Source organism: Dyella agri (genome assembly GCF_044904705.1).
Taxonomy (GTDB): Bacteria; Pseudomonadota; Gammaproteobacteria; order Xanthomonadales; family Rhodanobacteraceae; genus Rhodanobacter_A; species Rhodanobacter_A agri.
Window position 1 is genome coordinate 169,574 of record NZ_JADIKL010000005.1, and the last position, 109,744, is coordinate 279,317.

The 109,744-nt window shown below is 65.1% G+C and carries 100 protein-coding genes and 5 tRNA genes; 54 read left to right on the forward strand and 51 right to left on the reverse strand.

The window, feature by feature from the left end; all coding sequences use genetic code 11:
- Window positions 1-24: 24 nt before the first annotated feature.
- Window positions 25-438 carry a DoxX family protein gene (locus ISP14_RS11195; protein WP_404539608.1) on the reverse strand — a complete coding sequence of 138 codons (414 nt, stop codon included), beginning with the start codon at window positions 436-438 and terminating at the stop codon, window positions 25-27.
- 97 nt (window positions 439-535) lie between these two features.
- Window positions 536-1,021 (reverse strand): peroxiredoxin, encoded by a 486-nt coding sequence (locus tag ISP14_RS11200; RefSeq protein ID WP_404539610.1) that lies wholly within the window; start codon window positions 1,019-1,021, stop codon window positions 536-538.
- Between the two features lie 138 nt (window positions 1,022-1,159).
- Between ISP14_RS11200 and ISP14_RS11205 the strand changes: the two genes are divergently transcribed.
- Both ISP14_RS11205 and ISP14_RS11210 read left to right on the forward strand, forming a co-directional pair.
- On the forward strand, window positions 1,160-1,603 hold the full coding sequence (locus tag ISP14_RS11205) for an Hsp20/alpha crystallin family protein (RefSeq protein ID WP_404539613.1): 444 nt from the start codon (window positions 1,160-1,162) through the stop codon (window positions 1,601-1,603).
- 102 nt (window positions 1,604-1,705) lie between these two features.
- The gene (locus tag ISP14_RS11210; RefSeq protein ID WP_404539616.1) at window positions 1,706-2,611 is read left to right on the forward strand and encodes a DnaJ C-terminal domain-containing protein; all 906 of its coding nucleotides are present in this window, start codon (window positions 1,706-1,708) and stop codon (window positions 2,609-2,611) included.
- Between the two features lie 82 nt (window positions 2,612-2,693).
- Here ISP14_RS11210 and pilH read toward each other — a convergent pair whose 3' ends face one another.
- The 9 genes from pilH to ISP14_RS11255 all read right to left on the reverse strand — a co-directional run bounded on the left by pilH (window position 2,694) and on the right by ISP14_RS11255 (window position 13,360).
- On the reverse strand, window positions 2,694-3,059 hold the full coding sequence (gene pilH / locus ISP14_RS11215) for a twitching motility response regulator PilH (protein ID WP_367845065.1): 366 nt from the start codon (window positions 3,057-3,059) through the stop codon (window positions 2,694-2,696).
- Between the two features lie 85 nt (window positions 3,060-3,144).
- Window positions 3,145-4,140, reverse strand: coding sequence for an oxidoreductase (locus ISP14_RS11220; protein ID WP_404539619.1), 996 nt, complete (start codon window positions 4,138-4,140; stop codon window positions 3,145-3,147).
- Between the two features lie 14 nt (window positions 4,141-4,154).
- Complete coding sequence (locus tag ISP14_RS11225) at window positions 4,155-4,751, reverse strand: LOG family protein (protein ID WP_404539622.1); 597 nt, start codon at window positions 4,749-4,751, stop codon at window positions 4,155-4,157.
- 128 nt (window positions 4,752-4,879) lie between these two features.
- On the reverse strand, window positions 4,880-6,304 hold the full coding sequence (lpdA, locus tag ISP14_RS11230; protein WP_404539625.1) for a dihydrolipoyl dehydrogenase: 1,425 nt from the start codon (window positions 6,302-6,304) through the stop codon (window positions 4,880-4,882).
- A gap of 137 nt (window positions 6,305-6,441) precedes the next feature.
- Window positions 6,442-7,692, reverse strand: coding sequence for a 2-oxoglutarate dehydrogenase complex dihydrolipoyllysine-residue succinyltransferase (gene odhB, locus ISP14_RS11235; RefSeq protein ID WP_404539627.1), 1,251 nt, complete (start codon window positions 7,690-7,692; stop codon window positions 6,442-6,444).
- 86 nt (window positions 7,693-7,778) lie between these two features.
- Window positions 7,779-10,613 (reverse strand): 2-oxoglutarate dehydrogenase E1 component, encoded by a 2,835-nt coding sequence (locus ISP14_RS11240; protein ID WP_404539630.1) that lies wholly within the window; start codon window positions 10,611-10,613, stop codon window positions 7,779-7,781.
- A gap of 244 nt (window positions 10,614-10,857) precedes the next feature.
- On the reverse strand, window positions 10,858-11,367 hold the full coding sequence (locus tag ISP14_RS11245; protein ID WP_404539632.1) for a DUF7931 domain-containing protein: 510 nt from the start codon (window positions 11,365-11,367) through the stop codon (window positions 10,858-10,860).
- Entirely contained in the window at window positions 11,364-12,572 is a 1,209-nt protein-coding gene (locus ISP14_RS11250) for a JmjC domain-containing protein (protein WP_404539635.1), read from the reverse strand. Before ISP14_RS11250 ends, ISP14_RS11245 begins: the two co-directional genes overlap by 4 nt.
- A gap of 38 nt (window positions 12,573-12,610) precedes the next feature.
- The gene (locus ISP14_RS11255) at window positions 12,611-13,360 is read right to left on the reverse strand and encodes a sulfite exporter TauE/SafE family protein (RefSeq protein WP_404539637.1); all 750 of its coding nucleotides are present in this window, start codon (window positions 13,358-13,360) and stop codon (window positions 12,611-12,613) included.
- A gap of 119 nt (window positions 13,361-13,479) precedes the next feature.
- Here ISP14_RS11255 and ISP14_RS11260 point away from each other — a divergent pair, with 119 nt between their 5' ends.
- From ISP14_RS11260 to ISP14_RS11270, 3 genes are read left to right on the forward strand one after another with little or no spacing between them, the layout of a single operon-like run.
- Window positions 13,480-15,351 carry an assimilatory sulfite reductase (NADPH) flavoprotein subunit gene (locus ISP14_RS11260; RefSeq protein ID WP_404539642.1) on the forward strand — a complete coding sequence of 624 codons (1,872 nt, stop codon included), beginning with the start codon at window positions 13,480-13,482 and terminating at the stop codon, window positions 15,349-15,351.
- Between the two features lie 20 nt (window positions 15,352-15,371).
- Complete coding sequence (gene cysI / locus ISP14_RS11265; RefSeq protein WP_404539647.1) at window positions 15,372-17,057, forward strand: assimilatory sulfite reductase (NADPH) hemoprotein subunit; 1,686 nt, start codon at window positions 15,372-15,374, stop codon at window positions 17,055-17,057.
- Window positions 17,054-17,791: a phosphoadenylyl-sulfate reductase gene (locus ISP14_RS11270; RefSeq protein WP_404539649.1), complete on the forward strand. Its 738-nt coding sequence runs from the start codon at window positions 17,054-17,056 to the stop codon at window positions 17,789-17,791. The genes cysI and ISP14_RS11270 overlap by 4 nt, the downstream gene beginning before the upstream one ends.
- Here ISP14_RS11270 and ISP14_RS11275 read toward each other — a convergent pair.
- Complete coding sequence (locus ISP14_RS11275; RefSeq protein ID WP_404539652.1) at window positions 17,757-18,788, reverse strand: LysR substrate-binding domain-containing protein; 1,032 nt, start codon at window positions 18,786-18,788, stop codon at window positions 17,757-17,759. The two genes, ISP14_RS11270 and ISP14_RS11275, sit on opposite strands and share 35 nt — an antisense overlap.
- Before the next feature lie 424 nt (window positions 18,789-19,212).
- Here ISP14_RS11275 and cysG point away from each other — a divergent pair, with 424 nt between their 5' ends.
- Both cysG and cysK read left to right on the forward strand, forming a co-directional pair.
- Complete coding sequence (cysG, locus tag ISP14_RS11280) at window positions 19,213-20,682, forward strand: siroheme synthase CysG (RefSeq protein ID WP_404539655.1); 1,470 nt, start codon at window positions 19,213-19,215, stop codon at window positions 20,680-20,682.
- A 71-nt stretch (window positions 20,683-20,753) separates the two neighbouring features.
- The gene (gene cysK, locus ISP14_RS11285) at window positions 20,754-21,695 is read left to right on the forward strand and encodes a cysteine synthase A (RefSeq protein WP_404539657.1); all 942 of its coding nucleotides are present in this window, start codon (window positions 20,754-20,756) and stop codon (window positions 21,693-21,695) included.
- 36 nt (window positions 21,696-21,731) lie between these two features.
- Here cysK and ISP14_RS11290 read toward each other — a convergent pair whose 3' ends face one another.
- Window positions 21,732-22,454, reverse strand: coding sequence for a sterol desaturase family protein (locus ISP14_RS11290; protein ID WP_404539660.1), 723 nt, complete (start codon window positions 22,452-22,454; stop codon window positions 21,732-21,734).
- 192 nt (window positions 22,455-22,646) lie between these two features.
- Window positions 22,647-23,030, reverse strand: coding sequence for a winged helix-turn-helix transcriptional regulator (locus ISP14_RS11295; RefSeq protein ID WP_404539663.1), 384 nt, complete (start codon window positions 23,028-23,030; stop codon window positions 22,647-22,649).
- 173 nt (window positions 23,031-23,203) lie between these two features.
- Between ISP14_RS11295 and gstA the strand changes: the two genes are divergently transcribed.
- The gene (gene gstA / locus ISP14_RS11300) at window positions 23,204-23,824 is read left to right on the forward strand and encodes a glutathione transferase GstA (RefSeq protein WP_404539666.1); all 621 of its coding nucleotides are present in this window, start codon (window positions 23,204-23,206) and stop codon (window positions 23,822-23,824) included.
- A 92-nt stretch (window positions 23,825-23,916) separates the two neighbouring features.
- Here the strand turns inward: gstA and purB are convergent, their stop codons facing one another.
- Complete coding sequence (gene purB, locus ISP14_RS11305) at window positions 23,917-25,284, reverse strand: adenylosuccinate lyase (RefSeq protein ID WP_404539669.1); 1,368 nt, start codon at window positions 25,282-25,284, stop codon at window positions 23,917-23,919.
- A gap of 111 nt (window positions 25,285-25,395) precedes the next feature.
- Here purB and ISP14_RS11310 point away from each other — a divergent pair, with 111 nt between their 5' ends.
- The gene (locus tag ISP14_RS11310; RefSeq protein WP_404539879.1) at window positions 25,396-26,781 is read left to right on the forward strand and encodes a class II fumarate hydratase; all 1,386 of its coding nucleotides are present in this window, start codon (window positions 25,396-25,398) and stop codon (window positions 26,779-26,781) included.
- Between the two features lie 21 nt (window positions 26,782-26,802).
- Here ISP14_RS11310 and ISP14_RS11315 read toward each other — a convergent pair whose 3' ends face one another.
- From ISP14_RS11315 to ISP14_RS11350, 8 genes are all read right to left on the reverse strand, one after another.
- Entirely contained in the window at window positions 26,803-28,035 is a 1,233-nt protein-coding gene (locus ISP14_RS11315) for a serine hydrolase domain-containing protein (protein WP_404539671.1), read from the reverse strand.
- A gap of 296 nt (window positions 28,036-28,331) precedes the next feature.
- Complete coding sequence (locus ISP14_RS11320; RefSeq protein WP_404539674.1) at window positions 28,332-28,826, reverse strand: YggN family protein; 495 nt, start codon at window positions 28,824-28,826, stop codon at window positions 28,332-28,334.
- A gap of 61 nt (window positions 28,827-28,887) precedes the next feature.
- Entirely contained in the window at window positions 28,888-29,601 is a 714-nt protein-coding gene (locus tag ISP14_RS11325; protein ID WP_404539677.1) for a YggN family protein, read from the reverse strand.
- 32 nt (window positions 29,602-29,633) lie between these two features.
- Window positions 29,634-30,605 carry an ABC-2 transporter permease gene (locus ISP14_RS11330; RefSeq protein ID WP_404539680.1) on the reverse strand — a complete coding sequence of 324 codons (972 nt, stop codon included), beginning with the start codon at window positions 30,603-30,605 and terminating at the stop codon, window positions 29,634-29,636.
- Entirely contained in the window at window positions 30,602-31,459 is an 858-nt protein-coding gene (locus ISP14_RS11335) for an ABC transporter ATP-binding protein (protein WP_404539682.1), read from the reverse strand. The genes ISP14_RS11330 and ISP14_RS11335 overlap by 4 nt, the downstream gene beginning before the upstream one ends.
- Window positions 31,456-31,830, reverse strand: coding sequence for a GntR family transcriptional regulator (locus ISP14_RS11340; RefSeq protein WP_367852254.1), 375 nt, complete (start codon window positions 31,828-31,830; stop codon window positions 31,456-31,458). The genes ISP14_RS11335 and ISP14_RS11340 overlap by 4 nt, the downstream gene beginning before the upstream one ends.
- 3 nt (window positions 31,831-31,833) lie before the next feature.
- On the reverse strand, window positions 31,834-32,211 hold the full coding sequence (locus tag ISP14_RS11345) for a hypothetical protein (RefSeq protein ID WP_404539685.1): 378 nt from the start codon (window positions 32,209-32,211) through the stop codon (window positions 31,834-31,836).
- Window positions 32,212-32,411: 200 nt separating this feature from the next.
- Window positions 32,412-32,990, reverse strand: a complete 579-nt coding sequence (locus tag ISP14_RS11350) for an FMN-dependent NADH-azoreductase (RefSeq protein WP_404539687.1) — start codon at window positions 32,988-32,990, stop codon at window positions 32,412-32,414.
- 112 nt (window positions 32,991-33,102) lie between these two features.
- Between ISP14_RS11350 and ISP14_RS11355 the strand changes: the two genes are divergently transcribed.
- Genes ISP14_RS11355 through ISP14_RS11365 form a run of 3 tightly spaced genes read left to right on the forward strand, consistent with a single transcriptional unit; the run spans window position 33,103 to window position 36,088 of the window.
- Window positions 33,103-34,080, forward strand: a complete 978-nt coding sequence (locus ISP14_RS11355; RefSeq protein WP_404539689.1) for a LysR substrate-binding domain-containing protein — start codon at window positions 33,103-33,105, stop codon at window positions 34,078-34,080.
- A gap of 59 nt (window positions 34,081-34,139) precedes the next feature.
- A complete protein-coding gene (locus ISP14_RS11360) occupies window positions 34,140-35,285 on the forward strand; it encodes a pyridoxal phosphate-dependent aminotransferase (protein ID WP_404539691.1) in 1,146 nt (381 codons plus the stop codon).
- Complete coding sequence (locus ISP14_RS11365) at window positions 35,273-36,088, forward strand: amidohydrolase (RefSeq protein WP_404539694.1); 816 nt, start codon at window positions 35,273-35,275, stop codon at window positions 36,086-36,088. The genes ISP14_RS11360 and ISP14_RS11365 overlap by 13 nt, the downstream gene beginning before the upstream one ends.
- Window positions 36,089-36,144: 56 nt before the next feature.
- Here ISP14_RS11365 and arsC read toward each other — a convergent pair whose 3' ends face one another.
- The 4 genes from arsC to ISP14_RS11385 are packed head-to-tail and all read right to left on the reverse strand — an operon-like array spanning window position 36,145 to window position 39,700.
- Window positions 36,145-36,483, reverse strand: a complete 339-nt coding sequence (gene arsC / locus ISP14_RS11370) for an arsenate reductase (glutaredoxin) (RefSeq protein ID WP_404539697.1) — start codon at window positions 36,481-36,483, stop codon at window positions 36,145-36,147.
- Window positions 36,480-37,925 (reverse strand): pseudouridine synthase, encoded by a 1,446-nt coding sequence (locus ISP14_RS11375; RefSeq protein WP_404539699.1) that lies wholly within the window; start codon window positions 37,923-37,925, stop codon window positions 36,480-36,482. The genes arsC and ISP14_RS11375 overlap by 4 nt, the downstream gene beginning before the upstream one ends.
- A 12-nt stretch (window positions 37,926-37,937) precedes the next feature.
- A complete protein-coding gene (gene scpB, locus ISP14_RS11380) occupies window positions 37,938-38,723 on the reverse strand; it encodes an SMC-Scp complex subunit ScpB (protein ID WP_404539702.1) in 786 nt (261 codons plus the stop codon).
- Between the two features lie 17 nt (window positions 38,724-38,740).
- The gene (locus ISP14_RS11385) at window positions 38,741-39,700 is read right to left on the reverse strand and encodes a segregation and condensation protein A (protein WP_404539705.1); all 960 of its coding nucleotides are present in this window, start codon (window positions 39,698-39,700) and stop codon (window positions 38,741-38,743) included.
- A gap of 743 nt (window positions 39,701-40,443) precedes the next feature.
- Here ISP14_RS11385 and ISP14_RS11390 point away from each other — a divergent pair.
- On the forward strand, window positions 40,444-40,806 hold the full coding sequence (locus tag ISP14_RS11390; protein WP_404539708.1) for a PilZ domain-containing protein: 363 nt from the start codon (window positions 40,444-40,446) through the stop codon (window positions 40,804-40,806).
- 61 nt (window positions 40,807-40,867) lie between these two features.
- On the opposite strand, the gene ISP14_RS11395 is transcribed toward ISP14_RS11390, so the two are convergent.
- Complete coding sequence (locus ISP14_RS11395) at window positions 40,868-42,559, reverse strand: AMP-binding protein (protein WP_404539711.1); 1,692 nt, start codon at window positions 42,557-42,559, stop codon at window positions 40,868-40,870.
- Window positions 42,560-42,740: 181 nt separating this feature from the next.
- On the reverse strand, window positions 42,741-45,488 hold the full coding sequence (gene acnA, locus ISP14_RS11400) for an aconitate hydratase AcnA (protein ID WP_404539714.1): 2,748 nt from the start codon (window positions 45,486-45,488) through the stop codon (window positions 42,741-42,743).
- Window positions 45,489-45,838: 350 nt separating this feature from the next.
- Here acnA and ISP14_RS11405 point away from each other — a divergent pair, with 350 nt between their 5' ends.
- From ISP14_RS11405 to ISP14_RS11415, 3 genes are all read left to right on the forward strand, one after another.
- Window positions 45,839-48,430 (forward strand): bifunctional aconitate hydratase 2/2-methylisocitrate dehydratase, encoded by a 2,592-nt coding sequence (locus ISP14_RS11405; RefSeq protein ID WP_404539716.1) that lies wholly within the window; start codon window positions 45,839-45,841, stop codon window positions 48,428-48,430.
- Window positions 48,431-48,544: 114 nt separating this feature from the next.
- Entirely contained in the window at window positions 48,545-49,453 is a 909-nt protein-coding gene (locus ISP14_RS11410) for a LysR family transcriptional regulator (RefSeq protein WP_404539882.1), read from the forward strand.
- 160 nt (window positions 49,454-49,613) lie between these two features.
- Window positions 49,614-50,117 (forward strand): nuclear transport factor 2 family protein, encoded by a 504-nt coding sequence (locus ISP14_RS11415; RefSeq protein WP_404539719.1) that lies wholly within the window; start codon window positions 49,614-49,616, stop codon window positions 50,115-50,117.
- A gap of 112 nt (window positions 50,118-50,229) precedes the next feature.
- Here the strand turns inward: ISP14_RS11415 and hflD are convergent, their stop codons facing one another.
- The 3 genes from hflD to ISP14_RS11430 are packed head-to-tail and all read right to left on the reverse strand — an operon-like array spanning window position 50,230 to window position 52,473.
- Entirely contained in the window at window positions 50,230-50,844 is a 615-nt protein-coding gene (hflD, locus tag ISP14_RS11420) for a high frequency lysogenization protein HflD (protein WP_404539721.1), read from the reverse strand.
- A gap of 10 nt (window positions 50,845-50,854) precedes the next feature.
- Window positions 50,855-51,991 (reverse strand): tRNA 2-thiouridine(34) synthase MnmA, encoded by a 1,137-nt coding sequence (gene mnmA, locus ISP14_RS11425; RefSeq protein ID WP_404539725.1) that lies wholly within the window; start codon window positions 51,989-51,991, stop codon window positions 50,855-50,857.
- A complete protein-coding gene (locus ISP14_RS11430) occupies window positions 51,988-52,473 on the reverse strand; it encodes an NUDIX hydrolase (protein WP_404539728.1) in 486 nt (161 codons plus the stop codon). The genes mnmA and ISP14_RS11430 overlap by 4 nt, the downstream gene beginning before the upstream one ends.
- Before the next feature lie 113 nt (window positions 52,474-52,586).
- Between ISP14_RS11430 and clpS the strand changes: the two genes are divergently transcribed.
- Window positions 52,587-52,913: an ATP-dependent Clp protease adapter ClpS gene (gene clpS / locus ISP14_RS11435; RefSeq protein ID WP_404539730.1), complete on the forward strand. Its 327-nt coding sequence runs from the start codon at window positions 52,587-52,589 to the stop codon at window positions 52,911-52,913.
- Between the two features lie 98 nt (window positions 52,914-53,011).
- Window positions 53,012-55,285 (forward strand): ATP-dependent Clp protease ATP-binding subunit ClpA, encoded by a 2,274-nt coding sequence (clpA, locus tag ISP14_RS11440; protein WP_404539732.1) that lies wholly within the window; start codon window positions 53,012-53,014, stop codon window positions 55,283-55,285.
- Window positions 55,286-55,465: 180 nt separating this feature from the next.
- Here clpA and infA read toward each other — a convergent pair whose 3' ends face one another.
- Together infA and ISP14_RS11450 are read right to left on the reverse strand one after the other, a co-directional pair.
- On the reverse strand, window positions 55,466-55,684 hold the full coding sequence (gene infA / locus ISP14_RS11445) for a translation initiation factor IF-1 (protein ID WP_077485337.1): 219 nt from the start codon (window positions 55,682-55,684) through the stop codon (window positions 55,466-55,468).
- A 173-nt stretch (window positions 55,685-55,857) separates the two neighbouring features.
- Complete coding sequence (locus ISP14_RS11450) at window positions 55,858-56,133, reverse strand: polyhydroxyalkanoic acid system family protein (RefSeq protein WP_404539734.1); 276 nt, start codon at window positions 56,131-56,133, stop codon at window positions 55,858-55,860.
- Window positions 56,134-56,267: 134 nt separating this feature from the next.
- On the opposite strand from ISP14_RS11450, the gene ISP14_RS11455 reads away from it, so the two are divergent.
- From ISP14_RS11455 to ISP14_RS11485, 7 genes are all read left to right on the forward strand, one after another.
- Window positions 56,268-57,035 (forward strand): FHA domain-containing protein, encoded by a 768-nt coding sequence (locus ISP14_RS11455; protein ID WP_404539737.1) that lies wholly within the window; start codon window positions 56,268-56,270, stop codon window positions 57,033-57,035.
- A gap of 235 nt (window positions 57,036-57,270) precedes the next feature.
- Window positions 57,271-58,356, forward strand: a complete 1,086-nt coding sequence (gene serC / locus ISP14_RS11460; RefSeq protein ID WP_404539740.1) for a 3-phosphoserine/phosphohydroxythreonine transaminase — start codon at window positions 57,271-57,273, stop codon at window positions 58,354-58,356.
- 61 nt (window positions 58,357-58,417) lie between these two features.
- The gene (pheA, locus tag ISP14_RS11465; RefSeq protein WP_404539743.1) at window positions 58,418-59,506 is read left to right on the forward strand and encodes a prephenate dehydratase; all 1,089 of its coding nucleotides are present in this window, start codon (window positions 58,418-58,420) and stop codon (window positions 59,504-59,506) included.
- Window positions 59,503-59,790 carry a hypothetical protein gene (locus ISP14_RS11470; RefSeq protein ID WP_404539745.1) on the forward strand — a complete coding sequence of 96 codons (288 nt, stop codon included), beginning with the start codon at window positions 59,503-59,505 and terminating at the stop codon, window positions 59,788-59,790. The genes pheA and ISP14_RS11470 overlap by 4 nt, the downstream gene beginning before the upstream one ends.
- Window positions 59,787-61,097 (forward strand): 3-phosphoshikimate 1-carboxyvinyltransferase, encoded by a 1,311-nt coding sequence (gene aroA / locus ISP14_RS11475; protein WP_404539748.1) that lies wholly within the window; start codon window positions 59,787-59,789, stop codon window positions 61,095-61,097. Before ISP14_RS11470 ends, aroA begins: the two co-directional genes overlap by 4 nt.
- Window positions 61,098-61,257: 160 nt before the next feature.
- Entirely contained in the window at window positions 61,258-62,031 is a 774-nt protein-coding gene (kdsB, locus tag ISP14_RS11480) for a 3-deoxy-manno-octulosonate cytidylyltransferase (protein ID WP_404539750.1), read from the forward strand.
- Window positions 62,028-62,504: a low molecular weight protein-tyrosine-phosphatase gene (locus ISP14_RS11485; protein ID WP_404539752.1), complete on the forward strand. Its 477-nt coding sequence runs from the start codon at window positions 62,028-62,030 to the stop codon at window positions 62,502-62,504. The genes kdsB and ISP14_RS11485 overlap by 4 nt, the downstream gene beginning before the upstream one ends.
- A gap of 44 nt (window positions 62,505-62,548) precedes the next feature.
- On the opposite strand, the gene ISP14_RS11490 is transcribed toward ISP14_RS11485, so the two are convergent.
- A complete protein-coding gene (locus ISP14_RS11490; RefSeq protein WP_404539755.1) occupies window positions 62,549-62,743 on the reverse strand; it encodes a hypothetical protein in 195 nt (64 codons plus the stop codon).
- A 40-nt stretch (window positions 62,744-62,783) separates the two neighbouring features.
- Between ISP14_RS11490 and uvrC the strand changes: the two genes are divergently transcribed.
- From uvrC to ISP14_RS11525, 7 genes are all read left to right on the forward strand, one after another.
- Complete coding sequence (uvrC, locus tag ISP14_RS11495; RefSeq protein ID WP_404539759.1) at window positions 62,784-64,610, forward strand: excinuclease ABC subunit UvrC; 1,827 nt, start codon at window positions 62,784-62,786, stop codon at window positions 64,608-64,610.
- 92 nt (window positions 64,611-64,702) lie between these two features.
- On the forward strand, window positions 64,703-65,311 hold the full coding sequence (pgsA, locus tag ISP14_RS11500) for a CDP-diacylglycerol--glycerol-3-phosphate 3-phosphatidyltransferase (protein ID WP_404539762.1): 609 nt from the start codon (window positions 64,703-64,705) through the stop codon (window positions 65,309-65,311).
- A gap of 60 nt (window positions 65,312-65,371) precedes the next feature.
- Window positions 65,372-65,447, forward strand: a tRNA-Gly gene (locus ISP14_RS11505).
- 137 nt (window positions 65,448-65,584) lie between these two features.
- Window positions 65,585-65,660 (forward strand) — tRNA-Gly (locus ISP14_RS11510).
- Window positions 65,661-65,741: 81 nt separating this feature from the next.
- Window positions 65,742-65,815 (forward strand) — tRNA-Cys (locus ISP14_RS11515).
- A 132-nt stretch (window positions 65,816-65,947) separates the two neighbouring features.
- Window positions 65,948-66,034 (forward strand) — tRNA-Leu (locus ISP14_RS11520).
- Between the two features lie 87 nt (window positions 66,035-66,121).
- Window positions 66,122-67,318: a serine hydrolase domain-containing protein gene (locus ISP14_RS11525; RefSeq protein ID WP_404539765.1), complete on the forward strand. Its 1,197-nt coding sequence runs from the start codon at window positions 66,122-66,124 to the stop codon at window positions 67,316-67,318.
- An 86-nt stretch (window positions 67,319-67,404) separates the two neighbouring features.
- On the opposite strand, the gene ISP14_RS11530 is transcribed toward ISP14_RS11525, so the two are convergent.
- The 4 genes from ISP14_RS11530 to ISP14_RS11545 all read right to left on the reverse strand — a co-directional run bounded on the left by ISP14_RS11530 (window position 67,405) and on the right by ISP14_RS11545 (window position 72,095).
- Entirely contained in the window at window positions 67,405-67,911 is a 507-nt protein-coding gene (locus ISP14_RS11530) for a PepSY domain-containing protein (RefSeq protein WP_404539768.1), read from the reverse strand.
- Between the two features lie 225 nt (window positions 67,912-68,136).
- Entirely contained in the window at window positions 68,137-69,903 is a 1,767-nt protein-coding gene (locus tag ISP14_RS11535; protein WP_404539769.1) for an ABC transporter transmembrane domain-containing protein, read from the reverse strand.
- 365 nt (window positions 69,904-70,268) lie between these two features.
- Entirely contained in the window at window positions 70,269-71,369 is a 1,101-nt protein-coding gene (locus ISP14_RS11540) for an acyltransferase family protein (RefSeq protein ID WP_404539771.1), read from the reverse strand.
- A 129-nt stretch (window positions 71,370-71,498) separates the two neighbouring features.
- Window positions 71,499-72,095, reverse strand: a complete 597-nt coding sequence (locus ISP14_RS11545) for an IMPACT family protein (RefSeq protein ID WP_404539886.1) — start codon at window positions 72,093-72,095, stop codon at window positions 71,499-71,501.
- 89 nt (window positions 72,096-72,184) lie between these two features.
- Between ISP14_RS11545 and ISP14_RS11550 the strand changes: the two genes are divergently transcribed.
- Together ISP14_RS11550 and ISP14_RS11555 are read left to right on the forward strand one after the other, a co-directional pair.
- Window positions 72,185-72,937: a YdcF family protein gene (locus tag ISP14_RS11550; RefSeq protein WP_404539890.1), complete on the forward strand. Its 753-nt coding sequence runs from the start codon at window positions 72,185-72,187 to the stop codon at window positions 72,935-72,937.
- Between the two features lie 50 nt (window positions 72,938-72,987).
- Window positions 72,988-73,728 carry a YdcF family protein gene (locus ISP14_RS11555; protein ID WP_404539774.1) on the forward strand — a complete coding sequence of 247 codons (741 nt, stop codon included), beginning with the start codon at window positions 72,988-72,990 and terminating at the stop codon, window positions 73,726-73,728.
- A 30-nt stretch (window positions 73,729-73,758) separates the two neighbouring features.
- Here the strand turns inward: ISP14_RS11555 and ISP14_RS11560 are convergent, their stop codons facing one another.
- The 3 genes from ISP14_RS11560 to ISP14_RS11570 form a co-directional block, all read right to left on the reverse strand.
- The gene (locus ISP14_RS11560; protein WP_404539777.1) at window positions 73,759-75,186 is read right to left on the reverse strand and encodes an aldehyde dehydrogenase family protein; all 1,428 of its coding nucleotides are present in this window, start codon (window positions 75,184-75,186) and stop codon (window positions 73,759-73,761) included.
- 73 nt (window positions 75,187-75,259) lie between these two features.
- Complete coding sequence (gene xseA, locus ISP14_RS11565; protein ID WP_404539780.1) at window positions 75,260-76,612, reverse strand: exodeoxyribonuclease VII large subunit; 1,353 nt, start codon at window positions 76,610-76,612, stop codon at window positions 75,260-75,262.
- 104 nt (window positions 76,613-76,716) lie between these two features.
- Window positions 76,717-78,147, reverse strand: coding sequence for a phospholipase D-like domain-containing protein (locus tag ISP14_RS11570; RefSeq protein ID WP_404539783.1), 1,431 nt, complete (start codon window positions 78,145-78,147; stop codon window positions 76,717-76,719).
- Between the two features lie 115 nt (window positions 78,148-78,262).
- On the opposite strand from ISP14_RS11570, the gene ispG reads away from it, so the two are divergent.
- The 3 genes from ispG to ISP14_RS11585 all read left to right on the forward strand — a co-directional run bounded on the left by ispG (window position 78,263) and on the right by ISP14_RS11585 (window position 80,940).
- Window positions 78,263-79,522 carry a flavodoxin-dependent (E)-4-hydroxy-3-methylbut-2-enyl-diphosphate synthase gene (gene ispG / locus ISP14_RS11575; RefSeq protein WP_404539785.1) on the forward strand — a complete coding sequence of 420 codons (1,260 nt, stop codon included), beginning with the start codon at window positions 78,263-78,265 and terminating at the stop codon, window positions 79,520-79,522.
- Window positions 79,523-79,573: 51 nt separating this feature from the next.
- Entirely contained in the window at window positions 79,574-79,915 is a 342-nt protein-coding gene (locus ISP14_RS11580) for a zinc ribbon domain-containing protein YjdM (protein WP_404539787.1), read from the forward strand.
- Between the two features lie 191 nt (window positions 79,916-80,106).
- Window positions 80,107-80,940, forward strand: coding sequence for an HD-GYP domain-containing protein (locus ISP14_RS11585; protein WP_404539790.1), 834 nt, complete (start codon window positions 80,107-80,109; stop codon window positions 80,938-80,940).
- Here the strand turns inward: ISP14_RS11585 and aat are convergent.
- The 4 genes from aat to trxB all read right to left on the reverse strand — a co-directional run bounded on the left by aat (window position 80,925) and on the right by trxB (window position 84,493).
- Complete coding sequence (gene aat, locus ISP14_RS11590; protein ID WP_404539792.1) at window positions 80,925-81,662, reverse strand: leucyl/phenylalanyl-tRNA--protein transferase; 738 nt, start codon at window positions 81,660-81,662, stop codon at window positions 80,925-80,927. The two genes, ISP14_RS11585 and aat, sit on opposite strands and share 16 nt — an antisense overlap.
- Entirely contained in the window at window positions 81,659-82,789 is a 1,131-nt protein-coding gene (locus tag ISP14_RS11595) for a GNAT family N-acetyltransferase (RefSeq protein ID WP_404539795.1), read from the reverse strand. Before ISP14_RS11595 ends, aat begins: the two co-directional genes overlap by 4 nt.
- Window positions 82,790-82,865: 76 nt before the next feature.
- Window positions 82,866-83,522: a DsbA family protein gene (locus ISP14_RS11600; RefSeq protein WP_404539798.1), complete on the reverse strand. Its 657-nt coding sequence runs from the start codon at window positions 83,520-83,522 to the stop codon at window positions 82,866-82,868.
- Window positions 83,523-83,527: 5 nt separating this feature from the next.
- A complete protein-coding gene (trxB, locus tag ISP14_RS11605) occupies window positions 83,528-84,493 on the reverse strand; it encodes a thioredoxin-disulfide reductase (protein ID WP_404539802.1) in 966 nt (321 codons plus the stop codon).
- A gap of 306 nt (window positions 84,494-84,799) precedes the next feature.
- Here trxB and ISP14_RS11610 point away from each other — a divergent pair, with 306 nt between their 5' ends.
- From ISP14_RS11610 to ISP14_RS11620, 3 genes are all read left to right on the forward strand, one after another.
- Window positions 84,800-87,127, forward strand: coding sequence for a DNA translocase FtsK (locus ISP14_RS11610; RefSeq protein ID WP_404539805.1), 2,328 nt, complete (start codon window positions 84,800-84,802; stop codon window positions 87,125-87,127).
- A 92-nt stretch (window positions 87,128-87,219) separates the two neighbouring features.
- A complete protein-coding gene (lolA, locus tag ISP14_RS11615) occupies window positions 87,220-87,879 on the forward strand; it encodes an outer membrane lipoprotein chaperone LolA (protein ID WP_404539808.1) in 660 nt (219 codons plus the stop codon).
- 30 nt (window positions 87,880-87,909) lie between these two features.
- Window positions 87,910-88,599 (forward strand): YoaK family protein, encoded by a 690-nt coding sequence (locus ISP14_RS11620; RefSeq protein ID WP_404539811.1) that lies wholly within the window; start codon window positions 87,910-87,912, stop codon window positions 88,597-88,599.
- Window positions 88,600-88,621: 22 nt separating this feature from the next.
- Here the strand turns inward: ISP14_RS11620 and ISP14_RS11625 are convergent, their stop codons facing one another.
- Window positions 88,622-91,648: a ligand-binding sensor domain-containing diguanylate cyclase gene (locus tag ISP14_RS11625; protein WP_404539813.1), complete on the reverse strand. Its 3,027-nt coding sequence runs from the start codon at window positions 91,646-91,648 to the stop codon at window positions 88,622-88,624.
- A 175-nt stretch (window positions 91,649-91,823) separates the two neighbouring features.
- Here ISP14_RS11625 and ISP14_RS11630 point away from each other — a divergent pair, with 175 nt between their 5' ends.
- From ISP14_RS11630 to ISP14_RS11685, 12 genes are all read left to right on the forward strand, one after another.
- Window positions 91,824-93,164 (forward strand): replication-associated recombination protein A, encoded by a 1,341-nt coding sequence (locus tag ISP14_RS11630; RefSeq protein WP_404539816.1) that lies wholly within the window; start codon window positions 91,824-91,826, stop codon window positions 93,162-93,164.
- Between the two features lie 78 nt (window positions 93,165-93,242).
- Window positions 93,243-93,821: a hypothetical protein gene (locus ISP14_RS11635; RefSeq protein ID WP_404539819.1), complete on the forward strand. Its 579-nt coding sequence runs from the start codon at window positions 93,243-93,245 to the stop codon at window positions 93,819-93,821.
- A 73-nt stretch (window positions 93,822-93,894) separates the two neighbouring features.
- Window positions 93,895-95,175: a serine--tRNA ligase gene (gene serS, locus ISP14_RS11640; RefSeq protein WP_404539822.1), complete on the forward strand. Its 1,281-nt coding sequence runs from the start codon at window positions 93,895-93,897 to the stop codon at window positions 95,173-95,175.
- The gene (locus ISP14_RS11645) at window positions 95,172-95,549 is read left to right on the forward strand and encodes an LrgA (RefSeq protein WP_404539825.1); all 378 of its coding nucleotides are present in this window, start codon (window positions 95,172-95,174) and stop codon (window positions 95,547-95,549) included. The genes serS and ISP14_RS11645 overlap by 4 nt, the downstream gene beginning before the upstream one ends.
- 47 nt (window positions 95,550-95,596) lie before the next feature.
- Window positions 95,597-95,686, forward strand: a tRNA-Ser gene (locus ISP14_RS11650).
- 88 nt (window positions 95,687-95,774) lie between these two features.
- Window positions 95,775-97,190, forward strand: coding sequence for a DUF6538 domain-containing protein (locus ISP14_RS11655; RefSeq protein WP_404539827.1), 1,416 nt, complete (start codon window positions 95,775-95,777; stop codon window positions 97,188-97,190).
- A gap of 43 nt (window positions 97,191-97,233) precedes the next feature.
- Window positions 97,234-97,428, forward strand: a complete 195-nt coding sequence (locus tag ISP14_RS11660) for a hypothetical protein (protein WP_404539830.1) — start codon at window positions 97,234-97,236, stop codon at window positions 97,426-97,428.
- Window positions 97,429-97,472: 44 nt separating this feature from the next.
- A complete protein-coding gene (locus ISP14_RS11665) occupies window positions 97,473-97,823 on the forward strand; it encodes a hypothetical protein (RefSeq protein ID WP_404539833.1) in 351 nt (116 codons plus the stop codon).
- Window positions 97,824-97,982: 159 nt separating this feature from the next.
- A complete protein-coding gene (locus ISP14_RS11670) occupies window positions 97,983-98,897 on the forward strand; it encodes a TIR domain-containing protein (protein ID WP_404539835.1) in 915 nt (304 codons plus the stop codon).
- 10 nt (window positions 98,898-98,907) lie between these two features.
- A complete protein-coding gene (locus ISP14_RS11675) occupies window positions 98,908-99,606 on the forward strand; it encodes an adenylate/guanylate cyclase domain-containing protein (protein WP_404539838.1) in 699 nt (232 codons plus the stop codon).
- A 53-nt stretch (window positions 99,607-99,659) separates the two neighbouring features.
- Complete coding sequence (locus ISP14_RS11680; RefSeq protein ID WP_404539840.1) at window positions 99,660-100,172, forward strand: hypothetical protein; 513 nt, start codon at window positions 99,660-99,662, stop codon at window positions 100,170-100,172.
- 388 nt (window positions 100,173-100,560) lie between these two features.
- Complete coding sequence (locus ISP14_RS11685) at window positions 100,561-102,186, forward strand: MobA/MobL family protein (RefSeq protein WP_404539843.1); 1,626 nt, start codon at window positions 100,561-100,563, stop codon at window positions 102,184-102,186.
- A gap of 346 nt (window positions 102,187-102,532) precedes the next feature.
- Here the strand turns inward: ISP14_RS11685 and ISP14_RS11690 are convergent, their stop codons facing one another.
- On the reverse strand, window positions 102,533-103,291 hold the full coding sequence (locus ISP14_RS11690; protein ID WP_404539846.1) for a hypothetical protein: 759 nt from the start codon (window positions 103,289-103,291) through the stop codon (window positions 102,533-102,535).
- A 117-nt stretch (window positions 103,292-103,408) separates the two neighbouring features.
- Between ISP14_RS11690 and ISP14_RS11695 the strand changes: the two genes are divergently transcribed.
- Window positions 103,409-103,708, forward strand: a complete 300-nt coding sequence (locus ISP14_RS11695) for a helix-turn-helix domain-containing protein (protein WP_404539849.1) — start codon at window positions 103,409-103,411, stop codon at window positions 103,706-103,708.
- A 41-nt stretch (window positions 103,709-103,749) separates the two neighbouring features.
- Entirely contained in the window at window positions 103,750-105,489 is a 1,740-nt protein-coding gene (locus tag ISP14_RS11700) for a P-loop NTPase fold protein (RefSeq protein ID WP_404539852.1), read from the forward strand.
- On the opposite strand, the gene ISP14_RS11705 is transcribed toward ISP14_RS11700, so the two are convergent.
- The 3 genes from ISP14_RS11705 to ISP14_RS11715 form a co-directional block, all read right to left on the reverse strand.
- Window positions 105,486-107,069: a site-specific integrase gene (locus ISP14_RS11705; protein ID WP_404539854.1), complete on the reverse strand. Its 1,584-nt coding sequence runs from the start codon at window positions 107,067-107,069 to the stop codon at window positions 105,486-105,488. The genes ISP14_RS11700 and ISP14_RS11705 overlap by 4 nt on opposite strands.
- A 498-nt stretch (window positions 107,070-107,567) precedes the next feature.
- Window positions 107,568-108,017, reverse strand: coding sequence for an H-NS histone family protein (locus ISP14_RS11710; protein WP_404539857.1), 450 nt, complete (start codon window positions 108,015-108,017; stop codon window positions 107,568-107,570).
- 64 nt (window positions 108,018-108,081) lie between these two features.
- Window positions 108,082-109,194: a hypothetical protein gene (locus ISP14_RS11715; RefSeq protein ID WP_404539860.1), complete on the reverse strand. Its 1,113-nt coding sequence runs from the start codon at window positions 109,192-109,194 to the stop codon at window positions 108,082-108,084.
- Window positions 109,195-109,744: the final 550 nt, after the last annotated feature.

The window sequence follows — 109,744 nt, forward strand, 5'->3', positions numbered from 1 at the left end:
GCAGAGACTGTCGCGCGGGGATGGCTAGCGGCGATCGATCGAATACTTGCCGGGACCGGTAAGGCACAGCAGCAACAGGCCGCCGATGATCGAAAGGTTCTTGTAGAAGTTGATCATGTTGGCCATGCGCTCGACACCGGCCATCGTCCAGTAGTGGTGCCCGATCAGCGCCGTACCCAGCGTGTACAAGGCCAGCAGCAGCGCCAGCGGCCGTGTCCAGAAGCCGAGCACGATCGCCAGGCCGACGAAGAATTCCATCAGGATGACCACGACCGCGGCCAGTGCAGGCAGCGGCAGGCCTTCGGCCGCCATGTAGGCGCTGGTTCCGCCGTAGTCGGTGAACTTGCTCCAGCCGAACAGCACGAACAGCACCATCAGCAGGATGCGCGCGAGCAGGAGCAGTTCGTCGCGGCGGCTGTCGAACAGGGCGTATCGCATGGCAGTCCCCTTCGGTGGCGGCGGATGGCACGGCGGGCTGATGCTGTGCCGTGCTGGCACGGACTGTACACCGTGCTGCGGCTGCCGGCGGCAGCCTTCAGCCGCCGAGCGCCGCCAGCATCGCCTCCGCGCCGGATACGCGGAACTCGCCCGGCGCTTCCACGTGCAGCTGGCGCACCACGCCGTCTTCCGCGTACAGCGCGAAGCGGCGTGCGCGCAAGCCCATGCCGTAGGCGCTGCCATCCCGTTCCAGTCCCAGCGCGCGGGTGAAGTCGGCATTGCCGTCGGCGAGCAGCAGCAGGCCGGAGGGCACGTTCTGCGCGGCCGCCCAGGCCTGCATCACGTAGGCATCATTGACGGCCAGGCAATAGACCGCGAGGCCGCGGGCGCGGAACGCGTCGTAATGCTGCACGTAGCCCGGCAGGTGCTTTTCCGAGCAGGTCGGGGTGAAGGCACCGGGAACGGCGAACAGCACCGCCTTGCGCCCGGCGAACAGCGCGCCGGTGCGGGCGGTTTCGATGCGGCCGTCGTCGATGGCCTTGATCTCGGTGTCGGGCAGCGGCTGGCCGATCTGGATGCTCATGACGGATTCCCTGAAGCATTGGCAACCTGCCGATGCTAGCGGTTGCGGCATCGCCTTGTCGCCTTGAATCGCAGTCGGGCGCACCTATCTCTGCTGGCAGGCGGCAGCGTGCCGCAATCCAACAAGAGGAGTTTCCCGATGAGCCTGAGCCATCATGTGATGTGGGGCCTGCCGCGCGACGCGCGGGCGTTCCACCATGCCTTCGACCGCCTCGCTGAGTCCGACGGCAGCCAGCCGGCCGGCGTTGCCGCCTGGGCGCCGCGTGTCGACATCCGCGAGGAGGGCGAGCGCTTCGTGATCCGCGCCGACGTCCCCGGCATCGATCCCGCGACGATCGAGGTGAACATGGACCGCAACGTGCTGTCGATCGGCGGTGTGCGTGCGGCCGAGCCGGCCGATGCATCCGGGCGGTTCTCGCGGCAGGAGCGGCCGGACGGCCCGTTCCACCGTCGCTTCGTCCTGCCGGACAGCGTCGATGCCGAGCGGATCACCGCCAGCAACCGGCACGGCGTGCTTGAGATCGTGGTGCCGAAGAAGGCCGAGAGCGCGCCGCGCCGTATCGTGATCGACACCAGCCACTGAGCGACCCGGAACTTGCAGGTGCGGCCCGCGGCGGACGATGATCCGCCGTGGGCCGCTTGGCGTGGTGGCGGCCGCCCTGCGACATGGGCGTGAGGAGTGCCAGTGGAATTCAAAGACTATTACGAGACCCTGGGCGTGAAGCCCGAGGCCAGCGAGGCGGAGATCAAGACCGCCTATCGCAAGCTGGCGCGCAAGTACCACCCGGACAAGAACAAGGAAGCCGGGGCCGAGGAGAAATTCAAGGCCGCGAACGAGGCACAGGAGGTGTTGCTGGACGCCGAGAAGCGGCGCGCCTACGACCAGCTGCGCGCCGGCGGCTATCGCGGCGGAGAACAGTTCCGGCCGCCGCCGGGCTGGGGCCAGGGGCAGGGGCAGAACTTCGATTTCGGCGGCGATGGCGATTTCAGCGATTTCTTCGAAAGCCTGTTCGGCCGCTCGGCCGGCGGCCATGGCCAGCGCGGCCAGCCGCGCGCGCGGCGCGGCCAAGACGTACAGGCCAGGGTAGAGATCGATCTGCAGACTGCGTTCGACGGTGGCCGTACCCGGCTGTCCCTGCATGACGGCCACGGCGAGGAGCGCGTGCTGGAGGTGAAGATCCCCGCCGGCATCCAGCCGGGGAAGGTGATCCGGCTGGCGGGGCAGGGCCATCCCGGCGGTCACGGCGGCCCGAATGGCGACCTGCTGCTGGAGGTGGGCATCCGCGACGATGCGCGCTTCAAGCTGGAGGGCCACAACGTGCTGCACGTGCTACCGGTCAGCCCGTGGGAAGCGGCGCTGGGTGCGACGGTGCCTGTGCCGACCCTGGCCGGCACGGTGGAGCTGCGCATTCCGGCCGGTTCGCAGTCGGGGCGCAAGCTGCGCCTGAAGGGGCGCGGCATGCCGGGAGCGCATCCCGGCGACCAGCTGGTGGAAGTGTCGATCCGCACTCCGGCGGCCGCCAGCGACGAGCAGCGCGAGGCCTACGAGGCGCTGCGCGCGCAGTTCGCCGATTACGATCCCCGCCACTGAGCGGAAAACCGCCATGGATGGCAGCTGCATAACGAGAACGGCGCCGTGAGGCGCCGTTCTTCGTAGAAGCAGGCAGGCTGGTTCAGGCCGGCAGCAGTTCTTTCAGCGTGGCCACCAGCTCCTCTTCCTTGATCGGCTTGGTGACGTAGGCGCGCGCACCCTGGCGCATGCCCCACACCTTGTCGGTTTCCTGATCCTTGGTGGTCACCAGCACTACCGGGATGTGCGCCGTGCTGGCGTCCTTGCTGATCGTGCGGGTGGCCTGGAAACCGTTGAGGTTGGGCATCACCACGTCCATCAGGATCAGGTCGGGGATCTCGCGCTTGGCCACCTCGACGCCGGCGGCGCCATCTTCGGCGGTAAGGGTCTCGTGACCGAGCTTCTCGACGATGCGTTTCAGACCGAGGAGCTGCGACGGCGAGTCGTCGACGATCAGGATGCGTGCCATAAGGTGGGGGTCCCCTTGTTGTTTCAGTGGATTCTATGCCGGCGGGGCGGTGCTTCCAAGCCGGGAGCCCGACGGGCCTGCTGGATCAGTCGCCGGCGACGCGCACCACGGTGCGGCCGAAGGAGTCGCCGTCCAGCATGCGCGCGAACACGTCGGGCAGCTCGTCCAGCGTCGCCTCGCGGGTGGCGATGCGTTCCAGGTGGCGTGGCTTCCAGTCGCCGGCCAGGTGCTGCCAGACGCGCTCGCGCACGGGGCGGGCCGTACCGGCCGAAGCCACGCCAAGCAGGTTCACGCCGCGGATGATGAAGGGCATCACCGTGCTGTCGAAGGCGATGCCGCCGGCGTTGCCGCAGATCGCCACATTGCCGTAGGGCGCGACCAGCGGCAGCAGGCCGGCCAGCATTGCGCCGCCCACGTTGTCCAGCGCACCGCCGAAGCGGACCGAATCCATCGGCTTGCCGCTGAAAGCGAGCGCGTGGCGATCGATGCACTCGGCGGCGCCCAGCGACTTGAGGAAGTCGAAATGCGCGGCCTTGCCGCTGATCGCATGCACCGCGTAGCCGGCGCGGCTGAAGATGTCGATGGCGAGCTGGCCCACGCCGCCGCTGGCGCCGGTGACGGCGATCGGGCCGAGTGCGGGCGTCTGGCCGTTGTCCAGCATGTGCACCAGCGCCAGCGCGGCGGTGAAGCCGGCGGTGCCGAGGATCATGCTTTCGCGCAGGCCAAGCCCCTGCGGCAGCGGGATCGTCCAGCGCGCGTCCAGCCGCGCGTATTCCGCATAGCCGCCGTCGCGGGTTTCAGAAAGGCCGCTGCCGGTGCACAGCACCGCGTCGCCTTCCTTGAAGGCGGGGTCGGAGGAGGCGACCACGTGGCCGGCCACGTCGATGCCGCCGTTGAGCGGATAGTGGCGCAGGATCTTGCCCTTGCCGGTGCCGGCCAGCGCATCCTTGTAGTTGACCGAGGAGTACGCGACCTTGATCAGCACCTCGCCGGGTGTCAGCGCATCGGTGCCGATTTCCTCGATGCCGGCGCGGTAGCCGGCGTCGTCGTTGTGGATGCGGAAGGCGTGGAAACGGGTCACGAGGTTTTCTCCACTCAGGCTTTGATGCTGGACGGGCCGATCACGCGGGTGGCGTCGCCGCCGTCGTAGTGCGCCATCCAGTCGAACAGCGCGGGCATGGAATCGCCGAACCAGAGGCTGTCGCGCTGGCCGGCCTGCACAAAGCCTTCGGCCACCATGTGATCCATCATCGCGCGCAACTCGCGGTAGTAGCCGCGCGCATCGAGGAAGGCGCAGGGATGGCGATGCAGGCCGAGCTGGGCCCAGGTCAGCATCTCGAACATTTCGTCCATGGTGCCGAAGCCGCCGGGCAGGGCGACGAAGGCGTCGGACAACTCGTACATGCGCGTCTTGCGCTGGTGCATGGTGTCCACCACCACCAGCTCGGTGAGCCCCTTGTGCGCCACCTCGCGCTCCACCAGCTGGCGCGGGATCACCCCCACGACCTTGCCACCGCCGGCCAGCACCGCGTCGGCAACGAGGCCCATCAGGCCCACGTTGCCGCCACCGTAGACCAGCGCGATGCCGCGCCGGGCCATCTCGGCACCGAAGGCGCGCGCCAGCTCGGCGTATTCGGGATGTTTGCCGGCGCTTGAGCCGCAGTAGACGCAGAGGGAGGTGGGCTTGGGCATGGTTGCGGCTTGTCGGGATCGCGGAATGAAAAGCGTACTGTACCGATTTGTCGTTTTCGGTTTCACCGGAAACGGCACGGCCCGCTCATGTCGCCACGAGCGGGCCGCGTTGGCCTTGCGAAGGGCGATCAGTTGCCCTTGTGGATGGCGCGCTTGTCCACCGACAGCGCCGCCTCGTGCACCGCCTCCGACAGCGTCGGATGGGCGTGGACGATGCGCGCGAGGTCTTCGGAGGAGCCCTTGAACTCCATCGCCACCACGCACTCGGCGATCAGCTCGGACACGCCCGGGCCGACCATGTGCACGCCGAGGATGCGGTCGGTCTCGGCGTGGGCGATCATCTTCACCTGGCCGACGGCCTCGTTCATCGCCACGGCGCGGCCGATGGCGGCGAACGGGAAGGTGCCGACCTTGTACGGGACGCCGGCGTCCTTCAGTTCCTTCTCGGTCTTGCCCGCCCAGGCCACTTCCGGCTCGGTGTAGATCACGAAGGGCACGGTGTCGTAGTTGACGTGGCCGGCCTTGCCGGCGATCCACTCGGCCACCGCCACGCCTTCCTCGGAACCCTTGTGCGCCAGCATCGGGCCGCGCACCGCGTCGCCGATCGCCCACACGCCGTCCACGCCGGTGTGGCAGTGCTCGTCGACCACGATGCGGCCGCGCTCGTCCAGCTTCACGCCCGTGTCGTCGGCCAGCAGGCCGGTGCTATAGGCGCGGCGGCCCACGGCCACCAGCAGCTTGTCGACCACCAGCTGCTGTTCACCGCTCTTGTCGGTGTAGGTGAGGTGCACGCCGTCCTTCTTCACCTCGGCCTTGTTGAGCTTGGCGTCGAGCTTGATGTCCAGGCCCTGCTTGGCGAATTCCTTCGCGGCGAGCTTGGCGATGTCGGCATCGGCGACCGAGAGGAAATCGGGCAGCGCCTCGATGATGGTGACCTCGGAACCCATGCGGCGCCACACGCTGCCTAGTTCGAGGCCGATCACGCCGGCGCCGATCACGCCCAGGCGCTTCGGCACTTCGGTGAAGTCCAGCGCGCCGGCGTTGTCGACGATGTTCTTGCCGTCGAACTTGGCGAACGGCAGCTCGATCGGAATGGAGCCGGAGGCGAGGATCACGTTGGTGGCGCTGATCGTCTGCTTGCTGCCGTCGGCGGCGGTGATCTCGACCTGGTTGCCCTTGAGCAGCTTGCCGGTGCCGAAGTACGGGGTGACCTTGTTGGCCTTGAACAGCTGGCCGATGCCGCCGGTGAACTGCTTGACGATCTTGTCCTTGCGGCCGATGAAGGTGGCCATGTCGACCTTGGCGTCCTTCACGCTGATGCCGTGCACCGGCAGGTTGTGTGCGATGTTCCAGTACTGGCGCGAGGAATCCAGCAGCGCCTTGGACGGGATGCAGCCGACGTTGAGGCAGGTGCCGCCGAGGGCCTGCTTGCCGTCCTTGCCGGTGAAGGCATCCACGCACGCGGTCTTCAGGCCGAGCTGCGCGGCGCGGATCGCGGCCACATAGCCCGCCGGGCCGGCGCCGATGACGATGACGTCGAATTTGTCGCTCATGTCGTTTCTCGCTTTGTCCCTCTCCCATCGGGAGAGGGTGCCCAAAGGGCGGGTGAGGGTACGGGCGGAGTGAGGCGTTGCGGCGGTGCCGGACCCTCACCCCAACCCCTCTCCCTGAGGGAGAGGGGCTCAAGGCATCAGAGGCCCAGCAGCATGCGCTGCGGGTTCTCGAGCTGGTTCTTGATGTCGACCAGGAACAGCACCGCGTCCTTGCCGTCGATGATGCGGTGGTCGTAGCTGATCGCGATGTACATCATCGGCGCGGCGATCACCTGGCCGTTCTCGACGACCGCGCGCTCCTTGATCGTGTGCATGCCGAGGATGGCGCTCTGCGGCGGGTTCACGATCGGGGTGGAGAGCAGCGAGCCGAAGGTGCCGCCGTTGGTGATGGTGAAGGTGCCGCCCTGCAGGTCGTCCAGGGTCAGCTTGCCGTCGCGCGCCTTCTTGGCGTAATCGGCGATGGCCTTCTCGATGTCCGCAAAGCTCATGTTCTCGGCATTGCGCAGCACCGGGGTGACCAGGCCCTTGTCGGTGGACACCGCGATGGAGACGTCCTGGTAGCCGTGATAGATGATGTCGTTGCCGTCCACCGAGGCGTTGACGATCGGGTGGCGCTTCAGCGCCTCGACCGTGGCCTTGACGAAGAAGCTCATGAAGCCGAGCTTGACGCCGTGCTCCTTCTGGAACTGCTCGCCGAGGTCCTTGCGCATCTTGCTGACCGCGGCCAGGTTCACTTCGTTGAACGAGGTGAGCATCGCGATCGAGTTCTTCGATTGCATCAGGCGCTCGGCGATCTTGGCGCGCATGCGGGTCATGGTCACGCGCTCTTCCGGACGGGCGCCCGGCGTGGGCTTGGCCGCCGGTGCGGCGGCCGGAGCCGCGGCCGGACGCGCGCCGGCGTTGACCACGTCTTCCTTGATGATGCGGCCGTCGCGGCCGGTGCCGGCGATGGTGGCGGTGTCGACCTTGTTTTCGGTGGCGACGCGCTGCGCGGCGGGCGACAGAACGGCTGTCGATGTGGAGCTGATCGCAGTACTGGCTGTCGGCGTAGCTGCTGGAGCCGGAGCCGGTGCGGGCGTTGTTGTCGTGGAAACGGAGGTCGGCGCTGTGCCTGCGCTCGGAGTTGCTGGCGCGCTTACGCTCGCCACGGCGCCTTCCTCGATGATCGCGATCACCTGCTGGCTGTTCACCGTGGCACCGGTCTCCTGCCTGATCTCCTTGATCACGCCATCGACCGGGGCGGGAACTTCCAGCACCACCTTGTCGGTTTCCAGGTCGACCAGGTTCTCGTCGCGCTTCACCGCATCGCCGGCCTTCTTGTGCCAGGTGGCGATGGTGGCGTCGGAAACCGACTCGGGCAGGACGGGGACTTTGACTTCGATGGACATGACGGGCCCTTGGGGTTGTTGGTGCGCTTAATCGTGGAGCGCAAAGGTCAAGGCGGCCGTCCGTGGCCGCGGGGATTCGGGGAAGCTTACTCCGCGGAGTGGTCGGTGCCGACCGGCGCGACCAGCGCCTGCTCGACCAGCGCGGCTTGCTCGGCGACGTGGGTGTTGAGGTGGCCGGCAGCCGGCGCCGGCGAACGCGCGCGGCCGGCGTAGGAGAGGCTGTGCTTCGGGCCCACGCAGGCCTGCAGGTGGTGGCGGATCTGGAACCAGGCGCCCTGGTTCATCGGTTCCTCCTGGCACCACACCACTTCCTTGGCGGCCGGGTACTTCTCCAGCTCGGCGGAAACCTCGGCGCGCGGGAACGGGTAGAGCTGCTCCACGCGCACGATGGCCACGTCGGCGAGGCCGCGCTTTTCGGCTTCTTCCAGCAGGTCGTAGTAGACCTTGCCGGCGCACAACACCACGCGCTTCACCTTCTTGGCGGCGAGTTCGCGGTGCTCGGCGATCACCAGCTGGAAGCTGCCGTTGGCCAGCTCGTCCAGCGTCGACACCGCCAGCTTGTGGCGCAGCAGCGACTTCGGCGTCATCACGATCAGCGGCTTGCGCACCGGACGCAGCATCTGGCGGCGGATCATGTGGAAATCCTGCGCCGGCGTGGTCGGCACGCAGACCTGCATGTTGTCGAACGCGCACAGCTGCAGGAAGCGCTCCAGACGTGCGGAGGAGTGCTCCGGGCCCTGGCCTTCGTAGCCGTGCGGCAGGAACAGCGCCAGGCCGCACAGGCGGTTCCACTTCGCCTCGCCGGAGCTGATGAACTGATCGATCACCACCTGGGCGCCGTTGGCGAAGTCGCCGAACTGGCCTTCCCAGATGTTGAGCGTGTCGGGATCGGTGGTGGAGTGGCCGTATTCAAAGGCCATCACCGCCTCCTCGCTGAGCAGCGAGTCGATCACTTCCACGTCGGCGCCGTCGCGGATCGTGGCCAGCGGCATGAAAGTGTGGCCGTCCTTCTGGTCGTGCAGCACGGCGTGGCGATGGAAGAAGGTGCCGCGGCCGGAGTCCTGGCCGACCAGGCGCAGGTTGCTGCCCGCGTCGATCAGGCTGGCGTAGGCCAGGTTCTCGGCGAAGCCCCAGTCGCCCGGCTGCTCGCCGGAGGCCATCTTGCGGCGGTCGTCGTAGATTTTCGCCACGCGCGACTGCAAGGTGATGTCGTTGGGGATCTGCAACAGCTGGTTGGCCAACTCCACCAGCCGCTTCTTCGGCAGCGTGGTGTCGGTCTTGTCGGACAGCTTGCCCTTGAGGAAGCGCGTCCAGTCGATGTGGATGTCGCGCTGGGGCGCGGGATCCAGCTCGGTCATCGGCTTGCCGGCTTCCAGGCGGTCGCGGTAAGCGTCGAAGCGCTTCTGCACGTCGCCGTCGGCGATCACGCCTTCGGCCACCAGCTGCTTGCCGTACAGCTCGCGGGCCGGCGGCAGCTTCTTGATGACCTGGTACATCACCGGCTGGGTGGCGGTGGGCTCGTCGGCTTCGTTGTGGCCGTGGCGGCGGTAGCACACCAGGTCGATCACCACGTCCTTGCGGAAGGTTTTGCGGAAGTCGTAGGCGAGGCGGGTGGCCTCGATCACCGCTTCCGGATCGTCGCCGTTCACATGCAGCACCGGCGCGTTGACCATCTTGGCCAGGTCGGTGCAGTACATCGTGGAGCGCGCGTCCTGCGGGTTCGACGTGGTGAAGCCCACCTGGTTGTTCACCACGATATGCAGGCTGCCGCCGATCTTGAAGCCGCGGGCCTGCGACATCTGGAACAGTTCCATGTTCACGCCCTGGCCGGCCAGCGCGGCGTCGCCGTGGATCAGCACCGCCATCGACTGGGTGTGCCCCGCGTCGCCGCGGCGGATCTGCCGCGCGTGCACGGAACCGGCCACCACAGGGTTGACGATTTCCAGGTGCGAGGGGTTGAACGCCAGCGCCACGTGGGTGCCGCCCTTGGGCGTTTTGACGTCGGCGGAGAAGCCCATGTGGTACTTCACGTCGCCGGAGTGCGCGGGGTCGTCCGGGTGCTCGAACTTGCCCTCGAATTCGTCGAACAAGGTCTTCGGCGGCTTGCCGAGGATGTTGACCAGCACGTTGAGGCGGCCGCGGTGGGCCATGCCGATCACCAGCTCCTTGATGCCGTTGTCGCCGGCGGCGCGCACCACGTCGTCCAGCATCGGGATCAGGCTGTCGCCGCCTTCCAGCGAGAAGCGCTTCTGGCCGACATACTTGGTATGGAGGTAGCGCTCCAGGCCGTCGGCGGCGGTGAGGCCGTCCAGCACGCGCTGCTTGCCCGCGGCGTCGAGGCCGGCATTGCCGTTGGCCTGCTCCAGCCGGGTGTAGATCCAGTTGCGCTGCGCGTGATCGGAGATGTACATGAACTCCGCGCCGATGCTGCGCGTATACACCTTCTTCAGGCGCGCCCACAGCTCGCGCAGCTTCAGGCGCTGGCCGCCGCCGGCATAGGTGCCGCAGTCGAACTCGGTGTCGAGATCGGCGTCGGAGAGACCGTGGAAGGCCAGGCCGAGGTCGGGCGCTTCCATCTTGTGCGCCAGGCCGAGCGGATCGAGATCGGCGGCGAGGTGGCCGCGCGAACGGTAGGCGGTCAGCAGACGCAGTACGCCGGCCTGCTTGCGCGCGTGTTCGTCGCTGACCGGCGCGGCGGCGATGTGACGCTGCTTCTGTGCCGCTTCGATGCGCGCGATGGCGCCGCCGTGCGGGATGTCGCCGGCTTCGCGGCCCCGGAAGGTCTCGAAGTATTTGCTCCACTCGGCGGAGACCGACGCGGGGTCGGCCAGCCAGGCGTCGTACAGCGATTCGACGTAATCGGCGTTGCCGCCAGCGAGTTGGGAGGATTCGAAGAACTCGCGGATCAGATTTGTACTCACGTCACCACCGGCAGGGAAGGGAGGCTTGCGGCGATCCATCGGCGGCGCGGATCGCCGGCGAAAAATCCTGTTAATTATAGCCTTGGGCTGCTGCGCCGCGGCAACCCGCACGGAGCCCGGAATGGGGGCTGGTGGGCCGGAATTCACGCGGCCCATGCACCGACTTTGGTCGCAGGTGGCGTACGGCAACACTTTGCGGCATGCGAAGGCGGCAGGTCATCGCGGGCCGCCTGTTCAGCAGACGCTACAAATCCAGTGCCTGCAGCTCGCTGGCGCGGGCCGAGCGCTCCCAGATTTCGTCGAACTGCTGCAGCAGCGGCGCCTGTGCGGCGCGGTCGGGCAGCGCCATGCGGCCCTGCGGCCGGGCAGCATCGGGCTGGAACAGGTAACCGCCGGTGTCGGTGAGCAGCCAGACGCTGGCGCACTGGCGGTCCACGTCCTCCACCGGCGTGCGGATCTGGATCGCGCTGGAAAGGCGCTGGAACAGCATGATCAGCCGGTGGCCGTCGCGCAGCGCCGTCGCCGGGTCGTGCAGCAGGACGCGGATTTCGGCACGGCGGCCGGAGGTGGCGATGCGCTTGAGTTCGGCCAGCTCGGCGTCATTGCCGTAGTCGTCGCGGCCGAGCAGGGGCAGGTGCAACGCCAGCCGATGACGCGCGGCGGCCAGCAGCTGCAGCCGCGCGGCGGCGAGCGCCTCGCGGCCTTCGACCACGCGATGCTCCGCGTCGTCGTCGCCGGCGGCCGGCACGTTCACCGCCGGCGTGCCTTGCGCAGCACCAGGTGTCCGTCGTTGACCAGCGCCAGCAGCAAGGCGGTGGCTGCGGCCGACGGTGCGGCATCGATGGCGATCTCGCGCTCGGCGCACAGCTGTTTTGCCAGTGCCGGCGGGGCCGGCCAGGCCTGGCCGTTCGCGTACAAGGTGGTGCCGGATTTGCCGCGGCTCCAGGCCATGCGCGACCAGGGATGGCGCAGCAGGCGCGCACCAGCGGCGAGTTGCTTGATCAGGGCGGCCTCGGCCAGCGGACGGTCGGGCAACGCCGGCGTCTGTGCGTTGCGGTAGCGGGTGATGAAGCGGCCGAACCAGTCGCGCAGGCTGTCCTCGTCCAGTGCGGCGGCGAATGGCAAGGCCTTGCGCAGCCGCGCCAGCGCCGCCGCATCGATCTCGCCGGGCGCCTTGGCCGGGGCGAGGTCGGGGTCGGCATAGCGCTGGTCCTCGTGCAGCCGTTCGGCGAGGTAGTCGGCGAGGTCGCCAGTCAGTTCCGCCTGCGAAGGCGCGCGCATGCCGATGGAAAAAGTCATGCAGGGGCCGCCGAAGGCCACGCCGTCGTGTGGCACGCCGGGCGGCAGGTAGAGCATATCGCCCGGTTCCAGCAGCCATTCGTGGGTCGGCTCGAAGTGCGCGAGCTGCTTCAGTTCCACGTCGGGGCGGAACGCCACCGGCGCTTCCGGATCGGTGCTGATTGCCCAGTGCCGCTGGCCCAGCCCCTGCAGCAGGAACACGTCGTACTGATCCACGTGCGCGCCCACGCCGCCGCCGGGTTCGGCATAGGAAATCATGATGTCGTCCACCCGCCAGCTGGGCAGGAAGGCGAAGGGGGCGAGCAGGGCGGCTACGTCGGCGTCCCACTTGTCCACGTCCTGCACCAGCAAGGTCCAGTCCGCATCGCCGGTCTTCGCGAAGTCGGCTTCGCTGAGTGGACCGCTCTTCACCTGCCACCGCTCGCGCGCCGTGTCGTGGCGGATCAGCCGCGACAGCGCGCCCTCCTCGCAGGCCAGGCCGGCCAGGTCTTCCGGCTGGATCGGGGGCACGAAATCCGGAAAGGCGTTGCGTACCAGCAGCGGGTGCTTCTGCCAGTAGTCGCGCAGGAATTGCGCGGGCGGCATGCCCAAGGGCTGGCGGGCGGAGCCGCGCACTTCGATGGGCAGGGCGGTCTTGCGGGGGGCGGGGGCGCGTTTCATGCGCGCATTGTACCGGCGCGGCGGCAGGCCGACCCGGCTCAGGTCAAGACACGCACCGCGTTGTTGATGCCCAGCGCCAGCACCGCCAGCCCGGCCAGCACGGTGGCGGCACGGGCCGGGATGCGCCGGATGAAGAACGCGCCAAATGGCGCGGCGAGGATGCCGCCAGCGATCAGGCCGAGCACCGCGATCACATGCCCGGCGCCGATACCGAACAAGAATGCGGCGCTGGCGGCGATGCTCACCACGCACTTGGCCAGGTGCACGCTGCCGATCACCGCGCGCGGCTGCAGCCCCCGGGCGATCAAGGTGGTGGCGGTGAGCGCGCTCCACCCGCCGCCGCCGATCGCATCCATGAAGCCGGCGGCCACGCCCAGGATCGGCGTGCCGCGCGGCGGCTCGGTGCGTTCGCCGGGATGCTTCGCGCTGCGCAGCAACAGGAACAGGCCCATGCCCAACAGGTAGGGTGTCAGGGCGATGCGCATCCACGATGCGGGCAGGTGCACGGCCAGGTATACGCCGAGCAGCGCACCGATCACGCCCGGAATCGCCAGCGCCAGGAACAGCCGCCGCCGCACGTTGCCCGCGGCGAGGTGGCTCAGCCCCGAGGCGCCGCAGGTGAAGGTTTCGGCGTAGTGCACGCTGGCGCTGGCCATCACCGGCGGCATGCCCAGGCCCAGCAGCAACCCGGCCGAGGTCACGCCGTAGGCCATGCCGAGCGCACCGTCCACCAGCTGCGCGGCGACGCCCACGAGGGTGAAGACGAGGAATTCCGGCAAGGGGCTCATCGCGGTCCCGGGAAAGATGATGCCGGCATGTCAGCACGCGGGCCGACGCGCCGGAAATGAGCGGCCCGCATAAGCACATGCCGACAAGTGTTTTCTAGCCCGCGGGCCGCGGCCATAGCATGGTCGGCAAGACGTATGGACGTCCAAAAGGAAAGAGCGTGAGCGCTTCCACACGACCGATACTGCCGACGCCGGGCCTGGCCGCCGAGCGGCTGGCGCTGCTGAACCGGCTGACCGAGGGCTTGCCGCCGGCTGATCTGTACTGGATCTCGGCGTGGAGCGCGGCACTGGCGGCGCAGGCCACGCGCGTCACGCTGCCGGCTGTTGTGTCGGCGGCCGGGGCGGCGAACGCGGCCACGGCCGAGCGGTTCACCGTGCTCTACGGCAGCCAGACCGGCAACTCGCGCCGGATAGCCGAGCGACTGGCCGAGCGTGCCGCCGCGGCAGGGCTGGACGTGCGCTTGCTGCGCACCGGTGCCTATCCCGTGCGCGAGCTGGCGCAGGAGCGTCACCTGGTGCTGGTGATCAGCAGCCAGGGCGATGGCGATCCGCCGGACGATGCATTGGGTTTCGTCGAGTTCCTCAACGGCAAGCGCGCCCCGAAGCTGCCGCAGCTTAGGTTCGCGGTGCTGGGCCTGGGCGACTCCAGCTATCCGCAGTTCTGCGCGGTGAGCCGCCGGCTCGACGCACGCTTCGCCGAGCTGGGGGCGCAGCGCTTCGCCGAACTGGGCGAGGCCGACGTCGACTTCGAGGCCGTGGGCACGAGCTGGAGCGATAGCGTGCTGGACAAGGCGCGCGATGCGTTGGGCGCGCCCGCCGCGCCCGTCGCGGCGAACCAGCGTCCGGTGGCCTTGCACTCGGTGAACAGTGCGCTGCACGGCCGTGAAAACCCGTATGCCGCCGAGGTGCTGGAAAACCAGCGTATCGTCTCGCGCGACAGCGCGCGCGAAGTGCGCCACGTCGAACTCTCGCTGCAGGGCTCCGGCCTGCGCTACGAACCGGGCGACGCGCTGGGCGTGTGGCCGCGCAATCCACCGGCCTTGGTGAACGATTATCTGCGCCTGCTGCGCCTGGACGGGGAGCAGGAAGTCACCCACGATGGCCGCCGCCTGCCGCTGGCGCGCTGGCTGACCCACGAGCGCGAGCTGACCCGCCTGAGCCGCCCGCTGCTCGCCGCGCATGCCAGCGCCAGCGGTGACGCCGGACTGGCGCGCGTGCTGGAGCCGGAGCAGCGCGAGGCGCTGACCCGGCTGCTCGACACGCACCAGCCGATCGACCTGCTGCGCCGCCATCCGGTGGGCTGGGATGCCGCACAGCTGGTCGCCGCGCTGCGTCCGCTCACCCCGCGGCTGTATTCCATCGCCTCCAGCCCGAAGGCGGTGGGCGAGGAGGAGGTGCATCTCACCGTGGCCATGGTGGGCTACCACGCCCATGGCAGCGATCACCTCGGCGCGGCCTCGTCCTTCCTCGCCGCGGCCGGCGACGAGCAGCGCGTGCCAGTATTCGTGGAGGCGAACGAGCGCTTCCGCCTGCCGGCCGACGCCAGCCGCGACATCATCATGATCGGGCCGGGCACCGGCGTGGCACCGTTCCGCGCTTTTGTGCAGGAGCGCCAGGTCACCGGCGCCGCGGGGCGCAACTGGCTGTTCTTCGGCAATCGCCATTTTGCGCAGGACTTCCTTTACCAGACCGAGTGGCAGCAGGCGCTGGAGGACGGCGCGCTGCATCGCCTCGATCTCGCCTTTTCGCGCGATGCGGCGGCCAAGACCTACGTGCAGAGCCGGCTGCGCGAACACGGCCGCGAACTGTACACCTGGCTGCGCGACGGCGCCCATCTCTACGTCTGCGGCGACGCGACGCATATGGCGAAGGACGTGCACGAGGCACTGGTCTACGTGGCTGTCGCCCACGGCGGGCTCTCCGCCGAAGACGCCCGCGGCTGGCTGGCCGAGCTGTTGCAGGAAGGGCGCTACGCCCGTGATGTGTACTGAGAAGAAGAAAAAGTATCCCCATGCCCTCCCATCTCGAAGACATCAAGACCGCCAGCCGCTTCCTGCGCGGCAGCATCGCCGAAGGCCTGGCCGACCCGGTCACCGGGGCGATCAGCGAGGACGACAACAAGCTGCTGAAGTTCCACGGCAGCTACCAGCAGGACGACCGCGACCTGCGCGACGAACGCCGCCGGCAGAAGCTGGAGCCGGCTTATTCGTTCATGGTGCGCGCACGCCTGCCGGGCGGGGTGATGACGCCGGCGCAGTGGCTGGCTTTCGACAAGATCGCGAGCGACTACGCTTCCAGCGGCCTGCGCATCACTACGCGGCAGACCTTCCAGTGGCACGGCATCGTCAAGCGCGACCTCAAGCCCACCATCGCCGCGATCGATGCCGCGCTGGCCAGCACCATCGCCGCCTGCGGCGACGTCAACCGCAACGTGGTCTGCAACACCAACCCGGTCGAATCGCGCGCACATGCGGCGGCTTACGCATGGGCGGCGGAGCTGTCCGAGCACCTGAAGCCGAAGACCCGCGCCTACCACGAGATTTGGCTGGACGGCGAGAAGCTGGTGGGCGAGGCCGCGGCGGCCGAGAACGAGCCGTTGTACGGTGCCACGTACCTGCCGCGCAAGTTCAAGATCGGTGTGGCGATCCCGCCGCTCAATGACGTCGACGTGTTCTCCCAGGACCTGGGCCTGATCGCGATCGTCGAGCAGGGCGAACTGGTCGGCTTCAACGTGTCGATCGGCGGCGGCATGGGTGCCACCCACGGCGATCCCACCACCTATCCGCGCCTCGCCGACGTGATCGGCTTCGTCGCACCCGGGCAGCTGCTGACGCTGGCCGAGGCCATCATCGCCGTGCAGCGCGACTGGGGCGACCGCGAGGAGCGCAGGTATGCGCGATTCAAGTACACCATCGACAAGCGCGGCCTCGCTGCGGTGAAGGCCGAGATCGAGCAGCGTGCGGGTTTCGCGCTGGAACCGGCGCGGTCGTTCCGCTTCGACCATAACGGCGACCGCTACGGCTGGATCGAGGGTCATGACGGCGGCTGGCATCTCACCCTGCAGGTGGAATCCGGCCGCTTGCTGGACGGCGACGAGGCGCGTTGGCTGAGCGGCATGCGCGAGATCGCGCGCGTGCATACCGGCGACATCCGCCTCACCTGCAACCAGAATCTGATCATCGCCAACGTGGACGCGGCCGCGCGCGCGCGCATCGATGCCATCGTGGCTGCGCACGGCATGGACGGCTACCGCCGTTACAGCGGCATCCGCCGCCACGCCATCGCCTGCGTGGCGCTGCCCACCTGCGGGCTGGCGATGGCTGAAAGCGAACGCTACCTGCCGCAGCTGCTGCCCAAGCTGGAGGCTTCGCTGGACCGCCACGGCCTGCTCGACGCGGCTATCCTGCTGCGCCTGTCCGGCTGCCCGAACGGCTGCTCGCGGCCGTATCTGGGCGAAATCGCGCTGGTAGGCCGCGCGCCGGGTCGTTACGACCTGCGCCTGGGCGCGGATTTCCGTGGCCAGCGGCTCAACCAGATCTATCGCGAGAACGTGGACGAAGCGGCTCTGCTCGAAGCGCTGGACCTGTTGTTTGCCCGCTACGCCGGCGAGCGTGCGTTGGGCGAGCACTTTGGCGACTTCCTGGTGCGCACCGGGGTGCTCGCGTCGAAGAAAATCGCGCTGGAGGTCATTGCATGAGTGCCCCGGTTCTCCCCGCCGACGGCAACGACGCCGGCGCCGTGCACGCGCTCAATGACTGGCTGGCCGGGCGCGACGCCGGGGCGCGCGTGCGCTGGATGCTTGAGCATGTACCGGGCGCGCACGCGCTGTCTTCCAGTTTCGGCGCGCAGGCGGCGGTGTCGCTGCACCTGCTGGCGAGCCATGCGCCGGATATCCCGGTGATCCTGATCGACACCGGCTACCTGTTTCCCGAGACCTATCAGTTTGTCGACACGCTGAGCGAGCGGCTCGCGCTCAACCTCAAGGTCTATCGTCCCATCATCGGACGCGCCTGGGCTGAGGCGCGCTACGGCAAGCTGTGGGAGCAGGGCATCGAAGGGCTGGATCGCTACAACCGCATCCGTAAGGTGGAGCCGATGCAGCGCGCGCTGGCCGAGTTGGGCGTGCACGGCTGGTTCGCGGGCCTGCGTCGCAGCCAGTCGCGCAGCCGGCGCACCATCGACTTCGTCGAGTGGCGCCCGGGGGCGTCCGGCACCGGGCGCTGGAAGCTGCATCCCATCGTCGACTGGAGCGACCGCGACGTGGGCCGCTACCTGCAGAAACACGATCTGCCCTACCACCCGCTATGGGAGCAGGGCTACATCTCCATCGGCGACACCCACACGACGCAGCGCTGGGAGCCGGGCATGGATGCCGAGGACACCCGTTTCTTCGGGCTCAAGCGCGAGTGCGGCCTGCACGAACTGCCGTGAGCGACGGAGCCGCTTCGGCGGCATCCTGGCGATCGCGCCAGTGCGGCACGCTGGGCGGTGTTTCCGGCGCCAGCCCCAGGGTGAGCAGGCGGCGCACGTCGTTGCGGTCAAGGTGCGGCGCGAACTGCACGATCCACTCCAGCGTGTAATCGCGCAGCACGCTGTCCTTGCGCAGCACGATCCAGGTGGTGCACAGCGGCAGCAGTGCGTCGGCCTGCACCACGCTGAGATCGGTGTCCTCGCCTGGTTGCAGCGCCATCTCGGCCAGCACGCCGATGCCGAGGCCGGCGCGCACATAGGTCTTGATAAGGTCGGCGTCGGCGGCGGTCATCGCGATCTGCGGGCTGAGCCCGGCGGCGGTGAAGGCGCGGCGCAGCGAGGACTCTGGGCGTTTCGAGGAGTCGTAGCTCACCAAAGGCTGCGCGGCCAGCTCGGCCAGGCTGGGGGCGCGGCCCAGCTTCGCCAGCGGATGATCGCGCGGAGTCACCACCACGCGGCTCCAGCGGTAGGCGGGCAAGGCGATGCCGCCGACCGGCGCGGCGCCGGAGGTGCTGACCACGGCCAGGTCGACTCGGCCGCTTTCCAGCAAGGCCAGTACCTCGGCATCGCCGCTGGGCTGCAGGTGCACGCTGACCTGTGGGTAGCGGCGGCTCAGCGCGGCGATCGAGCCGGGCAGGGCGAAGCGCGCCTGGGTATGTGTGGTGGCGATGCGCAGCTCGCCGTGCGCCTCGTTGCGCAGGTTCGCGGCGATCGAACGGATGTTTAGCGCCTCGGCCAGGATCACCCGCGCCCGCTCGATCACCCGCGTGCCGGCGTCGGTGACTGCGTCAAGGCTCTTGCCCTTGCGGATGAACAGCTGCAGGCCGAGTTCGTCCTCGAGTTGCTTGAGCTGCTTGCTCACCCCGGGCTGGGTGGCATGCACGTGCTCGGCGGCGGCGGTGATGTTGAGGCGGCAGTCGGCGATGGCGACAAGGTAGCGAAGCTGGGTCAGGGTCATGGCGATCCGGGAGTCAGGGCGATGGGGGATGTGTGGTGGCGGAGTGCCGCGCACGCATACATCGCATCGTCCAGCCCCGCATGGGGCGGCCGTTGGTTCGGCTGGATTCGGCATGAATGAAAGACATGGGGCCGAGTGTATATGCATTTTTGTTCGGACGTCTATACGGATAGACGTTCATAAACTGGTTGGCTCATGAATGGATCGTTCAGAGATTGCTTTCACCTTGGGCGTGGGGTCGATGCGCCGAAGTCGAAGGGGTGGCGGCACTTCGACTCCGTTTGCTTGCGCAGATGACGCCAGGCGCGAACGGAATCCGGATTCATGCCGCCCTGGCATATGCACCGGCGCGATCGTCATTTCCGCGGGCAGGATGCGCTGCGTAGCGTGAGCCATTCCACAACCACGCAGCCGAACCACCGCCATGAAGCTGTACCCGTTGTTCGCCGATCTCTCCCGTCGCGCCGTGTTGGTAGTGGGCGGCGGCGCCGTGGCCGAGCGCAAAGTCGCCGCCTTGCTGGCGGCAGGCGCGCAGGTGACCGTGGGGGCGCCGGAGCTGACGCCGCAGCTGCAGCGCTGGGCGCGCCAGGGACGCATCGCGCATCGCGCCGGTGCGTTCGCGCCGGGCTGGCTCGACTACGTATGGCTGGTGGTGGCGGCTACTGCCGACCGCGCGTTGAATGCCCGTGTTGCGGAGCTGGCGGGGCTGCAGCGCGTGTTCGTCAACGTGGTGGACGACGCGGAACTGTCCAGCTTCCAGGTGCCGGCGGTGATCGATCGCGCGCCGCTGGTGGTGGCGATTTCCAGCGGCGGCGCGGCGCCGATGCTGGCGCGGCTGGTGCGCGAGCGGCTGGAAACCCTGCTCGACCATTCACTGGGCCCGCTGGCCCTGCTGGCGGCGCGGTTGCGCAAGCGCATCCGCCGCCGCCATCCTGAGCTTGCGGCGCGGCGCCGCTTCTATGAAGGCTTGTTCAACGGGCCGGTGGCCGCACTGTTGCGCAAGGGTCAGCCGAAGTTGGCCGCAGAGGCCGCCGAACAGGCTTTGCAGGACGAACCTGCCGCCACGACGGGCTCGGTCGTGCTGGTGGGCGCCGGCCCCGGCGATCCGGGCCTGCTGACCCTGCGTGGCCTGCGCGCGCTGAACGAGGCCGACGTGATCCTGCACGACCGCCTGGTCAGCGCCGAAGTGCTGGAACTGGCGCGCCGCGACGCCGAGCGTATCGAAGTGGGCAAGCAGGCTGGCAACCATCACGCCACTCAGGACGAGATCCACGCGTTGTTGCTCGAACATGCACGGGCAGGGCGCCGCGTGGTGCGCCTGAAGGGTGGCGATCCCTTCGTGTTCGGCCGCGGCGGCGAGGAGCTGGAATTCCTGCGCGACCACGACATTCCCTATGAAGTGGTGCCTGGCATCACCGCCGCGCTGGCCTGCGCCGCGCATGCCGGCGTGCCGCTGACCCATCGCGATCACGCGCAGTCGGTGCGCTTCGTCACCGCGCACTGTCGCGATTCGCTGGATACGCTGGACTGGCGCGCGCTGGCGCAGGAGCGGCAGACCCTGGCGGTGTACATGGGCGTAGCCGGCCTCGAAAGTCTGCAGGAGCAATTACTGGCGCACGGACGCGCACCTTCCACTCTGTTCGCTCTGGTTGAGAACGGCACGCGCGCGAACCAGCGCGTGGTCACCGGCACCCTGGCCAACCTGCCCGAACGTGCCGCCGCGCATGCGGTACGCTCGCCCGCGTTGCTGATCCTGGGTGAGGTGGCCGCGCTGGCCGGGCGCCTGGCCTGGTTCGGCGCCCCGCCATTGGGCGAAGCCATGGCCACCGTGCGGCAATTCAAACCGATGCGGCCGCCGCGCGAAGCCGCCGTCGCCCAGCGCCGACGCGCTTGACGAAATTCATGCATGATCCGGCGCAGCATGGCCGGACGTTTTCACCCTTAACTCCAGGCAGGGGACCACCCATGATTCACGACAGCATTCTCGACACCATCGGCAACACGCCCATCGTCCGATTGCACCGGCTCGCCCCGAAGCACGTCGAGTTGTACGTGAAGGTGGAGGCATTCAATCCGGCAGGCTCGGTGAAGGACCGCCTGGCACTGGCGATCATCCTCGACGCCGAACAGCGCGGTGTGCTCAAGCCCGGCCAGACGGTGATCGAGGCCACCTCGGGCAACACCGGCGTGGCACTGGCGGCGGTGTGCGCGGCGCGCGGCTACCCCTTCGTGGCGGTGATGTCGGACACCTTCTCGATCGAGCGGCGCAAGCTGATCCGCGCCTACGGTGGCAAGGTGCTGCTCACTCCCGGCGCCGCGCGCGGCAGCGGCATGGTGGCGAAGGCGCGCGAGCTGGCCGAGAAGAACGGCTGGTTCCTCGCCCGCCAGTTCGAGAACCCGGCCAACCCGGCCTACCACCGCCAGACCACCGCACCGGAAATCCTGCGCGACTTCGCCGGCCGTCGCCTCGACTACTTCGTCAGTGGCTGGGGTACCGGCGGCACGCTCACCGGCGTGGGCGAGGTACTCAAGGTGGCGCGGCCGGAAGTGAAGGTGATCGGCACCGAACCGGCCGGCGCCTCCCTGCTCGGCGGCAAGGAATGGCAGCCACACAAGATCCAGGGCTGGACCCCCGATTTCGTGCCCGCCGTGCTCAACCGCAAGGTGGTCGACCAGCTGGTGACGGTGGAAGACACCGTGGCCCGCGACACCTCGCGCGCTCTGGCACAGAAGGAAGGCATCTTCACCGGCATCTCCTCCGGCGCCACCCTGGCTGCCGCACTGGACGTGGCGAAGAGCGCGCCGGAGGGCTCGGTGCTGCTGGCAATGTTGCCGGATACCGGTGAGCGCTACCTGTCGACCTTCCTGTTCGAGGGGGTCAACGAGGGATCGGATGAAGTGGAGTGAGGAGGATTGAGACTCAACCCCTCGAGTCGATGACGTTCATTCGTGAACGTCATCGAAGCGCAGCATCGCAGCCAATTTCTGTTCTGCATCTCCGGGGAAGCCACAACGCGTGGCGAACTCAGTGGTGTCCTTGTATGTCCCGAACATCCGATCCCACAAGGGTATGTCCGAGTAGTTGTATCTGTGGACACCGTATTCGTGGTGGATTGAATGCAGCTCTGGCGTCTGGATTAAAAATCGCAGCCAGCGAGGCGTCTTGATGTTGGCGTGATAAAAATATTCGCCCGTTGCTCCGAAGAAGTTGTACCAGAATGCTCCGATCATGGAGCAGCCAAGTAACGGATAGAGCACGAGCGCACTTAGGGCAGCATCGCTGAAGATTTCGATGGGATGTTTATAGAACGAGGTGACAACCTCAATTCGCGATGGTGAATGGTGTATCTGATGAAAGATCAGCCACCATCCCTTGGCATGTCGCAGGCGGTGCCACCAATAGAAGAAAAATGTACCGACGAACCAGCCAACGAATCCCTCCGTAAAAGGCTTGTCCCATTCGCGGATTTTGAAGATGGAAGCCTCGCCGAAAATATGAATCCATAGTCGCGCAGTGGCGAGCGTAATCCCGAGCTGTACCACGTTGATCAGCAGGGCGCGGCGGTACCATCCGCGAGAAGCGGGTAGTGTCCGACCAGGTGTAAGCCTTTCGAGCGCGAAGAAAATGGCGGTCGAGACTAGGACCATAATGCTGGGAAGAAGCATAGGCACCAAGGTTAGGTCTGGAATTTCGCTACAGCTCTGCCATCTGGTTCACCGAATCGGGCAGATCGCGAGGCGGATGCTGGCAGAATCGATGCGTCTCCCCTTGTTGCGGCACTAGGTCTTGCATCCTTTGATGACCTGGCACACTGCTTAAGCATCGTTCCATGGGCTGACACCGTAGGCAAGTGCTAGTCACCCCACCACGCGTGCCTTCTTCTCCAACGAAGCCCGCGAATCCCACTCCGCTATCAGCTTCTGTCCCACCCGTGCCAGCGCATTGATCGCGGGCAACAGTTCGCGGCCCAGTTCGGTGAGCGCGTATTCGGCGGAGGGCGGGGAAGTGTCGAGCAGGTGGCGGCATACCAGTCCACGCGATTCCAGTTCGCGCAGGCGGGCGCTGAGCACGCGGGCGGAGATGCGCGGGATGTCGTGGCGCAGTTCGCCAAAGCGACGGGGTTCGCCGCTGAGGCACCAGATCACGTTGGGCGCCCAGGCGCCGCGCAGCAGCGTCAGGCTTTCGGTCAGCGGGCAAGCAGGCGGCGGTGCGACCTTGCTCTTGCGTACGGGTAAACCCATGGGGCGGCTCGATGCGGGTGTGGGCGGTGGTAACCGCGGGGTTACCGCATTCTGCGGCTGATCGGTGGATACATGGTATCCAATGGTAACCATGGCAGCGTAGCATGCGTGGCTTGGATGCGCAGTTTCGACGGCGCGTGTCCGTTTCCCCGCCCCCCACCAGGAGTCACCGCATGAAGCTCTATTACTCCCCCGGCGCTTGTTCGCTTTCCCCGCACATCGTGGCGCTCGAGGCCGGCATCCAGCTGCAGCTGGAGAAGGTCGACGGCAAGGCGAAGCGCACCGAGAGCGGCGCGGATTTCTGGCTGATCAATCCCAAGGGTTATGTGCCGGTGCTGGAGCTGGACAGCGGCGAAGTGTTGACCGAAGGTCCGGCGATCGTGCAGTACCTGGCCGACCAGAACCCCGCCAGCGGCCTTGCGCCCGCCAATGGCACGCTGCCGCGCTACCACCTGCAGGAGATGCTGGGCTACATCAACTCGGAGATCCACAAGAGCTACAGCCCGCTGTTCAAGCCCGAGACGCCCGCGGCCACCCGCACCGAGCGCAAGGAGTACCTGAAGCGCCGCTACCAGTTCATCGAGAATGTGCTGGCGAAGCAGCCGTTCCTGCTGGGCGACAAGTTCACCGCGGCCGATGCCTACTTGTTCACCGTGACCAACTGGGCGAAGCACGTGGAGCTGGATCTGTCGGGCTTTCCGGCACTGCTGGCGTTCCAGAAGCGTGTGGGCGAGCGCCCTGCGGTGCGTGAGGCGTTGCTGGCGGAAGCGCCGGTGAAGAAGGCCCACGCCTGATACGCATCGGGCCGCGCGTGGAAACGCGCGGCCCGTTATCTGCTCGTCGTTCCGGTATTCGCCGGAACGGCGGTGTTTGGGCGATGGCGGGATCAGATATCCCGTGCCAGCCCCTCGGCCAGGCCGATGTAGCCACCCGGCGTGAGATCGAGCAGACGCTGCTTCGCCTCGGTTGGCAGTTCCAGCTTGCCGATGAACTCGCGCATCGAATCCTTGGTGATGCCCTGGCCGCGGGTCAGCGCCTTGAGCTGCTCGTAGGGCTGGGGCAGGCCGTAGCGGCGCATCACGGTCTGCACCGCCTCGGCCAGCACTTCCCAGCTGGCGTCGAGGTCGGCGGCGAGGCGGTCGGCGTTGACGGTGAGCTTGCCCAGGCCTTTCTGCAGCGATTCCAGCGCTACCAAGGTGTGGCCGAAGGCAGTGCCCAGCGCGCGCAGCACGGTGGAGTCGGTGAGGTCGCGCTGCCAGCGGCTGATCGGCAGCTTCTCGGCGAAGTGGCCGAGCAAGGCGTTGGCGAGACCGAAGTTGCCCTCGGCGTTCTCGAAGTCGATCGGGTTGACCTTGTGCGGCATGGTGGACGAGCCGACCTCGCCCTCCTTGAGCTTCTGCTTGAAGTAGCCCAGCGAGATGTAGCCCCACACGTCGCGCGCCAGGTCGATCAGGATGGTGTTGGCGCGGCGCACGGCGTCGCAGTATTCGGCCACGCCATCGTGCGGCTCGATCTGCGTGGTGTACGGGTTGTAGTCCAGGCCCAGGCTTTCCACGAAGCGCTGCGAGAACGCGCGCCAGTCGATCTCCGGGTAGGTGATGGCGTGGGCGTTGTAGTTGCCCACCGCGCCGTTGATCTTGCCGGGGATTTCCAGCGCGGCGAGCTGCTTGCGCTGGCGCTCCAGCCGTGCCACCACGTTGGCCAGTTCCTTGCCCAGGGTGCTGGGCGAGGCGGTCTGGCCGTGGGTGCGCGAGAGCATCGGCAGCGCGGCGTTGGTGTGTGCCAGCTCGCGCAGCCTGGCGATGATGCCGTCGAAGGCGGGCAGCAGCACTTGTTGGCGCGCGTCGCGCAGCATCAGCGCGTAGGACAGGTTGTTGATGTCCTCGCTGGTGCAGGCGAAGTGCACGAATTCCTTGGCCTGGGCAAGCGCGGCATCGTTGCCAATGCGCTCTTTGATGAAGTACTCCACCGCCTTCACGTCGTGGTTGGTGGTGGCTTCGATGGCTTTGATGCGCGCGCCGTCCTCGATGCGGAAGCTGTCGGCGATGGTATGCAGTTGCTTGACCTGGGTGGCCGTGAACGGCGGCAGTTCCTTGATGCCCGGCTCGGCGGCCAGTGCCAGCAGCCACTCGATCTCCACATGCACACGGCGGTGCATCAGGCCGAATTCGCTGAAGATCGGACGCAGCGGCTCGGCCTTGCTGGCGTAGCGGCCGTCCAGCGGCGACAGGGCGGTGAGGGCGTGGTTGGACATCGGGGCGTTCCGGCACGGGGAAACCGCCATTTTACATTGACGGCGCGGCGATGCCCGAACGCCTATAGTCGGCCGACCTCCCCGCGAAGATTTCCCATGAAGGACAAGGCCATGAGCGGCTTCCGCATCGAACACGACAGCATGGGCGAGTTGCAGGTGCCCGCCGAGGCGCTGTATGGCGCGCAGACCCAGCGGGCGATCGACAATTTCCCTATTTCTGGCCTGCGCCTGCCACGCGAGTTCATCCGCGCGCTGGGGCTGATCAAGGCTGCCGCGGCGGAGGCGAACCTGGCGCTGGGCTACCTGAAGAAGGGCCAGGCCGCGGCGATCCGCAAGGCCGCACTGGCGGTGGCGCATGGCGAACACGACGGGCAGTTCCCCATCGACGTGTTCCAGACCGGCTCGGGCACCAGCACCAACATGAATGCGAACGAGGTGATCGCCCATCTCGCCGCGCACGCCGGTGCCAAGGTGCACCCTAACGATCACGTCAACTACGGGCAGAGCTCGAACGACGTGATCCCGACCGCGATCCACGTCAGCGCCACCCTGATGGCCCATGAACAGCTGCTGCCGACGCTGAAGCACCTGAAGAAGACCATCGAGCAGCGTGCGCGCCAGTTGAAGAACGTGGCCAAGACCGGCCGCACCCACCTGATGGACGCGATGCCGGTGACTTTCGGCCAGGAGCTGTCCGGCTGGGCCGCGCAGATCGGTTCGGCTATCGCGCGCATCGAAGATGCGCTGAAGCGCATGCGCCGCCTGCCACAGGGCGGCACGGCGGTGGGCACCGGCATCAATGCCGACCCGAAGTTCGGCGCAGCGGTGGCGCGCGAGCTGAAAAAACTTACCGGCGTGCGCTTCGAGGCGATGGAAAACCCCTTCGAAGGCATGGCCGCGCAGGACGATGCGGTGGAGCTGTCCGGCGCGCTGAAGGCGCTGGCGGTGGCGCTGATGAAGATTTCCAACGACCTGCGCTGGATGAACTCGGGCCCGCTCGCCGGTTTGGGCGAGATCGAACTGCCGGCGCTACAGCCCGGTTCTTCGATCATGCCCGGCAAGGTGAACCCGGTGATCCCCGAGGCCGCGGCGATGGTGGCTGCGCAGGTGATCGGCAATGACGCGGCCATCGCCATCGCCGGCCAGTCCGGCAACTTCCAGCTCAACGTGATGCTGCCGTTGATCGCCTACAACCTGCTCGAATCGCTGGGCATCCTGGCGAGCGTCTCACGCCTGCTCGCCGACAAGGCCATCGCTGGTTTCAACGTCAACCGGGCGCGGGTGAATCAGGCGCTGGCGATGAACCCGATCCTGGTCACCGCGCTCAATCCGGTGATCGGCTACGAGAAGGGCGCGGCGACCGCCAAGCAGGCCTACAAGCAACATCGTCCAATCATGGACGTGGCGCTGGAGACCACCGGGCTGTCGAAAGCCGAACTGGCGAAGCTGCTCGATCCGCTGGCGCTGACCAAGGGCGGCATCCACGGCGAAGGCTGAGTGCGCGACGCCGGCAGGCAATCAACGATTTGGCAGTGAGCATGCAGGATGCTGGTCCACGACGGCTTTGGACGTGCGCCATTCGGGATGGTCATAGGGAATGTAGCCGTCCCAGTACCAGGGGAAGCATGTCTTGCCTAGAACGTCGTCGATCAGATAGGGGAAGATCGACTCCGCGTTGGAACTGTTGCTCATCAGCAGCACACAGTCCTTCGATGATTCGATGCAGACGGCCACGTTGTTTGTGCCGTCGTCGTGGCCATCCTTGAAAAAGGCGGGGCCTTGCGGGGAAGTGAACGTGCCGATGCCGAGTGCGTAGCCAAGCGCGATGCTGTCGTTGTCGTTCGAGTCGGGCACGCCGATGGTGGGGAACTGCCGCACGGAGCGAATGCTTACGACGGGTGTCAGCCAGTGTCGGTGCATTGCGGGGCTCAGGCCGTCGCCGCGCACCATGGCGGCCAGCAGATTCGCGTAGTCGCTGATGGTCGTGTCCATCGATCCGGCTGCACGAACGGACTCGCGTTGTTTGTGTCCCAGCGGTTTGCCGTCCTCGTCGTAGCCTATCGCTACGTTTTGGGCGAAGTCGTCGCGCCATGTCATGGAGGTTCGTGGCATATCAAAGGGCTTAAAGAGGCGTTCGCGCATCAGCGTGCCCACATCGATGCCCTTGCCATGCTCGAGAACGAACTGCGCCAGGTTTATGCCTTCGCCTGAGTAGGCGTAGCGGGTTCCCGGAGCGAAATAGAACATGAGCTTGCCGTTGGGATCGTAATCCTTGCCTGGTGGCCAGAAGCGGAAGTTCGCGAAGCCCGAGCGGTGGCTGAGCAGGATGCCGAAAGTAAGTGCCTTCCATCGGGCGTCGCCCGCGAGATCTGCGTACTTTCCGTACTCGGGGAGCGGCTTGGGCAGGTCGTTTGCGATGCTGGTATCCAGATCGAGGCGCCCGCCGTCCGCGAGCATCATGGTCGCATACGAAAACGCTGCCTTGGTCAGCGATGCGGCGTACATGACCGTGTCGCTGGTCAGAGGGAGCTGCTTTGCCGTGTCGCGCATCCCATATGCCTTGACGCTGACGACGCGGCCGTTTTCGATGATGGCGACGGCAAGTCCCGGCACCTTCGCAGCACCCATCAGATCCGTTACGCGCCGGTCGAGGCTTGAACCGCGAAGATGCGTGTCGTGGCTTGGCGCGGGCAAGGTCGAGCAGCCAGCAACTACGATTAAGGCAAAGGTGGCGAGGGAACGAAAAAACATGATGTATTCCTTCGTGACCGTGTGAAATCAAGCCGCCGGATTCGGGGGGCGACTCCGGAATCAATCACCGCCACACCACCAGCGTAACAGCGGTGGGAGTTCACGAAAGGCGGGGCGAGGCGAGGTCGAGCGCGCGCCCGGCGTGCCAGGCCAGGCTGTCGCGGGTATCGTGGATTTTCACGTACTCATCGGCGTTTGCCGGCGATGCAATGATGGTTGTTGCGACGATGGTGCCGAGCAGAATCCGGTGTCGTATGCGAGCGTCCTTTTCGCGATCGGGGAAGGAAGCTGAGGTATCAGTTCTTCGCGTCGTTCACACAGTCCGTCACGCTGGTGGCGCTGACGATGGCGGCATAGGGTTTGAAGGCTGCGAGCTGCGTCGCAAGTTGATCCTGCGCGGCCTTGATGGCGGCGGTGTCGCTACAGATGTCGAGGTTGAGTTTTTTTATCGCCTCCGATCCTGCTTCCGCTTCATTGCCCGCCTTGCCGGATGAGGACGATACCGCGGCGGTGACGGCCTTGGCCGCCATGCTGACGCCGGCCTTGCCCATGGCCAGGCCGGTCTCGCGCACTGAGCGCACACTGCGGTTGTACTGCGTCAGCAGGGCGCGTTCGGCAGGTGTGATCTCCACGGGCTTGTCGTTGACCGTGAACCCGCCATCGGAGGCGATGCTCGCCTCCGGTGCACCATCGACATGCAAGGCCACCACGTCCCCGTACAGCCGGATCGCGCCGCTTTCCATGACGGTGTCGGGGGTACTGCAGGCGGCGAGCAGGATGGGAAACAGCAAGGCACAGGCAAGTCGGTTTTGCTTCATCGGGATGTTCCGTTGGCGTGCACGTGGCACGGGGTCAGTCGGAGAAGACGGCGAAGCCCTTCTTGCCGTTCTGGTCGACCATGTCCTTGCCGCAGTCGTCGACGTCCTTTTGCGTCATCGTAGCGTAGGGCTGGAAGGCCGGCATGGCGGCGGCCAGCTTCTGCTGCGAGGCCAGCAGGTCGGGCAACCGCTTGCACAAGCGGATGGCGGCGGCCTGGATCTGCTCGGTCTGCGGCTTGATGCTCGCCTCGATCTCCTTGTCGCTCTTGCCGGTGAACGCACCCCAGATGGCTTCCTTCGCCGCGGCGACGCCGATGTCCGCGCCACTCGCGCCGATATCCATGCCGGCCTCGGCGATGCCGATGATGTGCTGGCGATAGTCGACCAGCATGGAGTGCTGCTCTGGCGTGGCATCGACCGGCTTGCCGCCGATCACCAGCACGCCTTGCGGGGTGATCGCGGCCTTGGGGCGGTCGTCGCTGGGGCGGTGCTCGCCCTTGCCGACGCGGACATTGCTGACGTCGATGTCCTGGGTGACCAGTTCCTTCTTGGCTTGCTCGATGCCCTTGCGCACTTCGGCGGCTATCGCCGACGACGAGGTATGGTCGCGGACATCCTTGGCCGCCTGCGCCAGGTCGCTGGAGGCACCCGACTGGGCGTTGTTGTCCTGCGCGGATTGGCTGCAGGCGCTCAGTGGCAGCAACAGGGCGGATGCAAGAATGCCGATGGCGATTGCGTTGGCTTTCATCGATGTTCTCCCCATTCGAATAAGGTTGGGTATCAGGTGTCGTCGCGCCAGCGGCGCAGCCAGATGGCGCCAGCGAGCAGGGCGATGCCGACGATGGCTCCGATCCAGATGCTCGGCGAAGCCATCACGCTGTAGGAACTGCTGAGGCTCAGGAAGTCCAGCGAGTGTTCCGCACCGCTGCCTGCGTTGGCGAATTGCTGCTGGCCCAGCCAGCTGCCCGGGAACACGCTCATCACCAGGCGGCCGAACACCTCGCGCCAGTACCAGCCGTCGCTCGCGAGACGCCCACCCATCAAGTTGAACCAGCCCAGCATCAGGCCCACCGCCACCGGCAGTACCGCGGCCCACAGGAACGGCTTGCTGCGCGCCCAGGCGGAGCAGAGCAGCAGCCAGCCCACGCTCGGCAACGCCCACAGCGCATACAGCGGGATGCTGCCGATCAGATTGGCGATGACCTGGAACGGGTGGGCGTAGACCAGCAGGTGCCAGACGCCGGCGCCGTGGAAGGACAAGGTGATGGTGAACAGCAGCAGCATGGCGATGCCGGTGATCACGCCGCAGATCACCGCGATCAGCGGGGCGAGCAAGGTGGCGGCCACCACCTTGGAGAGCACCGTGGCGGAATCCGACAGCGGCAGCGACTTCCAGAACAGCAGGCTGCGATCGCGGCGGTCGTCGTAGAGGGCGCCCAGGCAGTAGAAGAACACCACGAAGCCCAGCACGAAGCTGATGATCAGCGTGGTCGAGTACATCACCATGTCCATCAGCGCGCCGGCCTTGGCCACCTCGTCGGCGTCCATGGCATGGTCGAAGAAGTGCGTGTTGTTGAACATGAAGTGGAAGCCGTGCTGCGAGCCGATCACCTCGCTGGCCACGATGCCCATCAGGTTCAGCAGCAGGAACACGCCGCCGGTGATCAACGGTGCCCACAGGAAGCCGCCGCGATGTTCCCAGAACTCGCGCTTCACCAGCCAGTACATTTCGTTCAGAACCGGGGTTTTCATGCGTAGGTCCCTTTCATGGTGGCGACGAACAGGTCGCTGACGGAGGGGCGGCGGATCTCGCCTAGCGCCTCCAGCCGCGCACGGTCGGCGCCGTCGAACAGGAAGATGCTCTTGCCGAATACCTGGCGCTCGTCCAGCGGCTTGAGCTGGCGGGCTTCGGCGGCCTTGTCGGCACCCACCATCACCTCGGCGAAGCGTTCGCCCACCGCGTCCATGTCGGCGTCCAGCACGATCTTGCCGTCGCGGATGAACATCAGGTCGGTGAGGATGTGTTCGACTTCTTCCACCTGGTGGGTGGTGACGATGATGGTCTTGTTCTCGTCGAAGTAGTCTTCCAGCAGGTTCTGGTAGAACTGCTTGCGGTAGAGGATGTCCAGGCCCAGGGTGGGTTCGTCCAGCACCAGCAGGCGCGCGTCTATCGCCATCACCAGCGCCAGGTGCAGCTGCACGATCATGCCCTTGGACATCTGCTTGACGCGCTGGCTGGGGTTGAGCTTGGTGCGGGCCAGGAAGGCTTCGCATTTCTTGCGGTCGAAGCGCGGATGCACGCTGGCGACGAAGTCGACGGCCTCGCGCACCCGGATCCAGCGCGGCAACACGGCCACATCGGCGATGAAGCAGACCTGCTCCATCAGCTTGTTGCGCTGCTTGCGCGGGTCGAGGCCGAGTACGGACAGTTCGCCCTGGAAATCGGTGAGGCCGAGGATGGCCTTCAGCGCGGTGGTCTTGCCGGCGCCGTTCGGGCCGATCAGGCCCACGATGCGGCCGGCCTCGATGCGGAAGCTGGCGTTGTCCAGCGCTGCGGTGTTCTTGTAGCGCTTGCTCAGGCCGCTGGCGGCGACGACGGCGTTCATGCGTGCTTCTCCGGCTCGGCCTGCGTTTCGCGCAGCAGGGTCTTCAGGTCCAGGCCCAGCCGCTGCAGGCGGGCATACAACGCGGGCCACTCCTCGCGCAGGAAGCGTTCGCGCTCGGATTTCAGAAGTTCTTCGCGTGCACCCTCGATGACAAACATGCCCAACCCCCTCCTTTTCTCAACCAAGCGTTCGTCGACCAACTCCTGGTACGCCTTCGACACGGTCAGCGGATTGATCTGGAAATCCGCGGCCACCTGGCGCACCGACGGCAGCGGGTCGCCCTCGTTCAAGGCGCCATCCAGGATCATCGCCACCACGCGTTGGTGCAGCTGGCGATAGATCGGGATGCTGTCGTTCCAGGTGATGGTCATGGATTATTCCTTGCTGCTGGCGATGCCGGCCGTCGTGGTGCCAAACGAATAGTAGGGCATGGCGAGTTGCGCCCCGAGCCGCGCTGCGCTGCCGGCGGGCAGGGTGGCGATGCCAACCGCGGCATGCTCCAGCAGGGCCGCGGCCTTCAGTTCGGCGCTCGTGGGGACGACTTCGACCGGGGCCAGGTTGGTGACGTGGATGCCGTTGATCCAGGCGACCTCGGGTGCGTGGACCGGCAGGTTCACCACTGCCAGGGTCAGGCTGGTCATCGCCAGGGCGGCAGCGGAGGCGATCCAGCGCCGGGCAGGGACCAAGGTGGAGGCGAAGACGTTGTCGGCGACGGCGGGGCGATTCGTGCTGGGTTCGTGCTTGGCGTTCATGGCGGCTCTCCTTTGGTGAGCTCGTTGACCGGTGTTGTAGTGAACTATAACACCAGATTTTGAACCGTCAAGCGCTTAAAGCGGGTTTGGCAACATGACTGATGGCAGGGGTGGACCCGGCCGGTGTGTGGGTACGAAAAAGCGCAAGGCCAGCGCTGTGGCTGGCCTTGCGGGGAGCTTGCTTCGCGCTATCAGCCGGCTCAGGCGGCTTGGGCGATGCCGTTGAGTGCGCCAATGGCCTGGCGTGCCGACGCCAGCGCGCCCGCCTTCTGCTCGGCACCCATGTTCACGCCTTCGGCGCGCACAAATTCCACCTGGTCGACGCCGAGGAAGCCAAACAGGGCGCGCAGGTAGGGTTCCTGGAAGTCCATGGGGCTGTTGACGTGCACGCCGCCGCGGCTGGAGGCCACGATCACCCGCTTGCCGCCGGCCAGGCCTTCGGGACCGCTGGGGCCGTAGCGGAAGGTCTTGCCGGCCACCGAGATGCGATCCAGCCATGCCTTGAGCTGGCTGGGGATACTGAAGTTGTACATTGGCGCACCGATCACCACGAGGTCGGCGGCAAGGAACTCGTCCAGCATTTCGCTACCCCGCACGGCGGCAGGATCGGCGGCGTCGGCTACTGGCGTCCAGTGGGGCAGCGGTTGGGCGGCGAGGTCGTGGTAGCGGGTCTCGGTGCCCGGATGCAGGCGCTGCAGTTCGGCAACGATTTCCGCGGAAAGCTGGCGCGAAACCGAATGGCTGCCCAGCGCGCTGGAGTCGATGTGCAACAGTTTCATGGCGGTTTCCTGATCGCACCGGGGTATCGGGCGATGTGATCAAGGTATATTTGGAACAATCTGGCGATAAGCCGGCAAAACTCGAACTTATCGTTCCATAAAGGAAACACCCATGACCTTGTTGAACGGCGCACTGCAGGATCTCAACGACCTGTACTTCTTCGCCGCCGTGGTGGAGCACGGCGGCTTCTCCGCGGCGGGACGGGCGTTGGGCGTACCCAAGTCGCGGCTCAGCAAGCGAGTGGCGCAGCTGGAGGATCGCCTCGGCGTGCGCTTGCTGCAGCGGACCACGCGGCGTTTCGTGGTCACCGAGGTGGGCGAGCGCTTCTACGCGCATTGCCGCGCCGTGCTGGAGGAGGCGCGTGCCGCGCAGGAGGCCGTGGACGAACTGCGTGCCGAGCCGCGCGGTGTAGTACGGCTGAGCTGTCCGGTGTCGCTGACCCAGACCATCCTGGCGCACGTACTGCCGGACTTCCTGGAGCAATACCCGCGGCTGCAGGTGCGGGTGCTTTCCAGCAATCGCCGCGTGGACCTGCTCGGCGAGGGTTACGACCTTGCGATCCGTGTGCGCAACAAGCTCGATACGGACGCCAACATGGTGGTGCGCAGCTTCGGCCAGTCGCGCGTGCTACCGGTGGCCAGCCCGGCCCTGCTCGATGCGCTGGGACGGCCGCAGCATCCGGACGAGCTGGCGAAGTTGCCGGCGCTGTCGATGCAGGAACACGAGGGCCCGCAGACCTGGGAGCTGATCGACGCGGCGGGCGAGCGCGTCAGCGTGGAGGTGAATGCGCGGTTGATCTGCGGCGACTTCGCCGTGCTGCTAGAGGCGGCGCGCCGTGGCGTCGGCGTGACCCTGCTGCCGGAATTCGTCTACGCGCCTGCGGTAACCCGCGGCGAGCTGGAAGTGCTGTTGCCGGAATGGAGCGCGCCGGAAGGCACTATGCATTTCATCTACCCCAGCCGCCGCGGCATGCTGCCCGGCGTGCGCGCACTGGTGGATTTCCTCGCCGAACGCCTGCCTGCCACCACGCTGCGCAAGCACGAGGAGTGCAAGACGCGGGCCTTGCCCGAACTGGATCCCGGGAGATAGCGCCGTCCGGACCGCCGACGCATGCTACGCTTTCGTTTGGACTTCCATACGGCAACGCGATGATGATCGACACCAAGCTCCCCAAGGTCGGCACCACCATTTTCAGCGTGATGAGCCAGCTCGCGCTGGAGCACAAGGCAGTGAACCTGGGGCAGGGCTTTCCCGATTTCGAGCCGCCGCAGGGTCTGCGCGATGCGCTGGCGCGCGCGATGAACGAAGGGCGCAACCAGTACGCGCCGATGCACGGCACGGCGCCGCTGCGTGAGCAGATCGCCGCCAAGACCGAACGCATGTACGGCCATCGCCCCGACGTGGACGCCGAGATCACCGTTACCTCCGGCGCCACCGAGGCGCTGTTCGCGGCGATCGCCGCCGTGGTGCGTGCGGGCGAGGAGGTGATTGTGTTCGATCCCTCCTACGATAGCTACGAGCCGGCCATCGAACTGCAGGGCGCGAAGGCAGTGCACATCCCGCTGATCGCTCCGGCTTTTTCGGTGGACTGGCAGCGCGTGCGCGACGCGCTGACGCCGCGCACGCGCATGATCCTCATCAACAGCCCGCACAACCCGTCCGGCGCGGTGCTGTCGGCGGCCGATCTCGAAGAGTTGGCCGCGATCGTTCGCGACACGAAGATCGTGGTGCTGTCCGACGAGGTGTACGAACACATTGTCTACGACGGCAGGCAGCACGAGAGCGTGCTGCGCCATCCCGAGCTTGCCGCGCGCAGCATCGTGGTCTCCTCCTTCGGCAAGACCTACCACTGCACCGGCTGGAAGCTGGGTTATGCGGTGGCGCCCAAGTCGCTCACGGCGGAATTCCGCAAGGTGCACCAATACCTCACGTTCTGCAGCTTTCACCCGGCGCAGGTGGCATTCGCCGAATTCCTCGCCAGCGATCCGCAGCACTACCTGGAGCTGCCGGCGTTCTACCAGGCCAAGCGCGACCGTTTCCGCGCGTTGCTGGCGCCTTCGCGCTTCAAGCTGCTCGACGTGCCGGGCGGCTACTTCCAACTGGTGGACTACTCGGCGATCCGCGACGAGGACGACCTGGCCTTCAGCCGCTGGCTGGTGGAGCAGGGCGGGGTGGCGGCGATTCCGCTGACGCCGTTCTGCGAAACCGCGCCGGGCACGCGCCTGCTGCGCCTGTGCTTCGCCAAGAGCGACGCCACCATGGAGGCGGCCGCCGAGCGGCTGTGCAAGCTTTGAGCCTGCAGCCGCTGACCGTGTCGCTGGTGCAAGGTGCCACCCGCTGGCACGACGCCCCGGCCAACCGTGACTACTACGGAGCGCTGGTGCGCCGTGCGCGCGGCAGCGACTTGTTCGTGCTGCCGGAAACCCTGCTCTCCGGTTTCAGCAACGACACCGGTGCCAGCGCCGACACCATGGATGGCGAGGGGGTGGCCTGGATGCGCGCGCTGGCCGCCGAGGTGGATGCCGTGATCTGCGGCAGCCTGGCGATCCGCGAAGACGGCATCGTCTACAACCGCCTGCTGTGGATGCGGCCGGACGGTACGTTCGAGCAGTACGACAAGCGCCATCTGTTTCGCATGGCCGGCGAACACACCCGCTACGGCGGCGGCAACCAACGCCTGGTCGTGGAATTGAAGGGTTGGCGCATCCTGCCCCAGGTTTGCTACGACCTGCGCTTTCCGGTGTGGTTGCGCAACCGCCGGCTGGCAAGCGCCGCGGGCGGCATGGACTACGACCTCGCCATCTTCGTGGCGAACTGGCCCGCACCGCGCCGCCAGCCCTGGCGCACCCTGCTGCGCGCCCGTGCGATCGAGAACCTGGCTTGCGTGATCGGCGTGAACCGGGTGGGCGTGGATGGCAACGACCTGCCTTACGCCGGCGACAGCGCGGTGATCGACCCGGTGGGTGAGCCGCTGGTGGAATGCGGCGCGCTGGAACAGGTCGCCACGCTGACCCTCGATCCCGCGCCGCTGCTCGCCCATCGCGAGCGATTCCCGGCGTGGATGGATGCCGACAGCTTCACGTTGGACCCGGGTTGATGCTTTTTGCAAGAAGCCCCGCATCACGCGGGGCTTCTTGCAGGAGAGTAGCTGTTTCAGAGTATCGCCAGCACCGCCTCAGGCGGCCGGCCGATCGCGGCCTTGCCGTTCGCGACCACGATGGGGCGCTCGATCAGGATCGGATGGGCGGCCATCGCGGCGATCAGGGCATCTTCGTCCAGCGCGGGATCGGCGAGGCCAAGTTCGTTGTAGATGGCCTCACCGCTGCGCAGCAGTTGCCGCGCAGGGATGCCGAGCAACTTGAGCAGTTGCTTCAGCTCATCGGCGCGTGGCGGCGTGTCGAGGTAGTTCACCACCTCGACTTCGCGCCCTTCGAGCAAGGCCAGCGTAGTGCGTGACTTGCTGCACCGGCTGTTGTGGTAGATCCGGATCATCGGTTGCCGGAACGGTTGCCGCCGCGACCGTGCGGACGGTTGCCGCCGGGACGGTTGCCGCCGTGGGGCGGGCGGTTACCGCCCTGGCCCTGTGGCCGGTTACCGCCCTGGCCTTGCGGTCGGCCGCGGCTAGGACGGTTGCCGCCCGGGCGTGCCTCGGCGTTGCCGTGGCCAAACGCTTGGCCGCCGCCGAAGCCGCCGGCAGTCGCGAAACCGCCGTGTCCGGCATGGCCGTGTCCGGCGCCGCCGCGTGCACCGGCGGGCTTGCCGCCGCGACGCTTGTTGCCCGGGGCGCCGGTCGGGCGCGCGGTGCCGTCGCGGTTGTCGCCGGCGAACCAGGTGCGTACCGACGGCAGTTCCTGGCCGGGTGCGACGCCGCGCTTGCTCTTGCGGCGGCCGGCGGCGGGAGCGCGCTCGGGCCGTGCCACGTTGCCGTTCACTTCCTGGCCGGGGCGGCGCTGCTTCTGGCGGCCGCGCGGCGGTTCCTCGCGGATGCGGTCGAAGGCGCGCAACTCGCGCGCCTCGTCCTGGTAGCCGCCGCTCCAGGCGCCGGTCGAGCCACGCTCGGGGCGGTACTCGGTGACGTTGCGGTTGGCGCGGCGCTGGTGCAGCACCGGACTCAGGGTGAGCACGGGCTGCGGCGCGCCGAGGCCGGCGGTCTGGCGCAACTGCTTCACGGCTTCCTCGTCCAGCGTCGCGCTGTCGTCGCGGCGCAAGGTGCGCGGCAACTCGATGCCGCCGTAGCGGATGCGCTTCAGGCGGCTGACCAGGAAGCCTTGCGAATCCCACAGCCGGCGCACTTCGCGGTTGCGGCCTTCGCGGATTACCACACGGAACCAGCTGTGGCTGCCGCCGCGGCTGATCACCGCGATCTCGTCGAAGCGGGCGGGGCCGTCTTCCAGTTCCACGCCGGCCTTGAGTTTCTCGATCACCTCGTCGGGCACTTCGCCGTGCACGCGGCAGAGGTATTCGCGCTCGATGCCGCTTTTCGGGTGCATCAGCGCATTGGCGAGTTCGCCGTCGGTGGTAAGCAGCAGCAGGCCGGTGGTGTTGATGTCCAGGCGGCCCACGGCGACCCAGCGCGCGCCCTTGAGGCGCGGCAGCTGTTCGAACACGGTGGGGCGGCCTTCCGGGTCGTCGCGGGTGGTGAGCACGCCCTCGGGCTTGTGGTAGATCAGCACCTCGGCGTCGCCGCGGTTGTCGGTGGCGACCACGAACTGCTTGCCGTCGACCACCACGCGGTCGCCGGCGTGGACGCTGGTGCCGATCGTGGCAGGGCTGCCGTTGAGCTCGATCTCGCCGGCCTGGATGCGCTGCTCCAGCATCCGGCGCGAGCCGAGACCGGCGTTGGCGAGCACCTTGTGCAGGCGCTCTTCAAGCGGCGCGGCGTCGCTGACAGGGGCGCGCTTGAGGGAAAGGGTGGATTTTTTCGGCGCAGTCATGCGCGGTACTCCTCAGGAATGCTGTGCGGCATCGTCGTTGTCGACGTCCGCGGGGGCCGCTGCCTCGTCGGCAGTGGTGGGTTCGGTTTCGCCGGCTTCGGCGGTTTCTAGGTTTGCTTCCGTGGCGGGTTCGACAGCTGCCTCGCCCGCTTCGGTGTGTTCGTGTTCGTCGGCTTCCGCCACTGCGTCTTCGATTTCGTCCGGATCGATCGGCAGATCCTTGATGATGCGGGCGGGTAGCGGGGTCTGCTCGAAGCCCATTTGCGGGTCTTCCATGTCGCGGATTTCGGAGAGCGGCGGCAACTGGTCCAGCGACTTCAGGTTGAAGTAGTCGAGGAAGGCGCGGGTGGTGCCGAACAGCGCCGGCTTGCCAGGCACGTCGCGGTAGCCGACCACGCGGATCCACTCGCGCTCCTCCAGCGTCTTGATGATGTTGCTGGACACCACCACGCCGCGGATCTGCTCGATCTCCGGGCGGGTGATCGGCTGGCGGTAGGCGATCAGCGCCAGCGTCTCCAGCAGGGCGCGCGAGTAGCGGCTGGGCTTCTCGGTCCACATCCGCGAGATCCACGGGTGCACGTCCTGGCGCACCTGGTAGCGGAAGCCGGAGGCGACTTCCTTCAGTTCGACGCCGCGGCCTTCACAATCGGCGGCAAGGGCCTCCAGCGCACGCGCGATCTGCTCGTGGCCGACTTCGTCGGTCTCGGCAAACAGGTCGCCGAGCTGGGAGACGGTCATCGGCTGGCTGGCGGCGAGCAGGGCCGCCTCGACGATGGGTTTGAGTTGCTCGATCTGCATGGGCTCTCGGTGCCGATTCAGTGCGTGCCGTTGCCGGCGGTGTCCGGGGTCTCGAACGCCGATTCGTCTGCGGCGGGTTCATCCGTCCCGTCGATGTCCATTCCGTCGGCAAGCGGGCCTTCGCCGTGTTCCACCCGCGCCTTCAGGTAGATCGGCGCCAGCGGGGCTTCCTGCACGATCTCGATCAGCATTTCCTTGGCCAGCTCCAGCATGGCCAGGAAGGTGACCACCACGCCGAGGCGGCCCTCGCTGATATCGAACAGCGTTTCAAAGCGATGGAAGGCATGGCCTTCCAGCTTGCCGAGCAGCTCGCCCATGCGCTGGCGCACGCTGAGCGCCTCGCGCTTGATCGCATGGTGGCCGAACAGTTCGGCGCGGTGCAGCACATCCTTGAGCGCCAGCAGCATTTCCTTGAGATCCAGCGGCGGCGGCAGCTTGATCACGTTGCGTTCGCCGGTGTCGGCCTGCGCCGGCGCGGTGTCGCGTTCCATCCGTGGCAAGGCCTCGATGTCTTCGGCGGCCTTCTTGAAGCGTTCGTACTCCTGCAGGCGGCGCACCAGTTCGGCGCGCGGGTCCTCCTCCATGCCTTCCTCGGCAGGCGGCCGCGGCAGCAGCAGGCGCGACTTGATCTCGGCCAGGATCGCGGCCATCAGCAGGTATTCCGCGGCCAGCTCCAGCCGCATCACATCCCGCATCAGTTCGATGTATTCCATGTACTGCCGGGTGATCTCGGCGACCGGGATGTCGAGGATGTCCAGGTTCTGCCGGCGGATCAGGTACAGCAGCAGGTCCAGCGGACCCTCGAACGCCTCCAGGATGACTTCCAGCGCATCCGGCGGGATGTACAGATCCTGCGGCATCTGCAGCATCGGCTCGCCACGCACGATCGCCAGCGGCATTTCCTGCTGCTGGGGGTGCGCCGCGTGGTTGTCCTGCGATACGACCGGGCTCTGTGGCCCGACTGGCTCGGTGCTCATCGATGCGTGTCGTTGGGCCGCTCGGCGGCCGGCAATGCGTCTTGATCCATCATGGGCGAAACGGTTGCCCCGCTGGACGATCCGGGCTGGACCCATGTACGGATCGTGGCGTCGAGGCGGCACTTCGGTAAAGCGGTTTCGCACGGTGCCGTACAGGCAGTGTCCGGCTCCCTACTTGTCGCTGTCGGCGTGACGAAGCCGCATGTCGCGGTTCGATCAGGCGTACGGGCATCGCAGCCAAGTGCCGGCACGGGACGCAGATCGCGTCTGGTGGGAACAGGGCAATGCAGTGACGGTAGTGACGTCACCGACAAGTCGGACGATCTGCCTTGGGGCATCGGGTGGGTGCCATCGCCGCCGGAACGGCCAATCGGCGTCTGACTGTGGCACCACGCGTGGGCAACAGATTAGCGACTGGCCAGCGACAAGTCCAGCGCAGCAGGCCGAAACATGCATGCGGGGCAGCGGTCCGTCTGGTGAGTACAATGGCGTTACCGCCTGGGCAGCGCAGTGGCATGTCCGGCCGCGCCGACAGGCGCGGAACGGCGCACCGCACAGGTGACCCTGAGTGTCCGAGACGGCGAGCAGGCGTCAGTCGCGTCGGCGGGAAAAGGCTTGCCAAGGCGCGCCGTACCGCCATTTGGTGGATGGCACACCGCTTGCTTGAGTGTGATGGCGGACACATGGGCGGGTCGATCCGCAGGACCGCTTCGGCGGAGGGATGCAACAACAAGGAGCCCGGCATGGCTAAGGACGACAACATGTTCAGCGATGAAGCCGAACGCCTGCGCCCGGCGCGCATGCAGATCGAGACGACCGTGCTGATGAGTCGCGGCGTCGAGTCGCACCCCACCGAACTGGTGGACATTTCCGCGACCGGCGCCTTGCTGCGCCGGCCGCTAGGCTGGACCGGCGAAGTCGGGCAGACCTGGTTGCTGGACATGATCTTCGGCAACGACCTGCACATTCACATGGAGGCGCAGGTGGCGCGCGTCGCCGACCACCACATCGGCTTCTCCTACGTGTGCATCCCCGAGGACAAGCAGGTGCCGTTGTGGAACCTGCTGGGCGGCTACGCCGATATCCTGGAGGCGTGGAAGAACTGATCGCGCTTCCAGCGAAGCCGGTCGGATCGAAGGCCCCGCCTTGTGCGGGGCCTTCGCCGTTTCAGTGGGCGCCGGCCGCGGCCTTCTTCTCGTCGCGCAACTCGCGACGCAGGATTTTGCCCACGTTGCTCTTGGGCAAGGCGTCGCGGAACTCGATGTACTTGGGCCGCTTGTAGCCAGTGAGGTTGTCGCGGCAGAACTGCTTGAGCGCCTCTTCGGTCAGGCCGGGGTCTTTGCGCACCACGAACAGCTTCACCACTTCGCCGGAGTGCTCGTCCGGCACGCCCACGGCGGCCACCTCGGCCACGCCGGGGTTCTGCATCACGGTGTCCTCGACCTCGTTCGGATACACATTGAAGCCGGACACCAGGATCATGTCCTTCTTGCGGTCGACGATGTAGACATAGCCGCTGGCGTCCATCTTCGCGATGTCGCCGGTGTGCAGCCAACCATCGTCGCCCAATACCTTGGCGGTCTCGTCGGCGCGGTTCCAGTAGCCTCGCATCACCTGCGGCCCTTGCACCATCAGCTCGCCCACCTCGCCGATCGGAAGCGGCTGGTTGTCTTCCGACCAGATCGCCACGTTGGTGGAGGGAATCGGCAGGCCGATCGAGCCGTTGTAGTCCTTGAGGCCGATCGGGTTGATGCAGACGCCCGGAGAGGTTTCGGTGAGGCCGTAGGCCTCGGCAAGCGTGCAGCCGGTCACCCGTTTCCAGCGCTCGGCGACGGATCGCTGCACCGCCATGCCGCCGCCCAGCGAAATCTTCAGGTGCGAGAAATCCACCCCGGCGAATTCGGGCGTGTTGAGCAGGCCGTTGAACAAGGTGTTGACGCCGGGCAGGATCGAGAAGGGGACCTTCTTCAGTTCCTTGACGAAGCCGGGCATGTCGCGGGGGTTGGTGATCAGCTGCGTATGGGCGCCCAGCCGGACGAATACCATGCCGCAGGCGGTCAGCGAAAAGATGTGGTACATCGGCAGCGCGCCGATCGCGACCTCCTCGCCGGGCTTCAGCGCGGTGCCGATCCAGGCGCCGACCTGCAACATGTTGGCGATCATGTTGGCGTGGGTCAGCATGGCGCCTTTGGCCACGCCGGTGGTGCCGCCGGTGTACTGCAGGAAGGCAATGTCGTCGTGGCCGAGCTGCACTTCCGGCAGCGGGTGCGCGGCACCTTGCGCCAGCGCGTCGCGGAAGCGCACCGCCTGCGGCAGGCGGTAGGCCGGCACCATCTTCTTGACGTGCTTGAGCACGAAGTTGACCAGCGGCCCCTTGGGGAAGCCGAGCAGGTCGCCGATGCCGGTGGTAACGATGTGCTTCACCGCGGTTTCGGCTACCACCTGCTGCAGCGTCGAGGCAAAGTTGTCCAGCACCACGATGGCCTTGGCGCCGGAGTCCTCGAGCTGGTGCTTCAGCTCTCGCGCGGTGTACATCGGGTTGGTGTTGACCACCACCAGGCCGGCGCGCAACGCGCCGAACAGGGCGATCGGGTACTGCAGCACGTTCGGCAGCATGATGGCGACGCGATCGCCCTTGCCGAGTTTGAGCGTGCCGGTGAGGTAGCCCGCGAACTGGCGGCTGTATGCGTCGATCTGGCCGTAGCTGAGCTGTTTGCCGAAGTTGGCGAAGGCGGGGCGATCACGGAAGCGCTGGAAAGCCTCTTCCAGCATGGCGGCCATCGAGGCGTAGGCATTGAGGTCGATTTCGGCGGGTATGCCTTCCGGATAGTGGTCCAGCCACGGACGCGCGTTGCTCATGTGCTTGCTCGACTCCTGAATCGTGGCCGCCAAGGCAAGGTAGAGATGGCGACGCCCCCTCCGGCATTGGAGCATGCGGCTGCGTACGGCGGCAAGCCGCGGCATGCCTTGCAGCAGCCGGAAAAAAACCGCCCCGGCGCAGGCCGGGGCGGTCGTGGTGCAGCAGTGCCGAGGGTAACGCTCAGGCGGCTTTCTTGCCGGCCAGCTGGCGCAGCACATACTGCAGGATGCCGCCGTGGCGGAAGAAGTCGCGCTCCTTCGGGGTGAGCAGCAGCACCTTTACGCTGAACTCCTTCTTCTTGCCGTCCTTGCCGGTGGCGACCACTTTCGCCTGTTTCGATTCGCCGCCTTCCAGGCCGGTGACGTCGAAGCTCTCGCTGCCGTCGAGGCCCAGTGACTTGGCGTTCTCGCCGTCCATGAACTGCAGCGGCAGCACGCCCATGCCGACCAGGTTGGAGCGGTGGATGCGCTCGAAGCTCTCGGCGATCACCGCTTTCACGCCCAGCAGCAGGGTGCCCTTGGCCGCCCAGTCGCGGCTGGAGCCGGTGCCGTACTCCTTGCCGGCGAGCACGATCAGCGGCGTCTTCTCCTGCTTGTACTTCATCGCCGCGTCGTAGATCGCCATCTGCTCGCCCGACGGCACGTGCCTGGTGTAGCCGCCCTCGACGCCGTCTAGCATCTGGTTGCGGATGCGAATGTTGGCGAAGGTGCCGCGCACCATCACGTCGTCGTTGCCGCGGCGCGAGCCGTAGGAATTGAAGTCCTTCGGTTCCACGCCCTTCGAGATCAGGAAGCGGCCCGCCGGGCTGTCCTTCTTGATCGAACCGGCCGGCGAGATGTGGTCGGTGGTGATGGAGTCGCCGAACAGGCCCAGCACGCGGGCACCGTGGATGTCCTCCACCTTGCCCAGCTCCATCGTCATGCCCTCGAAGTAAGGTGGGTTCTTGATGTAGGTGGAGTCGTCCCAGCGGTACACCGCGCCGTCTGGCGAGGCGATCTTGTTCCAGCGGCTGTCGCCCTTGAACACGTCGGCGTAGTTCTTCTCGAACATCGCCGGGTTGACCGCGCCGGCGATGGCGTCGGAGATCTCCTTGTTGGTCGGCCAGATGTCCTTGAGATGAACCGGCTTGCCGTCGCTGCCGGTGCCGATCGGGTCCTTCGTCAGGTCGACGTCCAGCGTGCCGGCCAACGCGTAGGCGACCACCAGCGGCGGCGAGGCCAGGTAGTTCATCTTCACTTCCGGATGCACGCGGCCCTCGAAGTTGCGGTTGCCGGAAAGCACCGAGGCCACCGCGAGGTCGCCGTCGGCGATGCCCTTGCTGATCTCGACCGGCAGTGGGCCGGAGTTGCCGATGCAAGTGGTGCAGCCATAGCCGACGATGTAGAAGCCGACCTTTTCCAGTTCTTTCAGCAGGCCGGTCTGCTCCAGGTAGTCGGAGACCACCTTCGAGCCCGGGCCGATCGAGGTCTTCACCCAGGGCTTGGCCTTCAGGCCCTTCGCCGCGGCCTTCTTCGCCACCAGGCCGGCGCCCAGCATCACCGCCGGGTTGGAGGTGTTGGTGCAGGAGGTGATCGCTGCGATCACCACGGCGCCGTCGCCCAGTTTGAATTTGTCGCCGTTCAACTCGACATGCTCGCCTTCGCCGAACGTGCTCTCTTCGTGACCCACGGCGGTGTCGCCACCTTCACCGGAGAATCGCTCGATCGAAGTGGCCAGCGGTTTGCGCGCGGCGGTGAGGCCGACCACGGCGTCCTTGAAACTCTTGCGCACGTCGCCCAGCAGCACGCGGTCCTGCGGGCGCTTCGGGCCGGCCATCGACGGCTTCACGTCGGCCAGGTCGAGCTCCAGCGTGGTGGTGAACTCGGGATGCGGCGTGTGTTCGTCGTGCCACAGGCCCTGGGCCTTGGCGTAGGTCTCGACCAGCGCGACCTGTTCCTCGCTGCGGCCGGACAGGCGCAGGTAGTTCAACGCCTCCTGGTCGATCGGGAAGATGCCGCAGGTAGCGCCGTACTCGGGCGCCATGTTGCCGATGGTGGCGCGGTCGGCCAATGCCAGGTGCTGCAGGCCCGGGCCGAAGAACTCCACGAATTTGCCCACCACGCCCAGCTTGCGCAGCATCTGCGTGACGGTGAGCACCAGGTCGGTGGCGGTGACGCCTTCGGGCAGCTTGCCGCTGAGCTTGAAGCCCACCACCTGCGAAATCAGCATCGACGATGGCTGGCCCAGCATCGCGGCCTCAGCTTCGATGCCGCCGACGCCCCAGCCGAGCACGCCCACGCCGTTGATCATGGTGGTGTGGCTGTCGGTGCCGAACACGGTGTCGGGGTAGGCCCAGCTTCCATCCTCACCGTCCCGGGTGAACACCACGCGGGCGAGGTGCTCCAGGTTCACCTGGTGCACGATACCGGTACGCGGCGGCACCACCTTGAAGTTGTTGAACGCCTTCTGGCCCCAGCGCAGGAACGAGTAGCGCTCCTGGTTGCGCTCGAATTCGATCTCGACGTTCTTCTCCAGCGCCGACTCCGAACCGTACACGTCGACCTGCACGGAGTGGTCGATCACCAGCTCGGCCGGCGCCAGCGGGTTGATCTGGGTAGCTTCGCCGCCCAGCTTCACCACGGCGTCGCGCATCGCGGCCAGATCCACCACGCAGGGCACGCCGGTGAAATCCTGCAGCACCACGCGCGCGGGCATGAAGGCGATCTCGGTGTCCGGCTCCTTCTTCGCGTCCCAGTGGGCGACCGCCTCGATCTCTTTCGAAGTGACGTTGACGCCGTCCTCGTGGCGCAACAGGTTCTCCAGCAGGATCTTCATCGAGTACGGCAGGCGCTTGATGTCGAAGCGCTGGCCCAGCTTGGCGAGGCTGGCGTACTGGTACGAGCGGCCGTTGACCTGGAAAGTGTCGCGGGTGGCAAATGAATCCAGCATGGGGCTAACTCCTGTTGCTTTGGGTCTGGCGGACGCACGGGGCGTAGCGGGGAATCCTAGAACAGCGAACGTGAGCGGAATTGCAAAAAGGCCAGTCGCCAGTGCGGCGATGCCGGGCAGTTTGGGGCATACGCCGGGATGCGCAAGCTGCCGCCGGGGCCAATTCGCGTTTTCGCCTTGCATGATTTCGAACGCTGGCGGAAACAACGTCTTGCGTTGCGGCCACCGCGGCCCGGCTGGCAAAATATGCGGCTGAAACGACGCCCGGAAACGGCCTGGAGGCTTGCTTTCCAGCCTCTGCGCGCCGCGCGGACCTTCCCCAGCCCCTCGCATTCAACGGACGAGATCACATGCTCAACGCCTACCGCCAACACGTCGCCGAGCGCGCCGCACTGGGTATTCCCGCGCTGCCGCTGACCGCCCAGCAGACCGCCGACCTGATCGAACTGTTGAAGAACCCGCCGGCCGGCGAGGAAGCCTTCCTGCTCGACCTGATCACCAACCGCGTACCGGCTGGCGTGGACGATGCGGCCAAGGTCAAGGCCTCGTACCTGGCGGCCGTGGCATTCGGCACCGAGAAGAGCGCGCTGATCTCGCGCGAGAAGGCCACTGAGCTGCTGGGCACCATGCTGGGCGGCTACAACATCCATCCGCTGATCGAGTTGCTCGACGATGCGCAGGTCGGCAGCGTGGCCGCCAACGCGCTCAAGCACACGTTGCTGATGTTCGACGCCTTCCATGACGTGAAGGAGAAGGCGGACAAGGGCAACGCCAATGCCAAGGCCGTGCTGCAGAGCTGGGCCGATGCCGAGTGGTTCACCAGCAAGCCGGAAGTGCCGCAGAGCCTGACCGTCACCGTGTTCAAAGTGCCGGGCGAAACCAACACCGACGACTTGTCGCCGGCCCCGGACGCCACCACGCGTCCGGACATCCCGCTGCATGCGCTCGCCATGCTGAAGAACAAGCGCGACGGCGCCCCGTTCCAGCCAGAAGAGGACGGCAAGCGCGGCCCGATCCAGCTGATCCAGGACCTGACCAAGCAGGGGCACCTGGTCGCCTACGTGGGCGACGTGGTCGGCACCGGCTCCAGCCGCAAGTCCGCCACCAACTCCGTGCTGTGGTGGACCGGCGAAGACATTCCGTTCATCCCGAACAAGCGCTTCGGCGGCGTGTGCCTGGGCAGCAAGATCGCCCCGATCTTCTACAACACCATGGAAGACGCCGGCGCGCTGCCGATCGAGCTGGATGTCTCCAAAATGGAGATGGGCGACGTCGTCGAGCTGCGTCCCTACGAGGGCAAGGCGCTGAAGAACGGCGAAGTGATCGCCGAGTTCCAGGTGAAGTCCGACGTGCTGTTCGATGAAGTGCGCGCCGGCGGCCGCATTCCGCTGATCGTCGGCCGCGGCCTCACCGCCAAGGCGCGCGAAGCGCTGGGCTTGCCGGTCTCCACCTTGTTCCGCCTGCCGCAACAGCCCGCCGATACCGGCAAGGGCTATACGCTGGCGCAGAAGATGGTCGGCCGCGCCGTCGGCCTGCCGGAAGGCCAGGGCGTGCGCCCGGGCACCTACTGCGAGCCGAAGATGACCTCGGTGGGTTCGCAGGACACCACCGGCCCGATGACCCGCGACGAGCTGAAGGACCTGGCCTGCCTGGGCTTCTCGGCCGACCTTGTCATGCAGTCGTTCTGCCACACCGCCGCCTACCCGAAGCCGGTGGACGTGAAGACCCACCACACGCTGCCGGAATTCATCAGCACGCGTGGCGGCATTTCGCTGCGTCCGGGCGACGGCGTGATCCACTCCTGGCTCAACCGCATGCTGCTGCCTGACACCGTCGGCACCGGCGGCGACAGCCATACCCGTTTCCCGATCGGTATCTCGTTCCCGGCCGGTTCCGGTCTGGTGGCCTTTGCCGCCGCCACCGGCGTGATGCCGCTGGACATGCCCGAATCCGTGCTGGTGCGCTTCAAGGGCGAGCTGCAGCCGGGCGTCACCCTGCGCGACCTGGTCAACGCGATCCCGCTGTACGCCATCAAGCAAGGCCTGCTGACCGTCGCCAAGCAGGGCAAAAAGAACATCTTCTCCGGCCGCATCCTGGAAATCGAAGGTCTGCCGAACCTCAAGGTGGAGCAGGCGTTCGAGCTGTCCGACGCCTCGGCCGAGCGCTCGGCCGCCGGTTGCACGGTGCACCTCGACAAGGCGCCGATCATCGAATACATCAACAGCAACATCACCTTGCTGAAGGTGATGATCGCCCAGGGTTACAAGGACCCGCGCAGCCTGGAACGCCGCATCAAGGCCATGGAAGCATGGCTGGCCGACCCGCAGCTGCTGGCGCGCGACGCTGACGCCGAATACGCCGCCGTCATCGAAATCGACCTGGCCGACGTGCACGAGCCCATCGTGGCCTGCCCGAACGACCCGGACGACGTGAAGACGCTCAGCGACGTGGCCGGCGCCGCCATCGACGAGGTGTTCATCGGCTCGTGCATGACCAACATTGGTCATTTCCGCGCGGCGGCCAAGCTGCTGGAAGGCAAGCGCGACATCCCGACCAAGCTTTGGGTGGCCCCGCCGACCAAGATGGACGCCAGCGAGCTGACCAACGAAGGCGTCTACGGCACCTTCGGCACCGCCGGCGCGCGCATGGAGATGCCGGGCTGCTCGCTGTGCATGGGCAACCAGGCGCAGGTGCGCGAAGGCGCTACGGTGTTCTCCACCTCCACCCGCAACTTCCCCAACCGCCTGGGCAAGAACTCCAACGTGTACTTGGGTTCGGCGGAACTCGCCGCGATCTGCTCGCGCCTCGGCCGTATCCCGACCAAGGACGAGTACATGGCCGATATCGGTGTGATCAACGCCAACGGCGAGAAGATCTACCGCTACATGAACTTCGACCAGATCCAGGACTACAAGGAAGTCGCGGACACCGTCACGGCGTAAGTCCGCGCCATTCCCCCCTCCCTCCGGGAGAGGGGCTTGAAGCAGACGAAGCCCGGCCGCGTGCCGGGCTTCGTCGTTTATGCTTCGCCCATGGCGGCAACCACGGGCGCACGGATGATCTCTTCGCATATTTCGGCAGTCTCGCTGCGCGACCTGATGATGGTGCAGGCGGTGCATCGCCACGGCAGCTTCAACAGCGCGGCGCGGGCCATGCATATCAGCCCGTCGGGTCTGTCCCACCAGGTGCAGAAAGTGGAGCAGGCGCTGGGCGCGCCATTGTTCGAGCGGGGAGGGCGGCGTGTTGTGCCTACCGCTGGCGGCCAGCGACTGCTGCAGCAGATCGACGCCGTGCTGCGCGCGGCCGAGCACCTTCAGCAGGCTGCGCGCGCCGGTGAAAGCGCATTTGGTGGCGAGTTGCGCCTGGGCGTGCTGGCGACGCTTGGGCCGTATCTGTTGCCCCATCTGATCGGCCCCTTTCCGCAGCATTTTCCGGGTGCGCGCCTGAGCCTGTCGGAAGGCAAGCCGCGCGGCCTGCTGCGTCGCCTGCACGAAGGCGAGCTGGACGCCGTGCTGGCGCCACCGGCCTCCGCGCCGAGTGGCATCGTGATGCGGCCGCTGTTTTTCGAGCCTTGGGAGGTGTTGTTGCGGGCCGATCATCCGCTTGCCGGCAAACGGATGATCGCGCTGGACCAGCTGGATGCCGCGCAGGCTATCCTGATGGCGGAAAGCCATGCCGACGGCGAGGGCTACGTGCAGGACGTCAGCCTGGAAAGCCTTGCCGCTCTGGTCACGCTGCGCGGCGGGCATGCATTGGTGCCGGCGCTTGCACACGACAGGCTGGCTTCGATGCCGGATATCGTACTGGCGAAGATCAAGGGTGCCGCGCCGGGGCGGGAGATTGCGCTGTACTGGCGCGAGGCATCGCCGTGGCATGGCGACCTGCAGGCGTTTGCCGAGCTGCTGCGCAAGCTGGCCGGGCAGCGCCGCGGCCTTCAGCTTGCTGATGCGGTGCAGCGGAGCTGACACCGCCGTTGCATGGTCGTCACGCGCTTTAGATTGAAGCGTGTTTCAGGCGGAAATAGCATGGACGTGCCTGCTTCCAGGCGCGCAGCAGACATGGGGAGCTCGAAACCTGTCGCGCCTGCAAATGTTTCCTACGCTTCGGGCTGCCGGGGAGGCGACCATGCGCATGACGACTGGTGCAAAAGCCGGGTTGCTGGTCTTTGGGTTTTTCCTGGCGGCGTGGACCGCCATGGCGGCAGATTCCGCCAAGGACAATTCCGCCGACATCCTCAAGGTACGCAATGTCGAGGTCGCCTTCCATCAGGCGGGCAGCTGGCTGCCAAAACCCGACCTCGACGCGATGATGGAGCTGTATGCGGACGATGCCGTGCTGACGGACACCGCGCACGGTAACAAGGTCTACAACGGCAAGCAGCAGGTACGCGAGTATTTCGCCCATGCCGGGCCTTTCCAGCCGGCCCACCACTGGATCGGCTACACGCCGGCGATGCGGATCAGGGCGGGTGTCGATGGCGACAAGGCCACGCTCTACTTCGAATGCCTATGGATGGACATGGACAAGAATGCGATCGGCACGCACTCGTTCTCCGACATGACCCTGGCGCGGTCGGGCGACCAGTGGCTGATCAAGACGATACGGGTCGGCAGTGTAGGCAAGCTCTGACGGCAGGTTCCGCGCTGGCAACGGCGCCGCAGGTCGGGACGAATTCCGACAGGGCCGTGTGTGCGTGTGCGTACCGGGCGAGGACGGAGCGCACTCCCGGCCAGCGGGGTTCCTACAAGGTCGTGCCGGTCAACAGCCCGCGTGCCAGCATGCTGCATTGCCTGCGGAACAGCAGCAGCTGCCATTGGCGGCCGCCGAGCTGACGCCACAGCACCGCGGAGCGCACCGCCGCGAGCAGGTTGCTGCGCACCTTCTCGACCACGGCAGCCTGCTGCAGATGCTGCGGGTTGCCGTTGACCATCACGCGCGGACGCAAGGTGGACAGCGTGGATGCGTAGAGTTCGGCCAGCCGTGCGGTGACCTGGTTGGAACCCTGGCCGAAATGCTCCACCTGACGCTGGGCGGCGCGGATGCCCTGCTGCAGTTGGTCGAGCAATTCCGGGCGGCCGGACAAGCTGCGTTCCAGCCGCATCACGGTCATCGCCATGCGGGTCACCGCCATGTCCTCGCTGCTCTCGTCGAGCTGGGACACCAGGTTGCGCAAGCCCAGCCGCACGCTGGCAATGTTGCCGTACACGCCGACCACCGAGGGCGCGTCGATGCGGAACACACTGGCGATGCTCGCGTCCATCGCGCTCTCGTCGCAGCGGCCCTGGTTGGCCAGCTGCTGTACCAGCGCGCAGGCCTGGTAGAGGCCGGCCAGGGCCAGCACGCGTTCCTCGTTCATCGAAAAGGCATCAAGCACCGTCAACTCTCATTCCGGCTGGGGAAGGCCGGGTAGGGGGAAGGCCGCCGTAAGGCGCATCGGTAGCGGCGATCACCGCTCCGCCAAGGCAGGCCTCGCCGTCGTAGAACACCACCGACTGGCCGGGTGTCACGGCACGTTGCGGGTTGTCGAAGCGTACCTCAAGGCCTGCTTCCAGTACGTGCACCTCGCAGGCCTGGTCGGCCTGGCGGTAACGGGTCTTGGCCGTGCAGCGGAAATGCGTGGCTGGCGCGTGGCCGGCCACCCAGGTTGGCGCCTCGCTGCGCAGCCGGCGCGAATCCAGCCAATGGTTGGCGTTGCCCTGGGCCACGTAGAGCAGGTTGGCCGCCACATCCTTGCCCACCACGTACCACGGTTCGCCGTTGGCGCCCTGGCGGCCGCCGATGCCCAGGCCGTTGCGCTGCCCCAGCGTGTAATACATCGCACCCTGGTGCTCGCCGACAAGCTCGCCTCCGGGCGTGCGCATCTCGCCGGGCCGGGCCGGGATGTACTGCGCCAGGAAGCTGCGGAAATCGCGCTCCCCGATGAAGCAGATGCCGGTGGAGTCCTTCTTGGCATGGGTGGGCAGGTTTGCCGCGCGGGCCATTTCGCGTACCTGGGCCTTGGCGATTTCGCCGACCGGGAACAGCGTGGCGGCCAGCTGGGCCTGGCCCAGCGCATGCAGGAAATAGGTCTGGTCCTTGGCCGCATCCACCGCGCGCAGCAGGCGGTAGGCGCCGTCCCGGCAGTCCACGCGGGCGTAGTGGCCGGTGGCGATCTTATCCGCCCCGAGTGCACGCGCCTCGTCCAGGAAGGTCTTGAACTTGATCTCGCGGTTGCACAGCACGTCGGGGTTCGGCGTGCGGCCGGCGCGGTATTCGGCGAGGAAGTGGGCGAACACGCCATCCCAGTACTCGGCGGCGAAGTTGCGCGCGTGGAACGGGATGCCCAGTCGCCCGCAGACCGCCACGGCGTCCTTGCGGTCGGCGTCGGCAGTGCAGGGGCCGTTGCGCTCGTCCTCTTCCCAGTTCTGCATGAACAAGCCCTCGACCTCGTGGCCGGCCTGTTGCAGCAGCAGCGCCGCGACCGAAGAGTCGACGCCGCCGGAAATGCCCAGCATCACCTTCATGGCGTGGCGCCGTCCGGCCACCCGTGCAGCGTATCCAACGGCAGCCGGGCGCCGGCCAGCCAGGCATCGATGCTTTCGAGCACCAGCGGACTGCGCAGGCGCTCGCCCAGCGCGGCGATCTCGGCGCGGCCAAGCCACAAGGCACGGCGGATGCCAGCATCCAGCACCCGCGCCGGGTCGTGGCTGAGCGGCCGTGCGGCGAAGCTGAAACGGATCACGCCCTCGCCGTGCTCGGTGCTGCGCCACTGGTGCACGCCGATCAGGCGGGTGGGCTGCACCGTCCAGCCGGTTTCCTCCAGCGTCTCGCGCACGGCGGCATCGACGAGGCGTTCGCGATCTTCCAGGTGCCCGGCCGGCTGGTTGTACGCCAAGCGGCCGTTCACTTCCTCCTCGACCATCAGGTAGCGCGCACCATCGCTCACCACGCAGGCCACGGTGACGTGCGGGCGCCAGATCGCGTCGGTGGCAGTAGAAGAGGGCATGAGGGGAGGGGGTGGAAAAGTCGACATTGTGCCATTACCTGAGAATCCGATCGTCGTCGGGCGCCCGTTCGGCGCAGCGTATAATCGAATCGTCGGAGGAACACTCTTCATTCATGGCTCACGAACCCGAAAACGAACAGGAGAGCGGCCACGGCCTGGCGCTCAAGACCGCGAAGCCGGAGGTGGCGCGGCCGCCGCTGTTCCAGGTGGTGCTGCTCAACGACGACTTCACCCCGATGGATTTCGTGGTCGAGGTGCTGCGCGGCTTCTTCGGCCTGGACCAGGAGCGCGCGGTACAGGTGATGCTGCACGTGCATACCCGTGGCAAGGGTGTATGCGGCGTGTTCACCCGCGAGGTGGCCGAGACCAAGGTTACCCAGGTCAACGAATATTCACGCTCCCATCAGCACCCTCTGCTGTGCACTATGGAGAAGCTCTGAGCGGCCGCCGTGGCGGCACTATGGAAATGATCTAGCTGCCCCCACTATGTAGCCATCGCGGTTCCACCGCCCACGCCATTGCAACGGAGACGGTCCGGATGTTCAGCAAGGATCTCGAAGTCACCATCGGCCAGTGCTACAAGCAGGCCCGCGAGCAGCGCCACGAGTTCATGACCGTGGAACACCTGCTGCTCGCTCTCACCGGCAACCAGTCCGCGCTGGGCGCATTGCGCGCCTGCGGCGTGGACCTGCCGCGGCTCACCCACGAGCTGGAAAAGGTCATCGCCGAGACCGTGCCGGTGCTGCCGCACGGCGACGAACGCGATACCCAGCCCACGCTCGGCTTCCAGCGCGTGCTGCAGCGCGCGGTCTACCACGTGCAGTCCTCCGGGCGGAAAGAGGTCACCGGCGCCAACGTGCTGGTGGCGATCTTCGGCGAGAAGGATTCGCACGCCGTGTATTTCCTGCACCAGCAGGAGATCACCCGGCTGGACGTGGTCAATTACATCTCGCACGGCATCGCCAAGGTGGGCGACGACACCTCGACCGGTCCCGCCGGCGGCGGCGAGCGCGAAGGCGAGGAGGGCGGCGAGGCCAAGGGCAACCCGCTCTCCGAATACGCCAGCAACCTCAACGAGCTGGCGCTGGAAGGCAAGATCGACCCGCTGATCGGCCGCGCCGACGAGATCGAGCGCACCATCCAGGTGTTGTGCCGCCGCCGCAAGAACAACCCGCTGTACGTGGGCGACGCTGGCGTGGGCAAAACCGCGCTGGCAGAGGGCCTGGCCAAGCGCATCGTGGACGGCGAAGTGCCCGCGGTGCTGGAGAACGCCACGATCTGGTCGCTGGACCTGGGTGCACTGGTGGCCGGCACCAAGTACCGCGGCGACTTCGAGAAGCGCCTGAAGAGCGTCATCGCCCAGTTGAAGAAGCAGCAGGGCGCGATCCTGTTCATCGACGAGATCCACACCATCATCGGCGCCGGTTCCGCCTCGGGCGGCACCATGGACGCCAGCAACCTGATCAAGCCGCTGCTGGCTTCCGGCGAGCTGCGCTGCATCGGCTCGACCACCTTCCAGGAATACCGCGGTGTGTTCGAGAAGGATCGCGCGCTGGCGCGGCGCTTCCAGAAGATCGACGTGGTCGAGCCCTCGGTGGCCGACAGCATCGAGATCCTCAAGGGCCTGCGCTCGCGCTTCGAGGAGCACCACAACGTCATCTACACCAATGAGTCGCTGAAGGCGGCGGTGGACTTGTCGGTGAAGCACATCCCCGACCGCCTGCTGCCAGACAAGGCGATCGACGTGATCGATGAGGCCGGCGCGCGCCAGCGGCTGCTGCCCGAGGATCAGCGCAGCGGCAAGGTCGACGTGCCCGAGGTGGAATACATCGTGGCCAAGATGGCGCGCATCCCGGCCAAGCAGGTTTCCGCGTCGGACCGCGACGTGCTGAAGAACCTGGAGCGCAACCTGAAGATGGTGGTGTTCGGCCAGGACACCGCGATCGAGGCGCTGGCTGCCTCGATCAAGATGGCCCGCTCGGGCCTGGCCGACCCGGCCAAGCCGATCGGCTGCTTCCTGCTCGCCGGTCCCACCGGCGTGGGCAAGACGGAGGTCACCCGCCAGCTGGCGATGCAGCTGGGCATCGAGATGATCCGCTTCGACATGTCCGAGTACATGGAAGCGCACTCCGTCTCGCGCCTGGTCGGCGCGCCTCCGGGCTACGTCGGTTTCGACCAGGGCGGCCTGCTCACCGAGGCGGTGACCAAGCACCCGCATGCGGTGCTGCTGCTGGACGAGATCGAGAAGGCGCACCCGGATGTCTACAACATCTTGTTGCAGGTGATGGACCGCGGCGTGCTCACCGACACCAACGGGCGCGAGGCGAACTTCAAGAACGTGGTTCTGGTGATGACCACCAATGCGGGTGCGGCACAGGCGGCACGGCGCAGCATCGGCTTCGTGGAACAGAGCCACCGCACCGACGCGATGGAAACGATACGCCGCAGTTTCACGCCGGAATTCCGCAACCGCCTCGATGCGATCATCCAGTTCAACGCGCTGGACTTCGAGCACATCCTGCGCGTGGTGGACAAATTCCTGATCGAGCTGGAGGCCCAGCTGGCCGACAAGCACGTCAGCCTGGACGTGGACGCCGAGGCCCGCCGCTGGCTGGCCGAGCACGGCTTCGACGCGCAGATGGGCGCCCGCCCGATGGCGCGGGTGATCCAGGAGAAGGTGAAACGCGCGCTGGCCGACGAACTGCTGTTCGGCAAGCTGGCCGAAGGCGGCAAGGTGATCCTGGGCGTGAAGGACGGCGAACTGGTAGTGGGCTGCGAAGCCGCCGAGAAGATGCCGGCCGTGGTGGAATGACCACGGTGCCGGGATGCCGGGCAACACAAAAGGCCGCGCAATGCGCGGCCTTTTCTTTTCTCACCGTGCGCCCCGAACGCAGGCCCGCAGGGCCGAGGTCGAAGAGCTGTCGCAACGATGAGGGTGCTTCGACTCCGCTTGCTGCGCCAGCTGCGCGCAGTACGAACGGAGTCTTGCGCCTTATTTCATGCGGTAGGTAATCCGCCCCTTGCTCAGGTCGTACGGGGTCATCTCGATCTTGACCTTGTCGCCTGTGAGGATGCGGATGTAATGCTTGCGCATGCGTCCGGAGATATGGGCGATGACCACATGCCCGTTCTCCAGCTGCACGCGGAACATGGTGTTGGGCAGGGTCTCCAGGACCGTGCCTTCCATTTCGATGACGTCGTCTTTGGCCATGTGTTCCGGGTCGGAGAGCGGCCATGCTGGCCGCACAAGCCGGCGATTATGCCACGGTCGGGCCGGCGATCAAAATCACCCGGGAGAGGGCGGATAGGGTCCGCACCCTCGTTCGTTCCCGGCCAGCGCGCAACAGCCTCCGGCGAGAGCCGGCGGAGGCCGTGAACCGGCGCTCAGGCGAAATGCTCGTCCAGCTTGCGCCGGATCTCCTGTTCGATCATGCCCTTGAGCGGGGAGAGCAGCAGGCCCAGCTCGGCGCGCACCCGGATCGCGTCCTCGCCCACGGCGATCTGGCCGTTCACGCCAGGGCGGGAGAAGAGCAGGGTGTCGCCTTGCCAACGGCCTTCGAGGTCGAATTTCTCGCGCATGCGTGCGGCCACTTTTTCGACCACCGCGCGGGCTTCCGGCAGCGGCAGGCTATGCGGGCGGTGGATGTCGATGCTGGGCATGCGGGACTCCGTAAGGGGCGGGCATGATAAGCCTTCGCGTGCCGTGATTCGATGAGGCTTGCCATTCGGCAAAGCGTGAGCGAGTGCTCAGGAATCGCATGCTAGAGTGCCCTCGTCAAAGGATTGGTAAGGCAATGCGTATCGAGTTTCTCCATTCCGCCCGCGAAGATTTCCTGTGGGCCAAGGCTGCCTTGCGGATAGGCAGTGCAACGGACAACGATCTGGTGTTGTCGGCGGCCCAGGCCGTGCCGCGGCACCTGCGCATCGAACAGGATCGGCGCGGCTGGGTGCTGCAGGTACTGCCCTCGGCCACGCGCGTGTATTTGAATGCGCGGCCGGTACGCGAACGCGCCTTGCTGCGCCCGGGCGACATGCTGAGCGTCGGCGACTGCCGCATGCTGTTGCGCGACGACGTCCCACCGGAGCAGCGGGAAACATCGGCGGCTCCCGCGGCGGCGCGATGCACGGCCGCGCTACGCGCGCTGGCCGGCACCCTATCCGGGCGGGTCCTGCCGATCGGCAACGGCCTGGAGCTTGGGCCTTACGGCCGCTGCCCGCTGGAGTTGCCGCAGGGCGAAGTGGCGAGCCTGAAGCTGGGCTGGCAGGACGATTGCCTGGCACTGGAAGTGACGCAGGCGTCGACGACTTATCCATTGCGGGTGAACGGCGTGCCGGTGCAGCGCATGGTGCTGCAACCCGGCGACCAACTCAGCCTGGGGCCGCATCGCTTCGTGCTCGATGCGCCCGGCATGGAAGCGGAGCCCGTGGTCGTGCAGCCCGAGCCGCCGGCGCCAGTCCTGCCCGAAGATACTGCCGGTCCGCGTGGCGAGGTGTGGTGGCTGATCGTCACCGCCGCGTTGCTGGCACTGGGCATCGCGTTGGTGCTGTGGATCCGCTTCTGATGCTTGCGGGGAATCCCTGGCTGCATCGTTCCATAGTCTTGCGATCGTCCTGATCGCGAGAATCGAACGGGCGGCTATCCCTGGCCGCACTGTTCCATGACCATGCGATCGTCCTGATCGCAAGAATCAAACGGGCGGCCATCCATGGCCGCACTCTTCAAATTGACGGTCCCATTGACGGTGCCATGCTGCGGCGCGGCATAATGCGGTGGAATGCAGCCATGGGGATCGATCGGTGAGCCAGGTGTGGAATTTCAGTGCGGGCCCGGCGGCATTGCCGCGCGAGGTGCTCGAACGCGCGCAGCGCGAGCTGCTGGACTGGGACGGCAGCGGCATGTCGGTGATGGAGCAGTCGCACCGCGGCAAGCGCTTCATAGCGATGGCGGCCCGGGCCGAAGCCGATCTGCGCGAACTGGCTGCGATTCCCGACGACTATGCCGTGCTGTTCCTGCAGGGCGGCGCCACCCAGCACTTCGCGCAGATTCCGATGAATCTGGCGGGCGAGGGCGACAGCGCCGACTACATCGTCAACGGCCACTGGGGTGCCAAGGCAGCCAGCGAGGCCGCGCCTTACGTCAGGGTCAGCGTGGCCGCCGACAGCAAGGCCGACGATTACCGGCGCCTGCCTGCGCGCGCGGAATGGAAGCTGGACCCGCGAGCCGCCTACGTGCACTACACGCCCAACGAGACCATCCACGGCGTGCAGTACCACGAGATTCCCGACGTGGGTGGGGTGCCGCTGGTGGCCGACATGTCCTCCGACATCCTTTCGATGCCGCTGGACGTGCGCCGCTTCGGCCTGATCTACGCCGGCGCGCAGAAAAACATCGGCCCCTCCGGCCTGGTGCTGATGATCGTGCGCCGCGACCTGCTCGCGCGTGCCACGCGGCCGATGGCGAAGATCTTCCGCTACGCCGAGCAAGCGGCGAACGATTCCATGCTCAACACCCCAAACACCTGGGGTTGGTACCTGGCCGGGCTGACCTTCCAGTGGCTGAAGGCGCAGGGCGGTCTCGCCGCGATGGCCGAGCGCAACCGCATCAAGGCCGAACGCCTGTACGCCGCCATCGACGGTTCCGGCGGCTACTACCGCAACGCCATCGATCCGGCCGCACGTTCGCGCATGAATGTGCCGTTCACTCTGCACGACAGTGCGCTCGATGCCCGATTCCTGGCCGAATCCGAAGCCGCCGGCCTCATCGCGCTGAAGGGCCACAAAGCACTGGGCGGCATGCGCGCCTCGCTCTACAACGCGGTGCCGCCCGAGGCGGTGGGTGCGTTGACCGCGTTCATGCGCGATTTCGCGGCGCGACACGGTTGAGCCTTTCAGGCATCATGCATTTGGCCTTCTATCCATCCAGACATCCGTCCAGATACCCATCATGACCGAAAGCAAGACCTCGCTGTCCGACGTGCGCGAGCGCATCGACAGCATCGACCGGCAGATCCAGGAGCTGATCTCCGAGCGCGCCAACTGGGCGCAGGAAGTGGCCCGGGTAAAGGGCGAAGGCCTTTCCGCCATCGACTACTACCGCCCCGAGCGCGAGGCGCACGTGCTGCGCATGGTGGTGGACCGCAACAAGGGGCCGCTGTCGGACACGGAGATGGTGCGGCTGTTCCGCGAGATCATGTCCTCCTGCCTCGCGCAGGAAGATCCCCTGAAGATCGGCTACCTCGGCCCCGAAGGCACCTTCAGCGAGCAGGCGGTGCGCAAGCACTTCGGCCACGCCGCCTATGGCTTGCCGCTGGGCAGCATCGAGGAAGTGTTCCAGGAGGTGGCCGCCGGCCATGCCGATTTCGGCGTGGTGCCGGTGGAGAACTCTGGCCAGGGCATGATCCAGGTGACGCTGGACATGTTCCTGACCTCCGACGCGCGCATCTGTGGCGAGGTCGAGCTGCGCGTGCACCAGTGCCTGCATACGATGGCCGGGCGGCTGGAGGACATCAAACGCATCTACGCCCACGCGCAGTCGCTGCAGCAATGCAAGACCTGGCTGCGCATGAACCTGCCTGGTGTGGAATGCGAGGCGGTGAGCAGCAATGCCGAGGCGGCGCGGTTGGCGCGCCACGCCGACGACGTGGGCGCGATCGCCGGCGAGACGGCGGGCAAGGTCTACGGTCTGCGCACCCTGGCCACCGGCATCGAGGACCGCGCCGACAACACCACGCGCTTCCTGGTGATCGGCCGCTCGCTGTTCCCGCCGTCGGGCAACGACCGCACCTCGCTGCTGATCACGGTGAACGACCAGCCGGGCGCGCTGTACCACGTGCTCAGCCCGTTCGCGCAGCACGGGGTCAGCCTCAACCGCATCGAGTCGCGCCCCGCGCACAGCGGCAAATGGCAGTACGCGTTCTTCATCGATGTCTCCGGCCATATCCAGGACGAGGCGCTGCAGGCGGCGGTGAAGGAAATCGAGCAGTCGGTGGCGCAGTTGCGCGTGCTCGGCTCCTACCCCATAGCGTTGCCATGATAGATGGCTCAATTTACATAGAGGGCCCGGGCTACGTGTTGGCCGCGACGGGTGGTTTTCTCATCGTCTGGGCGGTGATTGCCCTGGTGAGAGGTCGGATTTCGGGTGGCCGGGGGCCGACACTGTCGCCGGGCGAGTACCCCGTAGCGTTTTTTTTGACGTTGCTCGTGATGGTGGTGGGCGGCGGTCTTCTGCTCTATCTGGCCATGACGGCGCATGCCGTCCCGGGTTACCTGAAACCTTCAACTGGCACCGCGCGGCCAAGCGCCGCATCAACATCATGAACGAACAAATTTCCTGGGTGAGCCATGCTGCCCGATCGCTGCGTGGCAGCGTGCATGTGCCGGGCGACAAATCCGTTTCGCACCGCGCCTTGATGTTCGGTGCGCTGGCCGAAGGCACATCACGCATCCGTGGCTTCCTCGAAGGCGAGGACACCCGCGCCACCGCCGCCGTGCTGCAACAGCTCGGCGTGCGCATCGAGACACCGGCCGATGGCGAGCGTGTGGTGCACGGCGTGGGTCTGCATGGCCTGCATGCAAGCACCGACCCGCTGGATTGCGGCAATGCCGGCACCGGCATGCGCTTGCTGGCTGGCCTGCTGGCCGGCCAGGCCTTCGACAGCATCTTGATCGGCGACGCTTCGCTGTCCAAGCGCCCCATGCGCCGCGTCACCAACCCGCTGGCCGCGATGGGCGCACGCATCGACACGCAGGATGGCCTGCCGCCGCTGCACGTACGCGGCGGCCAGCACTTGCAGGGCATCCGCTACGAACTGCCGGTGGCCAGCGCGCAGGTGAAATCCGCGCTGCTGCTGGCCGGCCTGTATGCCGAAGGCGAGACCGAAGTCATCGAGCCGCACCCCACGCGCGACTACACCGAGCGCATGCTGGCCGCGTTCGGCTGGCCGATCGCGTTCGAACCCGGCCGCGCGAAACTGTCCGGCGGCCATACGCTGCGCGCCACCGACGTGGACGTGCCGGCGGACTTTTCCTCCGCTGCGTTCTTCCTGGTCGCGGCGAGCATCGTGCCCGGTTCCGAACTGCGCCTGCCGGCCGTGGGGCTCAACCCGCGCCGCACTGGCCTGCTCGAAGCGTTGCGCCTGATGGGCGCGGACATCCGCGTCGAGGACCCGCGCGAAAGCGGCGGCGAGCCGGTGGGCGACCTGATGGTGCGCTATGCGCCGCTGCACGGGGTCGAACTACCCGAAGCGCTGGTGCCGGACATGATCGACGAATTCCCGGCGCTGTTCGTCGCGGCGGCGGCGGCCACGGGCCGCACCGTCATCCGCGGTGCCGCCGAATTGCGCGTCAAGGAATCCGACCGCCTCGCCGCGATGGCGACGGGCCTGCGCGTCCTGGGCATCGTGGTGGACGAGACACCCGACGGTGCGACCATCCATGGCGGCACGCTTGCCGGTGGCACGGTGGAAAGCCTCACCGACCATCGCATCGCGATGAGCTTCGCCGTAGCCGGCCTGGTGGCACGGGCGCCGGTGCGCATCAACGACTGCTATCACGTCGCCACTTCGTTCCCGGGCTTCATGCAGCTGGCCAATCGCTGCGGCTTTGCGCTGGGCCTTGCCGACTGACGGTAGGCCCGAAGGGCCGCAGTCGAAGGGCATTCCTGCGACTTGCTGCTCGATGTCGCGGTCATCCGTGGCTGCTCCCCGCCTGCGTTGCGCCCAAGGCGAATGGCACGACGGTCGCAGTGCGATGCGCTAGGCTTGGCGCCCTTGTCGAGAGGTCGCCATGCCCACCGTCCCGCCCTTCATCGTGGCCATTCCCGCCCGTTACGGCTCCACCCGCCTGCCGGCCAAGCCGCTGCGCGAGATCGCCGGCGTGCCCATGGTGGTGCGCGTGGCGCAGCGGGCCCTGCAGGCCGGTGCGGTGGACGTGGTGGTGGCCACCGACGATGTGCGCATCGCCGATGCCTTGGCCGGGCAGGGCGTCAAGATCTGCATGACGCGCGCCGACCATGCTTCCGGCAGCGACCGCCTCGCCGAATGCGCTGCGTTGTGCGGCTGGGCCGACGATGCCATCGTGGTGAACCTGCAAGGCGACGAACCGTTCGCACCGGCTGCCGGCATCCGTGAAGTCGCGCGTGCGCTGGCCGAGGACGACGCACCAATGGCCACGCTGGCCACGCCTGTCGCCGAGGCGCATGAGCTGTTCGACCCCCATGTGGTGAAGCTGGTGCGCGATGCGCGGGGCCGTGCGCTGTACTTCAGCCGCGCGCCGTTGCCCTGGGCGCGCGATGCTTTCGCGGTGCACCGCAACGTGTTGCCTGAGGGCGTGCCGTTCCTGCGCCATATCGGCATCTACGCCTATCGCGCAGGTTTCCTGCACCGCTACGCCGGGCTGGCGCGCACGCCGCTGGAACAGGCCGAATCGCTGGAACAGCTGCGCGTGCTGGAACACGGCCATGCCATCGCGGTACGGCTCACGCCCGAACCGTTCCCGCCCGGCATCGACACCGAGGCTGATCTTGTGCGCGCCGAGCAATGGCTGCGGACGCAGGGATGATCGTGCGTCGCGTGCTGTTCGTCTGCCTCGGCAACATCTGCCGATCGCCGTTGGCGGAAGCCGTGGCACGCAGGCGCCTGGCCGAGGCAGGGCTGGACGTGGCCGTGGCCTCGTGCGGCACCGGCGGTTGGCACGCGGGCGAGGGCGCCGATCCGCGCATGATCGCGGCGGCGCGCGCCGCGGGCCACGACTTGTCGGCGCATGGTGCGCGCCAGCTGCGCGAACGTGATTTCGCTGACTACGACCTGTTGCTGGCGATGGACCGTGGCAATCTGCGCGAGTTGCGCAAACTCGCCGCGACGCCCGAGCAGGTGGAGCGGACTGCGTTGTTCCTGGAATGGACCGATGCGACACCACCCGCGGAATTTCCCGATCCGTGGCACGGCGACACTGCCGGTTTTGCCGAGGCAGTGAAACTGGCCGAACGCGGCGTTGCCGGCCTGGTCGAACGCTTGCGCGGCGCCCGTCGCTGACATCCCCCGGCCGGTGCCTCGTGCGCGCCGGCTTTCGGTATGCCTCAGCGGCGCTGGCGCAACTTCACGATGAAGATGCCGAACAGAATCACACCGAGCAGCAGGCCGATGCCGGCACCCCACAGCGCGCCGCGGTCGCCGCCCAGCCATTCGCCGGCCAGTACGCCGAGCACGAACAGGATGGGAATCGGCAGGCAGCCCATGAATGTTTTCGCCAGGCGATCGACAGGGGCGCTCATGATAGCGGTTGCGGGAAACCGGACCGGCTAGAATCCACGCATGCAACCCACATCGCCGCAGGCCTTCGACGGCAAGGCCTTCGTCCGCACTCTTGCCACCTCGCCCGGCGTCTACCGCTATTTCGACGCGGACGGCGAACTCCTGTACGTGGGCAAGGCCGGCAACCTGAAGAAGCGCGTGGGGAGCTATTTCCTCAAGCCGCGCCTGGAGCCACGCATCGCCGCGATGATCGCGCAGATCGCCCGCTGCGAGACCACCGTCACGCGCACGGAAGGCGAGGCGTTGCTGCTGGAATCGCAGCTGATCAAGTCGCTGAAGCCGCGCTACAACATCATGTTGCGCGACGACAAGAGCTACCCGTACATCTACCTGTCCGGCGGCGAGGACTATCCGCGACTGGCGTTCCACCGTGGCGCGAGGAACCTGCCGGGGCGCTACTTCGGGCCGTACCCCAGTACCTTCGCGGTGCGCGAGAGCCTCGGCCTGATGCAGAAGCTGTTCAAGGTGCGCCAGTGCGAGGACAGCTATTTCCGCAACCGCTCGCGGCCTTGCCTGCAATACCAGATCGGCCGCTGCACCGCGCCGTGCGTCGGGCTGGTCTCGAAAGAGGACTATGCCGGCGACGTGCGCCATGCCGAGATGTTCCTGGAAGGCCGCAGCAGCGCGGTGATCGACGAGCTGGCCGTGGCGATGGAGCAGGCCAGCGCGAAACTGGATTTCGAACGCGCCGCCGCGCTGCGCGACCAGGTGGCCGCCTTGCGGCAGCTGCAGGCGCAACACCACGTGCAGGGGGCCAGCGCCGACATGGACGTGGTGGCGTGTCGGATCGAGTCGGGGCTGGCCTGCGTCAGCGTGCTGTTCTTCCGCGACGGCATCAGCCTGGGTACGCGCGATTTCTTCCCGCGCCTGCCGCTGGATGCCGAGCCGGCCGACGTGCTGGCGCAGTTCGTGGCGCAGTACTACCTGGATCGCCCGGTGCCGCGCGAACTGATCCTGGGCGAGGAACTGCCCGAGCAGGACATGTTGGCCGAGATGCTCAGTACGCAGAGCGGCCACACGGTGGAACTGAAGAGCCGCGTGCGCGGCGAGCGTGCGCGCTTCCTGCAGATGGCCGAGCGCAATGCGCAGGCCTCGCTGACCCAGCGTCTAGCCAGCCGGCAGACCCTGGGCGCGCGCTTCGAGGATCTGCAGAAGCTGCTGGAACTGCCCGAACCGCCGCGGCGCATCGAGTGCTTCGACATCAGCCACACGCGTGGCGAACTCACCGTCGCGTCGTGCGTGGTGTTCGGGCCGGAAGGGCCGGAGAAATCGCATTACCGCCGCTTCAACATCGCCGGCATCACCCCCGGCGACGACTACGCCGCCATGCACCAGGCGCTGACCCGGCGCTTCCGCAAGGTGGCCGAGGGCGAGGGGGCGAAGCCCGACGTGCTGCTGATCGACGGCGGCGGCGGCCAGGTGGCGCAGGCGCTCGAAGTGCTGAAGGAGCTGGGCGTCGCCGGCATCCACGTGGTCGGCGTGGCCAAGGGGCCGGCGCGGCGCGCGGGCGAGGAAACCCTGATCCTGGTCGACCAGGGCCGCGAGATCCATCCCGGCCCGACCTCGCCGGCATTGCACCTGGTGGCCGCCGTGCGCGACGAATCGCACCGCTTCGCGATCAGCGGACACCGCAAGCGGCGCGAGAAGGCACGCGAGCGCAGCGTGCTGGAAGACGTGCCCGGCGTGGGCGCGCGCCGCCGTACCGCGCTGCTGAAGACTTTCGGCGGCCTGGCCGGTGTGGAAGCGGCCGGCGTGGAGGAGCTGATGCGCGTCAAGGGCATCGACCGCGGCCTGGCCGAACGTATCTACGACGCGCTGCACGGCTGAAGCCGCGCCGGCCGGGCAGTGCATTTTCGGCAGTTGCCGCTGCGCCATGGCGCAGCGGCATGCGACACTGTGGCAAACCGACGGACTCCCGCATGCGCATCAACCTACCCACCTGGCTGACCCTGTTCCGCGTGGCCCTGCTGCCGGTGATGGTGCTGGTGTTCTACCTGCCGTTCCATGGCCACAACATCACTGCCGCGATCGTGTTCCTGCTCGCCGCGGTCACCGACTGGCTGGACGGTTTCCTCGCGCGGCGGATGAACCTCACCTCGGCCTTCGGCGCGTTTCTCGACCCGGTGGCCGACAAGCTGATGGTGGCGGTGACGCTGTTCCTGCTGGTGGAGTCGCATCCGGAGGGCTGGTCCAGCATCGTGATGGCGGTGACTGCGGCGGTGATCGTAGGGCGCGAGATCAGCATCTCCGCGCTGCGCGAATGGATGGCCGAGGTCGGCATGCGCGCCACGGTCAAGGTGGCGTTCATCGGCAAGCTGAAGACGGTGATGCAGATCGTGGCCCTGGTGGTGCTGATCGTCCAGCACGAGAAGGAAGCGACCGCGCTGCGGCTGTACCACATCGGCGAGGGCTTGCTGGTGATCGCCGGCGTGCTCACCATCTGGTCGGGCCTGTACTACCTGCACGCAGCGTGGCCCAGCTTGCGCGGCGATGCACCGCGGCAGCCCAGCGCGCGCGGCGACGATTGAACGGAACGCGCGGGGAAGTCTTGACGCCGCGCGTTCGCGTATTAGAATGCGCCCTCCCAAGCGGGAATAGCTCAGTTGGTAGAGCACGACCTTGCCAAGGTCGGGGTCGCGAGTTCGAGTCTCGTTTCCCGCTCCAGATTCATGCACGAAGCCCCGGCCCGCCGGGGCTTCGTCGTTTCCGGGCCGGGGGCAGGGGGGCGAAACGCGACGATATCGATGAGAGGCTAGGGCTTCACATCTGTCATCGTTCTGCTATTATTTGCGGCTCTTCAAGCGGGAATAGCTCAGTTGGTAGAGCACGACCTTGCCAAGGTCGGGGTCGCGAGTTCGAGTCTCGTTTCCCGCTCCAGTTTTCCAGCAAAACCTCGCGTCGCCGGGGTTTTGTTTTATCGGCAGTCGACGATCCCCGTGGATCGGGACTGCGCCATCTGGCCGGGTGGCAGAGTGGTCATGCAGCGGACTGCAAATCCGCGTACGCCGGTTCGATTCCGACCTCGGCCTCCATCGTTACGCTGGCCCCACGCCAGCCTGAAACCCGCCGAATGGCGGGTTTTTTGTAGGTGCGTGGTTCGCGGCAGCCGCGACCTGCATGCGTGTTACGATCCGCGCCGCTTGCGCGCAGGCATTCAGCACACCGCCCGGATGGCGAAACTGGTATACGCAAGGGACTTAAAATCCCTCGGCCTCGCGGCCATGCGGGTTCGATCCCCGCTCCGGGCACCATGAAAGTCTCGCTGCGCCATGCCCGCGATGGACGGCGTGCGACAACCGCTAGAATCGCGGCTTCGTCGCTTCGTGCCAGAGACCGACATGCCTGCAAGCCTACGCACCTGCCTGACCGCTGTTGCCCTCTGCCTGGGCGTTTCGCTGCCTTCAGCCGCGCGTGAGCAGACCAGACCCACGGTCGGCCAGCAGCTCGAAGGCGTGCTGTTCTGGCCGCAGGCTGAGCGCGATGCGCAATTCCGACGGATGTCCGAACGTTTTCCCAGCGACCGCGCAGCGCGTGGTGCGCAATCGCATGCCTTGCCGGCAGGCAAGCCGTTGGAGGTGGACGGACGCGATGGGCAGGCGTGGCTGGCCGACTACATGGCGAAGAATCGCATCGCCGGCGTGACGGTGCTGCAGGATGGACGCGTGCGACTCCAGCGTTACGCGCTGGATTTCAGCCCGCAGCAACGTTGGATTTCGTTCTCGGTGGCGAAGTCGGTGACCTCGCTGTTGCTGGGAATCGCGCTGCAGCAGGGCCAGATCCATGGCCTGCAAGACAAGCTCGGCACCTATATCCCCGAGCTGCGCGGCAGTGCCTACGCCGATGTCACGGTAGAACAACTGTTGACGATGACCTCTGGCGTGCGCTGGAACGAGGACTACGACGACGCGAAGTCGGACGTAGGGCAGATGTACATGGCTGCCTGTGTCGACGGCGAAGCGCATGTGCTGTCGTACCTGAAGAAGCTGCCGCGGCAATGGCCGGCCGGCACGCACTGGAACTACAACACCGCGGAGACCGACCTGCTCGGCATCCTGGTGCAGCGAGCCACGCATCGTTCGCTCGCCGCCTACTTGTCCGAGATGATCTGGCAGCCCTACGGCATGGCCAGCGACGCCTACTGGATCAAGGATGAGTGCGACGGCAGCGACAGCGGCGGCAGCGGCCTCTCGGCCACCCTGGGCGATTACGCACGGCTGGGCCAGTTCATGCTCGGTGGTGGCCGCATCGCCGGCAAGCCGGTGGTCGCGAAGGCGTGGCTGGATGGCGCGATACATGAGCATGCACAAACAGACGCGCCGGATCGCGGCTACGGCTACCTGTGGTGGACGGATGCCGACGGCAGCTACTCCGCCGTCGGCATCTTCGGGCAGATGATCTACGTCAACCCGTCGCGCGGGCTGGTGATCGCCCAGGTCGGGTCGTGGCCGGCGGCGACGTCGAAGGAGCTAGTGGCTGGGCGGCGTGCGTTCGTCGCCGCCATCAAGCAGGCAGTGGATGCAGAGCGGAAACCGTAGCTCGCGGCTCTGCGTTAACACGTCAGGAATGATAAGGCCCGGCACCGCGATGGTACCGGGCCTGCGCGAGGTTCACGGGCAGCGGGTCAGTCGCGCGATTGGGCGACTGCGCTGCCGTCATCGGGGTCGGCCAGCAGGGCGACGCTGTGTCCCTGGGGCGATTTCGCCTTCGCGCGCCACAAGCCGTGGTCGAACTTCACGTCCTTGACGTTCTGGTAGCCGGCGGCGGTCAGCTTGGCGTTGACCTCGTTCTCGTTGAGCCGGGACGGAGCATCGGACGGATAGACCTTGCCGGAAACGGGCCCGATGGCGAGCTTGGCCCACTTCTTGTTGCCGCCGCGGGCCTTGGCGCGCCATACGCCGTCCTTGAACTCCAGGCCTTTCACTTTCTGGTAGCCGGCGCTGGCGATCGCACTCCGTATCGCTTGCTCGGTCATCGCACCGTTCGGCGGCTGCGTCGACCAGGAGGTCGTGGTGGTAGTCGTGATGGTCCGGGTAGTCGTCGACGCAGTCGCCGGCATGGGCGTGGTTTGCGCGAAGACGGCACCACTGATCGACAGCCCGACCAACAGGGGAAGCAGGCGTTTGCTCATCGTGCACTCCTACGTGGTGGAGACGAATCGTGCCGGCAAGCATGTCCATGGTCCGGACGATGACGCGCCGGCCCGGGCAGTACCGATGGGACCATCGCGTTTGGAAGCACAACGTGAAAAAAAACCTGACGCAGGATGAACAACGGGGTGCGGTTCAGTTGTCTCGGGCAGGCATGCACCGCGGTGCCGCGCGCCGGATGCGCGCGTTGGGTCGATGGTGCCTGCTCAGGCCACGAACTGCAGCCGCGCCAGCTCTGCGTACAGGCCGCCTTCGGCCAGCAGGCTCTCGTGCGTGCCCTGCGCCACGATGCGGCCACCGTCCATCACCACGATGCGGTCGGCACGCTGCACGGTAGCGAGGCGGTGGGCGATGACCAAGGTGGTGCGGCCTTGTTCCAGCCGTGCCAGCGCCTGCTGGATCGCGGCCTCGGATTGCGCGTCCAGCGCGGACGTCGCCTCGTCGAGCAGCAGCAGCGGCGCGTCGCGCAGGATCGCGCGGGCGATCGCGATGCGCTGGCGCTGGCCGCCGGACAGGCGTACGCCGCGTTCGCCCAGCTCCGCCGCGTAGCCTTCGGGCAGGGCGCTGATGAAGTCGTGCGCCTCGGCGGCACGGGCGGCTTCGATCACCTCGTCGTCGCCGGCGTCCTGGCGGCCGAAGCGGATGTTGTCGGCGGCGCTGCTGGCGAAGATCGCCGTTTCCTGCGGCACCAGCGCGATCGCACCGCGCAATTCGGGCAGGGCCAGCGCGCGCAGGTCGACGCCATCGAAGCGGATCTGGCCGGACTGCGGATCGTAGAAGCGCAGCAGCAGCGCCAGCACCGTGCTCTTGCCTGCGCCGGAGGGGCCGACCAGGGCCACCGTCTCGCCGGGGCGGATGTCGAGGTTGAAGTCGTGCAACGCCAGCGCGTCGGGGCGGGTGGGGTAGTGGAAGCGCACGTGTTCGAAGCTGAGCGCGCCGCTCACCGGCCGCGGCAATGCCAGCGGTTGCGCGGGACTGGCGATATCGGCGTGCTCGCCGAACAGCTCGCCGATGCGCTCCATCGCGCCGGCTGCGCGCATCACGTCGCCCCACACTTCGGAAAGACCCGCCACCGAGCCGGCGGCGAAGATCGCGTAGAGCACGAACTGGCCAAGCACGCCGGCGCTGAGCGTACCGGCCAGCACGTCGCGCGCGCCGGCCCACAGCACCAGGGTGATCGCGCCGAAGAACAGCACGATCACGGCCGCGGTGAGCCAGGCGCGCGTACCGATGCGACGGCGCGCGGAAGCCAGCGCACGGGTGATCGCGCCGGCGTAGCGGGTGCTCTCGATGTCCTCGCGCGCGTAGGCCTTCACCGCGGGCGCGGCGTTGAGCGTCTCGTTGGCGATCGCCGCGGCATCGGCAAGGCGGTCCTGGCTGGCACGCGACAGCTTCTGCACGCGCCGGCCGAACACCAGGATCGGCAGCATCACCGCCGGGATCACCAGCGCGGTGAGCCCGGCAAGACGCGGGCTGGTCCAGATCATCATCGCGCTGGCGCCCAGCAGCATCACCAGGCTGCGCAGGGCCACCGAGATGCCGGATCCGATCAGTGCCTGCACCACCTCGGTATCGGTGCCCAGGCGCGAGTTCAGTTCGCCGACGCGGCTGCGCTCGAAGAAGCCCACGTCGAGCCGGATCACGTGCGCGTAGAGTTGGCTGCGCAGCGAGGCCAGTGCACGCTCGCCCAGCAGGGTGATGCAGAAGTAGCGCGCGGCGGTGGCGAAGGCGAGCACCAGCGCCACCGCGAACAGACCGAGGAAGGTGGCATTGATCGCGTTGGGATCGGTGTGTTCGAAGCCGTGCTCGATGATCCGGCGCGCCGCCATCGGCAACACCAGGGTGGCGGTGGACGAGATACCGAGGAACAGCAGCCAGCCAAGCGCCAGCCGCCAGTGTGGCTTGAGGAAAGGCCACAGCTGGCGCAAGGCGCCGAGGCGGCGGGTGGGACGGGGCGGGGCGGAGTCGCTCATGGGCTGGCGGGCAGAATGGGCGGCGAACCGCGACCCGTTCCAGATGGGGCTGTTGCGGGGCGATTCAATTCCAACAGGCTCCGAGAGCCTGTTCAATGTCTCCGCGTAGCTCGCGTTGCTCTCGCATGGCCGTCAGGCGGTGGTGCGTGGCGCAGCGCCTGCCTGATTGGCAGGTCAAGCCGCGCGCTGCCGCATGGCGGCCATGCGAGAGCAACCCCTGCACCTATAAATTCCGGGGCCGGGTCTGTTTGCCCTCATGCCTGCGTCATCACTCAGTCGTGGACGGACGTCCATTCCCTCGTTCTTCCTTGGCCTGTGCGCAAACAGCTCCCGGCGCGGGCCACGCGGAGACATTGAACAGGCTCTTAGGCCGATGCCGCCTGTGCTTCGGCGAGCCGGCGCGAGCCGGCACGGGCCAACTGCGTGCGCAGGCGCAGGAACGGCCGCTCGATGCCGTAGTGGAGCAGCGCGCCGGTGGCGGCTATCGCCAGCGCATACAGCGCAAAGGCCGCGGGGCCATGCACCGCAGGCCAGCGCGACAGCGCCTCGTGTACTGCATGGATGGCCAGCTTGTGGCTCAGGTAGAGGCTGTACGAAACGGTGGCGATCCAGCCTGCACCGGGAAGGCGCCAGCGGCCCAGCCAGCTGGTGTTACCGGCGCCGGCCGCGACCAGCAGGGACAGCCCAAGGGCGAGTAGCGGAAAGCCGAACACGCTGGCGTTGAAGCCGGTCTTGTCGCGGAACAGCCAGATCGCGGCGGCGACCAGCAGCAGGCCCGTGCCCGCGAGCGCGTTGGCGCGCCGTTGCCCGGCAGCCCACCAGTCCGGCCGGTAGGCCTGGATCGTTGCCAGCAGCACGCCGGCCAGCAAGCCGTCCAGCCGCGTCCAGGTCGGGTAATAGATGCTTTCCAGCCAGCTCTTGTCGTGCAGCGAGGCATGGCCGCGCAGCAGCAGGCCGGCTGCCACGACAAACACGGCACTGCCGATGACCAGCGCCTGCGACCGGCGCCGCGCCAGCCACCAGGCCAGCAACGGGAACAGCAGGTAGAAGTGTTCTTCCACGCACAGCGACCATGCGTGCGAGAACGCCTGATTGTGCTGGTAGTCGATCAGCAGGTTCAGCGTGAAAGTGAGGAACTGCCATGCCGGCTGCATGCCCGGCGCCTCGCGCCAGGCGGGAAACAACAGGTAGACCGCCAACACGGCCAGGAAGGCGGGCAAGATGCGGAAAGCGCGGCGCAGATAGAACCCACCCAAGCGCAGCGGCTCGCCGCGTCCCAGCGGTTCCAGCAACTGGTAACCGATCAGGTAGCCGCTGAGCACGAAGAACAGATCCACGCCCATCCAGCCGTAGTCGGCAACGGGCTGGAACGGTGCGCCGACCCCGCCGATCATCCACGAGTGGAACAGCATCACCCAGACGATGGCGATGGCGCGCAGCAGATCCAGGCCGGGCAGGCGTTGCATGGCTTTCCCTATGAGGTGAACGGCGTCCGGTGTGAGCCGACGCGAGGCATGGCCGCGGAGTGTGAACAGCACATCGGCCTTGCACAAGCCGGAATGGTGGCGATTCGATGAATCGTGTGGAAATCGCGTTCAGTCGAGCCGCCGCGCCGCGATGCGGCCGCGGCTGAGATCGGCGATACGTGCCTCGGCTTCGGCGGCGCGTTGCGCCGGCAGCTCGAATTCCAGGGTCACGCCGTCGGCGTCGAATTGCTCCCGTGCGGTTTCGGCGCCGAGGTCGCGCAGGCGCGCCTTGAGCAGGGCGAGTTCCGCGAACTCGCAGCGGAGACTCAGCCGGGCCATCGCCACGATGGGCACGCGCGCGGCGGTGCGCAGGCATTCCGCCGCGGTACCGCCGTAGGCGCGGGCGAGGCCGCCGGCGCCGAGCTTGATGCCGCCGTACCAACGCGTCACCACTACCGCCACGCGATCGAAGCCCTGGCTCTCGATCGCCTGCAGGATCGGCCGGCCGGCGGTGCCGCCGGGTTCGCCGTCGTCGTTGAAGCGGTAGTCCTGGCCGATGCGGTAGGCCCAGCAGTTGTGCGTGGCGTCCGCGGCGGACACCTCGCGCACGAAGGCCAGCGCCTGCTCCGGCGAAGCGACCGGCGCGGCCTGGGCGAGGAAGCGGCTTTTCTTGATCTCCTCGGCGTGCCGGCAGGCTTCGACGAGCGTGTGCAGCGGTTCGTTCATGCGCGCAGGGTAGGTGAAGCGCGGCATTGCGTCATGCCTTTGCTTTACGCTGCGGACTTTGCGCTGTGCCGGAGTGAAGGGTGATGTCGATGGATGTGCTGATCGTGCTGGTGCTGCTGGGTGTGGCCTTGCGCGTGCTGAGGCGACGGCGCACAGCCGCTGTCGCGCTGGGGCTGGCGGTGCTGCTGTTTCTCGTGACGGGCTGGGGCCTGCTGCCGGCCTGCTTGCTGCAGAGCCTGCAAGGGCCGTATGCGCGACGCCCCGCGATCGCCTGGGCGCCGCGCAATGCCATCGTGCTGCTGGGCGCCGGCGCACAGCGCGCGGCAGATGGCACGGTGGAGCCGGGAGAGCCTGCGCACAGCCGCCTCAACGAGGCGCTGGCGCTGTATCGCGAATGCAAGGCGAGCGGCATGGACTGCCGGCTCGAAGTAAGCGGCGGCGACGCGCGGCACACTGGCGAGTCGGAAGCCGCGGTATACGCCGCCGTGCTGGAGCGCATGGGCGTGGCAGGCGCCGACCTGCTGCTGGAACCCCGCAGCATGAATACCTGGCAGAACGCCCAGTTCAGCGCGCCGCTGCTGCACGGTTACGGTGCGCAGCGCGTGGTGCTGGTGTCTTCGGCCATGCATTTGCGCCGCGCCAGCCTGTATTTCGCGCATTTCGGCATCGCGGCCACGCCGGTGCGCAGCGACTGGGCGAAGGAACGCATGGACTGGTGGCCGCAGTCGTGGAACTTCGCGGTGACCGACCTGGCGCTGCATGAATACGTCGGCGTTCTGCGCTACCACGTCTACAACGCGCTGGGCTGGAATGTGCAGGCCACGGACCCGGGCGCGCCGTAGCGACGCGGTCCCCCGGCATAATGGCGGCGTCGCCCATCGCTGGAGCATCCATGATCCTGCCTGCGCTGATCGCCTTGCTGGTCTGTGCCTGGTTGGCAGGGCATGTGGGTTGGCGTCGCCTGCGGCTGGCAGGCGTGATGCTGGCAGTGATGGCGGTGTTCGCCGTTGGCTGCGGCCCGGTGCCGAATCTGCTGCTGCGTGGCTGGCAGGCGCCGTATGCACATCGCCCGGCGCTGGATTGGGCACCCAGCAACGTGATCGTGCTGCTCACCGCCAACGCCAACAACCCGCCCGGCGACGTGCCGGAACCGGGCCTGGCCGGCCACGCGCGGGTGGCCGAGACGATGTATCTCTACAACACCTGCCGCGCCGCCGGCATGCATTGCACGGTGCTGGTTAGTGGCGGAGATACCTACACCGAGGGCGAGCCGCTGGCGCAGGTCTACGGCAAGGCGCTGGCGCGGCTCGGCTTGCCGGCGGCCGACATGGTGCTCGAACCGCGCAGCCGCACCACCTGGCAGAACGCCGATTTCGCGCGGGCGCCGCTGGCGCGCATCGGCGCGCAACGGGTCTGGCTGGTTAGTTCGGCGCTGCACCTGCGACGCGCCGAGTTCGCGTTCCGCCGCTTCGGCATCGCGGTCACGCCGGTGCGGGCGGACTATGTGCGCAATGCATGGTCGTTGCTGCCGTTGGCCAGCAACCTGAGCCTTACCGACCATGCCTTGCATGAATATGCCGGCATGGCGTTGTATCGCTGGATGGCGTGGCGGCAGGGCGGCGTTGCGAAATGACCTTTTCCCAGGTCGTGCCTGCGGGAGGGTCTAGCGCCGCATCACCATCAGTCGCAGTTCGCTCATGTCATCGATCGCGTAGCGCACGCCCTCGCGGCCGAGGCCGGAGAGCTTCACGCCGCCGTAGGGCATGTTGTCCACGCGGAAGCTGGGAATGTCGTTGACCACCACGCCGCCTTGTTCCAGCTCGTCCCAGGCGCGCATCGCGTGCTCCAGGCTGTCGGTGAAGATGCCAGCCTGCAGGCCGTAGTCGGAGTCGTTGACCATCGCAATGGCTTCATCGATGGTCTGGAACGGCGCGAGCAAGGCGAACGGGCCGAACGCCTCCATGCGATTGGCCTTGGCATCGACCGGTACGTTTTCCATCAAGGTGGCGTCGAGCATGTTGCCGCGGCGCTTGCCGCCGCAGAGGATCTTTCCGCCCGCCGCCTTTGCTTCCATGATCCAGCCGTGCAGGCGCTCGGCGGCGGCCTCGTCGATCATCGGGCCGAGGAACACGCTCTTGTCCTTGGGGTCGCCGGCCTTGAGCTTCTTCGTGGCCGCGACGAGTTTCTTTTTCAGCATCTCGTAGATGTCGGCATGGGCGTAGATGCGCTGCACGCCGATGCAGCTCTGGCCGGACTGGTAGAACGCGCCGAAGATCAGCCGTTCCACCACCTTGCCCAGCTTCGGCCCCTGGTCGGCGTCGACGATGCAGGCCGCGTTGCCGCCCAGTTCCAGCGTCACCTTCTTGCGCCCGGCGCGTGCCTTGAGCTCCCAGCCGATTTGCCCGCCGGTGAAGGAGAGCAACTTGAAGCGTTCGTCCTCCACCAACGGCGCAGCATGCGCGCCGTCCAGCGGCAAGATGGAAAACGCGCCTTTCGGCAAGTCGGTTTCGGCCAGCACTTCGCCGATGATGAGCGCGCCGATAGGCGTCTTCTCGGAAGGCTTCAGCACGAACGGGCAGCCTGCCGCGATCGCCGGCGCCACCTTGTGCGCGACCAGGTTCAACGGAAAGTTGAACGGCGTGATGAAGGACACCGGCCCGACCGGCACGCGCCGGGTGTAGCCGTGATAGCCATCGAGGCGCGCGGCCAGTTCCAGGTTCAAGGTCTCGCCGTTGATGCGCACGGCTTCCTCGGCGGCGATGCGGAACGTCTCGATCAGCCGTGTCACTTCGCCGGCCGCATCCTTGATCGGCTTGCCCGCCTCGATGCACAGCGCCTCGGCCAGCTCGTCGCGGCGCGCGTTGAAGCGGTCCGCGCAGTGCTGCAGCACCGCCTGCCGCGCCCAGGGCTTGAACTCGCGCATCGGCTTGGCCGCCTTCACCGCGGCGGCGATTGCCTTCTCGGTGACCTTGGCATCGGGCATGGCCACGCGGGTGGCTAGCTTGCCGCTGTACTTGTCCACGACATCCAGCAGGGTCTTTGACGTCTGCGGCTGGTTGGCGAGGTAGTAGGGGTAGGTCTTGTCGAGCACGGCGGGGACTCCGTGAATGGCTTGAACGATGAGCTTGCCGCGCGGCGCGTGGCCTTGCCGTGAGCGGGAATGCTCAATCTTCGCGCACGCGCAGCGGCAACTCGCCGTCGGCCAGGCGGGCGCGCAGCGCGGCGCCAGGCTCGACGCCTTGTGCGGAGCGCAGCACCTTGCCATCGGCATCGAACAAGATGGCGTAGCCGCGTTCCAGCGTGGCCAGCGGGCTCACCGCGTGCAAGGTGCGGGCGGCTTGCTGCAAGGCGTAGCGCTCGCGCTCGAGTTGGCGCGCGATGGCCTGGCGCAGGCGTTGCGACTGCTCGGCCAGGCGTCGCTGCAGCAGTGGCAGGCGTTGCTGCGGATGACGCGCCTGTAGGCGTGCGTGCAGGCGGTCCAGCTTGGCGCGTTCGTGCTGCTGGCGTTCGCGCAGCACCGTGAGCAGGCGGTGACGCAGGTGGGCGAGACGCTCGCGGTCGCGCGCCAGACGCGCTTGTGGGCGTTGTGCCTGCAGGCGCGCGAACAAGTGGTCGGCGCGCTGGTCCAGCGCCTGCAGCCGGCGCTGCTGCAGCGTGGCGAGGCGCTGCTGCAACTGGTGCAGATGCCGCAGCATGGTTTGCCCATCGGGCACCAGCAGTTCGGCCGCAGCCGAAGGTGTGGGTGCGCGCAGGTCGGCTACGAAGTCGGCGATGCTGAAATCGACTTCGTGACCCACGGCGCTCACCACCGGCACCGCGCTGGCGTGGATCGCGCGCGCCACCGCCTCATCGTTGAACGCCCATAGGTCTTCCAGCGAGCCGCCGCCGCGGGTGACCAGCAGCACGTCGTAGCGGGCACTGGCCGAGGCTTTCCTGAGCATTGCCACGATGGCGGGCGGCGCCTCGCGTCCCTGCACCGGCACCGGCAACACCTCGACATCGGCCAGCGGCCAGCGACGCGACAACACACTCAGCACGTCGCGGATCGCTGCGCCGGTGGCCGAGGTGATCACGCCGATGCGCCGCGCGTAGCGGGGCAGGGGGCGTTTGCGGGCGGGATCGAACAGGCCTTCGGCGTCGAGCTTCGCCTTCAGCTGCTCGAAGGCACGTTGCAGCGCACCTTCGCCGGCAGGTTCCATGTGCTCGGCGACCAATTGGAATTCGCCGCGCGGTTCGTACAGGCCCACCCGTGCGCGCAGCAACACCTGCATGCCGTCGGCGGGCTTGAAGCGCAGCGCGGTGGTTTTCGGGCGGAACATCGCGCAGCGCACCTGGGCGCCGCTGTCCTTCAGCGTGAAGTAGAGATGCCCCGAGGCAGGACGCGCCACATTGGACAGCTCGCCCTCGATCCACACCAGCGGCAACGCGTCTTCCAGCAGACCGCGCACCAGCCGGTTCAGCGTGCTGGGGGTGAGGATGCGGCGGGGTGGAGCGGCGTGGTCGTCGGGCGCGTGCATGAGAGGACGAGCCTAGCACGTCTTGCATGGATGCAAGAGGCTTGCATAACAGTGGGTTGGCGGACGTTGTGCAGGTAGTGCCTGATATACCGGGACGCGCTGGATCAGTCCGCCGTATCCGACTTGCGCCGCCGCTCGCGCCAGGCGCGGATCGCGAGGTTCAAGGCCAGCCACGCGCACAGCAGGCCCAGCGGCCAGGCCAGTACCGCCGGCCAGCACCACGCCACCACGGCGAGCAGCAGCAGGGCCAGCGCCCCCAGCGCCAGCGGCCCGGCGTCGGCGCGCCCCAGTACGCGCTGGTCGACCAGCGCCGCACCCACCTGGTTGGCGAGGCGGATCGCGCCGGTGGCGGCACGGCTGGAGCTGCCGCCGTCGTGGTGCGCCCGCGGCGGGCGCTCGGTGGCGCCGCTCAACTTGTCGCGGCGATGCTTGCGCGGGCTGAGCACGATCTCGGTGGCGTGGCCGAGATCGCGCTCGTACTGCGCGGCCAGCTGCGCAGCGAAGCCGGCATCCTCGATCGCCACGTCGATCTCGCGGTTGCTCAGCCAGCTGGCGAGATTCAGATTGGACGAACCCACCCGCGCCCACTGGCCGTCGGCTACCGCGGTCTTGGCGTGCAGCATCGAACCGTTCCATTCGAACACGCGGATGCCGGCCTTGAGCAGCGGCCGGTAACCCGAGCGCGACATGCTGGCCACCAGCGGAATGTCGCTGCTGCCAGGCACCAGCAGGCGCACGTCCACACCATCGCGCGCGGCGGCAGTGAGCGCCTGCACGTAGGGTGCGGTGCCCACGAAATAGGCGTCGGTGAGCCATAGCGTGCGGCGCGCCAGCGCGGCGATCATCTGGTCGAGCCGGTAAATGCCGGCACTGGCGGGCTGGGTGGCGACCAGGCGCAGCGCCACGTCGCCGGCGGCGGCTTCGGCGGGCGGCAGCTCCGGCAGCTCGGCGCCGGTCTCGGCCCAGCTCTGTGCGAACGCGGCCTGCATCTCGGCCACCACCGGGCCACGCAGTGCCACGCCGGTATCGCGCCATGGCGGTACGCCGCGTTGCGCATCGCCCAGCCATTTCGCACTGATGCACACGCCGGAGAGGAAACCCTGCGCGCCGTCCACCACCAGCAGCTTGCGGTGGTCGCGGCTGATCCAGCCGAACGGCTGGCCCAGTTTCGGCGGGTTGTAGATGCGCACCTGGCCACCGGCTGCGCGCAGCGCGTGCCAGAACGCGTGGCCGGACTGGCCGAGGCAGCCCATCCAGTCGGCCACCACCGCGACGAACACGCCAGCCTGCGCGCGTTCGGCCAGGGCATCGCGGAACGCGCGGCCGACTTCGTCGTCGCGGATGATGTAGTTCTCCAGCAGCACGCAGTGGCGTGCGCTGCGGATCGCGGCCAGCCTGGACGCGTAATGCGCATCGGCGTCGATCAGCAGCTCCGCCGCGTTGCCGCCGAGCAACGGTGCGCCCGCGCTGCGGCTCAGTGCCTGTTCGGCCAGCAGACGGGCGGCGGGAGACAGCAGCGGCGAAGTCCCGGGCATGGGGGGAGTGTGCCATGCCCGGCGATCCGGTTTCGCCGTGCGGTCATGGGCATTCCGTTATGCTTGTCGCCTGCGCCGCGACGTCGAGCGGCGGTATCTTCCCCCGGTTGCCTGCATGAACGAATCCTCTACTCCGAAACCGCGTGAAGCCCAGCCGGCGGCGCGCCGTCCCAGCGTTGGCGTACAGATCGGCAAGGTGACGGTGGGCGGCGGTGCGCCCATCGTGGTGCAGTCGATGACGAACACCGATACCGAGGATCCGGTCAGCACCGCGAAGCAGATCGCCGAACTGGCCCGCGCCGGTTCCGAGTTGGTGCGCATCACGGTGAACACGCCGGCCGCGGCCGCAGCAGTGCCGCGCATCGCCGAACGGCTGGCGATGATGGGCGTGGAGGTGCCGATCATCGGCGACTTCCACTACAACGGCCATCAGCTGCTGGAACAGGAACCGGCCTGCGCCGAGGCGCTGGCGAAATACCGCATCAACCCTGGCAACGTCGGCTTCGGCAAGAAGAAGGACGCGCAGTTCGGCGCGATCATCGAAAAGGCGATCCAGTACGGCAAACCGGTACGCATCGGCGCAAACTGGGGCTCGCTGGACCAGTCCATGGTCGCCACCTTGATGGACGAGAACCACACGCGCGCCGAGCCGTGGGATGCCAGCCACGTGGCGCGCGAAGCGCTGATCCGCTCGGCGCTGGACTCGGCCGTGCTGGCCGAGAAGATCGGCCTGCCGCGCGAGCGCATCATCCTGTCCTGCAAGGTGTCCGGTGTGCAGGAGCTGATCGCGGTGTACCGCGACATCGCCGCGCGCTGCGATTACGCACTGCACCTGGGGCTCACAGAGGCAGGCATGGGTTCCAAGGGCATCACCGCCTCCAGCGCCGCGCTGGCGGTGTTGCTGCAGGAAGGCATCGGCGACACCATCCGCATCTCGCTGACGCCCGAGCCGGGCGCTTCGCGCACCGGCGAGGTGATCGTGGCGCAGGAACTGCTGCAGACCATGGGCCTGCGCTCGTTCACACCGCTGGTCACCGCCTGCCCGGGTTGCGGCCGCACCACCAGCGAGTTCTTCCAGGAACTGGCCAAAACCGTGCAGGAACACGTGCGCGCGCAGATGCCGGCGTGGCGGGTGAAATACGACGGCGTGGAGAACCTCACCCTGGCGGTGATGGGCTGCGTGGTGAACGGGCCGGGCGAATCCAAGCACGCCAACATCGGCATCTCGCTGCCCGGCAACGGCGAGGCGCCAGCGGCGCCGGTGTTCATCGACGGCGAGAAGGCGATGACCTTGCGCGGCGACCACATCGCCAGCGAATTCGTCGGCATCCTCGACGACTACGTGGCCCGCAAGTACGCCAGCCGTGCCGGCTGAGCGCGGCGCGCCTCGCTTCAAGCACCCGACAACGACTTGCTGTAGCCGAACATGAACGATCTGCCCCATTGTCCGAAGTGCGACTCCGCCTACACCTATGAGGATGGCGGCCTGTTGATCTGCCCCGAGTGCGCGCACGAGTGGTCGAGGGACGCGGCCGCCGCCGCCGAGAGCGACGAACTGGTGGTGAAGGACGCCAATGGCAACCGGCTGGCCGACGGCGACAGCGTCACGGTGATCAAAGACCTCAAGGTCAAAGGCTCGTCCCTGGTGGTCAAGGTCGGCACCAAGGTCAAGAACATCCGTTTGGTGGAAGGCGACCACGACATCGACTGCAAGATCGACGGCATCGGCCCGATGAAGCTGAAGTCGGAGTTCGTGCGCAAAGCCTGAGCCACGTCGCGGCCAGGCGCGCCTGCGGCGCGTTCGCATCCATTGGCACTGTCGCACCATGCTCGATGGTCTTGCGCGCAACTGCGCTACGCGGGAGCTGAGACGTCCGCCGCAGGATGGGTTATCGTGCCCCGTCCGCCGCGCTGGAGCGTGGCGGAGCGCCTTTCAGCCAGGCTTTGGGGGAACGCTGCATGCGGACGAATCCGCCACTGCGCATCGCGGGCATTTATGTGTTGGTCGCCGCCACATGGATCTGGTGTTCCGACCGTGTCCTGGGCGTTCTGGTATCCGATGCGGACCTGCGCATGGAGCTGCAGACACTCAAGGGCTGGTTCTTCGTGCTGGTCACCGGCGCGATGCTGTTCTGGCTGATCCGCCACGACGTGCGACGCCTGGAGCGCAGCAACCGCCGCCTGCGTGCGGGGCGCGAGCAGGCCCTGCGTGTGCTGGTGACGGCGATGGACGCGCGCCACCAGGAAACCGGTCATCACTCCGAACGCGTGGCGCGCATGGCCACGGAGCTGGCACGGCTGGACGGCGTGCGGGGACGCGCGTTGGACGAGCTGCGGCTGGGTGCGCTGCTGCACGACATCGGCAAGCTGGCGCTGCCTGACACCATCCTCACCAAGCCCGGGCCGCTGGACGAGGCGGAACGCACGCTGATGCGCAAGCACCCGCGGATCGGCCACGAGCTGCTGCAGCAGGTGGACTTCCTGCGCGGGTCCAGCGAGGTGCCGTACAGCCACCATGAACGCTGGGACGGCGGCGGCTATCCGCAGGGACTATGCGGCGAGGAGATTCCGCTGGGCGCGCGCATCTTCAGCGTGATCGATGTCTGGGATGCGCTGATCACCGAGCGCGTGTACAAGCCGGCCTGGCCGGAAACGCGGGTGCTCGAATACCTGCGCGAGATCGCCGGCAGCCAGCTCGATCCGCGGCTGGTTGAGCTGTTTCTCAAGCACTATGCGATGTTGAAACAGTTGGCGGCTGCACCGGAAACCGCTCCGGCTCAGCGGACCGCCTGATCGTCGCCCGGCTGGATCAGCAGCGCCCCAGCATCGGCCCAGTTGCCCACCCGGCCGGGCAGGGCGGCCAACTGCGCCACCTCGTGCAGGAAGCGCTCGCGCGACAACTCTTCGGCGCCCAGGCCCAGGGTGTGTGCATTGGCGACCTGCGCATCGATCAGCGGCCAGCCCCATTGCCGCAGCAGTCCGGCCAGTGCCGCCAGGGCGAGTTTGGAACCGCCGCTTTCGGCACTGAACATCGACTCGCCGCAGAACAGCTGGCCGACCGCCACGCCGTAGATACCGCCTACCAATCGCTCTCCGTCCCACACTTCCACGCTGTGTGCGTGGCCGAGCCGATGCAGTTGCGTGTATGCCTCGATCATCCCCGGCAGGATCCAGGTACCGGCATGGCCGTCGCGCGGTGCGGCGCAGGCCCGAATCACCGCTTCGAACGCGCGATCCACGCTGAGCCGCCATCGCTTGCCGCGCAGCTGCCGGCGCAGGCTGCGATTGACGTGCATGTTCTCGGTACGGAACACGCAGCGCGGATCGGGCGACCACCACAGGATCGGCTCCTCTTCGCCGAACCACGGGAAGATGCCCTGGCCATAGGCGGCGAGCAAGCGTTTGGGGGAAAGGTCGCCGCCGAACGCCAGCAGCCCGTTCGGTTCGGGCAGCGCGGCGCGCGGGTCGGGAAAGCGCGTCGGCGCGGCGGGATCGAGTTGGGGCAGGCGGATCATCGGCCGGCGCCCTGCGCGTACGGGCTGTGCGTCATGCATTCTTCTGCATAGAGACCGATAGCCTCGGCTTCCCCTCGCAGCGCCTCGCGCACGGCGGCGCGGAACCCTTCGTGCGGCAGCAGGTGGCGTGAGTACGTGCGTACAGGCAGGAAGCCGCGCGCGAGTTTGTGCTCGCCCTGCGCACCAGGTTCGAAGCTTTGCAGACCCTGCGTGATCGCGTAGTCGATGCCGCGGTAGTAGCACAGCTCGAAATGCAGACCCGGTATCTCGACGCGGCTGCCCCAGTAGCGGCCGTACAGCACACCGCTCCCTTCGAGGAACAGCGCCATTGCCGCGATGCCGGCCTCGTCGTACGCCAGCGCCAGTTGCGCCATGCCGCCCAGCGTGCCGAGCCGGCGGAAGAAATCCGCCGTGAGTGCGGCGTGGTTGCCTTTGGCGTCGAAGGTGGCCAGGTAGAGCGCGTGCACTTCGGCCCACTCGGCCTGGTCCAGCGTATCGCCGCGGCGCCACGCCAGGCGCAGGCCGCTGGCAGCGACGCGGTTGCGCTCGTGGCGGATGTTCGCGCGCTTCTTGTGGTTGAGCGCGGCGAGGAAATCGTCGAAGTCGCGCCAGCCGCGGTTGCGCCAGTGGAACTGCACGTCCGAGCGCGCCAGCCAGTCGGCGCCGAACGCAGCAGCTTCACCCTCGCGGAGGAAGTTGGCGTGTACCGAGGACAACTGCAGGCGTTCTGCCTCGTGGTGCATGGCGTCCACCAGCGCGCCCTGCCATGCGATGCGACCGCCGACAAGCAGCCGCGGTCCGCTCACCGGCGAATACGGCACGGCGCACAGCAGCTTGGGGTAGTAGTCGCCGCCGGCGCGTTCCCACGCATCGGCCCAACTCCAGTCGAACACGAATTCGCCGTGCGAGTTGCCCTTCAGATAGAGCGGCGCGGCGGCGATCAGTCGACCCTGTTCGTAGAGGCCGAGGTGATGTGCCTGCCAGCCCCAGGCGGGACGGATGCAGCCGGTGTCTTCCAGCGCGCACAGGAAGGCATGCGACACGAAGGGATTGCCGTCGGGTCGCAGCGCGTCCCAGTCCGCGGCGGGGATGTCGGCGATGCGGTCGTGGAAACGCGTTTCGATCACGCGCGCAGCATACGACGCTTCCGCAGGGTGGCTACGGCAAGTCGGCGCGGGCGATGTGGAGGCATCGGACAGGCGCTCAATGCAACACGGGCAACTGCGCGGCGAGTGCCTGTACGAAGGCCTCGGGTCGGCCGTAGTAATGGTGGTGCGGCAGCAGCGTGCGGCGCCCGTCGGTTTCCAGCAGCAGCGTGGGGAAGCCCTGGCCGTCTACCTCGTCCAGCAAGCGGCGGCTGGCGTGCACGTGCTCGAACACGGCGTGGCCGTCGGCGGCGGCATAGGCCAGCGCGAAGCGTGCGCCGTCCAAGCCGATCTCCTCGGCCAGTTCGTCCAGCACCATGGGCTCGGCCACGCGCAGGCCGCGCTGGTAGTGCGCGTTCTGGATCGCCACCAGCATCGGATACGCTTTCGCGGCATCCAGCGACCCGGCAGCGAGCACGGCGGCGATCGGCGGCAGCGAATACAGCACGGTGCCGTCCTCGGCCAGCAGGCCCTGCTTGTAGGCCTCGCCGAACGGCTGGCCGCTGAGCTGCGCAATGCGCTCGTCGGAATGCACGATGTGCTGCGCCAGCTCGGCATCGACCCGGCGCGGCTCGCCGAACAAGCCGCCGCCGTGCAGGCGCAGCGCGAGGCGGCTGCCCAGCTGCGCCAGCGCCGCGCCCACCAGCGGTTGCGCGGCGTAGCACCAGCCGCACAACGGGTCGTGGATGTAATGCAGCGTGGCGGCGGCAGTCACGAAGCTCAGCCCACCGTCTTCTGCTGGTCCAGCCAGCGTTCGGCGTCCAGCGCGGCCATGCAGCCGAAGCCGGCCGAGGTGATCGCCTGGCGGTAGACGTGGTCGGCCACGTCGCCGGCGGCGAACACGCCGGGCACCGAGGTCATCGTGGCCATGCCGCTCTGGCCGCTGTGGATCTTCAGGTAGCCGTCGTGCATCTCCAGTTGGCCCTCGAAGATGCCGGTGTTCGGCGTATGGCCGATCGCCACGAAGAAGCCGGTGGCGGCGATGTCGCGGGTGGCGCCGGAGTTGACGTCCTTCACGCGCACGCCGGTGACGCCGGAGTCGTCGCCCAGCACTTCGTCCACGGTGTGGTTCCACACCAGCTCGATCTTGCCGGCGGCGGCTTTCTCGAACAGCTTGTCCTGCATGATCTTCTCCGCGCGCAGCTTGTCGCGGCGATGCACCAGGTAGACCTTGCTGGCGATGTTGGCGAGGTACAGCGCCTCTTCGACCGCGGTGTTGCCGCCGCCGATCACCACCACTTCCTGCTCGCGGAAGAAGAAACCGTCGCAAGTGGCGCAGGCGGACACGCCCTTGCCCTTGAACTTCTCCTCGCTGGCGATGCCGAGGTACTTAGCGGTGGCGCCGGTGGCGATGATCAGCGCGTCGGTGGTGTATTCGCCGGAGTCGCCCTTGAGGCGGAACGGGCGCTGCTTCAGATCCACCGAGTGGACGTGGTCGAAGATCATCTCGGTGTGGAAACGCTCGGCGTGCTCGGCCATGCGCTGCATCAGCGCCGGACCCTGCAGACCCTCCACGTCGCCCGGCCAGTTGTCCACGTCGGTGGTGGTCATCAGCTGGCCGCCCTGCTGCAGGCCGGTGATCATGGTCGGCTTCAGGTTGGCGCGCGCGGCGTACACCGCGGCGGTGTAGCCGGCCGGGCCGGAGCCGAGGATCAACAGGCGGGTGTGCTTGGGCGTGGCGGTCATGCGTGGTTTCCTCAGAGTGGCCGGCGGCTTGCGTGGCTATTCGCCACCGCCGCCGCGAAGGTTGCATCACCGTGGCGGGCACGGATGCAGGCCAGCAAGGATGGGGAAGGCCGGCGGCCGATTCAAGCCATGGCGTGCCGATTCCTTCCTTCTCTTTGGCAAGAGATGTGGCGTGGCAGGCACGCAAGTGCTTGATCGGCGGTGGCAGGGCAGACCCGCTGACTCCAAAATCGCCAAGAGGGCGGTTTTTCGGGATTCCCTGTGTAGACTTGCCGGGAATCCCGACAACCAAGGAAGCCCGTCCCGGTGGCGCGCAGCGCAAACGTCAAGCAGAAGAAGGAAACGGTCGCCCTGAGCGACGAGCTGAAGCGCCGCCTGCGCGAGGCGGGGGCGCTGGTATTGCTGCCGCTGGCGCTGTACTTGCTGGTGTGTCTGTTCAGCTACAACGCCCAAGACCCGAGCTGGTCGCACGTCGGCGCGTCGGCGCACGTGCACAACCTGGGCGGCACGGTGGGCGCCTATGTCGCCGACCTGCTGCGCTACCTGTTCGGCGGCGTGGCCTATTTCTTCCCGCTGCTGTTGCTGCTGCTGGGCGTGCAGGTGCTGCGCCAGCGCGGCGCGCAGCCGGTGCATCCGTGGGAATCCTCGCTGCGCCTGATCGGCGCGGTGTTCTTCTTCATCACCGCGCCGGGCCTGTGCTGGCTCAACTTCCGGCAGAGCACGATGGAGCCGCAAGGCGCCGGCGGCGTGATCGGCAGCGCGGTGGCGCGCGGCCTGCTTGCCGCGTTCGGCGAGAAGGGCGCCCCGCTGCTGCTGCTGGCGCTGTTCCTGGTGGCGGTGACGCTGGCTACCGGGCTGTCGTGGTTCAAGGTGATGGACTGGACCGGGCAAGCCACGTTGCGTGCGGTCGAGTGGCTGCGCGGCAAGCTGCGTGAGGCGCCCGACGCGCTCAAGGCGCAGCAGGCGCGCGCCGAGCGCGAGACGGCGAAGAAGGTCGAAGCGGTCAAGCAGGCCAAGCGCGAACCGGTGCGCATCGAGACGCCGCCGGCGCCGGTGGCGAAGAGCGAGCGCGCCAAGCTGGAAACGCAGATCCCGCTGTTCACTGGCGCCTCCACGCCTGGCGAACTGCCACCGCTGTCGCTGCTGGACGAAGCGCCGGAGCAGGGCCCGGGCTATTCGGAGGAAACCCTGGAGGTGCTGTCGCGCCAGGTCGAGTTGAAGCTCAAGGATTTCCGCATCGAAGCCAAGGTGGTGGGCGTCTATCCCGGCCCGGTGATCACCCGCTTCGAGCTGGAGCCCGCAGCCGGCGTGCGCGGCTCGCAGGTGTCCAGCCTGGACAAGGACATCGCGCGCGGCCTGTCGGTGGTCAGCGTGCGCGTGGTCGACGTGATTCCGGGCAAGAACGTGATCGGCCTGGAGATCCCGAACGCAAAGAAGCAGATCGTCTATCTCTCCGAGATCCTGCGCTCGGACCGCTACGACCAGACCAAGTCGCCGTTGGCGCTGGCGCTGGGCAAGGACATCGGCGGTCGCGCGGTGGTGACCGACCTCGCCAAGATGCCGCACTTGCTGGTGGCCGGCACCACCGGTTCCGGCAAATCCGTCGCGGTCAACGCGATGGTGCTGAGCCTGCTGTACAAGGCCAGCCCGAAAGACGTGCGGATGATCATGATCGACCCGAAGATGCTGGAGCTCTCTGTCTACGAGGGCATTCCGCATCTGCTGGCGCCGGTGGTCACCGACATGAAGGAGGCTGCCAATGCGCTGCGCTGGTGCGTGGCCGAGATGGAGCGCCGCTACCGGCTGATGGCCGCAGTGGGCGTGCGCAATCTCAGCGGCTTCAACAAGAAGGTGAAGGACGCCGAGAATGCCGGCCAGCCGCTGCTGGACCCGCTGTTCCGCCCCAATCCCGAGATGCCGAACCTCGCCGCGGAACCGCTGGAGCCGCTGCCCTACATCGTGATCATCATCGACGAGTTCGCCGACATGATGATGATCGTGGGCAAGAAGGTGGAGGAGCTGATCGCCCGCCTCGCCCAGAAGGCGCGCGCCGCCGGCGTGCACCTGGTGCTGGCCACGCAGCGTCCGTCGGTGGATGTGATCACCGGCCTGATCAAGGCCAACATCCCCACCCGCATCGCCTTCCAGGTGTCGAGCAAGATCGACTCGCGCACGATTCTCGACCAGAGCGGCGCCGAGGCGCTGCTCGGCCACGGCGACATGCTCTACCTGCCGCCCGGCACCGCCATGCCCGAGCGCGTGCACGGCGCCTTCGTGGACGACCACGAGGTGCACAACGTGGTGGCCTGGCTGAAGGCGCAGGGTGCGCCGCAGTACATCGAGGGCGTGCTGGAAGAGGTGCAGGCCACCGCCGACGGCAAGTTCATCAACGACGCCGGCTTGCCGCAGGAAGGCGAAGAGGGCGGCGACGCCGACGCCCAGCTCTACGACAAGGCCGTGGCCATCGTCACCCAGACCCGCCGCGCCTCGATCTCCGGTGTGCAGCGGCACCTGCGCATCGGCTACAACCGCGCCGCGCGGCTGATCGAACAGATGGAGCAGGATGGCGTGGTCAGCGCCCCGCAGCACAACGGCAACCGCGAGGTGCTTGCACCGCCGCCGCCGAAGGGGTGATTGATCTCTTCCCCGGGGGAGAAGGCGTATGGCGTCGAACGGTTAAGCCTTCCCCTCTACAATGCGCCTATCGCATTGCGCCCAGGGTTGCCATGAAACGCTTCGCTATCGCCGCCGCCGCACTCCTGCTGTCGCTGACGGGCATGGCCCAGGCCGCCACCGGCGCAGCCCGGGCCCGCCTGGATGCCTTTGCCACGGGCCTGCATTCGCTCACCGGCAGTTTCAGCCAGAACCTGGTCGACCCGAACGGCAATGCCGGCAAGGCCAGCAGCGGCACGCTGGCGCTGGAGGCGCCGCGGCAGTTCCGCTGGGAAACCACCGCGCCTTACAAGCAGACCATCGTGGCCGACGGCAGCCGCGTGTGGATGTACGACCCCGAGCTGGAGCAGGTCACCGTGCGCGTCCAGAGCAGCGAGGAGGCGCACAGCCCGCTCACCGTGCTCACCGACCTCAAGCAGATGGACCGCGAGTTCAAGGTCAGCGAGCAGGGCGAGCACGATGGCCTGGCCTGGCTGCGCCTCACCTCCACCGCGAAGGACCCGCAGTTCGCCTATGCCGACCTCGGTTTCGACGCGAACGGCCTGGCGCGCATGACCTTCAAGGACCAGCTGGGCTCCACCACCGACATCCGCTTCTCGAACTGGAAGCGCAACGTGGCGATTCCGTCCTCGGTGTTCACCTTCGTGCCGCCCAAAGGGGCCGACGTGATCGGCGACGCGCCGGTGTTGCAAGTGCAGCCACTGAAGAACTGAGCCGGAGCCTCCGTTGAGCGGGCACCCCTGATGCCGGTATTGCGCCAGCTGCCGCGCTGGGCCTGGTTCGGCACCGCCGTGCTGGCCTTCATCGCGGGCCAGGTCAATGCGGTGGGCTACCTGGGTTTCAGGCACGAATCCATCAGCAACATGACCGGCAACACCAGCTTGCTCGGCATCGCGCTGGGGCAGGGCGATACCGGGGAGACGGTGCACTGGGTGCTGGCCATCGCGGCCTTCGTGCTGGGCGCCATGCTGAGCGGCATGATCGTGCAGCAGAGCACGCTGAAACTCGGCCGGCGCTACGGCGTGGCGCTGGTGCTGGAGTCCTTGCTGCTGTTTGCCGCCGTGCCCCTGCTGGATGCTTCCGACGCTGCCGGCCTGTATCTGGCTTCGGTGGGCATGGGGCTGCAGAACGGCATGGTCAGTGCCTTCAGCGGCGCGGTGGTCCGCACCACCCACGTCACCGGCATCTTCACCGATATGGGCATTTACCTCGGCCACCTGCTGCGCGGCCTGCCGGTGGACAGGTTGCGCCTGCGCGTCTGCGTGCTGGTGGCGGCCAGCTTCACGCTTGGCAGCGCCGCCGGCGCCGGCTTGTTCCGCATGATGCACGAGCACAGCTTGCTGATTCCTGCGGTGCTCACCGGGGTCTGCGGCTTGGGCTACGGCTTGTATCGGCTATACGCGCCGGGCAGCGCAGCTTCCACCGACGAATGATTGCGCCACGCTGCGGGCGGGTTCATCCCGCCAGCGTGCAGCAGTCGCGTCCGCGGTGCTTGGATTCGTAGAGCGCGGTGTCGGCGCGCGACAGCCACGAGGTCATGCTTTCGCCAGGCTTGAGTTCGGCGATGCCGATGCTCACCGTGATGGTGATGGCGCGACCCTCGTGCCACGTACGCGAAGTCCGTAGCGACAGGCGGATCTGTTCGGCGATCGCCATCGCGTGACTGCCGGGGTTGTTCGGCAGGCAGAGCACCAGCTCTTCGCCGCCGTAGCGACCGATCAGGTCGCCGTTGCGCAACTGCTGGCAGATGACGCCCGTGCTGGAACGCAGCACCGCATCGCCGGCGAGGTGGCCGTGTTCGTCGTTGATCCGCTTGAAGCGGTCCAGATCCAGCAGGGCGATGCACGCCGGCGTCGCGCCGGCGGTGCGCCGCACGCCTTCGGCCAGTTCGAGGAAGCGGCGGCGATTGCTGACGCCGGTCAGTTCGTCGGTGCCGGCAAGCAGGTCCAGCCGCCGGTTGGCGGCAAGCAGCTCGCGCGTGTGCTCGTCGATCTGCGCCTGTAGCTGCGCAGCGCGGCGGCGCAGGTAGATCGTGCGCAGCTGCACCAGCAGCACGACCAGCGTCAGCAGCAGCAGGATCGCCAGCAAGCGCGCCCAGAGCGTCTCGTACCACAGCGGTGCCACGGTGACGGCCAACGTGCTTTCGGCCGTGCGCGCATGCAGGCCGCGCGGCACGGCGCGCAAATGCAGCACGTAGTGGCCGTGCGGCAGGTTGGTGTAGACCGCGCTCGGCATGCCGCCCTTGGGAACATCGATCCAGGCGTCGTCGAAGCCGTCCATGCGATAGCTGTAGGCAGTTTCAGACGACGCTTGGTAGTCGAGCAGGGCGAAGTCGATCCGCAGGCTGCGCTCTTGCGCGGCCAGCGCCAGCGTGCCGTGGTCGCCGGGCAACAGGCCGAACGGCAGCGGGTGCCCGTTCACCAGGGCATTGGTGATGCGCAGCGGTACCTTCGGCGCGTCCGGCAGCCGTCCCTGCGTGCGGATCAGGGTGAGGCCGCCGAGGCCGCCGAACAGCAAGGTACCGTCGGGCATGCGTGCGGCGGCGGCGTAGATGTAGCTGGAGATGCGCTGGCCGTCGCGGACGCCGAGGTTGCGGATGCGCAGGCTGCGGCCGCCGACTACCGAGATGCCGTTGGACGTGCTCACCCATAGGTTGCCCTCGTTGTCGGGCAGCAAGGCGGTGATCTTGTCGCTGACGAGGCCCGCGGCCACGCCGAGTCGCTGGAAGCGGTAGGGCGGCGTGCCGCCGTGCGGCAGCATGGCGAGGCCGCCGAGCGTACCGGCCCACAGGCGGCCCTGCGTGTCGACGGCGATGGAATCCACCAGGTCCTGCGGCAGGCTGGCCGGATCGCCGTCACGCTCGGACAGGTTCACGAAGCCGCCGGTCTGCAGCGCATCGCTTGCCACGCTGATGCCGTTGTTGGTGGCGTACCAGACCTGCTTGCCGACGCGCGCGATCTGGCGCACGGTGTCGTTGGTCAGGCTGCCGGGCTGGTCGGCGGCGTGGCGGAAATGCACCAGCTGGCCGCTGCGCGTGTCGTAGCGGTACACGCCGTTGTAGGTGCCGATCAGCATGTAGCCATCCAGGCGCAGCAGACTCAGCACCGGGCTGTCGCCCAGCGCGGGCAGGATCGCGTCGCGCACGGCCAGCGTGTCCGGATCGATCTGTGCCAGGCCCTGGGTGCCGATCCAGATCGAACCGTCCGGTGCTTCGGCGAGGCTTTGCACGTCGCGGCGCAACTGCTTGCCGGTCAGCCGCAGATGGCGCACGTTGCCGGTGACCGGGTCGATGATGTCGATCTCGCCTGCGGCCATGCCCAGCCAGATCCGGCCGCGCGTATCGACGTGGATGCTGCGCACGTTGGGATTGGCCAACGAGTGCGCGACGTCGGACGAGGGCAGCATGGAGAACGCGATGTTGCTCCCGGCGTTGCTGCGCGCCACGCCCAGGTCGGTGGCGGCCCAGACATTGCCGGCCTGGCCCAGCAGCAGGGTACGCACGGAATTGCCAGGCAGCGAGGAGGGCAGCGAGGTGTCGTGGTCGAGCACGCGCGTGCCGGCGTCGCCGGGGCGGTAGGTCACGATGCCATCGCCGTCGGTGGCGATCCAGATCCGGCCCGGCCCTACCTCCAGGAAGTCGCGCACGGTGGCCTGCCGCGCGGTGCCGTCGTAGCCGCTGAAGCCGGGGATGGTGTGCCAGCTGCCGTCGGGCTCGCGGTAGACCGCGCCCATCTGCACGCTGCCCACCCACAAACGGCCTTCGGTGTCTTCGCGCAAGGCCCAGATTTCGTCGTGCAGCACCTTGTCGACCACGCCGGCGGGGTGCTCCGGGCGCACGAAGTCATGCTGGCCCGCGTAGCGTACGAGCAGGCCCTTGTCGTTGCCCAGCCACAGGTTGCCGGCGCGGTCCTGGTAGCTGCTGAAGTTGCGCGGGGCAGCCTGCGCGCCGGTACCCATCGTCTCGATGCGATCGTTGCGCAGGTCCAGACGATCCAGGCCGCTGTCGGTGGTGATCCACACGCCGGTGTCGCCGTCGGGCGACAAGCTGTAGATCTTGCGGTTGCCGGTGCCGCCGGGGCCGATCGGATAACTGTGGAACCGCCCGGTCTGGGGATCGAAGCGCGCCAGTCCGCCGGCATTGGTGCCTACCAGCACGCCGCCGTCCGGCAGCGCGAGCAGGCTGCGCACGTAGGTGTCGGGCAGGCCGGCTGCCGCGGCGTCGCCGAGCTCGAAGACCTGCATGCGGTAGCCGTCGTAGCGCGCCAGCCCGCCCATGGTGCCGATCCAGAGCAGGCCGTTGCGGTCCTGCGCCAGCGCGGTGGTGATGGAGTGGGGCAGACCTTCGGCCATGCCCACGGTGTCGAACCATTGCCGCTCGAAGGGTTGCCAGGGATCGACGATGCCGGCCGCGCGCAACCCCGCCAGGGGCAGCAGCATCAGCAAGGCCAGCAAGGCCGTGCGCAGGGCGGAGCCACCACTCACGCACGCGCCTCCGGACCGTCGCCCCGCTTTCGGCGGTGGCGGTGCGGATCAGGATGGCGATGTCTTTCCCCGGACATGCGCGGCTCCTTGCGTGGTGCGCTGTTCCCGGCCCTTATGATAGCCGGGCGGTCCTTGCCAGGGGCGGGGCGGCGCCCGTCGCCGTATCATGGCCGCCATGCCCCAGGCTCCTTTCCACTCGACCCCCTCCCTGTTTGCCGAACCCGAGGCGCTCAAGCCGCTGGCCGAGCGCATGCGTCCGCGCAACCTGGACGAAATCGTCGGCCAGCGTCGCCTGGTGGCGCCCGACCGCGCCCTGCGCCGCGCGCTGGAGGCGGGGCGGCTGCACTCCATGGTGCTGTGGGGGCCGCCCGGTTGCGGCAAGACCACGCTGGCGCTGCTGGTGGCGCAGTACGCCGACGCCGACTTCAAGGCCATTTCGGCGGTGCTTTCGGGCCTGCCTGAGGTGCGCAAGGCCTTGGCCGAGGCCGAGGGCAATTTCGCCCAGGGCCGGCGCACCGTGCTGTTCGTGGACGAGGTGCACCGCTTCAACAAGGCCCAGCAGGACGCCTTCCTGCCGCACATCGAGCGTGGCGTGATCCTGTTCGTGGGCGCCACTACCGAGAATCCCTCGTTCGAGCTGAACTCCGCGCTGCTCTCGCGCTGCCGTGTGCACGTGCTGGAGGCAGTGTCGGCGGACGACATCGTGGCCGCGCTCAGGCGCGCCCTGGCGGATACAGAGCGCGGCCTCGGCGCGCAGCAATTGCAGGTGGAGGACGCCTCGCTGCAGCTGATCGCCCAGGCCGCCGACGGCGACGTTCGCCGCGCGCTCACCTTGCTGGAAATCGCCGCCGAGCTGGCCGAGGGCGGCCGTATCGGCCAGGCCACGCTGGAACAGGTGCTGGCCGACCGCACGCGCCGCTTCGACAAGCAGGGCGAACAGTTCTACGACCAGATCTCGGCACTGCACAAATCCGTGCGCTCCTCCGACCCCGATGCCGCCGTGTACTGGCTGGCGCGCATGCTCGACGGCGGCTGCGACCCGCGCTACCTCGCTCGCCGCATGACCCGCATGGCGGTGGAAGACGTGGGTCTGGCCGAGCCGCGCGCCTGGCGCATGGCGCTGGACGCCTGGGACACCTACGAGCGCCTCGGCAGCCCCGAGGGCGAGCTGGGCCTGGCCCAACTGGCGATCTGGCTGGCCGTGGCGCCCAAGAGCAATGCCGCTTACATGGCCTGGAACCAGGCCCGCGACGCCGTGCGCGACACCGGCACGCTGGACGTGCCGATGCACCTGCGCAACGCCCCCACCAAATTGATGAAGGGCCTGGGCTACGGCAAGGGCTACCAGTACGACCACGACGCCGAAGGCGGCGTCGCGCTCGACCAGCAATGCCTGCCCGACGCCCTGGCGGGCAGCGTGTTCTACGAGCCGGTGGAGCGCGGCCTGGAACTGCAACTGCGCGACAAGCTGCTGGCGCTGCGCGAAGCCCGCCGCAAGGCACGCGGCAAAGGCTGAGCAACGCTGCTGCGGCGCCGCTTGCCGGCTCAGGCGCGAGCTGCGAGATTCGGACCGGTCAAACGGGGAGGGCGAGACATGCGCGTACTGGTGGCGGCAATCATCGGTGGCATCGTGATGTTCTTCTGGGGAGCGGTGGCGCACATGGCGCTGGGCCTGGGCAATCCCGGCCTGCGCGCGCCGGTCCACGAAGACACGGTGCTGAGCACCTTGCATCAGGGCCTGGGCGACACGCCCGGCGTCTACATCCTGCCCTGGCTGGACCCCAACCAATTCAACGACCCGGCGGCGAAGAAGGCCTACCAGCAGAAGGCGGTACAGATGCCGTATGCGTGGGTGGTCTATCTGCCGCAGGGCGACGACACCACCGACATGAGCCGGCAATTGCCGCGCCAGTGGGCGTCGGACACGCTGGCCTCGCTAGCCTTGGCGTTCGTGATGGGCATGGCCGCTTTCGGCTTCCGCCGGCGCATGGGCATCGCCGCCGCCGCGGCGCTGTTCGCATGGCTCAGCGCGATGGTGCCGTACTGGAACTGGTACCGCTTCCCGGCCAGCTTCACCTTGGCGGCCCTGGTCGAGCAGTTGCTTGGCTGGCTGCTGGCTGGAGCGGCGATGGCATGGTGGCTAGGCCGGAAGGAGCGCAAGGCGCCCGGATAAGCCCGGGCGCGCGTTGCGGCTGTCGCGGGCGAGCAGCGATAATCGGTGGTTCATACACCCGATGGATCCACCCATGCTCGACCCCGCCCTGCTGCGTTCGCGCCTCGCCGAAACCGCGGCGCGCCTCAAGGAAACCCGTGGCTTCGAGCTCGACGTGTCCGCGGTGGAGGTGCTGGAAACCGAGCGCAAGCGGCTCGCCACCGAGACGCAGGAGCTGCAGAACCTGCGCAATACCCGTTCCAAGGCGATCGGCCAGGCCAAGGCCAAAGGCGAGGACACCGCACCGCTGATGGCCGAGGTCGCCGGCATCGGCGACAAGCTCAAGGCCAACGAGGCCGCGCTGGCCGAGGTGCAGGCCAGGCTCGCCGACATCGCGTTGGGCATTCCGAACCTGCCGCATGAGTCCGTGCCGCTGGGCAGGGACGAGACCGAGAACGCCGAGCAGTTGCGCTGGGGCACGCCGCGCGCGTTCGACTTCGAGGTGAAGGATCACGTCGACCTCGGCGCTCGCCACGGTTGGCTCGATGCCGATGCGGGCGCCAAGCTTTCCGGCGCACGCTTCACCGTGCTGCGCGGCCAGCTCGCACGGCTGCACCGCGCACTCGCGCAATTCATGATCAACCTGCATACCGGCGAGCACGGCTACCTCGAGTGCAACGTGCCGTTGATCGTCAATGCCGAGACCATGCAGGGCACCAGCCAGCTGCCGAAGTTCGAGGAAGACCTGTTCAGCACCCAGGTGGGCGACAGCAAGCGTTATCTGATTCCCACCGCCGAAGTGGCGCTCACCAACCTCGTCGCCGACAGCATCGTCGAGGCCGACGCGCTGCCGATGCGGCTCAGCGCGCACTCCATGTGCTTCCGCGCCGAGGCCGGCAGCTACGGCCGCGATACCCGCGGCATGATCCGCCAGCACCAGTTCGAGAAAGTGGAGATGGTGCAGATCGCCGCGCCCGAACAGTCGCATGCGCAGCTGGAGGAGATGGTCGGCCACGCCGAGAAGGTGCTGCAGTTGCTCGGCCTGCCGTACCGCAAGGTGCTGTTGTGCACGGGCGACATGGGCTTCGCCGCGATCAAGACCTACGACCTCGAAGTGTGGCTGCCCAGCCAGAACACCTACCGCGAGATTTCTTCCTGCTCCAACTGCGGCGACTTCCAGGCCCGCCGCATGCAGGCGCGCTGGCGCAACCCAGCCACCGGCAAGCCTGAGCTGGCGCACACGCTCAACGGCTCCGGCCTCGCCGTGGGCCGCACCCTGGTGGCGGTGATGGAGAACTTCCAGAATGCCGACGGCTCGATCAGCGTGCCCGAGGTGCTGCGTCCGTACATGGCCGGGCAGGAGCGCATTGCGTGAACGCGCCTGCCGAGCGCGGCTGGGACAAGGTCGAGTACTACAGCAGCTACTTCCTGCTGGCGGTGCTCGGCTCGGTGATCCTCACCCGCCTCGCCTTCGCCAGCGTGTGGGCCATGCCCACGCTGGACCTCGTGCTCGGCGGCATGGCGTTGGTGCTGATCGTCGCCAGCCCATGGATCGCCCGTCGCCGCCGCGCCTTGCGCATCGCCATCGTGGCCTATGCCACGGCCACGCAGCTGGTACCGGTAAGCGTGCGCCATCCTGCCGTACTGTTGCCGCTGCTAGGCGCGCTGATCCCGGTCGCGATCACGATCTGGGCGCTGGTCGCACTGTCGCGCAAGGGACGCGCGGGGCAGGGAGCACCGCGTACCTGATAGGATGCGCGTCGTCGCGAGAGCGCGGCCAGCGAGCATGAAAATCCGGAGAGATGGCCGAGCGGTTTAAGGCAGCAGTCTTGAAAACTGCCGTAGGTGCAAGCCTACCGTGGGTTCGAATCCCACTCTCTCCGCCAAAACGGCAAAGAAGCCCTAGAAATAGGGCTTTTTTGTTGTCTGAGAAAAGGCACGTCACTCCACATATCGCTCCACAAGTGAGCCGATATGCGCATCCCGAATTACCTGAGGCTTGCCCCGTCCGGGGTATGGCATTTTCGCCAAAGATTGCCTTCCAGGCAGGCCCGTGAGACGGGCAAGACTGAACTCACCAAAAGCCTTGGGACACGAGACCTGTTGACGGCGCAGAAACGTGCGCTGGCCCTTGTTCAGGGGTATGCTCGGGTACACACAATCAGGGGGCTGAGTGTGGTGGCTAAGGATAGCGTCCCAACTATTACTCAAATCCTCAAGGCCAAGCGCCTAGAGGATTACAAGCTCATCCGGCGACCGGATGGCACCGTTGAGCTTGAGGTCAGTGGCGAGGATGACCATGCCCTTGCCATGGATGCGCTAGAGCGCATCGGTCCATTAGACCAGGAGCCCTTCTATCAGGAACTCATGCGAGCCGCTCGGGCCGCTGAGTCTCAACGGTCTCTAGCATCCGACCCAGCATCGAAGATTCCCGCCGTACCGATTGGAAAATTGGTCACTCAGTGGCTGACTGAGATCAAGCCTTCGACCAAGACCAAGACCTTCAAAATTAAAACAACAGCGGTCGAAGGTTTCGCCAAACACTACGGCGAAAAGAACTCGCTCAAGGATGCGGGTCGCATCGATGTGGGTGCCTGGGTCATGGCACTCAGGGCTAGCAAGCTCGAAACCCCAACCATCGTCAACAAACTCAGCTATCTCAGGGGCTTCTTCGACTGGGCGAAGGCTCGTGGGTACTACGAACCTTTCGCCAAGGATGAGAACCCAGCAGCGGGTCAAGTTATCTACGGCATGCGGGAAAAGAGGCAACGCCGCGTGTTGGGTTTTAAGCCTTTTTCCAAGGAACAGGTCCAGGCCTTGTATGACACCAAGGCGATGGAGCAGGGTCTGAGTGAGTCTGCCCGTTGGGGTGCATGGGTGGGTTTGTATACCGGTGCCCGTGTTGCAGAGGTCGGACAACTGACCTTGGCTGATTTTGTGGAAGTCGAAGGCATTCCATGCATCCGCATCTGCGAAGAGTCTGAGGGGCAGTCGGTCAAGTCAGACATCAGCATCCGAACAGTTCCCATCCATCCAAAGCTCATCAAACTTGGCCTGTTAAAACGGGTGGAGTCCCTGCGAAAAGCAGGAGAAACACGTCTGTTTCCGAGTGTGAAGACCGATGGCGTCAATGGCATGGGTAACTGGTTGAGCAAGGCTTTCAGTCGTCATGTTTTGGCGACGGTCGGTAAGCCGGAGAAAGGCAAGTTCGGTTTCCACAGTCTCAGGAAGTCTTTCATTCAGGGGCTACAGACTTTGGGCGTGCTTTCTGAGATTCGCGCTGCGTATGTCGGACACGAACTTGATGATGAGCATCACGCTGCTTACAGCAGGGCTCCAACCATGAAAGAGCTGTTGGATGCGGTGAAGAAGTTGGATTGGGAAAAGTAATTGAATCAGGAGCCTGAGTATCAGGCGTTCATTGGAGTTGCATATGACGCGCGATGAAGAGTTAAAAGGCACGAAGAGCGCTACCGTCGATGTGGCAGATGCCAAGAAAGCTAAGAAACCGATGCTTCATGTTGGAGCTGAGCACAAATGGCAAGTCTGTTTTGATTGCGACCAGACAGGAATGGTCGGCGACGAAGAATGCAACATGTGTGCCGGATCTGGCTGGATACCGATCTAAATTAAGATTGCTTAATGTAACTTCAACTAGTATGGAGGATTGAGATGGCTGCCTATTTCAAGACGAGCAAGGCTACTGAACTGCTCAAAAAGTTTGATGCGCGAATTGCGCAGACTGAGCAAAAGGGGAAAATCACGACCTGGGTGAAGCGCAACGATGGGTATTACACCCATAAGGCTGCTGACTGGGCGAACAAAGCTTTTTTCAAGGCTGTTGTCGAAGACGAGCAACTACGGTTCAACATCATCCGGCCTAAGGACAAGAATATTGAGGTTGAAGTGTATGGCTATTACCACGGTCATCTCATCGAAACGTTTCTCAATCATTTCGACAAAGATTTTACTTGGGGATATGCCAGCGCCTTGCCTAGTTCTGGTGATGATGTAAGCGCTTAATCTAATTTCACAATATCTGGTGTAAGACTTGGGTAAGCCAGTTCTTAAGTCACGAGTCGATATCGGTCGCTACAAAGTTGCAACACTGTGGCGTCGTAACGTCGCAAGCTCAGACATGTTTTGTTCTAGAGAAGGGTTAGGGGAAAGCCAATGACATCCATGTTAGATCGCTTTTCTGGAGGCGATGGTGAGCGTAGAAAGGTAGAGGCTCTTTTAGCTCAGAAAATGGTGTCGGGAAACCATGATTTAGCGAATGCCTTGGTTCAATGCTCCGAGTTTTTGGATATCCCAAAAGATGGCTTAATAATCGAACAGAATGACTCTACGAATGACGTGTTTTTTATTGTTTCAGGGTCATTTTCAGTCATCGTTAACGGTAGGGTGGTGGGGGTAAGAGGTGCGGGTGATCATGTTGGCGAGATGGCAGCCATTGAAGTTACGCAAAAGAGATCTGCATCTATTGTTGCTCGCGAACCGTCTGTCGTAGCAAGAATTTCTGAGAGTGATTTTGACGGCTTGGGAAATACGTTTCCTCAAATATATAAACATATCGCGAGGGAACTTTCTCGACGACTCCTCCAGAGAAACCATCTGGTGCGAGGTGCCCACGAAAGAAGTCGAGTTTTTATAATTTGTTCCAGCGAAGCATTGCCAGTTGCACGGCTTATAAATAGAGCATTTGCTCACGACGATTTTGACGTAATCGTTTGGAGTGATGGCGTGTTTAAAGTAACGAATTACACATTGGATACTCTAGAAAAAGAGGTCGATAAGTCAGATTTCGCAATTGCAATTGCACACGCAGACGACATCTCAAATTTCAGGGGGCAGCCTTGGCCAGCACCCAGAGACAATGTGGTCTTTGAGCTTGGCTTGTTTATGGGGCGACTGGGGCGTCAGAGGGCGATTTTGATGGAGCCTAGAGAGGAGAAAGTTAAGTTGCCGAGTGATTTGGCTGGAGTTACCACTATTTCATACCGGTATAAGGCTGGTGACGACGAGTTGGCTTTCATATCGCCTGCGTGCGATGAACTTAGGTCGTATATTCAGAGAGTTGGTCCCGATAAATCTTAGGGGAAGATAAATGTCATTGAAAGACGAGTTGACTAACGAAGTAAGGAATATCTTCTCCACAAGCTGGGATGTAATCAATGGCCGTGTTGTTCCAAGTCCTACAGATGTAGGTCTCGGGAACAAAGCCGTATATCTCGAAAAGGCAGTTGTTTTATACGCAGATCTGGATGGTTCTACCAACATGGTAGATTCAAAAAAATGGGAATACAGTGCGCAAGTCTACAAGTCCTTTCTGCACTGCGCGGCTAAAGTTATCCGATCTGAAGGCGGTGACATCACTGCTTATGATGGTGACAGAATTATGGCCATATTCATCAACGACGGCAAGGCCGACCGGGCAGTAAGAGCTGCGCTTAAAATCCATTGGTGTCTTATCGAGCTTGTAAATAAGATTAAATTAGAAAAGTGGAATGCGTCAGACCATGTCATCAAAAATATTGTTGGTATTGATGTATCCGACCTAAGGGCTGTCCGGACAGGTGTTCGAGGTGACAACGACTTGGTTTGGGTTGGGCGCGCGGCAAATTATGCTGCAAAGTTGACTTCTCTATCTGGCTCTCCGACCTGGATTACGAAAGAAGTTCACGATCTACTTAGTCGGTCTACGTTGTACGGAAAGAACGATGCCGCAATGTGGCAGGCTAAGACCTGGACTTCGATGAACAATCACAATATTTTCTGTTCTGATTTTTGGTGGTCTGTCTCTTGATTTGCATTTTGCTGTTTTTCCAGTTCTAAAATCTTGATTTGCGGGGAATGAGAATGGCGAGGAATTTAAATGCAAGCGTTTATCTAGATGGTATTGACGGCGAGGTTCCAGTTAAGGAAATTGAAAATGTTTACAGATGTCGCGATAAAAACGGCAAGCCGTATTTACTGGTAGTTTTTACGGATGGTGACTCTAAAGCAATTCCAGACAACGAGCACAATAGGAGCGTTTTGAAAGGTGCCGGAATAGATGTCATAGAAATGAATGACATAATTTTAGTGAAGCTTGGCGAGGAGATTTCTGATGCTGAGGCAAAAAAGATTGTTGTTGCGTACGTTTGCACGGACAAAAATGGAGATTCATACATCATTATTGTTATGAAGGATGGTTCTGTGCAAAAGGCGGAAGACAACAAGGCCAATCGTGATGCCATCATTGGGGCCGGAAAAGTTATATTGAATCCCAGGGTTGATGAGGTCGCGGGTAAGGTGGTTGTTGAGGAGCATCCTGAGAGCGAGATGGCAAGGCGACGAGATCCTTCATCAGAACTTGGATCAAAGATTTAGTTAATTAGCTTTTCATAGCTCCTCTGGATTTCTAAAAGCTTATCAATGCTTCCATACTCTTCTTTGAGGAGAAGTTCGGCGATAATTTTATTTAGCTCGGCAAGGAGTCGGTGTCTGATTATGCGTGTAATGTCTATGTCAGTCATTGGATTTACCTAAAGGATTGCAAGTTTTGTTTTTATGCTTAAGCAAGAGCGCGTCTATGTGTTGTACCAACACGTCGCGTAAAATCAAGGTCATAACCCAAAGCGATCAAAGCCAATCCTTCAAAGGTTGGTTTTTTTATTGCCTGTCATGCCTTGACAGCTCTCGATAATCTGCTTGGATGTAATGCAGGTCACGGATTGACCTGAACAGAAACACTAAGACGCTGTCACGGAGGACACCTATGGATATTCACGCCCACGCTCGCCCCCATCTTGAAGTTCACTCACGCTCGAAAGGACATTCTGCGGTTGCCGGTGCGGCATACCGGCTTGGCCTGAAGCTCTACGATGAGCGAGCTGGTGTTTGGCATGATTTTCGGAGGCGGCAGTTGGGTGAAGAGATTGTTCGGGCGCTGACGGTTTCGCCACCCAATGCACCAGCATGGGCTGCCGATCCCGCCCAACTTTGGAACAGGGTCGAAGCATCGGAAAAACGGAAAGATGCCCAAGTCGCGAGGGATTACAGAATTCCGATTCCTCTTGGCCTATCCGACCAGGACGCCGGTGATCTGAGTGAGGAGATGGCTCGCTTCATCTGTGAGGAACTGCATGTTCCGGTTTCCCTCGGTTTACACAGAGATGCCGACCGTGATGCCCTGGGAAACCTCAAGCCATCGGAAAAGCAAGGCTTCCATGCCCATTTGTATTTCCCAACGCGACCTCTCGCAGATTTGGAAGAAGGCAAAGAAGGTGAGGGGACTGGCTTTGGTCCCAAGCTTCACGAGTTTTCCAAAATGCACCTCGGTTCCGCCTTCATCGAACTGCTTAACTGCAAGTGGAGCGAACTTGCTAATGACTACGCGAGGAAAGCTGGCTCAGATAGCAAGTATGAGTACAAGAGCTACAAGCGTCTTGGCATGAACGTTGTGCCACAGCCAACCCTTGGGCAATCCGCTACAGCAATGGAGCGTCGTGGCCTGTATACGAGCAAGGGTGACAACCTTCGTGAGGCTCTGGTGATGGCTGAGGTGTATCAGAAGGCACATGCGGGGGCGTTGAAAGCCCAACATGCTCAAGCTGTTCGCGACGTGAGGCGTGAAGGTGGGAAGGGCTCACAACGCCAAACAGAGGCGCTATCGAAGTTCACCACTTCCCATTTTAAAAGTCGGAAATCTCCTGCTGCTACGCAATCCTTCATAACGCGCCAAGGGTCTTTGGCATATCGGCTTCGAGCATCGGCACCTTCCCCCAAGAACAAAGAAGAAGCGGATGAACTCGAACGTTCGCTGGTACTTGTGGAAGCGTTGGATAAGGCCTTTGCTGTCTATCACGAGCTGATGCAGCAGCTAGAAGAGGTTATGAAGACCATCGAGGTTGCGCGTGCGGAAAAGCTGAGTATTGAGTACCAGGCTGACCAAAGTCGCCAGCATAGGAACAAAGCCAAAGTTCGGTTGGCCAGATGGGAAGAAGACCACCGATTTCGAATTAAAATGTTTGCTTCGATGGGTGGGACACCACTTCCTGAGCACGAGCGTCTTCGAGACGAAGTTCGTCGTCATGATGAACACGTCCAGGCCTTGAAGCAGACCATCGTCCAACATGCTTCCCATGTGGTCACAATGGAGCTGGAAGCCAGTGCTTTAAAGACCAAGCAAGCTGATGTGGTGGCAACGATCAGGAATGCGGTCGTCAAGCTACATGGCCAGTCCGTTTTGTTTCCAGAAATAATAAAAGCCCTACCGGACTCCGATAGGGCTTTGGTGAAGGAGCTGCTTCCGACAATGTTTGAAACCTCGGAACCGAACGAGGAGGTTCGGTCGATTGGATTGACTCCGTCACCGACGAAAAAGGATGGCATGCATCCTTGAATGGAAGACTTGGTTGCTCACCATGCGCTCCATTTTCCATCGGGGTTTCGTTGCAAGCGGATAGGATTGCGGTTTGGGTCATCCTTACCGTTCAACCGGATGTAGCACATGAAGTAGACACCCTTGTCGATAGGGGGATTGGGGTCACGCTTGCATCCATCAACCACGGCTTGAGGTGGAAGTGGAAGCGTGTCTTGCCCAACCTTCTTCCACAACGCAGTCCTATCCTTCCAAGCGGTCAGAACATCGTTGTCAGTCGGACCGGATGGACCGCATCCAGTCAGCGTCAAGGCGATGGGCAACATTGCCAGCACACGGACAGCTTTCATCATGTATCCCCTGTATTTTAAATCGCAAGTTTTCTGCTGAGGGCTTCCATCAGACCGTTTGCGGTCACTTCATCCATGCCACCGGCCACCACATGGCGTTTGCCTTGTGCGTGAATTTCCAGCGTGTAGGAGTGGTCAGCAAACCAGTTCGTCCACTTGGCTCGTGCCCGTTCTCCCCAACTTTGGACGGCCGCATCTAGGCTTGTGCTGGCAACCTGCATCAGGGTTGTATTCGCAATCGACTGCTGAATCCGAAGACGGTCAATGGTGCTGACTTGCACCATGGTCAGTGCAAAGTCTTTGGCCGGGTCGGGGTAGTGGATGGTGTGCGTCGATGCATAGATGCGTCTATCGGAGGCAGATTCTCGACGGTCAGCATTGCGATGCAAAACGGTCAACGCGGCGGCAATACCTGCCATGGGTGACAGCAGCAACAGGAGAGGGCTTCCGTTGAACCCGACTATCACCCCGGTCACCACGCCAACCAATCCAGCCATCAAGAGGCCAAGGAAAATGGCAGCAGGGGTGGTGAAGCTTCGACGATGGGAAGCATGCACGTCGAACCGGATTTGGCCGTCCGATTCCTCTTGGGCCGTATACGAGCTGTTCTGGTAGACCTTGCGTTCCTTCTTGTTAATTTGGATGAGGCTGAAGACTCCCCATCCAGCCAGAACCAGTCCAAGCAAGGCGAGATGAGCGTGTTCGGCCAAGCTCAGTCCCACCCCAACCACCACGCCCAAAATGACGGCGCTGACCGCTACCCCTTGCTGGTTCATGTGTACCCCTGATTCCCATGGGGAAATCACTTTAACCTGTTTTTGGGATACGTGCATGAAACTCAGGTAAATGAAATAGGGATAAAGACTTGGCTGGCCTTTTCGGAACCAGCTTCGATGAAACCCACATCCGTCTACCGCCCCGAACACGTCATCCTCATCACACTGCTCAAGGAATACCGCCTCAAGGCAGGGTTGACCCAGGTCGCGGTCTCTGAGCATCTGGGCATCAGTCAGACGGGGGTGTCGGACATGGAGATAGGAAGCAGGGGCGTCGATCATCTCGTCCTCCGTGACCTCTGCAAGCTCTACGGGGTCTCAATGGCAGAGTTCGATGCAGAGCTGGAAAGGCGATACCTGGACGAGCGAATCGAACCAGCCCCCCGTATTGAGCGGAAGGACAAGAAGAGGTTGTAGGGTTACTTCGATGACCGAGGCGAGATCATCAGGGGGAAGGTATGTCACTGAAGGATGTACGGGTAGCCGTAGAGAGGTTTCTCAAGTCGGATAGTCGCCAGGCCATTGCTATCAGTGGCAAGTGGGGCAGTGGCAAGACCTATTTTTGGAATCAGGTTATCAAGGATGCCTCGCAACAAGGGCTGGTCAAAAAATATTCTTACGTATCCTTGTTTGGGACCAACAACCTTGCTGAACTGAAGTCAGCTATTTTTGACAACGCCGTATCCGCCAAAGATGTGGATGCTGGTGCAAGCTCATCGACGTGGGCGGAAAATGCCAAAGCAGTGATGCGGTCTTCCTCCATCGACGAGGTCAAAGATCCAGGTCGCCGGTTGCTGAATTTAGGTAGGAAGAATATTTCGCAGGTGACACCTATTTTAGGGGCGTGGGGAAGCGTAGCGAAGTCACTGTCCTTCTTTGCAATTAAAAATTATGTGATATGCCTCGATGATGTGGAGAGGAAAGGTACAGGGCTTCCACTCAAGGAGGTTCTGGGTCTTGTTTCCATGCTCAAGGAGCAAAGGGGCTGTCGGATAGTTGTTATTTTGAACGAAGATGAGCTGGAATCGGATAAGCCAGTCTTAGATGCCTTCAAGGAAAAAGTTTTTGATGGAGAGATGGTTTTCTCACCCTCAGTAGAAGAGTGCGCAAAGCTTGTCTTTACCGACGAATGGGAGCATTCGAAGGAAGTCACAGAAAAAGTTGTTCGCCTTGACATCAAGAACATTCGGATTTTGCAGCGCATTCGGCGCGTCATCGAAACACTGCTCCCCTATGTGGAAGGAAAAGATGAAGCCCTTACGCGGCAGCTTATTCATTCATCGGTTCTTCTGACGTGGTGCTATAACAGTCGCGAAAGCACCGTACCTTCCTATGAAATAGTGAAGGACACAAGTTATGCCGCCTTGATGATGTCGTCAGGGAAAACGGAGAAGACCGAATCGCAAAAAGTGACCGAGAAAGTCCTGTCTGGCTACGGCTATCGAGACTCTGATGAGTTCGATTTACACATCTGCCAGTTTCTAGAGAAGGGCTATGTAGTGGACGATGACTTCGTTGCCATGGTCAATTCTTTTCAGGAGATGGCACTGAAGAATAATCACTCGGGAAGCTTCACCCAGGCTTGGGGACTTTTTCACGACACATTTGCCGACAACGAGCAGGAGCTGGTCGCAACATTGCGCCAAAGGTTTCTTGATGGGGCAAGGTGGATTCATCTGGGAAACGCGATGGGGACTGTTCGACTCATGCGCGAACTAGGGCATGAAGGCATCGCCGATGAGTTGATGAATCATTGGATTGAGATGGCTAAGCGTGAGAACAAGGAGCTTCTCAACCCTCAGAACGCATTCCTGTCATCCGAAAGTGTGGATGAGAAATTCAGGGACACGGCAAGAAATGCCTACTTTTCCGAAAAGTCGATGCCGACGCTTGGAGATGCGATAAGGGACATGTCAGGCAAGAACGGGTGGAGCATGGAACAGATAGAAGTTCTGTCAAATGCTACGGTGGACGAATACTTTGCTTTCTTCAAGTCGATAGACATGGACACAGATCTCGATATGTACATCAAGACATGTTTGCAGTTTGGGTCAATAACAAGCAACAACAACGACGAAAACTTTAAAAAGATCTATGCCACTGCCGTTGTCGCTTTCAGAAGGATCGCCAGCGAGAACCGATTGAATGCGCTTCGTCTTTCCCGATTTTTGCCCAAGGAGCCAAACCAACCCTTCTAGTCATCATCGAAGGGTGATGCGGGTTCGTGGTGGATGACGGATGGTGCAGGGATGTGCTTCGGTGACCGTCCTGCCTTTTTCATCGCTGCCATCGTGGTTGCTGTGGGTTGGCCAGATACACCTGTTGCCTTGACCTTCTTTACCCTCTCTTTTTCCCGTCGTTCTAAGGATAGCTCGTGAGCCACTTGATGCTCTCGGTCTTTCTGCACTTCCTTGAGATATGCATCGAACTGACCTGATACGTAGGGTTGCATCGGGACAACGGGAAATACAATTTTTTCCATGTATTTCTTGCAGGCTAAGACGTTGGGGCGTTTTGCATAATACTTTTCCCGGACGTTGTGTTCAGGTGCGTGGCCGTTGATGGCATCGATGACACTGGTGGGGACCTGCGAGTACTTCGCAAGAGTTGTGAAGGTATGTCTAAAGCAGTGAAGAGTTTTCCGCCTTGACGTAATGCCACGGGCTTTCTTGTATTTTGCAAACCAAATCGTGATGGGATGACCTGGGTCTTTTCCTTTCTTCTCGATACGCGGGAAGAGTTCTGAAAATCCTGCTTTCTTCACGTCGTCGACGTATTGCAAGAATCCAAGGGTGATGATCTCCGAATGGATGGGGACTTGGCGAGTCGACCAGTTGGATTTGACGCTTTTTCCTTTGCCATGTTTTGAGATATCAAAATAATAAGTATCGATGGGGTTGCCAAGCTCATCGCATCCCGTTGCATACTTGATGTCTTCCACGCGAAGTTGAGCTATTTCGCGAACTCGCATGGATGACTTGTATGAAATGCACATCGCCCAGAAGAAACGAGGATCAGTAATGGTGCCGGTACAGGCAGGTTCAAACAGGGAACATAGATCGTGCTTTTCTATAACTTCCTTGGTTGGCTTGATGGGGTCTGAGTAGCGTGTCCAATCGACTAGGCATGCAGGACTTTCTTTCAGGTGCTTGGTTTCCACGCACCAATTGAAAAATGTGCAGAGTGCGCGAACATGATTGCCCTGGGTTTCTCGTGTAATCGGAGGCAGCCCCTGTAAGCGGCCCTCCTTGATGACCTCCCTTGGGCGGAGCTTCTTAAAGTCCTTGCGGTTCTGGATGTTTGCAGGCCACTCCTTGATGGCATTTTGGAACTTCACCACATCGTCGTAGGTGATACAGTCAAGCGGTTTGTTCCCAATCAAGTCTTCGAAGACGCCCAACGTCCATCTAGCCTCAGTTAGGCTGGTACGGACCACTTTTCCCGTTTCCATGTTTCTGATGTGCGCATCCGCATAGAAGCGAAGCTTCTCTCGCAGTGGTGGGGACGGCGATGGAGATTCAGGTTCAGTGGGGGATGTGGGCTCGGATGATGAGGATTGGGGTGGCTCTCCGCCCTGCACAGTATGTTCAGCGTTGGCTTCTTGTTTGCCATGCAAACGATAGCGCTCACCCAACTCGGCCTTGATGGTCTGTACAGCCTGCATAGCCAATGGATGGCTTTGGGCATTAGCGACAACTTTCAGATAGTTGTCGCCAAAAGTGATTTCATAATGACTCGAGTGGTCAAGTGGGTTAGACGTAATAGATGTCGCTTGCATGGGTCCCCCTTTTTGGGGCCGTGTATTCGCTCAATAAGCAATCCAGCGGCTGGTTAAAAAGGGGCTATTAAAGCCAGGTTCTAAAAGGTGTCAAATCATGATCAGGGGTGTCACCTTTTCCCGGAATTTGCATGGGTGTAAGGAGTGATTTGGATCGGATGCCTGCACTCCCAAAAATCGGCAAGCAGATTTAGCCTTGACAGAAGCCAATCTATTGGCATGCTAAAAGTATGTCAGGGAGGTTTTATGCCGATATCCGCCCAAAATTTGTTCGTTTTTATGTTTTTCAGAAAACCAGGAATGGTGTGGGGGTAATTAGAGTGTTATATATATGTATATTCATACTAGCTAAGTCACTGAGTGAATTGAGCTAAATATACAAATAAATTGATTAGAGTTGCTTGTAGGTAAAGGAGCTTCATTGGTCATGGATGACCTTATGGCAATAAAAAAGCCCCAGGAGAAACCCTGGGGCTTTTCTTTGTCCGAAGCTGACGGTCAGACTTTCGCTTTCCTACGTGCCATCTTCTTCACAGCTTTCTTGACGGCCTTTTTCGCCGCTTTCTTAGGGGCTTTCTTCGTAGTGGTCTTGCCGTTCCCAATGAGCAAGCTATCGAGGGTTACACCACGTTTCCTCAGGGCTTCGGCGACCCAACTTGGCTTACGTCCACGACCGGTCCAAGTCTGACTGGCATCCTCAGGGTTGCGGTACTTCGGGGCAATGGTCGTGCCCTTGAGCGAATTGCTCACCTTGCCAGGCTTGGCTTTCTTAGTGCCACGGCGATGGTAAACCTCGTCGAGAGTCAGGCCCGACTCTTTGAGGATGGAGTCAATCTTGGTTCGTACGTCCTGCACAAGGTTCTTGCGAGCATCAGACATCTGCGCTTGCGCATTGTTGATGAGCGCTTGCAATTCGGAGGGCGATAGAACTTTGAGATTGACGGCCATGGGTGGTCCTTCATGAAAAGTGCGAGGCCCTTGGACTATACATGGCATCCTTGCTTGTTGAAGGTTAGTGATGATGCTTTTGTGATGGTGCGTGCTTTTGAGCGATGGATGGAGTGGATGGAGCGACGGGAATCTGTTGGGGCTCAGTGGCGGTCGGCAGAGGGATGGTAGGGGCGTCGTCTGCGCGATGTTTAAGAAGAATCGCAATTGTTGCTGCGAGCAAGATTATGGTTACGATGGCGATAATGGTCCAGCGTTTTACTTTCTTTTTCAAAATCGAAAGTGATCTTTCCTTGGCAACAAGTTCTGTGCCTAGCCCTGAATTTTTTTGTTCCAACGACTGAATTTCGCGAATATGTTTTTCTTTCTCAAGCTCCAATCTATTGAAATCTGATTGAAGTACTTGCAGTTGATTGTGCTGGCCTTGTAGGCCCGCGTGCTGCTTCTCCAGAAGTTGCCTTGCACGCCCTAGTTCGGCGATGTGCCTGTCAAGCTCACGTTTAAGGTAGGCGGGAGAGCTGGGGTCACTAAGAATCTTCGCGGGGATGAACCCAGCTTCGCTCTCAAGAGTTTTTTTGATCATGTCTTTGTGAAGTTTTTCGCGAGCTCTGGTCGTCGATGACTCGTCGTATCGATAAAAGAATCGTTTGTTGAGTTTGCATTCAATGACGGGAAGCTCGAGGTCTTTCAGGTCAAGTATTTTTGATGTCGGCACAGGATGCTTGTGACACACCTCAAAGTAGATTTCACCTGACCATTTTTCACCGTAAAAATGCTCTGACTCGAATTTGAGGTAGACATCTACCCGATAGTTGTTCCCACTCGGATGACGTACTCTTTCTTCGAGCGATGCAGCGGTAATTACAATCGGGAACGCATCACCTCCATTGAGAATTAGGCGCGTGTGCCCGATTTCACTAACGGCTTCTTTGAAGAGAAGATGGTCGAGCGATTCGCCGCCCTGCGTATCAGCATCAGCCTTTGAGACGTAGACGAAGTGAGGGGTGCCACCTCTACAAACGTGCTTCATTTTTTTGCGCTGACCTGGGGCGTCTAGACTCCAGGCAATGAAACCACCGAGGGGATCGCCACCAGTTAAGTCGTTTCGCTCCTTTTGGTGTTCAGAGGCGTATATGCGTTCTGGCCCAAACTCCGTTTTGTATGCTGTTACCTTCATCACTGATTCTCTGGGGCGATGGTCGCGCAATCTTCGAGTCGAGGCCGTACTTAACCTGTCGGCGGTGTGTCGCAGAGCTTGAGACTCCGCCCCTCGATTTTTCTTCTAAGTCGCCGGACAGAGATGTCGCCAAGCAAATTTGTGACTTAATTCACAGTTGCTGCGAAGGAAGGAATAGTCGAACATCGCTCCACAACCCAAACCACGCGGCATGTGGGGCTAGGCCTTGGGGTGGGAGAGGGTGATCCCACACCACTCTCTCCGCCAACTTGATGGTCCGGATCGCGGATGCGGACCATGACGAACAAAACGACCGGCATGCCGGTCGTTTTGTTTTGCCGGTTTCCATGACAGGTGCGACCAGCGGCTCCATTCACCAGGTGCTTGCTACGCTGCCGACGCCCCGCCGGGGGGTAATCCCCCCGTAAATTAGCAGACGCTGAAAGTGGAATTTTCTCGTAATCTTTCCCGAGGAGGTTCCATGAAGAAGTCCCGATTCAGCGATAGCCAGATCATCGCCGTGCTCAAGCAAGCCGAGGACGGTACGCCC

Bases quoted from the DNA above. Each gene is read 5' to 3' on its own strand.
- serS (WP_404539822.1), top strand. From the start codon at position 93,895: ATGCTCGACCCCGCCCTGCTGCGTTCGCGCCTCGCCGAAACCGCGGCG.
- ISP14_RS11255 (WP_404539637.1), bottom strand. From the start codon at position 13,360: ATGAGCCCCTTGCCGGAATTCCTCGTCTTCACCCTCGTGGGCGTCGCC.
- aat (WP_404539792.1), bottom strand. From the start codon at position 81,662: ATGATCCGCCTGCCCCAACTCGATCCCGCCGCGCCGACGCGCTTTCCC.
- ISP14_RS11555 (WP_404539774.1), top strand. From the start codon at position 72,988: ATGATCCTGCCTGCGCTGATCGCCTTGCTGGTCTGTGCCTGGTTGGCA.
- ispG (WP_404539785.1), top strand. From the start codon at position 78,263: ATGAACGAATCCTCTACTCCGAAACCGCGTGAAGCCCAGCCGGCGGCG.
- ISP14_RS11310 (WP_404539879.1), top strand. From the start codon at position 25,396: ATGAGCGGCTTCCGCATCGAACACGACAGCATGGGCGAGTTGCAGGTG.
- ISP14_RS11410 (WP_404539882.1), top strand. From the start codon at position 48,545: ATGATCTCTTCGCATATTTCGGCAGTCTCGCTGCGCGACCTGATGATG.
- ISP14_RS11360 (WP_404539691.1), top strand. From the start codon at position 34,140: ATGATGATCGACACCAAGCTCCCCAAGGTCGGCACCACCATTTTCAGC.
- ISP14_RS11570 (WP_404539783.1), bottom strand. From the start codon at position 78,147: ATGCCCGGGACTTCGCCGCTGCTGTCTCCCGCCGCCCGTCTGCTGGCC.
- cysI (WP_404539647.1), top strand. From the start codon at position 15,372: ATGCCCTCCCATCTCGAAGACATCAAGACCGCCAGCCGCTTCCTGCGC.
- ISP14_RS11340 (WP_367852254.1), bottom strand. From the start codon at position 31,830: ATGACCATCACCTGGAACGACAGCATCCCGATCTATCGCCAGCTGCAC.
- ISP14_RS11375 (WP_404539699.1), bottom strand. From the start codon at position 37,925: ATGACTGCGCCGAAAAAATCCACCCTTTCCCTCAAGCGCGCCCCTGTC.
- aroA (WP_404539748.1), top strand. From the start codon at position 59,787: ATGAACGAACAAATTTCCTGGGTGAGCCATGCTGCCCGATCGCTGCGT.
- xseA (WP_404539780.1), bottom strand. From the start codon at position 76,612: ATGCACGCGCCCGACGACCACGCCGCTCCACCCCGCCGCATCCTCACC.
- hflD (WP_404539721.1), bottom strand. From the start codon at position 50,844: ATGAACGAGGAACGCGTGCTGGCCCTGGCCGGCCTCTACCAGGCCTGC.
- ISP14_RS11525 (WP_404539765.1), top strand. From the start codon at position 66,122: ATGCCTGCAAGCCTACGCACCTGCCTGACCGCTGTTGCCCTCTGCCTG.
- purB (WP_404539669.1), bottom strand. From the start codon at position 25,284: ATGTCCAACCACGCCCTCACCGCCCTGTCGCCGCTGGACGGCCGCTAC.
- ISP14_RS11485 (WP_404539752.1), top strand. From the start codon at position 62,028: ATGATCGTGCGTCGCGTGCTGTTCGTCTGCCTCGGCAACATCTGCCGA.
- infA (WP_077485337.1), bottom strand. From the start codon at position 55,684: ATGGCCAAAGACGACGTCATCGAAATGGAAGGCACGGTCCTGGAGACC.
- arsC (WP_404539697.1), bottom strand. From the start codon at position 36,483: ATGATCCGGATCTACCACAACAGCCGGTGCAGCAAGTCACGCACTACG.
- ISP14_RS11635 (WP_404539819.1), top strand. From the start codon at position 93,243: ATGCGCGTACTGGTGGCGGCAATCATCGGTGGCATCGTGATGTTCTTC.
- ISP14_RS11580 (WP_404539787.1), top strand. From the start codon at position 79,574: ATGAACGATCTGCCCCATTGTCCGAAGTGCGACTCCGCCTACACCTAT.
- ISP14_RS11670 (WP_404539835.1), top strand. From the start codon at position 97,983: ATGTTAGATCGCTTTTCTGGAGGCGATGGTGAGCGTAGAAAGGTAGAG.
- ISP14_RS11700 (WP_404539852.1), top strand. From the start codon at position 103,750: ATGTCACTGAAGGATGTACGGGTAGCCGTAGAGAGGTTTCTCAAGTCG.
- cysK (WP_404539657.1), top strand. From the start codon at position 20,754: ATGATTCACGACAGCATTCTCGACACCATCGGCAACACGCCCATCGTC.
- ISP14_RS11195 (WP_404539608.1), bottom strand. From the start codon at position 438: ATGCGATACGCCCTGTTCGACAGCCGCCGCGACGAACTGCTCCTGCTC.
- ISP14_RS11680 (WP_404539840.1), top strand. From the start codon at position 99,660: ATGGCGAGGAATTTAAATGCAAGCGTTTATCTAGATGGTATTGACGGC.
- kdsB (WP_404539750.1), top strand. From the start codon at position 61,258: ATGCCCACCGTCCCGCCCTTCATCGTGGCCATTCCCGCCCGTTACGGC.
- ISP14_RS11455 (WP_404539737.1), top strand. From the start codon at position 56,268: ATGCGTATCGAGTTTCTCCATTCCGCCCGCGAAGATTTCCTGTGGGCC.
- ISP14_RS11385 (WP_404539705.1), bottom strand. From the start codon at position 39,700: ATGAGCACCGAGCCAGTCGGGCCACAGAGCCCGGTCGTATCGCAGGAC.
- ISP14_RS11205 (WP_404539613.1), top strand. From the start codon at position 1,160: ATGAGCCTGAGCCATCATGTGATGTGGGGCCTGCCGCGCGACGCGCGG.
- ISP14_RS11200 (WP_404539610.1), bottom strand. From the start codon at position 1,021: ATGAGCATCCAGATCGGCCAGCCGCTGCCCGACACCGAGATCAAGGCC.
- ISP14_RS11395 (WP_404539711.1), bottom strand. From the start codon at position 42,559: ATGAGCAACGCGCGTCCGTGGCTGGACCACTATCCGGAAGGCATACCC.
- ISP14_RS11470 (WP_404539745.1), top strand. From the start codon at position 59,503: ATGATAGATGGCTCAATTTACATAGAGGGCCCGGGCTACGTGTTGGCC.
- clpA (WP_404539732.1), top strand. From the start codon at position 53,012: ATGTTCAGCAAGGATCTCGAAGTCACCATCGGCCAGTGCTACAAGCAG.
- ISP14_RS11275 (WP_404539652.1), bottom strand. From the start codon at position 18,788: ATGACCCTGACCCAGCTTCGCTACCTTGTCGCCATCGCCGACTGCCGC.
- ISP14_RS11260 (WP_404539642.1), top strand. From the start codon at position 13,480: ATGGTCGGCAAGACGTATGGACGTCCAAAAGGAAAGAGCGTGAGCGCT.
- ISP14_RS11325 (WP_404539677.1), bottom strand. From the start codon at position 29,601: ATGAAAGCCAACGCAATCGCCATCGGCATTCTTGCATCCGCCCTGTTG.
- ISP14_RS11350 (WP_404539687.1), bottom strand. From the start codon at position 32,990: ATGAAACTGTTGCACATCGACTCCAGCGCGCTGGGCAGCCATTCGGTT.
- ISP14_RS11330 (WP_404539680.1), bottom strand. From the start codon at position 30,605: ATGAAAACCCCGGTTCTGAACGAAATGTACTGGCTGGTGAAGCGCGAG.
- ISP14_RS11335 (WP_404539682.1), bottom strand. From the start codon at position 31,459: ATGAACGCCGTCGTCGCCGCCAGCGGCCTGAGCAAGCGCTACAAGAAC.
- ISP14_RS11530 (WP_404539768.1), bottom strand. From the start codon at position 67,911: ATGAGCAAACGCCTGCTTCCCCTGTTGGTCGGGCTGTCGATCAGTGGT.
- ISP14_RS11585 (WP_404539790.1), top strand. From the start codon at position 80,107: ATGCGGACGAATCCGCCACTGCGCATCGCGGGCATTTATGTGTTGGTC.
- ISP14_RS11535 (WP_404539769.1), bottom strand. From the start codon at position 69,903: ATGAGCGACTCCGCCCCGCCCCGTCCCACCCGCCGCCTCGGCGCCTTG.
- ISP14_RS11545 (WP_404539886.1), bottom strand. From the start codon at position 72,095: ATGAACGAACCGCTGCACACGCTCGTCGAAGCCTGCCGGCACGCCGAG.
- lolA (WP_404539808.1), top strand. From the start codon at position 87,220: ATGAAACGCTTCGCTATCGCCGCCGCCGCACTCCTGCTGTCGCTGACG.
- ISP14_RS11550 (WP_404539890.1), top strand. From the start codon at position 72,185: ATGGATGTGCTGATCGTGCTGGTGCTGCTGGGTGTGGCCTTGCGCGTG.
- mnmA (WP_404539725.1), bottom strand. From the start codon at position 51,991: ATGAAGGTGATGCTGGGCATTTCCGGCGGCGTCGACTCTTCGGTCGCG.
- ISP14_RS11490 (WP_404539755.1), bottom strand. From the start codon at position 62,743: ATGAGCGCCCCTGTCGATCGCCTGGCGAAAACATTCATGGGCTGCCTG.
- scpB (WP_404539702.1), bottom strand. From the start codon at position 38,723: ATGCAGATCGAGCAACTCAAACCCATCGTCGAGGCGGCCCTGCTCGCC.
- ISP14_RS11290 (WP_404539660.1), bottom strand. From the start codon at position 22,454: ATGCTTCTTCCCAGCATTATGGTCCTAGTCTCGACCGCCATTTTCTTC.
- ISP14_RS11450 (WP_404539734.1), bottom strand. From the start codon at position 56,133: ATGCCCAGCATCGACATCCACCGCCCGCATAGCCTGCCGCTGCCGGAA.
- clpS (WP_404539730.1), top strand. From the start codon at position 52,587: ATGGCTCACGAACCCGAAAACGAACAGGAGAGCGGCCACGGCCTGGCG.
- ISP14_RS11655 (WP_404539827.1), top strand. From the start codon at position 95,775: ATGCGCATCCCGAATTACCTGAGGCTTGCCCCGTCCGGGGTATGGCAT.
- uvrC (WP_404539759.1), top strand. From the start codon at position 62,784: ATGCAACCCACATCGCCGCAGGCCTTCGACGGCAAGGCCTTCGTCCGC.
- ISP14_RS11685 (WP_404539843.1), top strand. From the start codon at position 100,561: ATGGATATTCACGCCCACGCTCGCCCCCATCTTGAAGTTCACTCACGC.
- ISP14_RS11390 (WP_404539708.1), top strand. From the start codon at position 40,444: ATGGCTAAGGACGACAACATGTTCAGCGATGAAGCCGAACGCCTGCGC.
- ISP14_RS11225 (WP_404539622.1), bottom strand. From the start codon at position 4,751: ATGCCCAAGCCCACCTCCCTCTGCGTCTACTGCGGCTCAAGCGCCGGC.
- ISP14_RS11430 (WP_404539728.1), bottom strand. From the start codon at position 52,473: ATGCCCTCTTCTACTGCCACCGACGCGATCTGGCGCCCGCACGTCACC.
- gstA (WP_404539666.1), top strand. From the start codon at position 23,204: ATGAAGCTCTATTACTCCCCCGGCGCTTGTTCGCTTTCCCCGCACATC.
- ISP14_RS11695 (WP_404539849.1), top strand. From the start codon at position 103,409: ATGAAACCCACATCCGTCTACCGCCCCGAACACGTCATCCTCATCACA.
- ISP14_RS11690 (WP_404539846.1), bottom strand. From the start codon at position 103,291: ATGAACCAGCAAGGGGTAGCGGTCAGCGCCGTCATTTTGGGCGTGGTG.
- ISP14_RS11250 (WP_404539635.1), bottom strand. From the start codon at position 12,572: ATGAAACGCGCCCCCGCCCCCCGCAAGACCGCCCTGCCCATCGAAGTG.
- ISP14_RS11415 (WP_404539719.1), top strand. From the start codon at position 49,614: ATGCGCATGACGACTGGTGCAAAAGCCGGGTTGCTGGTCTTTGGGTTT.
- cysG (WP_404539655.1), top strand. From the start codon at position 19,213: ATGAAGCTGTACCCGTTGTTCGCCGATCTCTCCCGTCGCGCCGTGTTG.
- ISP14_RS11710 (WP_404539857.1), bottom strand. From the start codon at position 108,017: ATGGCCGTCAATCTCAAAGTTCTATCGCCCTCCGAATTGCAAGCGCTC.
- ISP14_RS11630 (WP_404539816.1), top strand. From the start codon at position 91,824: ATGCCCCAGGCTCCTTTCCACTCGACCCCCTCCCTGTTTGCCGAACCC.
- ISP14_RS11620 (WP_404539811.1), top strand. From the start codon at position 87,910: ATGCCGGTATTGCGCCAGCTGCCGCGCTGGGCCTGGTTCGGCACCGCC.
- ISP14_RS11705 (WP_404539854.1), bottom strand. From the start codon at position 107,069: ATGCAAGCGACATCTATTACGTCTAACCCACTTGACCACTCGAGTCAT.
- ISP14_RS11540 (WP_404539771.1), bottom strand. From the start codon at position 71,369: ATGCAACGCCTGCCCGGCCTGGATCTGCTGCGCGCCATCGCCATCGTC.
- ISP14_RS11270 (WP_404539649.1), top strand. From the start codon at position 17,054: ATGAGTGCCCCGGTTCTCCCCGCCGACGGCAACGACGCCGGCGCCGTG.
- ISP14_RS11665 (WP_404539833.1), top strand. From the start codon at position 97,473: ATGGCTGCCTATTTCAAGACGAGCAAGGCTACTGAACTGCTCAAAAAG.
- ISP14_RS11660 (WP_404539830.1), top strand. From the start codon at position 97,234: ATGACGCGCGATGAAGAGTTAAAAGGCACGAAGAGCGCTACCGTCGAT.
- pilH (WP_367845065.1), bottom strand. From the start codon at position 3,059: ATGGCACGCATCCTGATCGTCGACGACTCGCCGTCGCAGCTCCTCGGT.
- ISP14_RS11295 (WP_404539663.1), bottom strand. From the start codon at position 23,030: ATGGGTTTACCCGTACGCAAGAGCAAGGTCGCACCGCCGCCTGCTTGC.
- trxB (WP_404539802.1), bottom strand. From the start codon at position 84,493: ATGACCGCCACGCCCAAGCACACCCGCCTGTTGATCCTCGGCTCCGGC.
- ISP14_RS11345 (WP_404539685.1), bottom strand. From the start codon at position 32,211: ATGAACGCCAAGCACGAACCCAGCACGAATCGCCCCGCCGTCGCCGAC.
- acnA (WP_404539714.1), bottom strand. From the start codon at position 45,488: ATGCTGGATTCATTTGCCACCCGCGACACTTTCCAGGTCAACGGCCGC.
- pheA (WP_404539743.1), top strand. From the start codon at position 58,418: ATGACCGAAAGCAAGACCTCGCTGTCCGACGTGCGCGAGCGCATCGAC.
- ISP14_RS11715 (WP_404539860.1), bottom strand. From the start codon at position 109,194: ATGAAGGTAACAGCATACAAAACGGAGTTTGGGCCAGAACGCATATAC.
- ISP14_RS11405 (WP_404539716.1), top strand. From the start codon at position 45,839: ATGCTCAACGCCTACCGCCAACACGTCGCCGAGCGCGCCGCACTGGGT.
- odhB (WP_404539627.1), bottom strand. From the start codon at position 7,692: ATGTCCATCGAAGTCAAAGTCCCCGTCCTGCCCGAGTCGGTTTCCGAC.
- ISP14_RS11675 (WP_404539838.1), top strand. From the start codon at position 98,908: ATGTCATTGAAAGACGAGTTGACTAACGAAGTAAGGAATATCTTCTCC.
- pgsA (WP_404539762.1), top strand. From the start codon at position 64,703: ATGCGCATCAACCTACCCACCTGGCTGACCCTGTTCCGCGTGGCCCTG.
- lpdA (WP_404539625.1), bottom strand. From the start codon at position 6,304: ATGAGCGACAAATTCGACGTCATCGTCATCGGCGCCGGCCCGGCGGGC.
- ISP14_RS11315 (WP_404539671.1), bottom strand. From the start codon at position 28,035: ATGTTTTTTCGTTCCCTCGCCACCTTTGCCTTAATCGTAGTTGCTGGC.
- ISP14_RS11355 (WP_404539689.1), top strand. From the start codon at position 33,103: ATGACCTTGTTGAACGGCGCACTGCAGGATCTCAACGACCTGTACTTC.